Source organism: Rheinheimera baltica (genome assembly GCF_030731985.1).
Taxonomy (GTDB): Bacteria; Pseudomonadota; Gammaproteobacteria; order Enterobacterales; family Alteromonadaceae; genus Alishewanella; species Alishewanella baltica.
Window position 1 is genome coordinate 71,926 of the sequence record NZ_JAPJDY010000001.1, and the last position, 101,688, is coordinate 173,613.

93 protein-coding genes and 2 tRNA genes are annotated in these 101,688 nt (G+C 46.0%); 56 read left to right on the top strand and 39 right to left on the bottom strand.

The features are described from left to right. Window position 1 precedes the first annotated feature (1 nt). From ORJ00_RS00370 to ORJ00_RS00380, 3 genes are all read left to right on the top strand, one after another. Window positions 2-77 (top strand) — tRNA-Lys (locus ORJ00_RS00370). Between the two features lie 73 nt (window positions 78-150). Further along, window positions 151-1,209, top strand: a complete 1,059-nt coding sequence (nadA, locus tag ORJ00_RS00375; protein ID WP_306138674.1) for a quinolinate synthase NadA — start codon at window positions 151-153, stop codon at window positions 1,207-1,209. Window positions 1,210-1,324: 115 nt separating this feature from the next. Next, window positions 1,325-1,414: transfer RNA gene (locus tag ORJ00_RS00380), tRNA-Ser, on the top strand. A 112-nt stretch (window positions 1,415-1,526) separates the two neighbouring features. On the opposite strand, the gene ORJ00_RS00385 is transcribed toward ORJ00_RS00380, so the two are convergent. Then, window positions 1,527-2,222: a 2OG-Fe(II) oxygenase gene (locus ORJ00_RS00385; RefSeq protein ID WP_306138675.1), complete on the bottom strand. Its 696-nt coding sequence runs from the start codon at window positions 2,220-2,222 to the stop codon at window positions 1,527-1,529. A 168-nt stretch (window positions 2,223-2,390) separates the two neighbouring features. Between ORJ00_RS00385 and bdpA the strand changes: the two genes are divergently transcribed. Next, complete coding sequence (gene bdpA, locus ORJ00_RS00390) at window positions 2,391-3,887, top strand: BAR domain-like protein A BdpA (RefSeq protein WP_306138676.1); 1,497 nt, start codon at window positions 2,391-2,393, stop codon at window positions 3,885-3,887. Between the two features lie 49 nt (window positions 3,888-3,936). Here the strand turns inward: bdpA and ORJ00_RS00395 are convergent, their stop codons facing one another. Next, complete coding sequence (locus ORJ00_RS00395) at window positions 3,937-4,920, bottom strand: metal-dependent hydrolase (protein ID WP_305972959.1); 984 nt, start codon at window positions 4,918-4,920, stop codon at window positions 3,937-3,939. A gap of 243 nt (window positions 4,921-5,163) precedes the next feature. On the opposite strand from ORJ00_RS00395, the gene ORJ00_RS00400 reads away from it, so the two are divergent. Continuing rightward, window positions 5,164-5,349, top strand: coding sequence for a hypothetical protein (locus ORJ00_RS00400; RefSeq protein WP_306138678.1), 186 nt, complete (start codon window positions 5,164-5,166; stop codon window positions 5,347-5,349). 57 nt (window positions 5,350-5,406) lie between these two features. Here ORJ00_RS00400 and yjjX read toward each other — a convergent pair whose 3' ends face one another. After that, window positions 5,407-5,937 (bottom strand): inosine/xanthosine triphosphatase, encoded by a 531-nt coding sequence (yjjX, locus tag ORJ00_RS00405; protein ID WP_305972961.1) that lies wholly within the window; start codon window positions 5,935-5,937, stop codon window positions 5,407-5,409. Between the two features lie 234 nt (window positions 5,938-6,171). On the opposite strand from yjjX, the gene ORJ00_RS00410 reads away from it, so the two are divergent. Beyond that, entirely contained in the window at window positions 6,172-6,879 is a 708-nt protein-coding gene (locus ORJ00_RS00410) for a DUF445 domain-containing protein (protein ID WP_305972963.1), read from the top strand. A gap of 224 nt (window positions 6,880-7,103) precedes the next feature. Here the strand turns inward: ORJ00_RS00410 and ORJ00_RS00415 are convergent, their stop codons facing one another. Further along, entirely contained in the window at window positions 7,104-8,303 is a 1,200-nt protein-coding gene (locus ORJ00_RS00415; RefSeq protein WP_306138679.1) for a dipeptidase, read from the bottom strand. Between the two features lie 161 nt (window positions 8,304-8,464). On the opposite strand from ORJ00_RS00415, the gene ORJ00_RS00420 reads away from it, so the two are divergent. Both ORJ00_RS00420 and ORJ00_RS00425 read left to right on the top strand, forming a co-directional pair. Beyond that, window positions 8,465-8,848: a cytochrome b562 gene (locus tag ORJ00_RS00420; RefSeq protein ID WP_306138680.1), complete on the top strand. Its 384-nt coding sequence runs from the start codon at window positions 8,465-8,467 to the stop codon at window positions 8,846-8,848. Window positions 8,849-9,073: 225 nt separating this feature from the next. Next, window positions 9,074-11,257 (top strand): M3 family metallopeptidase, encoded by a 2,184-nt coding sequence (locus tag ORJ00_RS00425; RefSeq protein WP_306138681.1) that lies wholly within the window; start codon window positions 9,074-9,076, stop codon window positions 11,255-11,257. A gap of 65 nt (window positions 11,258-11,322) precedes the next feature. Here the strand turns inward: ORJ00_RS00425 and ORJ00_RS00430 are convergent, their stop codons facing one another. Together ORJ00_RS00430 and ORJ00_RS00435 are read right to left on the bottom strand one after the other, a co-directional pair. Beyond that, window positions 11,323-12,024 (bottom strand): YebC/PmpR family DNA-binding transcriptional regulator, encoded by a 702-nt coding sequence (locus ORJ00_RS00430; RefSeq protein ID WP_027671619.1) that lies wholly within the window; start codon window positions 12,022-12,024, stop codon window positions 11,323-11,325. Window positions 12,025-12,140: 116 nt separating this feature from the next. Beyond that, window positions 12,141-12,722, bottom strand: coding sequence for an acyl carrier protein phosphodiesterase (locus ORJ00_RS00435; RefSeq protein ID WP_306138682.1), 582 nt, complete (start codon window positions 12,720-12,722; stop codon window positions 12,141-12,143). A gap of 139 nt (window positions 12,723-12,861) precedes the next feature. Here ORJ00_RS00435 and ORJ00_RS00440 point away from each other — a divergent pair, with 139 nt between their 5' ends. The 3 genes from ORJ00_RS00440 to ORJ00_RS00450 all read left to right on the top strand — a co-directional run bounded on the left by ORJ00_RS00440 (window position 12,862) and on the right by ORJ00_RS00450 (window position 14,132). Continuing rightward, the gene (locus ORJ00_RS00440; protein WP_306125157.1) at window positions 12,862-13,239 is read left to right on the top strand and encodes a hypothetical protein; all 378 of its coding nucleotides are present in this window, start codon (window positions 12,862-12,864) and stop codon (window positions 13,237-13,239) included. 84 nt (window positions 13,240-13,323) lie between these two features. Next, window positions 13,324-13,845, top strand: coding sequence for a hypothetical protein (locus ORJ00_RS00445; RefSeq protein WP_305972975.1), 522 nt, complete (start codon window positions 13,324-13,326; stop codon window positions 13,843-13,845). Further along, window positions 13,842-14,132 (top strand): hypothetical protein, encoded by a 291-nt coding sequence (locus ORJ00_RS00450; RefSeq protein WP_305972977.1) that lies wholly within the window; start codon window positions 13,842-13,844, stop codon window positions 14,130-14,132. Before ORJ00_RS00445 ends, ORJ00_RS00450 begins: the two co-directional genes overlap by 4 nt. A gap of 4 nt (window positions 14,133-14,136) precedes the next feature. On the opposite strand, the gene ORJ00_RS00455 is transcribed toward ORJ00_RS00450, so the two are convergent. After that, the gene (locus ORJ00_RS00455; RefSeq protein ID WP_306138683.1) at window positions 14,137-14,475 is read right to left on the bottom strand and encodes an MGMT family protein; all 339 of its coding nucleotides are present in this window, start codon (window positions 14,473-14,475) and stop codon (window positions 14,137-14,139) included. Window positions 14,476-14,500: 25 nt separating this feature from the next. Beyond that, a complete protein-coding gene (locus ORJ00_RS00460) occupies window positions 14,501-14,914 on the bottom strand; it encodes a YccF domain-containing protein (RefSeq protein WP_306125159.1) in 414 nt (137 codons plus the stop codon). A 158-nt stretch (window positions 14,915-15,072) separates the two neighbouring features. On the opposite strand from ORJ00_RS00460, the gene ORJ00_RS00465 reads away from it, so the two are divergent. Together ORJ00_RS00465 and ORJ00_RS00470 are read left to right on the top strand one after the other, a co-directional pair. Further along, on the top strand, window positions 15,073-15,663 hold the full coding sequence (locus ORJ00_RS00465; protein ID WP_306138685.1) for an HAD family hydrolase: 591 nt from the start codon (window positions 15,073-15,075) through the stop codon (window positions 15,661-15,663). 104 nt (window positions 15,664-15,767) lie between these two features. Further along, complete coding sequence (locus ORJ00_RS00470; protein WP_306138686.1) at window positions 15,768-16,757, top strand: GGDEF domain-containing protein; 990 nt, start codon at window positions 15,768-15,770, stop codon at window positions 16,755-16,757. Here ORJ00_RS00470 and ORJ00_RS00475 read toward each other — a convergent pair. Next, window positions 16,754-19,825, bottom strand: a complete 3,072-nt coding sequence (locus ORJ00_RS00475) for a transglycosylase domain-containing protein (RefSeq protein WP_306138687.1) — start codon at window positions 19,823-19,825, stop codon at window positions 16,754-16,756. The two genes, ORJ00_RS00470 and ORJ00_RS00475, sit on opposite strands and share 4 nt — an antisense overlap. A 5-nt stretch (window positions 19,826-19,830) precedes the next feature. Beyond that, the gene (gene hemH, locus ORJ00_RS00480; protein WP_305972985.1) at window positions 19,831-20,919 is read right to left on the bottom strand and encodes a ferrochelatase; all 1,089 of its coding nucleotides are present in this window, start codon (window positions 20,917-20,919) and stop codon (window positions 19,831-19,833) included. Window positions 20,920-21,110: 191 nt separating this feature from the next. On the opposite strand from hemH, the gene ORJ00_RS00485 reads away from it, so the two are divergent. Beyond that, window positions 21,111-21,557, top strand: coding sequence for a hypothetical protein (locus tag ORJ00_RS00485; RefSeq protein ID WP_051219888.1), 447 nt, complete (start codon window positions 21,111-21,113; stop codon window positions 21,555-21,557). After that, window positions 21,550-22,653, top strand: a complete 1,104-nt coding sequence (locus tag ORJ00_RS00490; RefSeq protein WP_306136497.1) for a PQQ-dependent sugar dehydrogenase — start codon at window positions 21,550-21,552, stop codon at window positions 22,651-22,653. Before ORJ00_RS00485 ends, ORJ00_RS00490 begins: the two co-directional genes overlap by 8 nt. A gap of 48 nt (window positions 22,654-22,701) precedes the next feature. Here ORJ00_RS00490 and ORJ00_RS00495 read toward each other — a convergent pair whose 3' ends face one another. The 7 genes from ORJ00_RS00495 to ORJ00_RS00525 form a co-directional block, all read right to left on the bottom strand. Further along, complete coding sequence (locus ORJ00_RS00495) at window positions 22,702-23,196, bottom strand: FKBP-type peptidyl-prolyl cis-trans isomerase (RefSeq protein WP_305972991.1); 495 nt, start codon at window positions 23,194-23,196, stop codon at window positions 22,702-22,704. A 141-nt stretch (window positions 23,197-23,337) separates the two neighbouring features. After that, the gene (gene trpA, locus ORJ00_RS00500; protein WP_305972993.1) at window positions 23,338-24,138 is read right to left on the bottom strand and encodes a tryptophan synthase subunit alpha; all 801 of its coding nucleotides are present in this window, start codon (window positions 24,136-24,138) and stop codon (window positions 23,338-23,340) included. Beyond that, entirely contained in the window at window positions 24,135-25,325 is a 1,191-nt protein-coding gene (gene trpB, locus ORJ00_RS00505; protein ID WP_306125166.1) for a tryptophan synthase subunit beta, read from the bottom strand. Before trpB ends, trpA begins: the two co-directional genes overlap by 4 nt. Beyond that, entirely contained in the window at window positions 25,318-26,709 is a 1,392-nt protein-coding gene (gene trpCF, locus ORJ00_RS00510) for a bifunctional indole-3-glycerol-phosphate synthase TrpC/phosphoribosylanthranilate isomerase TrpF (RefSeq protein ID WP_306138688.1), read from the bottom strand. The genes trpB and trpCF overlap by 8 nt, the downstream gene beginning before the upstream one ends. Next, complete coding sequence (trpD, locus tag ORJ00_RS00515; protein ID WP_306138689.1) at window positions 26,702-27,739, bottom strand: anthranilate phosphoribosyltransferase; 1,038 nt, start codon at window positions 27,737-27,739, stop codon at window positions 26,702-26,704. Before trpD ends, trpCF begins: the two co-directional genes overlap by 8 nt. A gap of 2 nt (window positions 27,740-27,741) precedes the next feature. Further along, a complete protein-coding gene (locus ORJ00_RS00520) occupies window positions 27,742-28,326 on the bottom strand; it encodes an aminodeoxychorismate/anthranilate synthase component II (RefSeq protein ID WP_305972998.1) in 585 nt (194 codons plus the stop codon). Between the two features lie 3 nt (window positions 28,327-28,329). Further along, entirely contained in the window at window positions 28,330-29,913 is a 1,584-nt protein-coding gene (locus ORJ00_RS00525; protein WP_306138690.1) for an anthranilate synthase component 1, read from the bottom strand. Window positions 29,914-30,345: 432 nt separating this feature from the next. On the opposite strand from ORJ00_RS00525, the gene ORJ00_RS00530 reads away from it, so the two are divergent. From ORJ00_RS00530 to rluB, 8 genes are all read left to right on the top strand, one after another. Beyond that, window positions 30,346-30,522, top strand: a complete 177-nt coding sequence (locus ORJ00_RS00530) for a DUF6435 family protein (protein WP_156885983.1) — start codon at window positions 30,346-30,348, stop codon at window positions 30,520-30,522. Window positions 30,523-30,695: 173 nt separating this feature from the next. Beyond that, window positions 30,696-33,680, top strand: a complete 2,985-nt coding sequence (locus ORJ00_RS00535; RefSeq protein WP_306138691.1) for a tetratricopeptide repeat protein — start codon at window positions 30,696-30,698, stop codon at window positions 33,678-33,680. Then, entirely contained in the window at window positions 33,677-35,707 is a 2,031-nt protein-coding gene (locus ORJ00_RS00540) for a DUF3857 domain-containing transglutaminase family protein (RefSeq protein ID WP_306138692.1), read from the top strand. Before ORJ00_RS00535 ends, ORJ00_RS00540 begins: the two co-directional genes overlap by 4 nt. Before the next feature lie 108 nt (window positions 35,708-35,815). Next, complete coding sequence (rnm, locus tag ORJ00_RS00545) at window positions 35,816-36,673, top strand: RNase RNM (protein ID WP_306138693.1); 858 nt, start codon at window positions 35,816-35,818, stop codon at window positions 36,671-36,673. A gap of 29 nt (window positions 36,674-36,702) precedes the next feature. Then, window positions 36,703-37,323 carry an L-threonylcarbamoyladenylate synthase gene (locus ORJ00_RS00550; RefSeq protein WP_027671641.1) on the top strand — a complete coding sequence of 207 codons (621 nt, stop codon included), beginning with the start codon at window positions 36,703-36,705 and terminating at the stop codon, window positions 37,321-37,323. Window positions 37,324-37,345: 22 nt separating this feature from the next. Beyond that, window positions 37,346-38,170, top strand: a complete 825-nt coding sequence (locus tag ORJ00_RS00555) for a segregation and condensation protein A (protein WP_305973010.1) — start codon at window positions 37,346-37,348, stop codon at window positions 38,168-38,170. Next, window positions 38,170-38,754: an SMC-Scp complex subunit ScpB gene (gene scpB / locus ORJ00_RS00560; protein ID WP_306138694.1), complete on the top strand. Its 585-nt coding sequence runs from the start codon at window positions 38,170-38,172 to the stop codon at window positions 38,752-38,754. Before ORJ00_RS00555 ends, scpB begins: the two co-directional genes overlap by 1 nt. Then, window positions 38,754-39,764, top strand: coding sequence for a 23S rRNA pseudouridine(2605) synthase RluB (gene rluB, locus ORJ00_RS00565; protein WP_306125171.1), 1,011 nt, complete (start codon window positions 38,754-38,756; stop codon window positions 39,762-39,764). The genes scpB and rluB overlap by 1 nt, the downstream gene beginning before the upstream one ends. A 54-nt stretch (window positions 39,765-39,818) precedes the next feature. On the opposite strand, the gene ORJ00_RS00570 is transcribed toward rluB, so the two are convergent. Next, window positions 39,819-40,115, bottom strand: coding sequence for a hypothetical protein (locus ORJ00_RS00570; protein WP_306138695.1), 297 nt, complete (start codon window positions 40,113-40,115; stop codon window positions 39,819-39,821). Next, window positions 40,115-40,936, bottom strand: coding sequence for a formylglycine-generating enzyme family protein (locus ORJ00_RS00575; protein ID WP_306138696.1), 822 nt, complete (start codon window positions 40,934-40,936; stop codon window positions 40,115-40,117). The genes ORJ00_RS00570 and ORJ00_RS00575 overlap by 1 nt, the downstream gene beginning before the upstream one ends. 136 nt (window positions 40,937-41,072) lie before the next feature. Here ORJ00_RS00575 and ORJ00_RS00580 point away from each other — a divergent pair, with 136 nt between their 5' ends. Both ORJ00_RS00580 and ORJ00_RS00585 read left to right on the top strand, forming a co-directional pair. Continuing rightward, entirely contained in the window at window positions 41,073-41,819 is a 747-nt protein-coding gene (locus ORJ00_RS00580) for a sulfite exporter TauE/SafE family protein (protein WP_306138697.1), read from the top strand. 127 nt (window positions 41,820-41,946) lie between these two features. Continuing rightward, on the top strand, window positions 41,947-42,855 hold the full coding sequence (locus ORJ00_RS00585) for a transporter substrate-binding domain-containing protein (RefSeq protein WP_306125175.1): 909 nt from the start codon (window positions 41,947-41,949) through the stop codon (window positions 42,853-42,855). A gap of 33 nt (window positions 42,856-42,888) precedes the next feature. Here ORJ00_RS00585 and ORJ00_RS00590 read toward each other — a convergent pair whose 3' ends face one another. After that, window positions 42,889-43,692, bottom strand: a complete 804-nt coding sequence (locus tag ORJ00_RS00590) for an SDR family oxidoreductase (protein ID WP_027672541.1) — start codon at window positions 43,690-43,692, stop codon at window positions 42,889-42,891. 48 nt (window positions 43,693-43,740) lie between these two features. Next, on the bottom strand, window positions 43,741-44,508 hold the full coding sequence (locus tag ORJ00_RS00595; protein WP_305973026.1) for a hypothetical protein: 768 nt from the start codon (window positions 44,506-44,508) through the stop codon (window positions 43,741-43,743). A gap of 129 nt (window positions 44,509-44,637) precedes the next feature. Between ORJ00_RS00595 and ORJ00_RS00600 the strand changes: the two genes are divergently transcribed. Both ORJ00_RS00600 and ORJ00_RS00605 read left to right on the top strand, forming a co-directional pair. Next, window positions 44,638-45,780: a sensor histidine kinase gene (locus ORJ00_RS00600; RefSeq protein WP_306138698.1), complete on the top strand. Its 1,143-nt coding sequence runs from the start codon at window positions 44,638-44,640 to the stop codon at window positions 45,778-45,780. Further along, window positions 45,773-46,429, top strand: coding sequence for a response regulator (locus tag ORJ00_RS00605; RefSeq protein ID WP_306138699.1), 657 nt, complete (start codon window positions 45,773-45,775; stop codon window positions 46,427-46,429). The genes ORJ00_RS00600 and ORJ00_RS00605 overlap by 8 nt, the downstream gene beginning before the upstream one ends. Here ORJ00_RS00605 and galE read toward each other — a convergent pair. After that, a complete protein-coding gene (galE, locus tag ORJ00_RS00610) occupies window positions 46,426-47,442 on the bottom strand; it encodes a UDP-glucose 4-epimerase GalE (protein ID WP_306138700.1) in 1,017 nt (338 codons plus the stop codon). The genes ORJ00_RS00605 and galE overlap by 4 nt on opposite strands. Before the next feature lie 21 nt (window positions 47,443-47,463). Beyond that, complete coding sequence (locus ORJ00_RS00615) at window positions 47,464-47,763, bottom strand: YciI family protein (RefSeq protein ID WP_306138702.1); 300 nt, start codon at window positions 47,761-47,763, stop codon at window positions 47,464-47,466. Between the two features lie 197 nt (window positions 47,764-47,960). On the opposite strand from ORJ00_RS00615, the gene ORJ00_RS00620 reads away from it, so the two are divergent. Then, window positions 47,961-49,373 (top strand): sodium-dependent transporter, encoded by a 1,413-nt coding sequence (locus ORJ00_RS00620; RefSeq protein WP_306138703.1) that lies wholly within the window; start codon window positions 47,961-47,963, stop codon window positions 49,371-49,373. 60 nt (window positions 49,374-49,433) lie between these two features. Here the strand turns inward: ORJ00_RS00620 and ORJ00_RS00625 are convergent, their stop codons facing one another. Genes ORJ00_RS00625 through tsaA form a run of 3 tightly spaced genes read right to left on the bottom strand, consistent with a single transcriptional unit; the run spans window position 49,434 to window position 52,968 of the window. Continuing rightward, a complete protein-coding gene (locus ORJ00_RS00625) occupies window positions 49,434-51,161 on the bottom strand; it encodes a proline--tRNA ligase (RefSeq protein WP_306138704.1) in 1,728 nt (575 codons plus the stop codon). A 60-nt stretch (window positions 51,162-51,221) separates the two neighbouring features. Next, on the bottom strand, window positions 51,222-52,289 hold the full coding sequence (locus ORJ00_RS00630; RefSeq protein ID WP_306125179.1) for a Kelch repeat-containing protein: 1,068 nt from the start codon (window positions 52,287-52,289) through the stop codon (window positions 51,222-51,224). Continuing rightward, on the bottom strand, window positions 52,258-52,968 hold the full coding sequence (tsaA, locus tag ORJ00_RS00635) for a tRNA (N6-threonylcarbamoyladenosine(37)-N6)-methyltransferase TrmO (protein ID WP_305973037.1): 711 nt from the start codon (window positions 52,966-52,968) through the stop codon (window positions 52,258-52,260). The genes ORJ00_RS00630 and tsaA overlap by 32 nt, the downstream gene beginning before the upstream one ends. Before the next feature lie 154 nt (window positions 52,969-53,122). On the opposite strand from tsaA, the gene purU reads away from it, so the two are divergent. Further along, entirely contained in the window at window positions 53,123-53,956 is an 834-nt protein-coding gene (purU, locus tag ORJ00_RS00640) for a formyltetrahydrofolate deformylase (protein ID WP_305973039.1), read from the top strand. A gap of 115 nt (window positions 53,957-54,071) precedes the next feature. On the opposite strand, the gene can is transcribed toward purU, so the two are convergent. Next, window positions 54,072-54,725: a carbonate dehydratase gene (gene can / locus ORJ00_RS00645; protein WP_305973041.1), complete on the bottom strand. Its 654-nt coding sequence runs from the start codon at window positions 54,723-54,725 to the stop codon at window positions 54,072-54,074. Between the two features lie 309 nt (window positions 54,726-55,034). Here can and ORJ00_RS00650 point away from each other — a divergent pair, with 309 nt between their 5' ends. After that, window positions 55,035-55,565: an H-NS family histone-like protein gene (locus tag ORJ00_RS00650; RefSeq protein ID WP_306125180.1), complete on the top strand. Its 531-nt coding sequence runs from the start codon at window positions 55,035-55,037 to the stop codon at window positions 55,563-55,565. Window positions 55,566-55,621: 56 nt separating this feature from the next. Here the strand turns inward: ORJ00_RS00650 and ORJ00_RS00655 are convergent, their stop codons facing one another. Continuing rightward, window positions 55,622-56,365, bottom strand: a complete 744-nt coding sequence (locus tag ORJ00_RS00655) for a YciK family oxidoreductase (protein WP_305973047.1) — start codon at window positions 56,363-56,365, stop codon at window positions 55,622-55,624. A gap of 224 nt (window positions 56,366-56,589) precedes the next feature. On the opposite strand from ORJ00_RS00655, the gene ORJ00_RS00660 reads away from it, so the two are divergent. The 3 genes from ORJ00_RS00660 (at window position 56,590) to ORJ00_RS00670 (ending at window position 60,674) form a co-directional block, all read left to right on the top strand. Beyond that, window positions 56,590-58,938, top strand: a complete 2,349-nt coding sequence (locus ORJ00_RS00660) for a VolA/Pla-1 family phospholipase (RefSeq protein ID WP_306125181.1) — start codon at window positions 56,590-56,592, stop codon at window positions 58,936-58,938. Window positions 58,939-59,031: 93 nt separating this feature from the next. Further along, window positions 59,032-60,027 (top strand): protease SohB, encoded by a 996-nt coding sequence (gene sohB, locus ORJ00_RS00665; RefSeq protein WP_306138705.1) that lies wholly within the window; start codon window positions 59,032-59,034, stop codon window positions 60,025-60,027. Continuing rightward, window positions 60,027-60,674: a thiopurine S-methyltransferase gene (locus ORJ00_RS00670; RefSeq protein WP_306138706.1), complete on the top strand. Its 648-nt coding sequence runs from the start codon at window positions 60,027-60,029 to the stop codon at window positions 60,672-60,674. Before sohB ends, ORJ00_RS00670 begins: the two co-directional genes overlap by 1 nt. A 27-nt stretch (window positions 60,675-60,701) precedes the next feature. Here ORJ00_RS00670 and ORJ00_RS00675 read toward each other — a convergent pair whose 3' ends face one another. Next, the gene (locus tag ORJ00_RS00675) at window positions 60,702-62,036 is read right to left on the bottom strand and encodes a dicarboxylate/amino acid:cation symporter (protein ID WP_306138707.1); all 1,335 of its coding nucleotides are present in this window, start codon (window positions 62,034-62,036) and stop codon (window positions 60,702-60,704) included. Between the two features lie 172 nt (window positions 62,037-62,208). On the opposite strand from ORJ00_RS00675, the gene ORJ00_RS00680 reads away from it, so the two are divergent. Then, window positions 62,209-64,455: an Ig-like domain-containing protein gene (locus ORJ00_RS00680; protein WP_306138708.1), complete on the top strand. Its 2,247-nt coding sequence runs from the start codon at window positions 62,209-62,211 to the stop codon at window positions 64,453-64,455. Window positions 64,456-64,597: 142 nt separating this feature from the next. On the opposite strand, the gene astB is transcribed toward ORJ00_RS00680, so the two are convergent. After that, window positions 64,598-65,941: an N-succinylarginine dihydrolase gene (gene astB / locus ORJ00_RS00685; RefSeq protein ID WP_306138709.1), complete on the bottom strand. Its 1,344-nt coding sequence runs from the start codon at window positions 65,939-65,941 to the stop codon at window positions 64,598-64,600. Window positions 65,942-66,166: 225 nt separating this feature from the next. On the opposite strand from astB, the gene topA reads away from it, so the two are divergent. Beyond that, on the top strand, window positions 66,167-68,752 hold the full coding sequence (gene topA / locus ORJ00_RS00690) for a type I DNA topoisomerase (RefSeq protein ID WP_306138710.1): 2,586 nt from the start codon (window positions 66,167-66,169) through the stop codon (window positions 68,750-68,752). A 73-nt stretch (window positions 68,753-68,825) separates the two neighbouring features. Here topA and ORJ00_RS00695 read toward each other — a convergent pair whose 3' ends face one another. Both ORJ00_RS00695 and ORJ00_RS00700 read right to left on the bottom strand, forming a co-directional pair. Then, entirely contained in the window at window positions 68,826-69,590 is a 765-nt protein-coding gene (locus ORJ00_RS00695) for a hypothetical protein (RefSeq protein ID WP_306125187.1), read from the bottom strand. Window positions 69,591-69,665: 75 nt separating this feature from the next. Then, window positions 69,666-70,358 carry a sensor histidine kinase gene (locus ORJ00_RS00700; protein ID WP_027671235.1) on the bottom strand — a complete coding sequence of 231 codons (693 nt, stop codon included), beginning with the start codon at window positions 70,356-70,358 and terminating at the stop codon, window positions 69,666-69,668. 160 nt (window positions 70,359-70,518) lie between these two features. Here ORJ00_RS00700 and cysB point away from each other — a divergent pair, with 160 nt between their 5' ends. From cysB to purF, 13 genes are all read left to right on the top strand, one after another. Continuing rightward, on the top strand, window positions 70,519-71,496 hold the full coding sequence (cysB, locus tag ORJ00_RS00705; RefSeq protein WP_027671236.1) for an HTH-type transcriptional regulator CysB: 978 nt from the start codon (window positions 70,519-70,521) through the stop codon (window positions 71,494-71,496). Between the two features lie 123 nt (window positions 71,497-71,619). Beyond that, window positions 71,620-72,249: a PepSY-associated TM helix domain-containing protein gene (locus tag ORJ00_RS00710; RefSeq protein ID WP_305973068.1), complete on the top strand. Its 630-nt coding sequence runs from the start codon at window positions 71,620-71,622 to the stop codon at window positions 72,247-72,249. Window positions 72,250-72,274: 25 nt separating this feature from the next. Continuing rightward, the gene (locus tag ORJ00_RS00715; RefSeq protein WP_306125188.1) at window positions 72,275-72,772 is read left to right on the top strand and encodes a DUF2271 domain-containing protein; all 498 of its coding nucleotides are present in this window, start codon (window positions 72,275-72,277) and stop codon (window positions 72,770-72,772) included. Window positions 72,773-72,825: 53 nt separating this feature from the next. Beyond that, the gene (locus ORJ00_RS00720) at window positions 72,826-73,626 is read left to right on the top strand and encodes a DUF4198 domain-containing protein (protein ID WP_306125189.1); all 801 of its coding nucleotides are present in this window, start codon (window positions 72,826-72,828) and stop codon (window positions 73,624-73,626) included. 107 nt (window positions 73,627-73,733) lie between these two features. Further along, complete coding sequence (locus tag ORJ00_RS00725) at window positions 73,734-74,855, top strand: 4-phosphoerythronate dehydrogenase (RefSeq protein ID WP_306125191.1); 1,122 nt, start codon at window positions 73,734-73,736, stop codon at window positions 74,853-74,855. Window positions 74,856-74,869: 14 nt separating this feature from the next. Then, window positions 74,870-75,889 (top strand): aspartate-semialdehyde dehydrogenase, encoded by a 1,020-nt coding sequence (locus ORJ00_RS00730; protein ID WP_027671241.1) that lies wholly within the window; start codon window positions 74,870-74,872, stop codon window positions 75,887-75,889. Between the two features lie 224 nt (window positions 75,890-76,113). Beyond that, the gene (locus ORJ00_RS00735) at window positions 76,114-79,023 is read left to right on the top strand and encodes a FimV/HubP family polar landmark protein (protein WP_306138712.1); all 2,910 of its coding nucleotides are present in this window, start codon (window positions 76,114-76,116) and stop codon (window positions 79,021-79,023) included. A 74-nt stretch (window positions 79,024-79,097) separates the two neighbouring features. Further along, on the top strand, window positions 79,098-79,883 hold the full coding sequence (gene truA / locus ORJ00_RS00740) for a tRNA pseudouridine(38-40) synthase TruA (RefSeq protein WP_306138713.1): 786 nt from the start codon (window positions 79,098-79,100) through the stop codon (window positions 79,881-79,883). Between the two features lie 140 nt (window positions 79,884-80,023). Beyond that, on the top strand, window positions 80,024-80,899 hold the full coding sequence (gene accD / locus ORJ00_RS00745) for an acetyl-CoA carboxylase, carboxyltransferase subunit beta (RefSeq protein ID WP_027671244.1): 876 nt from the start codon (window positions 80,024-80,026) through the stop codon (window positions 80,897-80,899). 7 nt (window positions 80,900-80,906) lie between these two features. Further along, complete coding sequence (gene folC, locus ORJ00_RS00750; protein WP_305973078.1) at window positions 80,907-82,184, top strand: bifunctional tetrahydrofolate synthase/dihydrofolate synthase; 1,278 nt, start codon at window positions 80,907-80,909, stop codon at window positions 82,182-82,184. Next, complete coding sequence (locus ORJ00_RS00755; RefSeq protein ID WP_027671246.1) at window positions 82,181-82,795, top strand: SPOR domain-containing protein; 615 nt, start codon at window positions 82,181-82,183, stop codon at window positions 82,793-82,795. Before folC ends, ORJ00_RS00755 begins: the two co-directional genes overlap by 4 nt. Before the next feature lie 59 nt (window positions 82,796-82,854). Then, window positions 82,855-83,343, top strand: a complete 489-nt coding sequence (locus ORJ00_RS00760) for a CvpA family protein (protein ID WP_027671247.1) — start codon at window positions 82,855-82,857, stop codon at window positions 83,341-83,343. 20 nt (window positions 83,344-83,363) lie between these two features. Continuing rightward, window positions 83,364-84,875, top strand: coding sequence for an amidophosphoribosyltransferase (purF, locus tag ORJ00_RS00765; protein ID WP_027671248.1), 1,512 nt, complete (start codon window positions 83,364-83,366; stop codon window positions 84,873-84,875). Window positions 84,876-84,932: 57 nt separating this feature from the next. Here the strand turns inward: purF and ORJ00_RS00770 are convergent, their stop codons facing one another. Beyond that, complete coding sequence (locus ORJ00_RS00770) at window positions 84,933-85,532, bottom strand: Yip1 family protein (RefSeq protein ID WP_027671249.1); 600 nt, start codon at window positions 85,530-85,532, stop codon at window positions 84,933-84,935. Between the two features lie 198 nt (window positions 85,533-85,730). Between ORJ00_RS00770 and miaE the strand changes: the two genes are divergently transcribed. Then, complete coding sequence (gene miaE / locus ORJ00_RS00775) at window positions 85,731-86,495, top strand: tRNA isopentenyl-2-thiomethyl-A-37 hydroxylase MiaE (protein WP_306125195.1); 765 nt, start codon at window positions 85,731-85,733, stop codon at window positions 86,493-86,495. Between the two features lie 204 nt (window positions 86,496-86,699). After that, window positions 86,700-88,415: an esterase/lipase family protein gene (locus ORJ00_RS00780; protein WP_306138714.1), complete on the top strand. Its 1,716-nt coding sequence runs from the start codon at window positions 86,700-86,702 to the stop codon at window positions 88,413-88,415. A 37-nt stretch (window positions 88,416-88,452) separates the two neighbouring features. Here ORJ00_RS00780 and ORJ00_RS00785 read toward each other — a convergent pair whose 3' ends face one another. Continuing rightward, window positions 88,453-89,454 (bottom strand): LacI family DNA-binding transcriptional regulator, encoded by a 1,002-nt coding sequence (locus ORJ00_RS00785; protein WP_306138715.1) that lies wholly within the window; start codon window positions 89,452-89,454, stop codon window positions 88,453-88,455. Window positions 89,455-89,584: 130 nt separating this feature from the next. Between ORJ00_RS00785 and ORJ00_RS00790 the strand changes: the two genes are divergently transcribed. The 3 genes from ORJ00_RS00790 to ORJ00_RS00800 all read left to right on the top strand — a co-directional run bounded on the left by ORJ00_RS00790 (window position 89,585) and on the right by ORJ00_RS00800 (window position 93,970). Further along, on the top strand, window positions 89,585-90,097 hold the full coding sequence (locus ORJ00_RS00790) for a gluconokinase (protein WP_027671260.1): 513 nt from the start codon (window positions 89,585-89,587) through the stop codon (window positions 90,095-90,097). Between the two features lie 66 nt (window positions 90,098-90,163). Next, entirely contained in the window at window positions 90,164-91,570 is a 1,407-nt protein-coding gene (locus ORJ00_RS00795; RefSeq protein ID WP_306138716.1) for an MFS transporter, read from the top strand. A 27-nt stretch (window positions 91,571-91,597) separates the two neighbouring features. Then, entirely contained in the window at window positions 91,598-93,970 is a 2,373-nt protein-coding gene (locus ORJ00_RS00800) for a GH36-type glycosyl hydrolase domain-containing protein (RefSeq protein WP_306138937.1), read from the top strand. Window positions 93,971-93,980: 10 nt separating this feature from the next. Here the strand turns inward: ORJ00_RS00800 and ORJ00_RS00805 are convergent, their stop codons facing one another. Together ORJ00_RS00805 and ORJ00_RS00810 are read right to left on the bottom strand one after the other, a co-directional pair. Beyond that, window positions 93,981-94,733, bottom strand: coding sequence for a UDP-2,3-diacylglucosamine diphosphatase (locus ORJ00_RS00805; RefSeq protein ID WP_370300372.1), 753 nt, complete (start codon window positions 94,731-94,733; stop codon window positions 93,981-93,983). Window positions 94,734-94,742: 9 nt separating this feature from the next. Then, on the bottom strand, window positions 94,743-95,237 hold the full coding sequence (locus ORJ00_RS00810) for a peptidylprolyl isomerase (RefSeq protein ID WP_305973086.1): 495 nt from the start codon (window positions 95,235-95,237) through the stop codon (window positions 94,743-94,745). A 153-nt stretch (window positions 95,238-95,390) separates the two neighbouring features. Between ORJ00_RS00810 and cysS the strand changes: the two genes are divergently transcribed. The 3 genes from cysS (at window position 95,391) to ORJ00_RS00825 (ending at window position 98,890) form a co-directional block, all read left to right on the top strand. Next, window positions 95,391-96,770: a cysteine--tRNA ligase gene (gene cysS / locus ORJ00_RS00815; RefSeq protein WP_027672528.1), complete on the top strand. Its 1,380-nt coding sequence runs from the start codon at window positions 95,391-95,393 to the stop codon at window positions 96,768-96,770. Window positions 96,771-96,923: 153 nt separating this feature from the next. Beyond that, window positions 96,924-97,730, top strand: coding sequence for a DUF6795 domain-containing protein (locus ORJ00_RS00820; protein ID WP_306138717.1), 807 nt, complete (start codon window positions 96,924-96,926; stop codon window positions 97,728-97,730). Next, complete coding sequence (locus tag ORJ00_RS00825) at window positions 97,727-98,890, top strand: lipase family protein (RefSeq protein WP_306138718.1); 1,164 nt, start codon at window positions 97,727-97,729, stop codon at window positions 98,888-98,890. The genes ORJ00_RS00820 and ORJ00_RS00825 overlap by 4 nt, the downstream gene beginning before the upstream one ends. A gap of 135 nt (window positions 98,891-99,025) precedes the next feature. Here the strand turns inward: ORJ00_RS00825 and ORJ00_RS00830 are convergent, their stop codons facing one another. The 3 genes from ORJ00_RS00830 to folD form a co-directional block, all read right to left on the bottom strand. Then, a complete protein-coding gene (locus tag ORJ00_RS00830) occupies window positions 99,026-99,388 on the bottom strand; it encodes a hypothetical protein (RefSeq protein ID WP_306138719.1) in 363 nt (120 codons plus the stop codon). 35 nt (window positions 99,389-99,423) lie between these two features. Then, window positions 99,424-100,485, bottom strand: a complete 1,062-nt coding sequence (locus ORJ00_RS00835) for an alpha/beta hydrolase family protein (protein WP_306138720.1) — start codon at window positions 100,483-100,485, stop codon at window positions 99,424-99,426. 149 nt (window positions 100,486-100,634) lie between these two features. Next, window positions 100,635-101,495, bottom strand: coding sequence for a bifunctional methylenetetrahydrofolate dehydrogenase/methenyltetrahydrofolate cyclohydrolase FolD (gene folD, locus ORJ00_RS00840; protein WP_027669695.1), 861 nt, complete (start codon window positions 101,493-101,495; stop codon window positions 100,635-100,637). Window positions 101,496-101,688 lie beyond the last annotated feature (193 nt).

The window sequence follows — 101,688 nt, forward strand, 5'->3', positions numbered from 1 at the left end:
TGGGTCGTTAGCTCAGTTGGTAGAGCAGTTGACTTTTAATCAATTGGTCGCTGGTTCGAATCCAGCACGACCCACCATGCCGATTCACTGTCTTTTATTACTTTCCAGCGCTATACTAGCCGCCATTTTTTCAGCCAGTGGGTGAGCCCTATGGAACAAGCGTTGTATTTCACAGAGCAAGACTTTGCCTTTCCCCAAAAGCCGGTGCCACTGAGCAGCGACGATAAACAAGCCTATAAAGATCGTATCAAGGCGTTGTTACAACAAAAAGATGCGGTGCTGGTAGCGCACTACTATACCGATCCGGAAATTCAGGCTTTAGCCGAAGAAACCGGCGGCTGTGTGTCAGATTCATTAGAAATGGCACGTTTTGGTAATGAGCACCCAGCCAAAACCTTAATCGTCGCTGGCGTTAAGTTTATGGGCGAAACTGCAAAAATTCTTACACCGAATAAAACCGTGTTAATGCCAACATTAGACGCCACCTGTTCATTAGATTTAGGCTGCCCGGCAGAGCCGTTCTCGGCGTTTTGTGATGAACACCCGGATCACTTGGTAGTAGTGTATGCCAACACTTCAGCCGCAGTAAAAGCCCGCGCCGATTGGGTGGTTACTTCGTCTATTGCACTGGATGTTGTTGACCATCTCGACAGCCTGGGTAAAAAAATCCTTTGGGGCCCGGACAAGCACTTAGGCGCTTATGTGCAAAAGCAAACCGGTGCCGACATGCTACTGTGGAATGCGGCCTGTATTGTACACGACGAATTCAAAGCCAATGCGCTTGTCGAGCTGAAAAAGCAGTATCCTAATGCTGCCGTATTGGTTCATCCTGAATCACCTGACAGCGTAGTACAACTCGCAGATGCCGTAGGCTCAACCAGCCAGCTTATTAAAGCCAGCCAGACCTTACCCAATGACGTATTTATTGTCGCCACAGACAAAGGCATCTTTTACAAGATGCAGCAGTTAATGCCGAATAAAACCTTTATTGAAGCCCCAACCGGCGGTAACGGCGCGACGTGTAGAAGCTGTGCACATTGCCCCTGGATGGCAATGAACGGCTTAAAAGCCATTGAAGCGGCGTTAACTGACGCCACCGGGCATGAAATCTTTGTTGATGCACAGGTAAGAGAAAAAGCGCTTATTCCGTTAAACAGAATGCTTAACTTTGCCACAGCGCTTAAAACACAAGTAAAAGGCAACGCTTAAACGGTTTTGTCTATTACCTGTTTAAAAAGCAGGCAAAAGCAAAGTGCTACGTTATATAACAGTTGCAGCGCAGGCGATATTTCCCTAGTATAGCCGCGCTTGCAACGCAAGTTCCGGAGAGATGGCTGAGTGGCTGAAGGCGCACGCCTGGAAAGTGTGTTTAGGTTAATCCCTAACGAGGGTTCGAATCCCTCTCTCTCCGCCAGATTAAAACAAAAACCCCGAGCCAAAAGCTCGGGGTTTTTGTTTTAAAGCGGCAGAGATCGAGGATTTGATGAGAACCCTGAACTAAAATGACCAAATTTAAACAACCGATACTACTCAGACCAATACCAACTGGTAACGTTATAGCGGTAGTGCGGTGTATTTTTTGTTGTCAGTGCTTTTACCCAATGTTCAGCGCCAGGCGATGCCGGATTAAATAAAACGCATCGGTTGTGTAACGGTGCGATAGTGACGGGAGTGTCCGCAGTGCCCCTAAACACTAATTCACCACCGTTATCATGGTGCCAGTGTTTATTTAAATACAGCAGCATACAAACCTCTCTGCCTGGCGAGTCATCAGCATGTTGATTGACGAAGTCGGTGGCGGCTAAGCGAAAGTAGTTGGTATTAATGCCAGGCTTGGCCACATTGATGTCGGTTAGTGGCACTTTGAAGATACGTGATAATAGCGCCATAAATTCATCGCCACGCAAAAAAGTCAAAAAATCATCGGCGATAGTGGAAGTAGCGGGAACTGTCTTGCTGGCAGCACGTTGCCAAAGATCCCGCTTTACAAAGCGTTGCGTCTGAGGGGTTTTTTGCCATTTGGCATTATCAACATAGAGCGCAGAGTAACTGTGCTTTTGCGTTGTCCAATTATGTTGTTGCTGCAAAACGCTAATGACTGCATCGAGTTGGCTGTTATCAAATAAATTATCAATAACCACATGATTGGGGCTAGAGAGCCGTAATGCTTTTCGATACGTGCGCAGTGCAGCATCGTTAACTTGTAGTTCATTTAGCCACACTGCAATAACTCACATCTGGGATTAAATAATGTCGGCGTATAGTAAAACAAAATCTCTAAACTTCAGTGCAGGATTTTTGCTTTTTTGTTATACCAGCTGATAAAATAACCACGCTTTCCTCCAACCGCCAGCCGGTGGTATAACCTAAGTTCCCGCTCCGGAGTGTCGATGCGTAATTTTATTGCGTTATTGTGTGCTGTGTGGCTGCCTATGGCTGCTGCGCAATCGTTTTCTGTTGTCCTACATGAAGATTTTGAACAAAGCAGTGAGCAGCACTGGCAACAGCTAGGAGATTGCCAAACGGTATTTGCAGTGCCGCGCTCTGGTGCAACAGCATTGCGCTGTAAGCCGGGCATTAACGTGTTGTTTAGTAAAGTGGCCTTAGGTGAGATGGGCGTGCTGGAGTTATGGGTTAAACCAGAAACTGACGCTACGGCTTATCGTATTCAGGTGCTGGTGTCAGATTTACCCTCTATCAATGCGTTATGGCAGCCGGTTGCCTTAATTGACCATAGCGGCGGTGAGCAAGGATACAAAGCACACCGGGTATCTATTGATGACCCGGCTAAACGGTTTTTACGCTTAGATATAGAGGCGATAAACGGCCAGATAGACATAGATGACATTCAGCTTGAGCGTATTTTACTTGCCACTGCTTTACAAAAGAACGAGCAGCGTATTGTCAGTGGTATTTTGGACAAATTGCGGCAAGATCAGAATATTGACCTGCAGGCCGAATCATTTCGTACGCTGGGCGTAAACTATGCCTTGCAGTTAGAACTGCAGCGTCAGCACCTTGAATATGCCAATGCGTTGTATTCGGGTAATGCGCTGGTGTTGGCCGGCTCTGAGCGAAACCGTATGGCCAACCCCATGGCCTACGCCAGTTTTCGTAGCATTGTTAGTGATGCAAAACGGGTAACCACGCCACTGCAGCAAGCGCGGTTAAACTCGATGCTAAAGCCATTCGGTGATTTAGCAGCCGCGACATTAAATGTCGTCAGTGGTGGGGCATATTCGGCCTTTGCCGAGCCGTTTAAGTCGTTTCTGGCAACCAGTTTTGATAAATCAAGTTACAGCGATGCAGGGTTAAGCCGGGCAGACCGAAAGTTTGCCGAGCAAAACGGCCTTAAAATTTATCAGGATGCCGAGCGTTTTTTGGCTGAACTGGAAAAAGAGTTACAGCAGGTAGCAGCATTAGAGGTGGAGTTGCTGGCTATTCAGCGAAATATTGATGGTTTTCGCCGAAGTTTAGATAAGCAACTACGTGACACCTTGCAGCATGCCAGCATGGCGCGCTCGCAGGAAACGGTGAGCCGGGCATTAAGTAAAGACGAAGTGGTGCGGCAAAAGTTAATGCAAGAGGTTGCCGGCAATATCAGCCTTAAAGCCAATAGTTATTTGAACGATGGCAATAATACTGAGCTGGTGCGTTTTGTGCTGAAAACCTCCGAGCAATTAGAGCAAACACAAAGCTATAAAGATCAGTTTAATCAAATTACATCTGCCATGTTAACGTACTACGACCGCTTCGAACGCTCGGTTAACATTGCACAAAACCCGTTTACTGAAAGTGGAGACAAACAGTTGTGGGAAAGCCATGCTCAAAAAGCACGGCAGTATTTGCAACAGTCTAAGGAGTCTTTTAATCGCGCGTATTTGTAGTGTTAAGCGATAGCGACACACGCCAAACAACACCTTGTTCAGTGCTGCTTTAATGCTTTTGGGTCAGTGTGTCCCAGATAAATGCCAAGTCTGCCGGGTTAATGTTATAGGGCAGTAACAGGCTCTCAATTTCGCTAATATGCGGATGCTCTATTTTAGCAACGGCATGATTAAACACATAATTACCTTCTGTGCCCATTCTTAAATCTGAGATAACCACGTGATCGTCAATGATTGTGGTTTTAATAAAACCGTGCGTAAACCAGGTTAATCGCTGCACGGCTGCGATGTTTTGTGTTTGATTTAATAAGGCTTTGTTTAAATCAAACGACTCAAACTGAATGGGTTTTGCTGGCTGCAGCAATGAGTAGAATCCTTGCTGGTAATGGTCGTCATGCAAAACAACCACGCGCCACAATAATGAGTTAAACGCCGTTGGCGTGCTAAATATAGCGCTTGCGGGGTTCTCTAATGAGGCTTGTACATGGTTATCAACGGCAAGTTTTGCACTCCAGGTCCAGGCTAAATAGCCGGTGCTTATAACTATGCCTGATATTAAGGTTCTACTTGCCCAGGTTTTATCTGGCTTAATAAGTATCAGCAGTGTGCCAATTAATAAAGGCAGGGTATACAGTGGGTCTATGATGAAAATAGTACTCCACGATATTGGTGGCGACGTCATGGGCCAAAATAATTGTGTGCCATAAGCCGTATGCGCATCTAATAGCGGGTGCGTAATAAGTGCCAGTGTGATGGCAAAAAACCACGGCATTGGCGCATCTTTAACGGGCTGATAGGTTTTTTTTAGCAGGGCCCACAGCAAAATGGCGAACGGAAACAAGACAAAAAGTGAGTGACTAAAACCGCGATGATAGGTGAAGTTTGCAACCGCATCGCCGTAATTTATTAGCACATCTAAATCCGGCAAAGTGCCTAATACTGCACCTATTACGGCGGCTTTACGTTTAGCGACTTGAGGCACGCATACCGCCGCTACCGAGGCGCCCAATACAACTTGTGTTAATGAATCCAAGACTTGCTCCACTGATTTATAAGGTAATAACAGGCCAACTATTTACACGTTATTTATCAAGCCAACTTAACTGATGATTACCATTATACTGGCGTACGTTGCCAAATCGTTATACTTACGGCTTATTATCTTTGCCAGTTCAGCTGCTGCTCAGATTCAATAGTCTATGCTTACGTTGTAATCACGGGCAGGGTGCTGATAGTGCGCACTGACTCCGCATAGAAAAATAAGGCAGGAATTTTTATGAGTACGGCAAAGCAAACTCGTCAGCAACAACATACTTTTTATGAACAACAAAAAACGGATGATTTAACAGAGAAGGAACGCAAAGCATTGAGCCTGGCTTGGTCGCGTTCGGCTAGTCAAAAGCAGTCGTCTGCCAGGCATGATAGCGATGTCGCGCACTGTGCCGTGTTAGGGTATAACTAAGTGTTTAACCCGCTTTAAACCCAGGCACAAAATCAGTTTTAACTCTTTGCGTTGTATTTAAACGTTAAAAAGCTGTGGTTGTATAAACGGGATCATTGCCAGAATAATGGCTTGCTGGTAAACGCCTGAGCGGGTTAGCAGATGGTTGGTTAACATGGCAATGGCGCCACCTTGTTGTTTCACATTGTGTTGGTTGAACATGCGGTCCATTACATCACCAAGTTCCTCGCCTTGCTGTATTGCATAAAGTGCTGCAGGCGGAATGGGTAAGCTGGCTGAGCGCGTTTTGCTAATGCGATCATTATTTGATATGGCTACCCAGGCAAAGCTGCAGTCGCCATCTAAACCGGCTTCAATAGCAACGTAGTAGTCGGCATGGTAGTGTGCATGCTGTTGTGCGTCGGATATGGCATGCAGGCGGTTTAACGCACCTTGCAACGTTTCTTCACTATTCATCGGTTGCGCGGCAACGCCAGATACCGTACTTACGCCTGTGCAATTAATCTGTTTATCTGGCCACACAAGCGATAACGCACTATGTACTGCGGCAATTTTTGCCGGATTTGCTGAAGCTACAATCACTTTCATTTGGTCACTCGCTTAACTTTTACTGACTTCGCTGTTATTCACTAAACTGTTTTCACTAAACTGTTACTGACTAAATTGTTACTGACTAAATTGTTATTTGGCAGCTGGCACAGATTAAACACTTACCGTGCTAGCATAACCGCTATGGCCAACCGATTGAAGCTTACGCTTGCCGCAATGGAGCTGGCTGTTTAGAATCAGCAGCATAATCACGTTTCGTTTTTAAGGGCTAAGATGAATAAAAATGTCGTTACCAATGGTGTGGCTGCGATAGTCACTTTGCTGGGTTGGTACTTGCAGCAACCGGTGATATTAAGCGTAGGGTTATTTGCCTTGTCGGGTGCGTTAACTAATGCGCTGGCGATACACATGCTGTTTGAAAAAGTCCCCCTGCTGTATGGTTCAGGTGTTATTCCAGCCCGATTTGAAGAATTTAAAACGGGTATTTATCAGCTGGTAATGACACAGTTTTTTAGTAGCGACAACATTGATAGGTTTTTGGCTGATAAGCAGCAAAGCCGCAGCCACGCTTTTAATTTTGCGCCGGTTATTGAACAAACCGACTTATCGCCTGCCTTTGACTCACTGGTAAAGGTGGTTGAGCAATCTTCTTTCGGTGGCATGCTGGGTATGTTTGGTGGTACTGCGGCATTAACCCCTCTGAAAGAGCCTTTTATTGCTAAACTGAAGCTTTCGTTAGTTGAAGTGTCACAGTCAGATGACTTTAACCAGCTGGTGTTAGCACAATTAGACCAGCCAGAGCAATTAGAGGGCATTCGTGCTCAGGTAGACACCATAGTTCAGCAGCGGTTGAACGAGCTAACGCCGGCGTTGGTTAAGGATATTATTCAGCAAATGATCCGCCAGCATCTAGGCTGGTTGGTAGTGTGGGGCGGGGTATTTGGTGGGCTGATTGGTTTATTGGCGGCGCTTATTCAGTAAGCTAAGACAAAAAGCGGTACGGAAGCTAATGAGTTTAGCTTTAAGCTGTCATCGGTTTGCCCACACTAACACGCCGTAAACCCATCCATGGGGGCTCGTTTCCGCCCGTCCAGGGCTTCAACGGTTAGTGTAGGGTAAACCGATTCTGCTTAATTGATCAGCATCCTACTCAGCAACACACTCAGTAAAATAAAGGGGCCGCTACTATTAAAAAGACTGAGCCACTATAAAGACTGAGCCACGGCGTATTGTTCTACCGCACGCCACACCCGCAACAAGTTACCAGACAGAATTTTTTCAATATCGGTTTCGCTATAGCCACGCTTTAGCAAGCCATCAATCAAATTAGGGTAGGTAGACACATCTTTTAACCCAACCGGTAATGAGTCGCCTACGCCGTCGTAATCAGAACCAATGCCCACGTAATCAATACCAACCAGCTTAACCACATGATCGATATGATCTAGCACCGTGTCTAACGTGGCAAAAGGGTAGGGATGTTTTTGCCTGAACGCCAGTTCAAAAGCGTCATCATCCGCTACACCGGCTTGTTTGGCTGCGGCTTTACGCAATGCACCATATTGGTTTGCCATGGCCGTAACAAAAGATGAACCAAAGTTAATTTGTACTACACCGCCATTTTTCGCCAGTGCTTTGATCATGTCATCATCCATGTTGCGTTCAAAACCCGGCGTATAGCTGCGCAGCGATGAGTGTGATGCAATAACGGGTACTTTGCTCAACGCCACTGTTTGGTAAAACGCTTCATCGGATACGTGGGAAATATCGATCATCATGCCAATATTGTTCATCGCAACAACCAGCTCTTTGCCAAACGGACTTAAACCACGCCATTTACGCCGAATGTCATAACTAGAGTCGGCAATATGGTTGCTCTCGGAGTGAGCCAACGTAATGTAACGGATACCGCGCTGATAAAAGTGCTGCAAGTTTTCCAGTTTGCCCTCAATAGGGGTGCCATTTTCCATCCCCAATGCCAACGATACTTTGCCGCTGCCAAATTGTGCTAACACATCCTTGCTGTCGTGTGCCATTGCAAACTTGCCAGGAGCCCGGCCAACCAGCGCTTCCATGTTATCGATTAGCTGATTTGCCAGCTGGTAACCACCGCCGGTTCGCTCATAGGATGCGGGAATGTAAATAGACATAAATGGCGCATTTAGCCCGCCTTGAATGGCGCGAGGGTAATCAAACTCGCCGCGTTTTGTCGCAACGCTAACGTCTTCCCAGTCTTTATGTAAGCGGTAAGGCACATCAATATGAGTATCAACAATAATGTACTTTTGGGCTAACTGTTGCGCCTTGCTAACCGGCTCAGCTACGGAAGTTGCTGGCGTAGTGCTGCAGGCTGTAAGGCCAAAAGCACCTAATATCGCCAGCGAAAGGGCGGTGTATTTTTGCATAATATTTATCTCTTATGGTTTTAGCCTTATCAAAACAGCTTTGAGCGTAAACGGCAAGGGCTGTAGGGTCAGTAGAGGTTATTGCGCGGTGGGGCAGGCATGCCTGTTGCGCGCTTTTACGTTACAATGGCGCCAGTTAAGACAATGTGGTGATTAGAATAATGCGCGTTTTTAGTATCGTAATATGTTTGTTGGGTATGACGTTTTCAGCCATGGCAACGGTAGATTTAGAACAAACCATGAAAAACATGGCGTTGCAGTATAAGCAGACAAGAGATATTCAACAAAGTGCTGACTTAGTGCCGATACTGGATGAATTAATTGTACTAACACAGCAAGCCCTCGAGGCGAAGTTTGCAGATGATAAAGCCAAACAATATAACACCGGGTTACAAAAAGTACTGACTGAGCTCAATGCGGCAAAACATGCAGCCGAGCAAGATGATTTGCCTCAGGCAAAACAGCATTTACAACAAGTTGATGCACTGCGAAAAGAATATCATAAGTTACGCAAAGTTAGTTTTTGGCAGATACTGTTTGGCTAAAATTAAATTTTTCTAACGTATTGTTTTTAAACTGTAAGTAGGGGCAGCTGTACACCTTGGTTGTCAATGTGCATTACTGATAAATTGCTATTTTTATGATTTTATTGCGTTTTTTTACTTAATAACGTTAATGTGCATTTTAATATATTACACGCTGGTACTTGTCTGGCTAAGGCAAGCTGCAACATTTAACGTTGCTAACTTTATAATGATTGGGAGTGATGAATGAAATTGATACCTATTTGGCTGGGTACTGCACTGGTATCCGTCAGTTTATTGGGCTGTACAGATAATTCTACCCCTACCTCACAACAGAGTACTGTTGCTGCAGAGCAGAAAACACAGAGCGAGCAAGAAAACCCGTTATTACAACCCTGGAGTGGGCCGTATCAAGGCGTTCCTGCATTTGACCGAATGAAGTTGGCAGATTTAACCGCCGCCCTAGAACTAGGCATGGCGCAGCACCTTGCTGATATTGATAAGATTACTGCTAATCCAGAAGCGGCGAGCTTCGAGAATACGATAGTTGCGTTAGAAGGGGTTGGCGAAGCTTTAGACCGGGTGTTTACTTATTACGGGATCTGGAGTGCAAACCAATCATCAGAAGAGTTCAGAGCGATTCAGCGCGAAATGGCGCCAAAATTGTCAGAGTTTTCGTCAAAAATCACGCAAAACGAAGCGTTGTTTAAGCGTATTGCTGCAGTTTACCAATCAGAGCAAATGCAGTCATTGACGAGCGAGCAACAGCGTTTAACTAAGTTGGTCTATCTGGGCTTTGCTAATAATGGCGCAACCTTGAACGAACAGCAGAAAAAACGTTATGCCGATATAAACCAGCGTTTGGCGCAGCTTTATACGCAGTTTTCTAACAATGTATTGGCGGATGAGGAAGGCTATGTCCTGTATCTAAGTGCTGAGCAGCTGGGTGGGTTACCCGATTCATTGGTTAAAGCCGCAGCCGCTGCTGCAACCAGCCGCGATAAAGACGGCATGTATGCGATTACCAATACACGTTCGTCGATGGATCCCTTTTTAACCTATTCCACTGAGCGTGAATTGCGTAAGCAGGTTTGGAATACCTATTATAGCCGTGGTGACAACGCTGATGAACACGATAACAATGCACTGATCGCTGAAATTCTGGCGCTGCGTGATGAGCGCGTGGGTTTACTTGGCTTTGACAACTACGCCACCTGGCGCTTGCAAGATCGTATGGCTAAATCACCTCAGCGTGCCATGGACTTAATGATGTCAGTATGGCCAGCGGCTATTGCCCGGGTACAGGAAGAAGTGGCTGATATGCAAGCCTTAGCCAAGCAACAGGGTGACGATATTAGCATTGAGCCCTGGGATTACCGTTTTTATGCCGAGCAAGTGCGTAAAGCCAAATACGATTTAAACTCTGACGAAGTGAAGCAATACCTGCAGCTGGATAAGTTACGTGAAGCCATGTTTTACGTTGCCGGGCGTTTATTTAATTTTAGCTTTACCCCGGTTGCAGAAGGCAGTGTGCCGGTATTTCATCAAGACGTTAAAGTGTGGGAAGTTACCGATAAAACCACGGGTAAACACATTGGTTTGTGGTACTTAGATCCGTTTGCCCGCACTGGCAAACGTTCAGGCGCCTGGGCCACGAGTTATCGTGGTTATAGTAAGTATGATGGGGTTAAAAACGTGTTGTCGTCCAATAACTCTAACTTCATTAAGGGTGCGCCTGGTGAGGCTGTGCTTATTTCGTGGGATGATGCAGAAACCTACTTCCATGAATTTGGTCATGCACTACATGCTTTATCGTCAAACGTGACGTATCCAACATTAAACGGGGGCGTGCGTGACTATACTGAATTCCAGTCGCAGTTACTTGAACGTTGGTTGCTTACCGATGAAGTGATCAATCAGTTTTTGGTGCATCATAAAACCGGTGAAGCCATGCCAGCTGAACTGGTCGCTAAAATTAAAAACGCCGCGACCTTTAATGAAGGGTTTAAAACTACCGAGTATCTGGCTTCTGCCATTATTGACCTGAAATTGCATATGCTGGACGATCCTAAAGGTATTGACCCCGATGCTTTTGAACGGGACACGTTAGCGGCTATGGGCATGCCAAGCCAGGTGGTAATGCGCCATCGTACCCCTCAGTTTGGCCATGTCTTCTCGGGCGAAGGCTATGCCGCAGCGTATTACGGTTATATGTGGGCGGAAGTGCTGACGTCAGATGCAGCTGAAGCCTTTGCGCAGGCACCCGGTGGATTTTACGATAAAAACGTCGCAGCAAAACTGGTTGAGTATTTGTTTAGCGTGCGTAACGCCTTGGATCCAGAAGAGGCTTACCGTGCCTTTCGTGGTCGTGATGCTAAAATTGAAGCCCTGATGCGCGATCGCGGTTTCCCGCTGCCATCTGAACAGTAGTTTCAAGCAGCTAAAGAAAAGGGCACTTATAGTGCCCTTTTTACTTCTTTTAGGTTGATGTTGGCTTATTCGCCTAAACCCACATAGACGTTTTGCACGTCGTCATCAGCATCTATGGCATCTAAAAAGGCTTCAACTTCAGCTCGCTCAGCATCACCCAGCGACACCGGGTTATTGGCGCGATAGACCAATTTGGCGGTTAGCACGTTATAACCAAACTCTGGCAGGGCTTTTGCCACTAAATCCAGATCCGTTGCTTCAGTTAAAAATACCACTTCGTTATCTTCGCCCGCTTCAAAATCCTGAGCACCGGCTTCAATGGCGGCAAGTTCAACGTCAGCATCTGCGGTTACTGGCTCAGCTTCAATCTGGCCCAAGTGTTTAAAGTCCCAGGATACAGCACCCGATGTTGCCAACTGGCCTTTACGAAATAGCTGACGAATGCTCATCGCGCTGCGGTTTTTATTGTCTGTTAAACATTCAACGATAACCGGCACCTGATGTGGTGCAAAACCTTCATAGACAACGGTTTCATAGTTTGCCGGGCCGTCTAAAAGGCCTGCGCCTTTTTTAATTGCCCGCTCGAGGGTGTCTTTGGGCATCGAGGCTTTTTTCGCCGCTTCAATCGCAGAGCGCAATTTGGCGTTCATGTCTGGGTCGGCACCATTACGTGCGGCGACGGCAATCTCTTTTGCCAGTTTGGTAAAAATGCGGCCTTTGGCATTAGCCGCATCCATTTTATGTTTGGCTTTCCATTGTGCGCCCATGCTTGCGCTCCTGTATATTTAGCTATCAAAACGAACAGTGCGCTAGTCTAGCTAATTGCAGGCTTTTAACGCAACAAAAGCCATGATAATTCTATCGTATAGGTGTGTATTAGCGATTATTCCAGCGCCATTACGACGACATGCTGTTGCAGTTGCGGATAAAACTGCAAAAAGACTTGCTCTAACAGGGCATAATTCGGCTTAATTTCTTCGATAATACCGGCAAACTGATTATTAAAACGAATACTTGACGCAATACGGTCGAGTGCGTGGCCAAGCCCGGTAAGTTGCTGGTAACTGAGAAACCAGTCGTGCTGACGAACACTGCGCATTGTTAATGCCATTGAGGCGGGCATAAGATGCTCCGCTGCGGCCAAATTGGTATAAAGCTGCTGTTTGTATTCGTTAAAAGGCTGATCGTAAAAAAGCGTCCAATGACATATTAAAAAGTGGTCAAAAAGCACATCTAAGGCAATACCGGCAAAGCGGCGACGCGACGGAGAAAAAACCTTTTTTGCATCACGTACACTTGGGTGGTTGTCGGTGAAAACATCGACGGCACGATGATTTTTTAATCCTGCTAATATAGGTGGTGGCAAGGTAGTGAGTGCAGTACCTTTGCAAAAGTCGCCTAGTAAGTTGCCCACTAAAGAAAAATGATTTGGCTGAGCCAGCGCAGTATGCGCTAAGTAATTCAAATTGCTTCCTCTTTACGTTTAAACCGTTTTTTGCGTAAATATCATTTTTTTGTCAAATTTAACATGGTTTCCCTGCTAGAAATTAATACTATGCTCTCCTAATATAGTGGCATCAGTAATTCAGCAAAAGGGTTAAGTTATGTCTGTCAGCAATATTAGTAATAGCAGTGCAGCACAACTGCAAATTTATGCACAGGAAAAGGCAGCAGTAGCTAGCTCGCAGCAACAAAGCTCTGGTTCATCTGAGCCTAAAGTAGCAGTAAACAATGCTGACTCTGTGCAAATTAGCGCACAGGCCCAAGCGCTATTAGCCAAAGATACTGCCGCAACATTGGGCAATGGTGCGGGTATTGAACCTCCTAAAACCTCATCATTGACCGGCAATGCTGTTGATAACACTACGTTGGGCAATGGTGCGGGTATTGAACCCCCTAAAACCTCATCATTGACCGGCAATGCTGTTGATAACACTACATTGGGTAATGGTGCGGGTATTGAGCCTCCTAAAACCTCATAATCCATAGGTAATACGACTGGCGACACTACGTTGGGGAATCGTGCAGGTACTGAACCCGCAAAAAGTTAATGTAAAGAGGCACGTATGAATTGGTCGTCGTTCGACAGCATATTATTCACGTTAGACAAAGTAATACTTATTACTTATTTCGTTATATTAGTACTCGCGGTGCTCGTTGAGCGTAAAGTATCGTCATTTGTAATTACAGTAATTGTGCTTACCGTTGCGAATAGCGTGATGACATCGTTATCTCCTGTAATGTATCAATTTTCGAGCCAGCCCGGGTTAATCGCTAAATTCTCGTGGTATGCCGGTTTTGCGTTAATTGATATGATGGCGCTGTTTTTGTTATACAAGTTTCATCAGCTACTTAACCAAAACGTATGTTATGTCGCACAGTTAGTCGGAATGCTATTCCTTGCATTTGCAACATTGCAGACTGCAAGGTTTATTGACCGATTTGTATTTCACACTGACCTGTTGCAACAAGTCTATAAATACGCGATTCCAGTGTTGAATGTCACGTTAGTGCCTATTATTGTTTTTTTCTGGTTGTCAGAGATGAGACGAACACACCGCTATACTCGCATGGGTACTGTTCAATGATAGTGATCCTTACCGTTGTTATTTTATTGATTAATTACTTGGCTGTTTTTTCATATCGTAAGCTTCAGCGTTTACGATCGATAAGTCAAATTCAGGCTGAGGTTGAGCTGGAAATGCATGCCAAAGCACATGAACTATTGGTAAGGCGTGATCAATTGGAAGTTGGATTGGTTAAAGATGCGTTTGCTGAAACAGATGAAAAATGGAAAGGTGATTTAGCTGAGTACATGGAAGAGTTTGAACAGGAAGCCATACTGCGGTCAAAAAGCCGTTTAAATCGCGTTTAATAGTTTAATAGTTTAATTTAAACAGCAGTTCACCTAAATCCGGCTGCCATACATCCTGCGGCTTAGCCCGGTAGTTTTTTAAGATAACGCCTTCAATTAATAGCTGCTGGCGTTGTTCTTCTGCTGCTTCAGATCCAGGTGCAAAAGCCAGACGCCGGTCACTTCGCAATATTCTAAACCAAGGTACTTCTAGCTCTTTAGGAGCATACCCTAAGGCTTTACCAACCAGTCGAGCGCGGCCGGGTAAACCGGCCAAATCAGCTATTTGTCCATAACTGGCTACTTTACCCGCAGGAATTTGCAGTGCAGTTTGCCAGATACGTTGATATTTTGATTCGCTCACACACTATACCCTTTATATCTCTTGGTTATATGGCATGTCGTGGCACTACTGTTTTACCTATGGGCGCCAGAGTAAGTAGTGCTAGTTTCAGATGTTGAATACCGAAAGGAATACCAATAATACTAATGAAACAAGCAATAGCATAGCCAATGTGGCCTAATGCCAACCAGATCCCTACCAGTAAAAACCAGATAATGTTTCCCAGTGTGCCAACGGTTCCCGTGCCGATGTCGTCGAAACGATTGACATACCGTCTGTTGACAGCATCTTGGCCAAAGGGCCAAAATGCCATTTCACCGATGACGAAGCAGCTACGACCAAAAGGGATACCAATAATACTGACAAAGCAAAGTATGCCAGCCAGCCACCATAATAATCCCATAACAAAACCACCCAGCACAAACCACAGTATATTAAAGATAAGTCGAAATACACTCATGCTATTTTTCCTTATGTTAGTTTATCTGACATAAAGCAGAGCCTATGCCAACTTTAAATGCTATATAAAACAAGTAGATATTTTTATTTGAACGCCCCTTAATGGCATGTTTAACTAATGTGTAGCGTAAAACACTAATTAATGAGAGGACTTGTCAGGTGTTAGATGGCATAAAAGCGGTAGTATTTGATCTTGATGGCACCTTAGTAGACTCTGCGTTAGACTTTGGCCGTATTTGTGATGATATCGGTTGGCCTCGTGGCACAGCGTTACTAGAGCAATTAGCCCTAATTGACGATAGTCATGAGCATCAGCGGGTGTCACAAATAATTTGTCGACATGAAATGTACGGTGCGCAAAACGCAACCTGGATGCCAGGCGCCCTTGAATGTTTAACTGAGCTGAGTTCTGCTGGCATACCGCTGGCTATTTTGACACGCAATATGCGTTTAGCGACACAGCTCACAATTGCACGCTTACAAATTCCAATTCAACATGTGCTAACGCGTGAAGACTGCGCCGCTAAACCTGATCCGCAAGGGTTATTGCATCTTTCTGCTCAGTTTGCGCTGCCGGTTGAAAATATGGTTTATGTAGGCGATTATTTGTTTGATTTACAAACCGCCGCGAATGCGGGTATGCGGTCTTGTTTGTACCTAAATGAGCATAATACGCATTTTGCTGCACAGGCAAGCTGGACTTTCCAGCATTTTGATGAATTGCGTGAAATGCTTAGGGCGCAATTTTAGCCATAACACGCGTTAAGACACTTTTTTGTTTTGAAGTGCAGCGTTTCGGCTAGGATGCTTATATATTAATTAAAATAATTAACCGTTTAGCAGGGGACGTATTAGTGTTAGCTCGTCTTAAAAGTGATTTTCATCTGGCGATGTTAACGCTGGTTGGGGCCATTATTGTCCTTTGCGTGACGCCATACGGTGTCTACCGTTTGTATACCGGTACTTACATTGTCGGTGTCGCCGATATGTTAATGGTACTCAGCGCGGTTATTGCTACACGTATGGCATGGCGCACTGGTGATACAGTGAAACCGGGTTTATTTCTGGCTCTGGTGTTTTGTGCAGGCGCATTTCTGGTTTGTATTAAGCTCGGTTCAGATGGCGTGTTCTGGGTATATCCCTTTTTAGTGTTTGTTTTCTTTCTGGTGTCACCCATTCGTGCTTTTCTATTGTTGCTATTAATGTTGTCGGGGCTGTTTTTAATTGGCAGTGTGTTGCCTGATTTAATATTTGCCAGCACATTTCAGATGATGGCATTTTTTGTTACAACGACAATTACCAGTATTTTCTCTTTTATTTTTGCCTATCGTGCTCAGGCACAACGTCAAGAGCTAGAGCGCTTAGCAACAACGGACAGTTTAACCGGTGCTTTGAACCGTCGAACGTTAAATTACCAGCTAGCCGTTGCTATTGACGAATTTGCTAAAACTGGCAAGCAGTGTGGTTTGATTTTGCTCGATTTAGACCATTTTAAACAAGTGAATGATAAACACGGCCATAAAGTTGGCGATAAAACGCTGACAGAGTTGGTGCAGGTGCTGCAGTCAATGATGCGATTAAAGGATCAGGTATTTCGGTTTGGCGGCGAGGAATTTGTCGTGCTGATAGCAAATATAGCACCGGCTAATTTTGAGCGTTTTGCCGAAAAGCTTCGCGCTGGTGTAGAACGTAAAATTGTGTTGCCGGACGGTGTGCACATTACAACATCGATAGGTGCGACAATGTTACAGGCTAACGAAGACTGGGAAGCTTGGTTACATCGCGCTGATATGGCGCTGTATCAGGCCAAACATCAGGGGCGTAATCAGGTTGTGATGGCTTAGTTACACCACGTCTCGTTATTTATATAGGGTTGTAAAATGGGCTCCATACTGTTCATCACCTGCAATGGTAGTGCAGACGTAAAACTGAAGTTTTCAGCATCGGCATCCGGTACGTAAGCGGTTAACACCCCAAAATGGCGGTATCCTATATAAAAAGCAAAGGTAGCAGTGCGATTTAATGCTTTTGAACTGACATGTTGGCCTTTAGCGTTTAGTTGAACCAGCCGGTTATCTCCGGTGCCTGTTTTACCCCCCATTACCAGGTTTGTATCAGTATAAGCTGTACGTAAACGACGCCCTGTGCCGACATTTACCACTTGCTCAAGCGCCGTCTTTACCGCCATGGCGACTTCAGGGGCCATTACCTGTATTGGTTGGGGCCGTGGCCGGTCAAAGTCAGTTTGGTATGGGGTATCTTTGGCAAACTGTAGCTGGTCAATCCTGATATTGGGTAAGCGAATGCCATTGTTTATGATAATACCAATCAGTTCGGCTAATGCTGCAGGCCTGTCACCAGAACTGCCCAGCGCGGTTGCTAATGAAGGAACTAAATAATCGAACGGATAGCCAAGCCTTTGCCAACGTTGATGTAAATCCCAAAAGGCTTCAATTTCTAGCATATTACGAATGCGGTTGTCACGCGCGCTTCTAAAACGGGTTTTAAATAGCCATTGATACACTTCCTGACGCACGTTGCTGCTTTGTGCGATAGCTTGAGGCAATGCAGCATCTGGTGTTTGCTGCAAATAAGCCAGTAACCACAACTCAAGCGGGTGGCTTCGAGATAAATACGCTCTGTCAGGCAAATTGAAGTTGTCTGGTTGGTATTTATTGTACAGTTTTAGCCAGTCGGTTTGTTCAGCTTGTGGTTGGTTGAACTGTTGTTGCATCGCCTGAATAAACTGGGCTTGGGATGCGTTAGGGTTGATATATAAGTAGGCTACGGCCAAGCGTTCAGGGGTCTGACGGCTACTAGCTATGTACATTTGTAAGCGCTGTTCAGCTGTTTTATCTTTATATTTTTGCCAGAAGCGGCGCAAAAAAGTAGTGCCTTCCCTATCAGCAAACCGACGTAAGTATTGATCACGACGAGGATTGTCGTCATCAACCATCAGCTGATAGCTGCTGTTTTCTCCGTGATAGATGCTGTAGTTGACGATGTCTTGTAGTAAGCGCACAAAGGGTAAATTGACCGATTGCTGCAGCGCTTCAGCAATCGTTGGGTTAAGTCGGTTTTCTTCTTGCCGGAAATTGTTAAACGTGTGCAGACCACCCCCGGTATAGAAGCTTTCTTTTGGATCTGCGCTGTATCGGCGAGTGAGAGCAGCTTGCAACATCGTTGCTAGCGTGGCGTTTGGCTGTTCTGTCAGGAAGTTGATTACCCAGCTGGTTAAATTGTCCTGTGGCGCAATGTTAACAAACTGCAGTGTCTCGGTGTCTTCTTCAGCATACAAACGATGCAACTCTGCCACAATTTCCAGATAGCTTACGAGTACACGTAGTTTGGCAGTAGATCCAAGCTCGAGTTTGCTGGAGTCATTCATATCAAAGGGTTGATCAGTGTTGTCTGTTTGCACCCTAACCTTGTTGCCATGAGGGGTGTTTTGGTAAAGGGTAAAGCTGTAACGCACTTTACTTTGCTGCCCAATTTGCAGTAGGCGATCAGCAAATAAACCGGCTTGTTCCGCGCCGGCCTGTTGTGAAAGTTGGCGCAGATGCTGGCTTATATCGCGTTGCAATTGGTTATGGATGGTAGTGTGGCTGGTTAAGTCTAATCGGTCTAACTGGTATAGACTTTGATCAAGTAAATTGCTTAAGCGGCTGCGAACCATGGTACTGGCTTTAAAGTATTCAGCAGACACGGCAGGCGGCGCAGCAATAGAACTAAAGGTTAACGTTTGTTTTGTTGCCAAAGTAACCAGTTCGGCTGATGCTAGCCCTTGCTGCTGCAGTAGGTTTAGATGTCGGTTACTCAATTGAGCCAGATCGTCTTGACCCTGCACCAGGTAATATGAAGGGCGCCGCTGCGCGATAATTAACGCCATAACTTGTTTTAAGGCTAAACCCTGCTCTGCGGTGTAAGGCGGTCCTTGTTTTAGTAGGGTGTTTACACGTGTAGGGTTAGCACCGAACCAAGCATAGAGGCCTTCGCCCATACCATTGACTTCACCATAGGCAGCTGTTGCAGCTAAGGGCACCGTATTAATGTAGTCCAGTACAATTTTTTGCCGGCTCTGTTGAGTGTCTACTCCCGATTGATAGGTTCGTACACTTGCTGACACCAGTTGTCGAAATTTATCCGTGATGTCCGATGTAAAGCCTTGCGAGCTATGGCGGTATTTTTCTAACTGAGTTGCCAGAGTGCTGCCACCCGCTGCAGCCGCAGGAATGCCTGCAGCACGTTGCAGCTGTGACCAAACAGCTGCGCCTAAACGCGGTAAATTTAATACCGGGTTGGCACGCACATGTTCTGGTGTTAACAATGTTCGGTCTTCAACCATCAGCAAACTATTTACAATCAACGGTGCAACACTTTGCAATGATGTGAACTGCATGGCAGGCGCCACACTTTGGTATATCGGTTGCTGTTGGCATCCTTGAATTAGCAAGCCAGCACTGTTTTTTTCCGGGTAGGGCGGATGAAAGCCGAAATTGGCATAACTCATTAGTGGTTCGGAAAACTGGCTTTGTGACTTTATCTGAAAGCCTGACTGCTGCAGCTTAGTGCTCCAATGTGGTAGGTGCGTATAGCCAAAGCGTTGATCAAATGGCCCTGCAGTGGGGAAGCTGACCTGTGTTGCAGCCCCATCTTGCATCGTGTAAGTTAGCTTGCCGGCATACCAATGCCAAAAAGTGGATTGATAAAAATGATTTCGGCTTTCCTGGTAAACGGCTAATGCTAACAAAAGAACAGCCAGTACCAATAACCATGGCAGGTAGCGCACAGGCGGTTGAGCAGGTGCTTTGTAGGGCGCCTCACGAACATTTTCAAACGTCATCCGTTGTAGAAGCGGCTTGGCATTTAAGGTTGGTTCAGTGCGAGGCTGATTGCTTTGTGAGGCACCCATATGTGTTAGGTTGTTTCCTGTTTTTCGCGTTGTAGTAAGCTAGCAAGTTGCGCACGTTCAGTGCTGTTATTGGTTTGCCAGTGTTGTAAGTTGTCTTTAATTAACTGGCACAATGCATTGATATGTTGCGGTTCAGCATTAAGCGCGCTGATATAATCATAGCGCTCGCCTCCAGCGTGCAAAAAGTACTCTTTGTTTTCTTCACCAATTTCTTCAATGGTTTCAAGACAGTCTGCGGCAAAACCAGGACAAAAAATCTGCACACTTTTTACCCCTTGGGCGGGCAGGGATTTTAGCGTTTCGTCAGTGTAAGGTTTTAACCATTCCTCGCGGCCAAAGCGCGATTGAAAGGTTGTCATGTATTGATCTTTATTCAGCCCTAACTGTTCAGCAATTAAACGCGACGTTTTATAGCATTCACAGTGATAGGGGTCGCCATTAAGTAAATAACGTTTTGGAATACCGTGATAAGACAAAATCAATTTGTCTGCCTGCCCATGTTGTTGCCAGTATTGACGGATTTTGTCGGCAGCAGCCGTAATAAAAGGGGCATAATCCGGATAGTGTGAGATAAACCTTAAGTCGGGCAGCCAGCGACGTTGTATAAAGTTTTTCGCCAGTTCGTCAAAGCTAGAACCTGATGTTGACGCGCAATACTGCGGATACAATGGCAATACCAGTAATTTACGCACACCTTGTTTAAACATGTTATCCAGCACACTATCAAAACTGGGGTTGCCATAACGCATTGCAAAGTCGACAACCAGATTTTCAACTCCATCTTGCTGCAATTGGGTTCGTATTGCATCGGTTTGCGCCTGGGTGTGAAACAATAGTGGCGAACCTTGTTCGGTAAATACTGTGGCATAGGCCTTTGCTGAGCGGCGAGGCCGGATACGCAAAATAATGCCATTTAAAATTAGCCACCACAGCACACGCGGTATTTCTACCACGCGGGGGTCAGATAAAAACTGTTTTAAATAGCGTTTGAGCGCTTTTGGCGTTGGCGCGTCCGGCGTGCCCAGGTTGGTTAACAAAATACCAATTTTATCACTTTGTTTATGGTCGAAGTTGGGAGTGTTGATATAACGCATAACGGGACGGCTGCTCTTTCTATTGACGGAACTGACATTACGCCTGTTTGACGTGTCCAGTTTACTTGATTAAAGGCCTGAGCCGATCTTAGCAGCTTATGCCGTGTATAAGTAAGCCAGAGAAAAAATAATCTTGTTGCTGTTGCGTGGGCAAGGTAGCCTAAAACAACCTGTTGATTAGGAGACACACTATGATAGTTGTGCGATGGCACCGGCTTAAGTATCTTTTGCCGGCCGTTTTACTGGTGACCGTATTGGCGAGCATTACACAAAGCTGTTTTAATTTAGCCGCCATAGCGGCGCTTAGCGGAAACATACCTATCGCTGATATCGTAGCTACGATGTGGTTCGACTTAACGCACTTTAGTTTAACCTATGCACCTATAGCGCTGATTAATCTGTTATTTGCCTCAATTCTACTGCATATGTTGCCACTATCTCGTGGCTACTTTTTAGCATGTTTACTGGGCGCTGCGTTGCTATATGCCATGGTGCTGATCATAAACACCTTGGTGCCTATGCCAACCTTAATTGCAGCTACGCGCAGTGCTGCGGGTCTGTTAAGCATGATGTTGTGTAGCAGTGCCGGTATGGCACTTTACCTGTGGTTGTTTAAGCGGAGGCCAGCAAATGGTTAAAGTATCGTTATTTTTGGCTGCGGTGCTAATGCAATCTGTTGCAGTGGCTGCTGTTTCACCGTCTTATCAGTTTAAGATATTGGCCGACAACCTGAATTACCCCTGGGCACTGGCTTTTTTACCAGACGGCGATATGTTGCTTACTGAGCGCAGCGGCGCACTTAAGCGGTTAACGGCAGAGGGCAGTGTGCGCTTTACAATTCGGCCGGAATTGCCGGAACTGTTGCTGGTATCGCAGGCCGGTTTGCAGGATGTGATGTTGACGCCGGATTTTGACCAAAGCGCTAAAATTATACTCAGTTATGCTTGTGGCACCTTAGACGCCAACAACACCTGCCTGGCCAGTGCTGTGCTTACTGACAACGGGCTGACTAACATTACACGTATTTTTCAGGCGCAGCCGCTAAAAAGTGGCGCGGCCCACTTTGGTGGGCGTATCGCTTTTTTGCCTGATAACAGTCTGATACTTACCTTAGGTGATGGCTTTGATTATCGAGAGCAAGCGCAAAACCCGGCAAATCATTTGGGGAAAACGGTACGGTTAAATAGTGATGGCACGGTACCGCAAGATAATCCTTTTGTTGGCCAGACAGGCTATGCTGCAGCAATATACAGTCTGGGCCATCGCAACGTGCAGGGTATTTTTTATGATGCCCCCACGCAGACACTTTATAGCCATGAGCATGGCCCGCGCGGGGGGGACGAATTAAATATTATTACACCAGGCACAAACTATGGCTGGCCGGTAGCAACTAACGGTATTGATTATACTGGTGCCCGTGTTTCACCGTTCACTACGTTTACGGGCATGCAACAAGCCATTTGGGGCTGGACACCGTCTATTGCGCCTGCGGGCATGACATTGTATCGCGGCACATTATTTCCAGCGTGGCAGGGCAATATTTTTGTCGCCGCGCTGGCCGCAAAAAACGTGCACCGGCTAGAAATAGATAACCAAAAGGTGATAAGTGAACAGGTAATGTTTACTGAACTTAAACAGCGTATTCGCGATATACGCACTGGGCCGGACGGGGCGTTATATTTGTTAACTGACAGTGTTGCAGGGCAGCTAATAAAAGTGACACCGGCAAGCTAACGGGAAACGTTTAGCGGCCGGTGTTTTGTTGCCGGTGACATAGGGCGATTAATGGTGGTGATGACCACCTTCACCGTGCGCATGGCCGTGAGCCACTTCTTCAGCGCTGGCTTCACGTACTGACAGTATTTCAATAGCAAATTGCAGTGTTTTACCCGCCAGCGGGTGGTTTGTGTCTACGTCAGCTTTAAACATGCCAACTTTAACAATAGTGACCTGACGTTGACCTTGTTCTGTTTGCACTACGGCAGTCATACCTGGCTGCCATTTTTTAGCGCCCATCAGGTGTTTAACCTGCATGCTTTGAATGGCGTTTTCGTCACGCTCGCCATAGGCTTGCGCCGGCGTTAAGGTAATGTCGAGCTTATCTCCGGCGGCTTTACCGGTTAAAGCCTGCTCCAGCGCCGGAAGCATTTGCTCGTGGCCGTGCAGATACAGCAGTGGATGGCTACCATTTGAGCTTTCAAGCTCGGTGGCGCCACCGTTGCTAACGTCAGTTAGGGTGTAGTGAAACTGTACTACGCTATTATCGCTGATTTGCATAAAAGTGGTTCCGTTGGGCATAAAGCCGCTATTATCCGGTGCGGAGACAGAAAAATCGACAGCTTTAGAAAAAAAACACGCCACAGCATGCTGTGGCGTCGGTATTTGCCTGTCCTAAAACCTGTATGGCCTTGTGCTATATCAGGTAGCGGCTTTCATGTTACTAACAAACTGCTTCAGTTGTGCCAGCATAACAGTGGGTTCTGCCTGATATTGTTCAATCAGCTTCACAATGGCTGAGCCCGAGATTGCCCCTGCAGCTCCGCTTTGTATGGCGTCTTTTACATGTGCCGGTGTTGAAATACCAAAACCCAACAGCGGTGGCGCCGGATTATAGCTACGAATGCGGGCAATCAGTTCACTGGTAGGCATTGCGGCGACCGTCTCAGCGCCCGTTACACCGGCCCGGCTTAGCAGATATGTGTAACCGCGGCCATAAGAGGCAATTTCGCGCAGGTCATCGTCATCGACATTTGGTGGCACGATGTAAATTGGCGCAATGTCGTGCTTAATGGCACTTTGGCGAAACAGTTTGCTTTCATGCAGCGGTACATCGGCAATTAATACCGAATCTACGCCAGCTTGCGCCGCTTGAGCATAAAAATGATCAATACCACGCGCCATGACCAGGTTGGAGTAAAGCAATAACCCAATAGGGATAGTGGGGTGATAAGCACGAATTTTACTGATCACATCAAAGCTGATGGCTGGCGTTACGCCGGCCGCTAACGCGCGGATATTAGCGCCCTGAATCGTCGGGCCATCTGCTATCGGATCTGAAAAGGCGATACCCAACTCCAGCGCATCGGCACCGGCGTCTATCAGGGTTTTAATAATCTCAAATGACAACTCAGGCGTTGGGTCGCCAATGGTGACGAAAGGCACAAAGGCACCGCGCTGCTCGCTTTGTAAACGGCTAAACATTTGCTGATAACGTTTCATAGGCTGCCTCCTGCTAATACGCTGTGCACGTGGGCTAAGTCTTTGTCACCGCGGCCGGACAGGTTCACTAACAGCACGGTGGGTTCTGTTGCCTGTGCGGCTAGTTTAAGCGCATAAGCCAGAGCGTGTGAGCTTTCCAGCGCAGGGATAATGCCTTCGGCTTTGGCCAGCTCTTGAAATGCAGCTAAGGCTTCATCGTCATTGATAGCCACATACTGCGCGCGACCAATTTGCTGCAAATGGGTGTGTTGCGGGCCTACAGCCGGGTAGTCTAAACCAGCTGAAATTGAATATGACTCTTCAATTTGGCCATCAGTCGTTTGCATAATGGCGGTGTACGCGCCATGCAAAATACCATAACTGCCGGTAGAGAGTGCTGCACCGTGGTGATGGGTTTCAATACCCTTGCCGCCAGGTTCAACACCAATAAGTTTTACGCCTTCTTCTTTTATAAAATCGGCGAAAATGCCAATGGCATTAGAGCCGCCACCAACACAGGCAATGACCGCGTCTGGCAATTTGCCCTCGGCTTTTAGAATTTGTTGCTTGGCTTCTTCACCAATCATTTTTTGAAAGTCGCGTACTATGGTGGGGAACGGGTGCGGGCCTGCCGCGGTGCCAAGCATGTAATGCGTGGTATCGTAACTTGCTGACCAGTCACGCATGGCTTCGTTTACCGCATCTTTTAATGTGCCGCTGCCGCTGGTGACGGGAATAACGGTGGCACCCATCAGTTTCATCCGAAACACATTGGGTTGTTGGCGTTCAATGTCTTTAGCACCCATATAGATACGACACTTTAAGCCCAACAATGCGCAAGCTAAGGCGGTAGCCACACCATGTTGGCCAGCACCGGTTTCAGCAATGACTTCTTTTTTACCCATGCGCTTGGTCAGCAGGGCCTGACCTAAAACCTGATTAGTTTTATGCGCACCGCCGTGCAGTAAGTCTTCACGTTTCAGGTAAATTTTTACTAACGGATTGGGCGAAATATTACGGCACAATGTTAGGGGGGTTGGCCGGCCAGCGTACTCGGTGAGTAATTGCTGAAACTCGGCATGAAACGCAGGATCTTCCAGTGCGTCGACATAAGCTTGCTCCAGCTGTTTTAACGCTGGTACCAGTAATTGCGGCACAAACATACCGCCATACTGGCCAAAATAAGGATTAAGTTTTAGCTCACTCATAGTGAAACTCCCGGATCTGTGTAAAGGCTGACTGGATTTTTGCCGCATCTTTGATGCCTGGCGCACTTTCCAGCCCTGAATTGAAATCGAGTGCCGCCACCGGCAATTTAAGCGCGGCGCTGCAGTTATCGCTGTTAAGGCCACCGGCCAGCATAATGGGTTGTTCACTGTGTTGCTGTGTTAGCAACTGCCAATCAAAGCTTACGCCACTGCCGCCGTGCTGGGTTGGATGATAGGCATCCAGTAAAATGCGATCGGCTAGCAAGGTAAATTCTGGCAAGCTGTCTTTTACCCTATATGCTTTCCATATTTGGCATGTTGGCGGCAGCATTGGCTTTAAGCGTCGCAGGTAGTCATCAGACTCGTCACCGTGTAGTTGTACTGCGGCAAGTTGTAGTTGATGCGCCAACGTAGCGACATCCTCAATCTGCGCATTAACAAATACCCCTATGTAATGCAAAGGGGCACCTTGTTGCACTGCAGCCGCTTGCTGCGGGTTAACATGGCGTGGTGACGGTGGATAAAAAATTAAACCGCCGTAACAGGCGCCTGCTGCAAAAGCCGCGGCAGCGTCTTCTGGCCGGGTTAGCCCACAAACTTTATGCTCGCCCAACACCAGTTTACGGGTGGCCGTTGCTAAGTCTGTTTGTGCCATTAACGAGCTGCCAACTAAAAACGCATCGGCCACTTTTGATAAGTGTCGTACTTGTTGTTCTGTGTAAATGCCTGATTCTGATACTACTGTTATGCCGATGGGGATCAGTTTGGCCAGCGTAAAACTGGTGTCTAAGTTGGTGCTTAAATCACGTAAGTCGCGGTTATTAATGCCAATCAGTTCAGCGTTAAGAGCTACAGCCCTCAGTGTTTCTTCCTCGTTACTCACTTCGGTCAATATTGTCATATTCAGCTCTGCCGCAGTAGCAGCCAGCTGACGATATTCGTCATCGCTAAGTACTGACAGCATAAGCAGTACCGCGTCGGCACCACAGTGGCGGCCTAAGTAAATTTGGTAGCTGTCGATAATAAAGTCTTTATGTAACAGTGGTTTATCTACTAGGGTGCGCATGGTTCGCAGGTAGTCGTAGCGGCCTTGAAAGAACTTTTCATCAGTCAGTACCGATATGCAGTCGGCATATTCGCCGTATACTTCTGCCAGTTGCTGTAAGTTAAAGTCGCTGCGGATAAGCCCTTTTGACGGCGAGGCTTTTTTACATTCTAAAATAAACCGCGGGCCGGTTTGTTTAAGTGCAGCTAAAAAATCACGCTGGCTGGGGCCAACGTCTGCAACAAAACAGGCCAGCGGCTGTGCTTGCTTGAGTGCCGCAACTTCTTCGCGTTTATACGCGACAATTTTGGCCAGTACATTTGGCATTGACTCAGCCATGCGCGGGCTCCTTAAGTTGACTTACTGCTTTAAACTTTGACAAGGTGGTAAAGGCTTTATTGGTGCTTAATAATTCCAGTACGGCTTGGGTATTTACTTTAAGATCATCGCCCATGCCGGCAATTTTGATCATTGCCGCCACGTTTATGGCCACAGCCGCATTGTGTGCGCTTTGGCCTTCGCCTTGCAAAATAGCCAGAGTTGCGGCTGCGTTTTCGGCAGGCTCTCCGCCCGCCAGGGCGGCAAGTGGCGTAACTGCAACACCAAAATCATCGGGCGTCAGGCTAAATTCGGTTAGTTCGCCATCCTTAAGCTCACATACATAGGTGGTGCCATGTAAAGCCACTTCGTCACAACCACTGCCATGCACTACCCAGGCGCGTTTTACCCCCAGTTGCTTAAGAGCCTGTGCCATAACACGACATAGCTTTGGGTCATACACACCCAGCAGTTGATAATCCGGCGCAGCCGGGTTTACCAGGGGGCCAAGTAAGTTAAATAAGGTACGACTTTTCAATGCGTTACGTACTGGCATCGCATGTTTAATACCGGCATGGTACATGGGGGCAAATAAAAAGCTACAGTTGCTTTGCTCCAGCGCACTTGCGGCTTGTGTTGGTGACATCTGAATATTCACCCCTAACTGTTCAAGTAAATCTGCAGAACCAGAGCGAGAGGATACACTGCGGTTACCGTGCTTTATTACCTTTAAGCCCATAGCGGCGCCAACAATGGCTGCGGTACTGGAAATGTTGATGGTATTGCTGCCATCGCCGCCGGTTCCGCAGCAGTCGATGCTATCGACAAAGTGTTGCGGGAAGTCGGTTGCTGCTGCACGTAATGCACTGGCTGCACCGGCAATTTCATCGGCCGTTTCGCCGCGCATTTTAAGTGCTACCAACAGCGCCGTCAGGTGCACTGGTTCAACATCACCTTTTACTACTGCAGTAAAAAACTGCTCAGCCTGAGCAAAACTCAGCGGCTTGCCATTTAAGCTATGTTGTACCGTTGCTAATAGTGTATTGGTCATAATCAGCCTCGTAGTAAATATTCAATGCTTTGTTTTAACAGCGGTTTACCCAAAGTGGTTAAAATAGACTCCGGGTGAAACTGGTACCCCAACATTCGTTTATCTTCGTTTATCACTGCCATAGGAATATGGCGTTCACTAGCCAGTAGCTGCAGCGCATTGGGCATTTCTGTCGCCATCAGCGAATGATAACGCGCGACTAAAAAGGGGTTAGGTAAGCCAGTAAAAACGGGATGTTCTTGTAGCCTAATGGCTGAGGTTTTACCGTGCACCGTTTCTCCTGCGCGACCCACTACACCACCAAAGTGCTCTACTATGGCTTGATGTCCCAGGCAGATACCTAAAATGGGAAACTTGCCTTCGCACAGTTTCACTAATGCTGGCATAGAGCCGGCTGAAGCCGGACTGCCGGGGCCTGGGGATAATACCAACAACACGGGTTCGGTTTCGGCTTGCATTTGTTGGCAAATGTAATCTGCCGGTACGGTGTTACGATACAATTTAACCGCATAGCCCAGTTGGGCAAATTCATCCACCAGGTTGTAGGTGAAGGAGTCTATGTTATCAAGCAAGTAAATAACGGCCATAGTTTACCCCTTAACCGGTGTGTGTGATGACAAAATGGCGTTTATTACGGCCTGTGCTTTGCTTCGCGTTTCATCAGCTTCAGCTTGCGCGACGGAGTCAAACACGACACCGGCCCCAGCCTGAATATAGGCTGTGTCATTTGTAATATAAGCAGAGCGAATAACAATACAGCTGTCAAAATCACCGTTTCCTGACAAATAACCTACAGCACCGCCATAACTGCCGCGACGTTTACCTTCAACACCGCGAATAAGTTCTGCTGCTTTTACTTTAGGCGCACCCACTAATGTGCCCATGTTCATACAGGCTTGATAGGCATGCAGCGCATCCAGCCCAGGTTTTAGTGTGCCAACCACGCGCGAAACTAAGTGCATTACGTAAGAATAGCGGTCTACTTTAAGTAGCTCTTTTACATAACGGCTGCCGGGAACACTGATCCTCGCTACGTCGTTACGGGCTAAATCAACCAACATTAGATGCTCAGCCTTTTCTTTTTCATCCTGGCGCAGCTCCAGTTCAATACGGCTATCCAGATCGCGGTCTATGCTGCCATCGGCTTTAAAGCCGCGACGGCGTGTGCCGGCTATTGGATAAATTTCAACCTGGCGGCTTTGGGCATCAAATTTTAATGCTGACTCTGGCGAGGCACCAAATAACGTAAAGGCCGTATCTTTTAAGTAAAACATGTAAGGGCTGGGATTTTGCTGCTTTAAACGCGCATAGGCGGCTAATGGATCAGGGCAGGGTAGACGAAAACAGCGAGATGGTACCACCTGAAAAATATCGCCGGCGACAATGTTTTGTTTTAGCTTTTCAACCTGCTGAATAAAGTCAGCATCACTGATATCGACCTCAACTTGGGTAGTTATTGGCGCGGGAGCCGGTGTGTTAGTGGGAGCTGCTTGCAGCAATTGTTTAAGTTGTTCCAGTCGCTTTCCAATAACAAAGCAGTTAGCTGGCGCGTGTTCGCCACAAAATACATTACCAACAAGGCGGCTTTGGCCGGTTTGATGATCCAGTACCAACAAGGTTTCTGCCAGATAAAACACGTAATCCGGGCACTGATTCTCTGCTGTTGGTACTTCGGGTAGCTGCTCAACGCAAGCCACCATGTCATAACCGATAACACCACCTAAAAATACCCCGAATGGTTCATCGCCATGGCATTGCAGTTCGTGTTGTAGTGTGCGCAACACACTAAAGGCGTTAGGAGCATTAAGCCGGGCGTTTTCTTCCAGTAATAACGCCGGGCGCTGGTATGTCAGCGTTAGTTGTTGCTGCTGTTGCTCAACAATGGCATCGCGACGTAATTTTTCAGCCAGATAAGGCAACAACACCGCGCCGTTGTTACTGACTGCGCTAATAACCACGGTTTGGTCATTACACTCTATGCGCAGCGCGGCATCTATGAGTAACAAACTTTTTAAATTGTCTTTGCTGTCTATCTCAGCAGACTCTAACAGCAATGAATACGGGCTTTGTGCTGTCAGGGTCTGATAGCAGGCCAGTGCATCGCTTTGATACTGCAATTGCATGGCAATGCTGGCAACTTCGCCTGGCGTATCGGTGATATGACTAAAAATCATGCTTTAGTTTATCCTTGTAATTCAACTTTATAACTTAACAATGTTTTTATTCAGCCGGTTTGCACAATTTTGCAGGCACATAAAAAAAGCCCGCTTCTTGTGGAAACGGGCTTCGGTAATTAAAGCTAATACAACGCCTACACACGCCCGTTAGGAATGTGCCACCACCAGTTAGTCAGGTTTAGGGTTGTGATAAATTGCATTAGCTTTGGTTACCTTAATATTTGTGCCATACATAAAACCGCAAAACAGTGGTAGGCGTCAAGTGCTTATTTGTTATAACACAGAATTAAAAACGTATAAGCGGCTATATGGCCAGAGAGTTCGCTATGAGATGCTTAACGACATCCTGTTCAGTAACTTGCCGTTACGGTGAACTGGGTTGGCACGTTACTCGTATAGACAACATTATGGAAAATATCTGAGGTAACTATGTTTGGCTGGTTAAAAACAAATCCGATAAAAAAACTTCGGAAAGCCTATGATCAAAAACTTGAGCAAGCCATGCATGCCCAACGTAATGGCGATATGCGGCTTTATGCAGATTTAACCGCTGAAAGTGAGCAAATCTGGCAGCAGATACAGCAACTAGAACAATCAACAACTTAAGTACTTCAGAGATAAGCAAGTCAAATGCTTATCAGCATCATGTTAATTTTTTTAATTTTCTGCTTCCTGTTAATGGTAAAAATAGGTAATTTACTGTTTTTAATGTTGGCAGAATAAAGGGAATTACTTTGAGGTATCTGTTGCTAATCTGTGTGACGCTTTGCACAAGTTGTGTGTCAAATTCAGATAATCGTAGTGCGAAAAACGTAAAGCAAGTTAATCAAATCGCTGTAAAAATGTTAGTTGATCAGAGTGCAGCGTTTTCCAAAATGAGTACCGATACCATTTGGGCTCGTGAGATTTTTCTATTCCGCCACGCATCAGATCTGACGTCCCAACTTAACTATGTCAATGCCAATAAGCGCCTTGAAAGTGCAACCAGCGATGATATCTGCAGTGAGCAGTACAACGAACCTGTTACACAAATGTTGCAGTACAACAAGAGTAGCCTGGTGGCAAACTACTTTAAGTTTGCCTGTGCTGAGCAATTAGGGCAGCAAGCTTTAGCTGAAAAGTATATGTCTGATTTATCAGGTATATTACAGGCGATGCTGCTTGAAGGAGATGGAGTTAGTGCCGAGCATCCCATCATAATAAGAGAGTTAAATGAAGCCTATGTAATGTTGCCGTTGGCCGGCCTCGACATTATTAATATTGAAATACTTATCGATAACGACACTTTCCTATACCGCGTGCTGTGTAAGGATCAGCAAACAGGCGAGCAATCATTTCGCTATCTATCTAATTTTAGCTTGTTTAAATCGGTTGCAGAAAATGACATTAAAAAAATTAGCAACCGCACTATCCTCAATCAGATTTTATCGTTATACATCGATCAAAAATTTGACGCGGCGCTCTATTCGCAGTCGCGTTATTTTATGGAGCAGAAAAAGTTTGCAGAAGCTAATAATACATTAGCCTCTGTCGGGGAAGGCGATGGATTAAGGCTTGCCCTACAAGCAGAAATTTTTCTGATGCAAGGCGACAAAGCTGGCCTTGAGACAATTTTGCCAACACTGCTAAGCGCTCATCAAAATGGTCATGCGGCGGTGAGTGCTGTGCTAGCACAATGGTTATTGCTTCAAGACGAACACGCTTCATCTGCCAATGACAGCAAGGCGCTGTTGCTGGAAACCGGCGATGAAAGCCAGTTACTGGTACACTACCAGTATCTATTTGAATTTCTATTGTTATCTGATGACTACTTAGCGCAAATTGGTCGTTTCTTAGGTGACACTCCAACAGATACCCAGTTACAGGCGTTACATCAAGCCGCAACTACTTTGATGCAAGCAGGCGAAGCGCTGCATCAAACAAAGTACTTAAATGTTACAAATCTCCTGGTCGACCTAAATTACGCTGCCGCCCAGTTTGATATGGCCTGGATTAAACTACGTGGCAAATTTGGCGTAACAAAAAATATTGCCCTTGGCCTATCTTTGCTACAACAGGCAGCTGGCGCGGGGTATGCCGATGCACTACTCGACAGTGGTTGGTTGGCGTCAAGCGGGGAGTTTGGAACAGATATCAATAAAAATAAAGCGCTAAGCAGCTATCAACAAGCAGCGGCAGCCGGCAGTGCTGTAGCGTTACGCAATTTAGCGTTTTACTACCGCGATGGTGAAATTGTCGACTTAAGTATAGATAAAGCGAAAGAAATGTTAGAGCAGTCGATAAATATGGGGTTGGGGGAAGCGTATTGCCTTCTTGGCAACTTGTACCAATTTCGGTTGAAGTCGACCGATTACGAAAAAATTGAACAGCTCTATTGGTCAGGTATTCTCGCTAATGATGGTAATACCAACAAAGCAATAGAGTGTCAGTATGGTTTAGCTGTTTTAGGCCGCAACGTAGCTAAAAATGGCCCGCAAGCAGAATATTGGTTCAAACGTGCTGGTGAAAGCGATTCGATCAGTGCTTACAACGCATTAGGCTGGATGTATCAACATGGCGAGCTTGTTAACATAAATGTCAACCTTGCGGTTGAAGCGTATCAGAAAGCAATTGATTTGGGCGATGCCACCGCACCAGCAAACTTAGGTTATCTGTATGAAATGGGCGAGTTAGTTGATAAAGACTTAAATAAAGCCGCCGACTTATACCAGTTGGCTGCTGAGCGGAAAGATGGCGTGGGCATGAACAATCTTGCCACGTTCTACTTAAACGGAACCGTGGTACAGCAGAGCATCAAAAAAGCACTTCAATTATATGAAGAAGCTAGTTTGGCAGGCATTGGTTTGGCGAGTATGAATCTTGCCATCCTTTATGGCAATGGTGATGTTGTAACCAAAGATTTACGCCTCTCCTGTGATTATTATGAACGTGCTGTAACACAGCACTATGATGATGCGTATCGGCCATTGGCGAAATGTTTTGAGAAAGGTGAGGGGCGTCCACAGAGCTATTCCAAAGCGCTTAACTTTTATGAACATGCGGTGATCAATGGTCAGAGACTTGCACAGAATGAACTGGTCAATATGTTATTAACTCAATATCAAGTTGCTGCTGATTCCCAGCCTGTTATTGACGTACTTACACGCATGGCTGTGGCGCAAGATATTGACGTAAATACCTACCTTGGTCATTTTTATTATTTTGGAGTTAACGGTATAAAATACCTTGACCTTGCACTGCAATACTACGAAAAAGGCCATCAACAGCAAAATGCTGGGGCTATAAATAATCTAGCTGAAATGTACCGTTATGGTCAGAGTGTTGAGGTCGATATTGGCAAAGCAATCACTCTCTATCAAAAGGCTTTCAATCTAAACAGCAGTCACGCTGCATTTAACCTCAGCGAACTTTACGAAACAGGTACTGGCGTGCCACAGGATAGTATTGTAGCGTTTAATTATGCCAAATTCGCTGCAGAGCAAGGGTTGATTGACGGTATGTTCCGTACAGCTGAAATGTACAGATTAGGCGATGGTGTGGTGGCAAATATTGAACAAGCCAACGTGTGGTACAAGCAAGCTGCTGAGCAAGGTCTAGCTGTTGCGATGTATCAGTGGGGGGTGAATTTGGTTGAAGGTATTGGTGTTGAAGCGGACCCGCAATTGGGTCGATCTTATTTAAGACAAGCTGAAAAAAAGGGTAATGAAAAAGCAAAATCTTATCTCGCAGCAGGTGTAACAGCATTAGGAAACGTGGCAGCATGAAAAAATATCTGAACTGCTTTATGTTGTTAATACTATGCTGTGGTCATCATGCTACAGCGGCAGATGCCTCAGAGCATCTAACAGAAGGCTTTAAATATCAGATTTCAAAAGTACCTGATTGGGTTATCGCACATCAGATTCCATCTGACGTTAGTAATAGTATTAAACAAGGTGCGGTGAGTTATCTTTTGAATGATGAGCAGCTGACATTACGAAATGCCGATTTTAAACGATACCGTCATAGTGCTGTGAGTGCCAACACTAAACAAGGCCTGGAGCAGGTTTCAAGTTTTGACATCTATTTTTCACCAGAATTCCAAACTCTTGATTTGCATTATATTCGGGTTGTTCGGGATGGCAAATTCCGGGATGTCACGGCTACGGCGGATATCAGGTTGGTGCAACCAGAGCAAGAGAGTGAGCGCAACATATATAATGGTCTGGTTGCTGCAATGATTTTGTTAAGTGATGTGCAAGTTGGTGATCAGATTGAATATGCTTACACCATTAATGGCACAAACCCGATTTATGGAACGAAATATTTTGCGTCTTTTTCAACGCAATGGAGTGTTGCGGTGGCGCAGGCATATGTACGCGTATTGACGGATGCAGCTAGGCCTTTAAATATTCGGGTAAACAATTCAGATACTACAGTTGATAAAAGGCAGCAGCATGAACTTGTCGAATATACCTGGCAGCAAACTGGGGTGCCTGCATTAGATGATGAAGGACAATACCCAGGTTGGTATTCGCCGTATGCTTATATAGAAGTGTCTGAATTTTCAAACTGGCAGGATGTCGTTAACTGGGCTTTACCGCTTTACGATTCAGTACCACTGGCCAACGAAGCGCTGTTGGCGTTGGAGCAGAAGTGGCAGCTTGAAAGCCATTCAAAACAAGAATATGTCGAGAAAGTAATACACTTTGTACAGAACCAGATTAGGTATTTTGGTATCGAAATAGGCAGTAACACTCATAAACCTTATTCCGCAGATGAAGTGTTTGAACGAAAATATGGTGACTGTAAAGATAAAACAAATTTGATGATAACGTTGCTAAGACGTGCAGGCATTGATGCTTATCCTGCGCTGGTATCCAGTTATCTTGGTACCGACTTGGCAAACCATCTGCCAGCACCAGGCGCTTTTGATCATGTAATTACTTATTTCACTCTAAATGGCACGGCTTATTGGGTTGATGGTACTCGCAGCCAACAATTTGGACCACTGGAAGCCGCCGGCGAACAATACTTTTCGCGAGCGCTGTTGGTTAAACCAACTACGACTGACCTTACTATTATTCCTGAACCTGTGTTACGCAAAAACAGCGAGCGTACAGAGGAGCATTTTAGCGCTAGTAATTATGATGGCAATGTGACCTTACAGACTGTTTTTGAGTTTCAGGGTGACAATGCTGAGTATTATCGCTCGGCATTGCAGCGCATGGGGCAACAAGATTACGAAAAACATCTGCAAAATTATTATCAGCGGCAGTTTCCAGGTGCTGAGTTAATGACCGGGCTTACTATTAAAGATGATCGCGAACGTAACAGTATGCTAGTCACGGCGAGTTTCAGTATTAGTAATTTTTGGGACAATGAACAAAATAAAATAGAGTTACCTCTGTATGCTGAATCATTATTGTCGTTTGCAGAGCTGCCTGACAGGGTTAAGCGTAAAATGCCATTAGCCCTGGAGCAAGATGTCATAGCACAGCACATTGTCAGTTTTCAGCTACCTGAGATTGTTCACTGGCAATTAGACGAACAGCCACTGACAATTGAAGCTGATGCTATGATCTACAGTCGCTCTGTGGCATTGCAGCCAACAAAGATATCGGTAACACATCATTATCAAAGTAAGAAAGATCACGTTAGCAGTAACCAGATTGACCAGCATATTCGTGCGCTTAAAAAGCTGCTTGAATCGATATATTTTTCTGTATCGATAAGTGATAGTAGTAAATCACCTGACAGCAAAGAGCAGCAATTACGTCAACGTTTTCAGAAACTGCTAAATAAAGTGTAACGCTCGTCGATCTCTGTTGGTGTTAGTGAGTTCATTCTAGCGACTGTTAAAGGCGCTTTATGGAAACCGCAGCGTGTGAGACAATGGCCGCCTTATTTTGAGGTGCCAATGAAAATTGATTTACACAGCCATACCCTGTGCTCGGACGGCGTATTATCGCCAGCCGAACTGGTGGCGCGCGCAGCGGAAAAGGGCGTGGATGCGCTGGCAATTACTGACCATGACACCGTGGCAGGCCTTGCCGCTGCAAGGCAAGCAATTAACGAGCAGCAATTATCGCTGCAATTAATTAATGGTGTGGAAATTTCTTCCAGCTGGCAGCAACTGGAAATTCATATCGTTGGCTTAAATGTTAACCCGCAATGTCCGGTATTTTTGCAGCGTTTAGCGACACAGCAACAGGCTCGCCTTGAACGGGCCGAGGAAATGGCACGGCGGCTGGCTAAAAACCAAATTCCGAATGTCTTGCCTGCAGTATTGGAACTGGCGAATGGGGCGGCATTAACGCGCACGCATTTTGCCCGGCATTTGGTCAGTATTGGTAAAGCCAGTTCGATGAATAATGTGTTTAAAAAATACTTAGGTCGCGGCAAAATTGGCTATGTGCCTAATAATTGGGTTGAAATGGCAGAAGCTATTCAATGGATCCATGATGCCGGTGGAGAAGCAGTACTGGCGCATCCGCTAAAATATAAGTTAACAACAAAATGGGTAAAACGCTTGGCTGAGCAGTTTGCGGCCGCCGGTGGCGATGCAATTGAAGTTATTTCGCCACAACAAACCCCAGTGCAAAAACGCGAATTATGGGCGCTGTGTCAGTTGCATAACTTAACTGCTTCTGTCGGTTCTGATTTTCATCAGGTAACAACTTGGAATGATATTGGAAAAAACCTATATTTAACCGATGATGTTTTACCGGTGTGGGCCAGTTGGCCGTTACATGCCTCAGCGAATGCGGCTGTGTAAGCCACTAATTATATTTAAGAAGAACAAACATGAGCCAATTTTTTCATATTCACCCTGAAACACCGCAACAGCGTTTATTAAAGCAAGCGGTGCAAATTATTCAGCAAGGCGGTGTGGTTATTTACCCAACCGACAGTGGCTATGCACTGGGGTGCCATGTTGGCGATAAAAACGCGATGGCGCGTATTTTACAAATTCGCCAGGTTAGCGGTGATCATCATTTTACGCTGATGTGCAGCGATTTATCTGAGCTGTCGGTATATGCCAAGGTTGAAAATAGCGCTTTTCGCTTAATTAAAAACAACACACCAGGCGCATATACGTTTATTTTGCGTGGCACCAAAGAGGTGCCTAAGCGCTTGTTAAATGAGAAAAAGAAAACCATAGGTTTACGTATTCCAGAAAACAAAGTGGCATTGGCGCTACTAGCTGAGTTGGGCGAGCCTTTGCTTAGTACCAGCCTGATATTACCTGGCGAAGAATTTGCCGAAAGTGATCCGGAAGAAATGCGCGCAAGGCTGGAAAAGCAGGTCGATTTAATTATGCATGGCGGTATTATTGGTGAAGACCCTACAACGGTTGTTGATCTGTCAGATGACGACCCGCAGGTATTGCGCGAAGGCCGTGGTGACCCTGCGCCATTTCGTTAAGCACTGATTGCAAGAGCGCCCCTTGAGCGATATTCTGCCAGATAGCCTAACCCTGCAGCAGCCATTGCCGTTGGCTTTTGTCCGCGGCGAAGCGGTACTGGATAGGCCGGAAGATTTATATATACCACCGGATGCGCTGGAAATTCTGCTGGATGCATTTGAGGGGCCGCTGGATTTTTTGCTTTACCTTATTCGTAAACACAAATTTGATATTGTCGACTTGCCCGTAAACGAAATTACTCTGCAGTATATGGAATATATTGACCTGATGCAGGGCCTTAATTTTGAGTTGGCTGCAGAATATCTGGTCATGGCGGCTATGCTGGCGGAAATTAAATCACGGCTGTTGTTGCCAATACATCGCACAGTAGAAGATGAAGAAGCCGACCCACGCGCTGAACTGATACGCCGGCTGCAGGAGTACGAGGTTTTTAAGCGCGCTGCCACCGAGCTTGATAGCCTGCCACGGGATGAGCGTGATCACTTTAATGCCAATGCGGTATTGGCGGATAATTTCGCCCCACTGCTTATTCTACCTGACGTTGATCTAGCCGAGCTGACACTGGCGCTAAAAGACATTGTAAAACGGGCAAAAGATTTTCAGCATCACCATATTAAACGTGAGCATTTATCTACCCGCGAACGTATGAGCCGAATTTTAGATTTACTCAGTCAGCATCAGGGCTATCTGGCCTTTTCAGCCTGCTTTGACGTTAGTGAAGGCCGCGAAGGTGTGGTTGTCACATTTTTAGCCATACTGGAACTAACCAAAGAAAAACTGGTGGAGATTATTCAGGTGGAGGCGTACGGCCAAATTCATGTCAAATTGAAGGAAGCTGAGGCATAATGGCGGATAAAATTAATGACGTGCAGCTAATGCAGCTGGTAGAGGCCGCTATTTTTGCCGCTGATAAGCCATTAACTGCGGATGATCTGCAAGCCACAGTGCTGGATGGCTTTAATGTTAGCAAAAAACGTCTTAGCAGTACGCTTGAGCGATTGATACAAGATTACTCCGGGCGCGGTGTAACGTTAAGTGAAACTGCCTCTGGCTATCGTTTTATTACCAAGCCCGAACTAAGTGATTATTTAGCCAGGCTTTGGCCAGAGCGATCGCCACGTTATTCCCGCGCTGTACTGGAAACACTGGCATTAATTGCCTATCGCCAGCCCATTACCCGCGGTGAGATTGAAGATATCCGTGGTGTATCGGTAAGTAGTCAGATTATGCGCACCTTACTGGAGCGTGACTGGGTTAAGGTGGTGGGCCACAAAGAAGTGCCGGGGCGCCCCGGCTTATATGCCACCACAAAAGCATTTTTAGATTACTTTGGTTTAAAACATTTAAACCAATTACCCCCCTTGCCAGAATTTCAGGCTATTAGCCTGGATCTGGCTGACACCGTCGTGACGACAGGAGAATTGCACTAATGAGTGAAAAAGCAGGTAGCGAAAAGCTACAAAAAGTATTGGCCCGGGCTGGCGTAGGTTCACGCCGTGAAATGGAAGAATGGATAAGTAGCGGCCGCGTTACGGTTGACGGTAAACCGGCAACCTTAGGTGACCGGATAAGTCCGAATCAGCAAGTACGGGTTGATGGTCATCCGGTGCAAATTGCCAGTGAAGCAGAGCAAATTTGCCGTGTGCTGGCGTACCACAAACCGGAAGGCGAAATTTGTTCGCGTACCGACCCAGAAGGCCGGCCCACGGTATTTTCGCGTTTACCTAATATAAAGGGTGCGCGTTGGATAGCCATTGGCCGTCTTGATATTAATACCTCAGGTTTATTGCTATTCACCACTGACGGTGAATTGGCCAACCGTTTGATGCACCCTAAATTTGAAGTAGAGCGTGAATACGCGGTACGGGTATTTGGCGATGTAAACGATGCAATGATCCAGCGTCTGCGCATTGGTGTTGAACTGGAAGACGGCAAAGCCAACTTTAAAAAGATTAAAGCCTTACCAGGCGAAGGCATAAACCGTTGGTTCCATGTGGTGCTAACCGAAGGGCGCAACCGTGAAGTTCGCCGGATGTGGGAATCACAAGGTGCTGTTGTCAGCCGTTTAATTCGGGTGCGCTACGGTGATTTATTGCTGCCAAAACACTTACCGGCAGGTGGTTATGCCGAGTACCCACTGGATGATGTTAACTACCTGCGTAAGTTAGTCAGCTTAGCACCAGAAGTGGCTACTTTGGTTAAACCGGAAGACCGTGACGAACGCCGCCGTCGCATGGCCAGTATGAAACGTGCAGTGCGTAAGCACGATATTGCCGCTAAAACACCTGAACGCACGCCAAAAGAGCGCAAGCCCACCGAAGCTCGGACTAAACCTGATGGCGCTAAACCCGCCGGACGTCGCGGACCGGCCGCCCCTAAAGGTAAAGCGCCTAAGCGCCAGCCAACGGGCAAAAAGCCAAGCCGTGAAGGTAGAAATTAATAACAACAAAGGCGCGTAAAGCGCCTTTGTTGTTTTCAATACCTGTTGTGATATCTAAGAGGTATAGATTGTTCTTGGCATAGCAAGCAGGGTGGTTAGTGCAATTAAGCCCCCTACAACAGCAATTAGCGGGCCAATGATACCGCCGCCTATCTGAAAGTAACCCATTGCAGAGCCAGCAATCATCATAACTAAACCGATTTTTTTAAAAAAGGTAGCCTTACTACTTTCATGGCTCCATTGTTTGCAATTAGCGCACTGCAGCATAAAAATGCCGTTAACGTTTTGATTCGCTGCAGCGTGCTTTAAATTAATGTTGTGGCCGCAGGCTGGGCATTGCAGTAATTTCATCAATGCATCTCCCTAACCAATCTGAAGCCGAGAGAGGGGGATTTATCATCAACAGAGAATCCGTGCCGGGCAGATAATCGCGTATTGTGTGCCCGGCTGGAGTAATCTCCCCCTTTGATAATACGGTATTCACAATCGCCGGTTTTTACTGGTGTTGTGTCATTAGCACGGTTTTTTTCATCATCACAATCCATTACCCATTCTGCCACGTTAGATGAAACATCAAATAGACCATACGGGTTTGCATTATAACGACCGGATATCCAAGGCTGAGCTGCTTCAGTGCCAGCTTTGCAGCCGCCGATATCGCGATCACAATGCTCTTTACTCTGAATGTACTCTTTGCCCCACCAATAAATTGTTTTTGTGCCAGCTCTGGCGGCATATTCCCACTCGGTTTCTGACGGTAAGCGGTAATATTGATTCGTTTGCTCCGTTAACCATTTAGTGTAGGCCGTAGCGTCCATCCAACTGACATTAATCACTGGCATATCGCCGCGACCCCAGCCTCTATCATCCGGTAATTTACGATTAGTGGCGTTAGCAAACTTATCGTACTGAGCAAAAGTAACTTCAGCGCGGGTTATGGCAAAAACCGTGTTATTTTTTATGCTGCGCTGCGGGCCATGATAACCGATTGAAGACGTGTATTCTTCACCGGCAATACCTGCCCCTGCCGGGATAACACTTAGCTGCGGCCCGTCAATGCCATCGCTGAGCTTATCGGAAAAGAATTCAGCGCTATAAAGAGCTGGATTGCCACACGACGTGATTAATGATGAAAGTGCTAACACGGTAAATATGTTTCTCAGTAATGACATTCTCTTCCTATTTATTAATTCTGTAACTGATAACTAAACTATGTAACGATAGCTAAGTTCGACGCATGCTCAGACATACCCATTATTTCCAGAGTTTGTTTGTAATTGAAAATACTAATTAAAACAAGGCTGAACAGTGCCTGATATTGATATGCTCACCATGCTGGTAATCGCTTTAGCGGTGTTACTCACCGGTATTTCTAAATCCGGTTTTGCTGGTGCTATTGGTGGTATTACTGTGCCGTTAATGTCGCTGGTTATTAGCCCGGCGCTGGCGGCGGCGCTGTTGCTGCCCATTTTGATTATTGCTGATGTGCTAAGCCTGCGGCAGTGGTGGGGGCAGCAAAGTAATCAGCACTTGTGGTTACTTGTGCCAGCAGCACTACTGGGTATTGTGGTAGGTTATGTTAGCTTTGGTTGGTTGGATGAAAACGGATTGCGCTTGTTGCTAGGCGTTATAACCCTGCTATTTGCGCTGAACATGCTGTTAAAACTGGTTAATCAGTCGCATTTAACCTCGGCTTGGGCGGGCAGATTACTGGGCGCTTTAAGTGGGTTTACCAGCTTTGTCGCGCATGCTGGTGGGCCTCCACTGAATATGTATTTGTTACCCCAGCACTTACCTAAAGCGCAGTATTTAGCTACAGCGGTGGTGTTTTTTTCCGCTGTGAATTTACTTAAGCTGCCACCATATATATTGCTGGGTCAGCTCAACACCACGTTATTTGTTTATGCGCTACTTAGCTTGCCGCTAGTCTGGTTAGGGGTGAAGCTTGGCATGGTGTTGCAACATAATATTAGCGAACAGGTGTTTTACAAACTGATCAGTATCAGCATGTTGTTGCTTGGGTTGCGGCTAATCTATACCGCACTTTTTAGTTAAATTGGTTTTTTTCTATTACCCCCCTTATGCTGCGTTAAATCGATGGTTTAATTTAACTTTTCTATTTCATTAACCGCTTGTTTTAGACTATGGTTAGAGTCCGATCGCACAAAAAAGTAACCTTATTGTGTTTAAATATCTACATGCCCATGCGGTGTTGCTGGTTGTTAGCTTTATCATAGTAAACACGCTTAGTCTTGTTCAAGCTGCAGAAACGGCGCCGCGAACCCTTGTCTATGCATTACCCAACAGCAATCTTAACCCTATGTCCACCTATCAGGTTCGCCTTTTGCAAGCGGCACTTAATCATTCTGGTGAGCATTTTGTCTTAAAACCTGCGGCTGAAGCTATGGTGCAAAGTAGGGCATTAAAGGAAATAACAGATACTTCGCAAATAGATTTATTTTGGAGTATGACAAGCGAGGCGCGCGAGAAAATACTTCGGCCTATTCGTATTCCTATTGATAAGGGGTTGCTAGGTTGGCGTCTGTTACTCGTAAAGGAGCAAGGGCACATTGCGCCTAATTGGCAACGGATTACTGCTTTTCGCATGGTGCAGGGACACGACTGGCCAGATACGGAAATATTAAGAAAAGCAGGTTTCAAGGTAGACACTTCGGCAGATTTTAATTCGTTATTTAACATGATAGAAAAAGGCCGTGCAGATGCAATGCCGCGTTCAGTAAATGAGATACAAGGCGAGTTGGCCACTATCGCCAATAAATTAAACGTCGAGCCTGGCATTATGTTGTATTACCCGGCTGCTCAATACTTTTTCGTCGCCAAGCATGATGATAAGTTGGCACTGGCACTAGAGTACGGATTAAAGCAAATAATACAAAATGGCGTTTTCGACCAGCTTTTCAATGAGGAGTATGGCGACATACTACAACAACTGCAGCAAGAGCAGCGACGAATCATTAAACTGGATAACCCGTTACTGCCTAAAGGCACTCCGTTGCACCAAACTGAGTTATGGCAGCCACTGCCATCTAATGTTGATGACAACACCCATGCTTATTTAGAACGACCATAGAAAACACGCTTTGCCCATTGGCCGCACAGAGCGTTAACGCACCTTACTTTTTCGCACCATTTTATACAGTAGCTCTGGCGAAAGCCGTGATACTAAGGCGCCTAAACGCTCTTTTAGCCCACCGATAACAATATAGTTTTTTCCTTTTAGCAGTGCTTTTACCGCTTTTTCAGCAAACAGCTCGGCGCTCATGGCGTTAGCCTGGGCATCATCCATCTGGCCAAGTGCGCTGCCATCACCGGTTAACGCGTTGCGTGATACATCGGTTTTAACAAAGCCAGGGAAAATAGTCGCGACACTCAGGCCTTGATCAAATAATTCAGCACGCAAGCTGTTGGCCCATAAATGCAGCGCCGCTTTTGCCGCAGAGTAACTGCCACGATACTGCGTGCCAACTAAGCCAGCGACTGACGACACAAACACCACCTTGCCACCGCCGTCGGCTAGCAGCAGCGGTAGTGCCTGGCGAGTGAGGTTTATTTGGGCAAAATAATCGACTTCGAACAACTTACGCTCTGTATCCAGTGTGGTGTCGGTTATTAATGCTCGCTGGCTAATACCGGCGTTATTAATTAACCAGTCTAACCCGCCAATGAGTTGTTTTATGCTGTCAATGGCTGAGGTTATCGACTGGCTGTTGGTAATATCCAGCGGTAGTAGCAGATGCTGTGCGTTATTGGCAAGGCTGGCGCGAACCCGTTCCAGTTCGCTTTGCCGCCTGGCGCTTAAAATAAGCCTTGCTCCATCGGCGGCTAATTCCCGTGCCAGCGCCTCGCCAATACCGCCAGAGGCGCCGGTTATCCAGATCACACGGTCTTTAAGCTTTGTATTTTGCATTAACAGAATCACTTTGTCTTTTCGTTAGTCACGCACATTAGGGCAGAATTAGGCGTGTTGTAAAGGGCTGTCTTGCTTGGTTTTCACTTTGTATTTGCGCTGAAAATGGCCTTTAAACAAGATGATGGCGCCAACGCCTATTACTGGTGCAGCAAGCCAGGTCAGCATCATCCATTGCTCCGGCAACAACTCGCTGATAAGGCGACGGCCGCCAGCGGCAAAGAATGCAGTGTAAACGGCAATGCCGGTGCCGACCATTGAAGTGAAGTGTTCAATAATCCATTGCCGTGGTTTAATTTCTGCTTTAAATACATATACACAAATACTTGCAGCGATATAAAAACTCACGCCGGCAAAAATCATTAGCAGTGTTTGGTTAAATTTGTATCCTTGCCAGGCGACAAACAGCGATAACGGTAGCATAAGCAATACTGGACCAAGAAAACTAAGGCGTTTTAACAGGCTGCGATCGGCTTTTGCTAACAGCACACCAATAGCGTGGCGCACGGACACCCAGGTAAGCAGGCTTAACAATAGCAAAAATTGTGAAAATACTACGCGCCAACCCAAAAAGCGCTGCAGTTCAATGCCGGTTAAATTGGGCATGGGGTAGATGGCGAGCGGATCATAAATAGTTAAGCCGCTCATCACCATGCCAGAGCCGGATACTAGCAGCATAATGTAGTAAAATACTTTTCCGGCGTTGTTATGCAATTTACTGCCTTTTTTAACAATAACCGGTAGCCAAAAAAGCAGTAATGCAATGCTGCCAAGTGCGATGTGTGTATATAACAAAATACTGTGTAAAGCGGACATAATCAGTCTCCTTAGTAGTTGGACTAAGTGTATTACGACTGCTTGTTCCGCACAGGTGCCGAAAGTCAGGATTTTACACTATGACTTTTGGCCTATTGCAGTTTTGCAAAGGAAAAGCATAATACGCGGATGACAAATAAGTTGCCTCTATCCAGCCTGGCCGGTGTATTGACCTGGGCGCTGGTATTTATTATTACCTTATCTCTTTTGCCGCCAACTACCGAGATGCAACATTGGCTTGGCGTTATCAGCTTGTTTTTACTCTATGGTGCGGCCTTTACTGCTTTAACCTTTGATTATTTTCGCTGCCCGCCGCATTCGACAGCAGGCAAAAGCTTGCTGGCGTTGCAGTTAGCTACTGCGCTTGGTCTGCTGGTGTTGTTGCCCCAACCTCAATTCGAATTTCTGGCTATTCTGACTATTATTTGGGCTGCCGTTTTACCCTTTGCACTGTCTCAGCGCAATGCCATAGCGTTAACGCTTGTCGTCGTTATTCTTTGGTTTAGCGTCGCATCTTACCAACAGCACCATGCGCTGTGGATTACGGCGTTGCTGTATGGTGCTTTTCACTTGTTTGCGGTTTTAGTGCAAAGCACGGCAAAGTCAGAGCAAACAGCTAAAGAAGAATTGGCAGCGAAACATCAGCAGCTGCAGGCAACGCAACAATTACTACAGGCGGCGTCCCGCCAAAGTGAACGCACCCGCATTGCCCGTAATTTACACGACTTGGTAGGGCATCATTTAACCGCGCTGACTATACAGCTGCAGGTAGCAGGACATATTACCGATGGCGAGGCAAAAGCGCAGATTGGTAAGTGTCACCAATTGGCGAAATTATTGCTTTCTGATGTCCGTGAAGCGGTAAGCACCATGCGGCAATATGCCGATTTGAGCTTGCTGGAGTCGGTACAGCAAATGGTTAATGTGTTACCACAGCATGTGGAGATGAAATTGGCTATTGCTCCTGACATTGTCATGCACGATTTATCACAGGCGCAGCATGTGCTGTGTATTATTCAGGAAGCAACATCGAACAGTTTAAAGCACAGCGGCGCAACAGCGGTGCATATTTCAGCCTGTGTTACACAGCAGCAGTTGTGTATCACGATTCATGATAATGGCTTTATAGATATTGGCTGGCGCGCTGGTAATGGTATTAAAGGTATGCAGGAAAGAGCCGCTGAATGTGGCGGACAGTTGTGCTATCAGCGTGTTGATGATGCTATGCACTTAAGGTTAAATTTGCCCTACAAAGGATCTGAGCATGTATAAGGTGTTACTGGTCGATGATCAAAAACTGATCCGCGACGGTATTAAAAGTTTGCTTGGCTTGTCGGGCAAAGTGGATGTGGTTGCCGAGTGCAGCGATGGCACGACGGTGTTAGAAGCCTGCAAAATGCATAAACCGGATATTATTTTGCTGGATCTCTCCATGCCGGTAATGAATGGCGTGCAAACGTTGGATGCCTTAAAACAAGCTGGTAGTGCTATTCCGGTACTTATTCTCACCACCTTTGACGAACATGAAATGGTGTTAAAGAGTATTGCATTAGGCGCGCGCGGTTTTTTACTTAAAGATGTATCACTGGATACGTTGCTAGATGCTATTGCCACCTTAGTCGGTGGTGGAAGTTGTTTTGCGCCCAATATTACCGAGCGCTTGCTGGGGGCTATACGCAGTAACGATGCTGGTGAAAAAAGCGACTTTGCTATGCCGGCGCAGTTGGAAGCGCTAAGTGACAAAGAATTAGAAATCCTGCAATTGATGGCCGCGGGCTACAGCAACAAAGAAATTGCAGCGGCATTGTTTAAATCTGAAGGTACAGTTAAAAACCAATGCTCAGCAATCTTGTCTAAGCTTGGGGTGCGCGATCGCACCCGTGCCGTATTGCTGGCATTGGAGTTAGGGTTAATTAGCTAGTTGTTGTAGCCATTAGGGTTAGCCGACTGCCAACGCCAGCTGTCACGCACCATATCGTCCAGTGTTTTTTCTGCCTGCCAACCTAACAGCGTTTTAGCTTTAGTTGGCTCAGCGAAGCATACTGCTATATCACCGGCGCGGCGCGGCGCTATTTGGTAAGGTACAGCAATATTATTTACCCGGCTAAACGCATTAACCATATCCAGTACGCTGTAACCGGTGCCGGTGCCCAGGTTTATTGCTTCAATGCCGCTGTGTTGTTCAAGATACTGTAGGGCTTTAACATGGCCACGGGCTAAATCTACTACGTGAATATAATCACGTACACCCGTGCCATCATGGGTGGCATAGTCATCACCAAACACACTGAGCTTGTCACGCTTACCTACTGCTACCTGCGAGATAAAAGGCATTAGGTTATTCGGTATGCCATTGGGATCTTCGCCAATCTGGCCACTGTCGTGAGAACCTACCGGGTTAAAATAACGCAGCAGGGTAATGCCCCAGTCGGGTTCGGCACGCACTAAATCTTCCAGGATATGCTCTATCATAAGCTTACTTTGGCCATAAGGGTTGGTGGCAGAGCGCTCAGCGGTTTCCGGGATCGGCACTTTTTTGGCATCACCATATACCGTGGCAGACGAGCTAAACACCAACGTCTTAATATTAAACTCACGCATTACACGACACAGTGTTACTGTGCCAGCGACGTTATTATCGTAATAATGCAGCGGTATTTGCGTAGATTCACCTACGGCTTTTAACCCGGCAAAATGTACCACCGCACTGATATTGTAATCCGTGAAAAGTTGACGTAGTGCGGTTTCATCCCGAATATCGCCGTTAAGGCTGACAATCTGTTTCCCCGTAAGCTGTTCAACTCGTTTAAGCGCTGTATCTGAGCTATTGCTGAAGTTATCAAAGCTCAGCACCTGATAGCCTGCGTTTAGTAATTCCAGTGCAGTATGGCTGCCGATATAGCCGGCGCCGCCAGTCAGTAAAATATAACTCATGCCTGTTTCCTTGTTCCTGCTTTACGGCAGTACTTTTTTGAATGGCTTAACGGTTGAGCGGGCATATACACCTGCGGCCAGATAAGGGTCTGCATCGGCCCACGCTTGGGCGTCAATTAATGAGGCAAATTCGGCGACCACTAACGAGCCACTAAAACCGGCCGCACCGGGGTCTATGCTATCAATAGCGGGCGTTGGCCCCGCCAGTAATAAACGGCCTTCAGTCTTAAGTTGTTCTAAACGGGCCAAATGTGCCGGGCGCGTGGCCATACGCTTATCTAAACTGCCTTCATTATCTTCAGAGTAAATCATGTAAAACATGGGGGATCCTTCTGCAGAGCTTATTTTGACTGGCGCACGATAGCAGATCTTGACCGTTGTTCCAACGCTGTTGAACGCATCGGAGCAGTACAGACTAGGATTTGCTGCAACAGCCTGTTAGCATGCAGTGCGCTATAACAATAACTGGGCACAGCTCAGACATTCTAATAAGAAAAATTCAGGGAGTCCGCGTAGCAATGAAACGTGAACAATTTAGCTCTAGCCTGGGCTTTGTGCTGGCAGCCGCCGGTTCAGCCGTCGGTATCGGTAATTTAGTTGCCTTTCCGGTCATGGCCAGTAAAAACGGCGGTGCCGCCTTTTTAATTATGTATACCTTCTTTGTCTTCTTTATCTGTTTGCCAGTGATGTTGGCAGAGATGAGTCTGGGGCGTCATACCCGTCAGAACCCACTGGGGGCTTACACTGAAATTGGCCAAAACCGTGCATGGCGCACCGTAGGGTGGATGTCGGTTATCACGCCTTTTATGATCGGCGTGTTTTATCTGGTTATTACGGTGTGGATTTTTGGTTATCTGGCAAAATCAGCGATGGGGCAACTTACTGAGCTTGCCGCGCCTGACAGCTTTGGCAGTTTTATTAATAGCAATGAACTGTTTGTCTATATGGCCATTGTTATTGGCCTTACCTTCGCTATCTTGCAGGGGGGCGTTAAACAAGGCATTGAAAAAGCCGCGCGGGTATTGATGCCGATGCTGTTTGTTATGCTTATCGCCTTGGTTATTTATGTATTTACGCTGGAAAACGCCATGTTAGGGGTAAAGTTTTTCCTTATTCCAGAGTTTGATAAGTTAACGGGTAAGGTATTAAACGGCGCCTTGGCGCAGGCGTTTTTCTCACTGTCACTGGCGATGGGTATTTTAATTACCTATGGCTCGTATATTCAGAAAAACAACAATATCGTGCACGCCGGTAAAATGGTGGCAGGGTTGTCGGTGTTGGTGGCGTGTTGCTCTGGTTTACTAATTTTGCCCGCGGTATTTTCGTTTAACCCGGATATACAGTTAAGCACCTTATCTGAATCTAGTATCAGCATGATTTTCACCTTCTTGCCAAAAATCTTCTTAGCCATGCAGGCTGATATTGGTTATTTTGGTGCCAGCTTTATTGCCGGATTCTTTTTCTTACTGGTGTTTTTTGCCGCGTTAACATCGTTAGTTTCAATTATTGAAGTACCGGTGTGTAGTTTGATGGACCAAAAAGGCGTAAGCCGTCGCACAGCGCTGTTTTCTTTAGGTGCTGCGATGATAGCGTTAGCGGTTATTTGCGCGTTGTCATTTGGCCGGGTAGAGCTATTTAGCAACCTGTTAAGCTACGGTGGTATCAATAAGTCATTCTTTGATTTGGTCTATGACATCTTCTACGAAACCATACTGCCACTAAATGGTTTGTTGTTATGTCTGTTTGTTATCTACCGTTGGAAGAAACATAACTTTGACGCGGAAATTAGCCAAGGCAATGACACCTTCGCCGGCTCGTTACTGCAAAAATACGTTAACTTCTCGCTGGGTACCTTTATTCCATTTATCTTGGCGGTGATTTTCGTGAATACCGTTGCAACGATTTTCTTTGGTAAAAACCTGTTGTTTTAACTGAGGTATAAAAAGAAAAAAGGCAGCGAATTCGCTGCCTTTTTTATGTCTATTGCCAGCTTACTTTGCCAGTTTTTGCGCCATTGCTGCGACAACGCCAGCGATATCCAGCATCTCTTTCTCGCCGCTGCGACGGTTTTTATATTCCACCTGCTGGTTGTCCAGGTTGCGCTCGCCAACCACGATGCTGTGTGGAATACCCATCAGTTCCATGTCGGCAAACATAACGCCAGGACGCTCTTTACGGTCATCAAACAGTACCTCAAAGCCAGCAGCGATTAACTCGTTATATATGCGCAATGTGGCTTCTTCGACGCGTGCAGACTTGTGCATATTCATTGGGATCAGTGCAATTTGGAACGGTGCAATCGCGTCCGGCCAGATAATGCCGTAATCGTCGTTATTCTGCTCAATAGCAGCGGCGATAATGCGTGATACGCCGACACCATAACATCCCATCGTCATGATCTGGTGTTTGCCTTCTTCGTTTAACACTCCGGCTTTAAGTGCTTGTGAATAACGGTCGCCTAATTGGAATATATGGCCAACTTCAATGCCGCGTTTAATCACTAACTTGCCGTTACCGCATGGGCTGGCATCGCCTTCGACGATATTGCGTAAATCCGCTACGCTGTAGTCTATACTATCACGATCCCAGTTAACGCCTGTGAAATGGTAGCCGTCTTTATTGGCGCCACAGATAAAGTCACTTAGGTGAGCTGCACTGCGATCAACAATTACCGGTATTGGCATGCCAACCGGCCCCAGTGAACCCGGGCCTGCGCCAATAGCTGCGCGAATTTCTTCTTCAGAGGCAAATACCAGCGGGCTTTGCACTTGCGGTAGTTTTTCTGCTTTAATTTCGTTTAGCTCATGATCACCACGCAGTACCAGTGCCACCAGCGTTTGCGGCGCTTTGTCATCAGCTTTTGCGGCATAAACAATTAGCGTTTTGCTAACCAACGCCATTTCTTGCTGTAAAAGAGCGGCTACGTCGGCGACTGTTTTTGCATTTGGCGTTGCCACTTCGCTAAGTGCTTGTGTTGCCGCTGCTCGCTGTCCTTCAGGGGCTAAAGCTTCGGCCATTTCAATGTTGGCGGCGTAATCACTTTCATCTGAAAACGCGATAGCGTCTTCACCAGATGCGGCTAGCACATGGAATTCGTGCGACATGCTACCACCAATGGCTCCGGTGTCTGCCAGTACCGGGCGGAAATCCAGCCCTAAGCGGGTGAAAATGTTGCAGTAGGCTTGATACATCGCATCATAAGTTTGCTGCAGGCTGTCCTGGCTTAAGTGAAAAGAGTAAGCGTCTTTCATCAAAAACTCACGTGCGCGCATCACGCCAAAGCGCGGACGACGTTCGTCACGAAATTTAGTCTGAATTTGATATAGGCTCAGTGGTAACTGTTTGTAGCTGGTAATTTCACGCCGTACTATGTCAGTAATAACTTCTTCATGCGTTGGACCCAGAACGAAATCACGCTGGTGGCGATCTTTAAAGCGCAGCAGCTCGGCATCCATTTTGTCCCATCGGCCTGACTCTTGCCACAGCTCAGCCGGTTGTACCATCGGCATTAACACTTCAATGGCGCCGGCTTTGTTCATTTCTTCGCGCACAATGTTTTCTACTTTCCGTAGTACCCGCACGCCAGTGGGCAAATACGTATACATGCCTGATGCGACTCGACGTACCATACCGGCACGCAGCATTAATTTATGGCTAATGACTTCGGCATCGGCCGGTGTTTCTTTGATGGTAGATAATAAGTACTGACTGCTGCGCATCGTATTCTCATATTCGTGCTAAAAAATTGCCGCCATTCTAGCAAGGCGGCAAGTGCAATTCTATTGGAGTTTTATCTGGTGATTAATCAGTTTATTGCTGACTTGCTGTTTATCTGTCATGCCACCCACAGAGTAAACCTTGCCATCTATTGTTACTAAACCACGAAGATCCATTACTGGCAGGGTATCTGCCGCATTTAGCCAGCGTTTCTCGGACGGTGAAAATAGCCAGACACTGTTATCTGGCTCTGACGCGACGGTGTTATAGCCAATACCGTTGTAGTTGTATGGGTTTGTTGTTCCACCGATAAACGCCATGACGGCTTTGCCATCAACCACAGTGTTAATGCCGGCCATGCGATAACGAGCAGTGCCGGTTGGGTGGGGAACTTTACGCCAATCAATGACATTGGCATTGTTGCCGACTTCTCCCAGATAACAGGCTGGTTCACTAACGTATTCACGTTTTTTATCAGCAAAATGTTCTAATGCGACACCATCGCAGACCAGCATTTTATTGTCGACCATGGCCGCTGCATGGCCAAACACCGGTTTGCCAGGAAAGGGTGTGGCCTGTGACCAGCGCTGAGTGTAGTTGTCGAACAGCTGCACTAAATTGACATTACCATGGTCGCTCCAACCGCTTATAATATAGATATAACGATTTTGATAGGTCAGTGCTACGGCATCATCTATTGGAACGGGGATATCATTCAGTTTGGTATAACGCTGTGTCACAGGGTCAAACCGATAACTATCTTGTGCGGTTTGTTCACTGCCATCGGCATTAACCGCAAAGCCACCAAAAATGAAAAAGTTGTTATTAAGGGCGACTGCGCTTGCTGCAATACGACCATTTAAACGCTGCTGACTTGGTACGTCTGGCATAGCGCGCCAGCCAAACTCACCCACGGTATGCATAAAGACTTTATTATGAATATCGGTTTGTTGTTTGCCCTGTCCTATGCCCATAAAACTGACAATATAGGTTTTGCCACGTACAGTGGTACTGGCAACGGCATTATTGCTTACCGGCTCGGGTAGGTCGGGCAGTGGCGATGCGGCTATCGTCATACAAGTGGTTGCCGCTGCCAGGCTACTCAGATAGCGAATGGATTTCAGTAACATGGTTATGCTCTCCGTTGACGGTCCATTTAATATTGTAGTTATACAGTGTCATGCCATAACTTTGTTCACCATCACGTTGTTTTTTATAAGATGGCCTGGGATCTTGTTTTAATACTTTCTCTATAAACACGGCTAAATCCGGGTATTGACGTTGTTGTTGACAAAATGCACTGGCGTTATCACTAAAACTCACTGTCATTGCAGTATGCGGTGCCGCATCCGCAAAGCCTCCGGCAGCGTTGGGTAGCGCATCGGAATAGGGTAAGTAAGGCTTGATATCCAACACTGGGGTGCCATCGAGTAAATCAATGCCGCTGAGTTTAAGCATGAGTTTACCGTTTTTGCGTTCTATCCCTTCTAGTTTTACGACAGATAAACCAACAGGATTAGGTCTGAAGGTTGCTCGCGTAGCAAACACGCCTTTACGGGCATTACCGCCCAGCCTTGGCGGGCGCACCATAGGAGACCAGCCTTTATCAGCGGTTTCATGGAATACGAACACTAACCAAAGGTGGCTGAAACTGTCGATACCACGCAAAATAGCATCATCGCTGTAGTTATCTTCCAATACCAGATGCCCTGTGGCCTCAGGGATTAACCCTGGCTGGCGCGGGATAGCAAATTTTTGCTTATAGGGTGACTTAACATAACCCACAACATTAAATTGAAAAGACGCCATAAGCTCCTGTGGTATTAAAGACAAAACTGAACATGCAGTATTATGCGGCTTTTTTATAAAACAACAAGTTATGCAAAAGACGTCTAAATGTCTTTGACGCTATACCCTAATGTGCGGTAAAAAAGAGTTATTAATAAATACTGTAGATACCGCTATGGAACGCAAAATTTTACTTACCGAGTGTCCTGATTCAAAAGGGCTCATCGCACAAATCACCAATATTTGTTACAAGCATCAGCTTAATATTATTCGTAATACCGAATACGTTGATCCCGTAAGTGGCCAGTTTTATATGCGAACTGAACTTGAAGGTGTGTTTAATGATCATACCCTGCTGTTTGACTTAGACCGGGCTTTGCCACCGGGATCTCAGCGCAGCCTGGTCAGCAAACGAGCAAAAAAAGTAGTGATACTGGTAACAAAAGAGGCGCATTGTCTGGGCGATATTTTAATGAAGGTGTTCGATGGCTCGCTGGCATTGAATATTGCCGCTGTGGTAGGGAATTATCCTGAGCTGGAACAACTGGCCGCCCGTTTTGAATTGCCCTATCACTATGTCAGCCACCAAGGATTAAGTCGAAGCGAGCACGAGACGGCTTTACTGGAGATCATAAAGCCTTATCAGCCGGAATATTTAGTATTAGCCAAGTTTATGCGCATTTTAACCCCAGCGTTTGTGGCGCAGTTTCCAAGTAAAATCATCAATATACACCATAGTTTCCTGCCTGCGTTTATTGGCGCAAACCCTTATCAACAGGCTTTTGAGCGCGGTGTTAAAATTATTGGTGCAACAGCACATTTCGTTAACGATGATTTAGACGAAGGGCCAATTATTCAGCAGATGGTGGCACAGGTCGATCACAATTTTAGTGCTCAGGATATGGCTCGCGCGGGGCGGGATGTGGAAAAGTCAGCCTTAAGTAAAGCCTTGCAATTGGTCGTAGAGGACAGAGTCTTTGTGCACGGGAATAAAACGGTTATTCTTTAATAAACGGAATAAAGCACAAACTGTAGCTGGTATTCTTTGTTTTGTTACCTAAACAATGTGATGCCTCATACTGGTCTGAGCCATGATGAGGCAAAATATGCCGCTTAAATCAAGCTTATTCGCTATCAGTTGAATTTGTCAGGTCTAGCGTATAAATGTTATCAAGGTTATCAATACAAGCGTGGCTTACGCGCAAATCTTTTACGCGGCCATTACGCAAACTATAAACCCAACCATGAACAGTCAGTGGCTGGCCACGTTCCCACGCTTCTTGCACAAAGCTGGTGTGACACAAATTGCGAACTTGTTCCATCACATTCAATTCTATCAATCGATTTAGCCGTTCACCTTCATCAGCGATAATATCGACTTCATCACGATGCATAGCATAAACATCTTTAACGTTACGCAACCAGTTATCGACAAAACCAACCCGTTGTTTTGTCATGGCTGCTTTCACACCGCCACAGCCATAATGGCCCACAACTATAATGTGCTTTACCTTTAAAATATCGATAGCGTACTGCAGTACGGACAAGCAGTTCATGTCGGAATGTAGTACCAAATTAGCGACATTACGGTGCACGAATAACTCACCAGGTAATAGACCGACTATTTCATTAGCTGGGACGCGGCTATCGGAACAGCCAATCCATAAATATTCAGGTGCTTGTTGTTCTGACAGTTGCTTAAAAAATCCTGGCTGGTCCTTTTCAATTCGGTCAGCCCAGTTCTTGTTGTTAGCAAACAGTTGTTTAAAATCAGGCATACTTATACCTTGAATTGATAATCGCGATAAGATAGCCGATCTTACCTGTTTTTAGAGCACCGACCAGCAAAAATCTCACTTTCTATTGGATAATAGCTACTGTGATAGGGTTTTATTATTTTTAGAATAACAAAAAATAGTACATTTGTTATTATAAAATGTTTTAATGTGCCATCGTGCATAGTATTGAATAATTATTAACTCAAGCTGAATGAGGAGATTTTTAATTTTATAACATTATTTGTTTTGCCTTTATTTTTTTTGGCTGATTGATTATGCTGTTAGCATTAGTTATTAAAGGAGATTGTAATGTCAATTTTATTAGATAAACGTGAGCTTAAAAAAGCAGCTAAAGAGCTAACACTCGCTAAATTAACAGAAGTGATTGATGTCCTTAATTCGGTTTTAGCTGAACGTCAAAATGAAGTTGAGTTGATTACGCAATTAGAGCAGTTAGCGAAGTCGCAAGGATTCACCCTGGAGCAGTTAGGTTATAAGTTAAACAATGAAAATGTTATTGTTGCTGCAGCGGATACGTCTGCGAAGACAGCAAAGCGACCAACCAAGCCAAAATTTAAAACAATTAATAAAGACAGCCAATATTTTTATGTCGAAAATGGCCAACTGCAGTTATTGCGTACTCATACGATGAAAAAGGGCTTGCAGGCGCGAGGTATTGATGTGGTGCCGGTTGCCAAGGTAGAGAAAAAATATGCAAAGCAAATTGATGGTTTGATCGCTGAAGCCACTGCACAAGCAGTTGAGAATTTTAATGCCAAAGTGGGAGCCTGGAACGAATGGGCCGCTGCAAATGATGAAGAAATTTTGACGGCAAAGTAAAATGATTTAATAATAAATAACCCGGCCATGTGCCGGGTTTTTTTATTTGCAATGAGTTACTTTATCTGGGCATCCAGAGATTGGCCATTGACGTCTTTACTGTCGTCACTCATTAAATATAAATATAACCACATTAAATCTGCCGGCGTTTTAAGCAAGCTAACATCTTCCCCAGGGTAAGCACGACTACGCATTTTTGTACGGGTGGCGCCAGGGTTTATACAATTTACTCTTACTGTCGTATTATCAAACTCATCGGCCATAATTTGCATCAGGCCTTCAGTAGCAAATTTTGATACAGCATAGGGCCCCCAAAACGCTCGCCCTTTGCGCCCAACACCAGACGACGTAAACACAATCGATGCAGACTCTGAACGTTTTAATACGGGGATAAGCGCTTGGCTTATTAACATAGCTGCGGTAACGTTTACCTGCATTATGTCGTTCCAGGTTGGCAGGTCAATATGTTCAAAAGGGCTTAGAACACCAAGTATGCCCGCATTATGCAATACGCCATCAAGTTTACCGAATTCTGCCTGTATTGTTGATGCCATATCGCGGTAATGTTTTGCGGTAGCACCTTTTAAATCCAACGGTATGATAGCTGGTTCTTTGCCGCCTGCGGCGATAATTTCATCGTAGACTGCTGTTAGTTTACTGACGGTCTTTCCTAGCAATATCACTGTAGCACCGTGGCTAGCATAAGTTAATGCTGCCTCTTTGCCAATACCGTCACCGGCTCCGGTAACCAATATTACTTTATCTTTTAGTGCGTCATTAGCTGCTTGATAACTTTGCATAAACCTTAACCTCTTGCCGCAAAAACGGCGCAAGCATACTCGCAATTAGGTCACTTTGCACCTTTCTTAGCGGATTCTGTATTTTTCAGCTAGCGAATTGCTTAGGTTTGAGTTAACTTTAACTGGTCGTAGCTGTTGCAGCTATATGAATAGAATTACCAATAAGCAAAACGAAAATTTGTTTTGCATATAAAAAAGAAAAAATAAGGATAGGGGGAGAAACTATGAACAAGCTGGCACTCAGTGTAGCTGTAACACTCGCACTTGGTTTGACCGGGTGTGGCAGTGAGTCTTTAGATGACATTAAAACCGAAGTCGGTGAAAACACCGTAAAACCGTATTCACGCGTCGTTTTCGATCCGGCTGCCAGTACCCCACGCCTATCAGTACCCAATGATTTGTTGTTCCAGGGCACAATGGATGGCACCTTAACGCTGGATGCTGGCCCAACACCAGACTACACGAACCCTGAGGTTGCGTTAGGTGCACTGGACGGTTGGTCAACCCAAAACCCGTTTACCATGGCAGTTGACCTTGCACCTGGCGCGACGCTGGTTGCAAGTTCAGTACAACAACCAGGTGCAGTGCGTTTGTATGAAATGGTAATGCAAGATCCAGCCTCAGCGGTTGATGAATGTCAGACTCCATTTAGAGGTTTTGCCTGCCAAGCCGTTGCTGAGTTAACCTTTGGCCAGGATTTTGTCACAACAGTGAGTGGCAACAACATTGTTGTTGTTCCTTTAAAACCGCTTAAATCTGCCACAACCTATATGTCGGTGTTAACGTCGCTGATTGAAGATAGCAACGGTCAATCTATCGCTCCTTCAACGTCCTATGAATTGGTAAAACAGGACGATGATGCGCTACCACTTAGCACCCCCTCACAAATTTCATTACAGAAGCTTATTAATAGTTTTGAAGATGCGATTGAAGCTGAAGGGGTTGATCGCGATAGCATCATTTACACTGCAGCCATTACTACTCAATCTACAACGAATGTGCTGGCAACCGTGAAGTCATTGATGGCCGCACCTGGTTCACCGTACGCGCCAACATCTTTTGGTGTGCAAGCCGTTGCACCAGTGTCTATGATCCCTGGTACGCCATTAACCGGTAATCCGTCTTTTGACAATGTAATACTGTATCAAGGCAGTGTTAAGCTACCTTATTATCTTGGCGCTCAAACTGCTGAAGCACCAACGGCGCCGCTAAGCACCCGTTGGATGGCGGCATGTGATAGTGGCGCAATTTTAGCCCAGGCACCTGAAGGTGTTATTCCTGAATCACCGGTGTCAGTAAATGATGGTTTGTGTGCTGCATTATCGCAAGGTCAATTACGCGATTTGGGCTTAGACAGCGCACGTCACCTGACCAAGTTTAATACCATCCCTAAAATTAATTCTTATGAAACTGTTCCGGTTCTTATGACGGCTCCAAATGCACCAACACCGGCTACGGGATGGCCGGTTGTTATGTTGACGCACGGTATAACGTCTTGCAAAGAAAACATGCTGGCGGTTACTGCGGCTTTAACACAACAAGGTTTTGCTACTGTAGCAATGGATCAACCGTTACATGGTGACAGAGGTTTTGCTGGTATTAATGCTTCTGGCTCGGGCTGTGGTATTTCTAACGGCAATGCAACTGTTTACATGAACTTGTCAAACTTGTTGGTGACCCGTGACAATTTGCGCCAAAGCGTTGCAGATATTTTGGCGCTGCGCTTAGCACTTAATAGTGTGCAAGGTATCTCATTGGATATGTCAAATGTGCAGTTGTTGGGTATTTCACTGGGTTCTATAACCGGCACATCTGCTGTAGCTATAGCCAATAGCCCAAGTGGTAATCAGATGTTAGATGCGGCTTATAGCATTAAATCAGCAGCGTTAACTGTACCTGGTGGTGCTGTTGCTAACTTCTTGCTTGAATCTGCAAGTTTTGGTGGCCTGATCAAAGCGAGCGTTATTCTGGGATCGCCGGCACTTCAGCCTGGCTTTGTGCAATATTTAGCAACAGAAGGCACGCCATGCCCCGAGTTAATAGCTAATCCAGCTAGCTTTACTGGCTGCGCGGCGCAGTATGTCGATGCATACGTGGCAAGCCTGCCGGGTGCTAGCAATGGTGCTGCAACGTTAGCAACAATACAAGCGACGCTGGCACAGTTTGCTTTTGCAGCGCAAACGGTAACGGATAGTGGTGATCCTAATAACTACGCACAATTACTGGCTGTAACTGAGACGCCAGTCTACATTGCTGAAGTTATTGGTGATGGCATTAACTCATCTACTTCAGACCGAGTTATCCCAAATCAAACTACAGGTATGCCACTGGGTGGTACTGAGCCTTTAGCACGTTTACTGGGTGCAACAAGCATTGACACGACTGCTGGTCCACAGGCCTTAGCGGGTAATGTTATTGCGCGTTTCACCGCGGGTAGCCATAGTTCTCTGCTAGACCCTTCATCGAGTGTGGCTGCAACAGTGGAAATGCAAACACATGTTGCGTCGTTCTTAGCGAGCAAAGGCACTGCATTAGTAGTTGCAAATCCAGGCGTTTTGGCACCAGCCAATTAATCACGTCAATAAACGTTAAAGCCCGGTTCGCCGGGCTTTTTCTTTTCTGCTAAGGCGATACAATATCGCAAACGAAAATGAAAGGATTGATACGTGGAATTTTTATACGAATACGGGTTGTTTTTTGCCAAGACACTGACGTTTGTTGTTGCCATTGCCATTATTGTTGGGGTTGTTGCCGGTGCAGCCACCGTAAAAGGTAAGCCGAAAAAAGGCCAGTTATCGGTAACCGATTTAACCGAACAATATCAGACAATGGCGGAAGAGTTTCAACAGCAGCTTTTGGGTAAGAAGGCATTTAAGCAATGGCAAAAAGCACAGAGTAAAAATAAAACTAGCGTTAAGCCAAAATTATTTGTTGTTGATTTTAATGGCAGTATGGATGCCCGTGAAGCTGAGTCGTTAAGGGAAGAAGTCACCGCGATACTTGCAGTGGCAACGAAAGAAGATGAAGTGTTATTGCGGTTAGAAAGTGGAGGCGGTGTAGTTCATGGATATGGCCTGGCAGCATCACAATTGGATAGATTACGCCAGCAACAGATTAATCTAACTGTGGCTATAGACAAGGTTGCAGCCAGTGGCGGCTATATGATGGCTTGTATCGGTAATACTATTTTAGCGGCACCTTTTGCTATCGTTGGATCTATTGGTGTGATTGCGCAAATTCCAAATTTTAATAAATTGCTGAAAAAACACGATGTGGATTTCGAACAGTTTACCGCCGGGGAATTTAAACGCACCATTACGTTATTTGGTGAAAATACCAACAAAGGCAGGCAGAAGTTTCAGCAAGAACTGGAAGACACTCATGTGTTGTTTAAACAGTTTGTGCAACAGCACCGGCCTCAGCTTGATATTGATACCGTTGCCACCGGTGAACATTGGTTCGGCCATCAGGCGCTGCCGTTGAACCTGATTGATACTATCCAGACCAGTGATGACTATGTTTTGGCCCAAATGCCGCAGCGACATGTATTTCAGGTTAAATATCAATTACGCAAAGGTTTAGCAGAAAAAGTCGGCATGGGCTCCGCGGGTATAGTGTCGCATTGGTGGCAAAAGTTAATTCAACACGCCTGGTTACGATAATGGACGCAACTTTTTGGCATGCTCGGTGGCAGCAAAATGAACTAGGGTTTCAGCTTGAGGCTGCCCATCCTTTGCTGCAGAAATGGTTAGCACATGTTGACTCAGGTAAAGGGCCGGTTTTAGTGCCGTTATGTGGTAAGTCTCCGGATATTCAGTACCTGGCAAATTTTTCTTCAGTTGTTGGCGCTGAGCTGTCACCTATAGCGTGCCGCGATTTTTTTATTGAGCAAAACAGAGCGTTCACCCAAACCCAAGTTGGTGATTTTAACTGCTTTCAAGGTGATGCTATTACTTTATGGCAAGGAGATTTTTTCGCGTTAACGCCACAACACACTGCAGGTTGTAGTTTTGTTTATGACCGCGCTGCACTTATAGCGTTGCCTGAAACCATGCGGCAGCAATACGCTAGGAAATTACAGCAGTTGCTACCTGGTGGCAGTAGAATTTTATTAATTACCGTTGAATATCCGCAGCATGAGAAGCAGGGACCACCATTTAGTGTCTATCGGGAGGAGTTGGAGTCACTATTTCCAACTGCGGCTATCGAGGTATTGGAAAAACTGAATATAACGGGTAAAGGTTTCGCCAGGCGCAGATTCGATACCTCAACATTATTTGAAGTCGCCTACTGCATTACGCTGCCTTAATAGCAGCGTAATATCTGATAGGGCGTGTTATCGCAGGTGGTGGAAGTCTACGTCTTCTTCTTTACATCCTGCATTTTCATCATCAAATACGGTTTGATCAAAAGCGCCTTCGCTTTTACCAACGATACACGACACCATGGCGTCGCCTGTTACATTTACTGCAGTGCGAGTCATGTCTAACAAGCGGTCTACACCAATAATTAACGCGATACCCTCTACCGGTAAGCCAACTTGCTGCAATACCATCGCCAGCATTATAAGGCCAACCCCGGGCACACCCGCAGTGCCTACTGAGGCTAATGTCGCTGTTAAGACCACCATAAGATAATCTGTTAAGGTTAAATCCACACCAAAAACCTGAGCAATAAACACCGTTGCAACACCTTGCATAATGGCAGTGCCATCCATGTTAATGGTAGCGCCAAGCGGTACGGTGAAGGATGCAATGCTGTTTTTTACCCCCAATTTTTTCGTCACAGTTTCCATTGTCACCGGCATAGTTGCATTACTGCTTGACGTACTAAAACCAAATAAGGCGGCATCCTGCATTTTTCGGAAAAAAATCATAGGGTTTAGGCCCGACAGCAATTTTAAGATAATGGCATAGCTCACCACACCATGTATCAACAACACCGCCATTACAACACCAAAATATTTTGCCAAGCTCGCAATCGTTTCAAGCCCCAAGCTGGTAAAGAGTTTCGCCATCAGGAAAAACACACCATAAGGTGCCAAATTCATTAGTAACGTCACCAGTTTCATGATGACATCACTAAGGTCGGAAAACACACTAGCAAGCCTTTCACCCGCTTTGCCACTCATTGCCATGGCAAGGCCAAAAAGTACCGCAAAAACGATAATTTGTAGCATGTTGCCTTTGGCCATAGAGTCTATAGGGTTACTGGGGAAAATATTGATAAACACTTGTGATAATGCCGGGGCTTCGTTTGGATTAAACGTCGCGTCCGACTGCATTTGCACACCATCGCCCGGACTAATTAACAAAGCGGCAAAAATGGCCAAACTTATTGCTATCGCGGTGGTAACCAAATACAAGGCAATGGTTTTGCCCCCAAGCCGGCCAAGCGCCGAGGTGTCTGAGAGCGAACAGGTTCCGCACACCAAAGAGACAAAGACTAATGGCACAACCAGCATTTTTAAGCTTGCGATAAAAATTTCGCCACCAATGTGAAAAAATCCGTCAACAAAAAGGGCTTTTAACGCGATGTCCATGCCTAGAATGTGCAGTATGCGATCGTCTTGTCCTGCCAGCAGTAATTTAAAAACAAAACCAACCGCTATACCCGCAATCATGCCTATTACAATGCGAGCTGTTAATCCCAGCTTTTTTTTATTTGTCATAAAATTCGAATAATATTATGTTCCTAATGGCGCTAAGCCTAACAGGTTGAACATGCGAAAGGCATATTTAGACAAATTTTTTTTCAAAATAGCTGTAACGTTTGTAAGATTAATGGTTTAAGATACAGAATTAACAAAAACTATATAATAAATACAGCTAGGGAGAGTTTTCATGCGAAACATCCAGCAATTTCTCATTGCATTAATGGTGATATCATTGGCTGCTTGCAGTGGTGGTGGCACATTAGATACAGGTGGCACAGGTGGTGGGGGTAATACGCCTGTCTATACCTTGAGTGTTAATTTATCAGATGCCGGTGGTGCTGAGTCAACTGCGTTGTCGCAGGACACGCCATTAACGGCAACGGTAACGCTAACGGCAACAAATAGTGGTGTCGTTGCTAATAAATTGATTGCATTTACCTTGAATGATACTGACCTGGCTAGCTTTGCTAATGCTGCGGGCACGGCGTTAACTAACGCCAATGGCGTAGCGACGATTGGCTTGCTAGTGGGTAATAAAAGCGGTGCGGGCACGGTAACAGCAAGTTACGACAACGCTACCATCAGCGCAGGCTTTAACTCCGCCGGTGATGGCGGTGACACTGTCGATGTTACCGTTGGTAGTGTGTCATTAATTGCTGACTCGCTGATGTTAGGTTCTGGTGCTGGCAGTAAGGTCGAATTAACGGCGTTAGTGCGTGATACTAATAATGTTGTGCTGGAAAATATTCCGGTGACCTTCGCAACTGATTCTGGCGAACTAACACAAATTGACGATGTAACGTTAGAGAGTGGTGTAGCAAAAGCAACGTTAACCACTCAGACAGATAAGCAGCTGCGTGACATTACCGTAACGGCACGTGTGCAGCAGCAAAGCTCAGTATTAACCGTTGCCGTAGTTGGTACAACGTTGCAAATTGCCGCGCCAACTTCTGTTGTTCTTGGCGATACAGCCGTAATTGACATTTTTTTAACTGACTCAAATAATACTGGTATTCAGGGGACGGAAATCGAAGTGGTTTCAGCACTGGGTAACACCATCAGTGATACCTCTCCACAAACTGTTGGTGCAGCAGGTAAAGCTAGTTTTACCTACACCGCTGTAAATAGTGGTTCTGACACCATAACAGTATCGACTTTAGGCGCCTCTAATGGCGCAACAATAAATATTAGTGCTGATGCATTTTCATTTTTAGCAGAAGCAAATGAGGTAAACCAATTACTTGAAGTGCCACTTGATAGTGCACAATCAGTGAATGTAGAGTGGTTAGTTAACAATTCGCCAAATGTTGGCGCTGAAGTAACTTTCAATACGACACGTGGTGAAATTGCTGATACGGCTGCTAATTTAGCGGGTGCAGTGTCTGCTGGAAATATAACTGATGCTGAAGGTAAAGCTCAGGCTGTTGTGCGTTCTGAATATGCTGGTTTAGCAACCCTTAGTGCTACTGGCGGGATTGATGAAGGTTCGGTAAGTGCGAAAAAGACAATTGAATTTATTGCAATAAACCCAACAACGGTAGAAGTTCAAGCATTTCCTGCGCAGGTTGGGCCTGGTGAAACCAGTGCAGTGCGCGCGATAGTGCGTGATGTAAACAATAATCCGGTAAAAGGCCAAACCATAGTATTCTCATTAGATAACTCTGCTGGCGGCCTGATTAGTGCGGGTACCGCGGTTACCAATTCGCAAGGTGTAGCGTCGACGGTATTTACTGCCGACACTAACACTGGGGCTGGGGTTAATGGCCTTAACTTACAGATCAAAGGTACCCTGCAAAGCAATAGCACTATTAGTGGGATGACCGATATTGCAGTAGGTGAAAGAACCTTGTTCTTCCGTTTTGGTACAGGTAATACTATTACTAAGCCGAATCAGAGCATGTATGCGAAAGAGTTTTCTATTATTGTAACGGACAGCTCAGGAAATCCGGTTGCAAATCAGCAGTTAAATGTAGCTGCTGTACCTGTTTCTTACGGTATAGGTTATTGGGTTAAAGACCCTCAACCGCCTGAAGCTTTTAAAGTATGGGCTTCATTAAGATTACACACTTGTGCTAATGAAGATCAGGACTTAAATGGCATTTTAACCTTGGTAGATGGACAGCCAGGTACCGGCGAGGATCGTAATACAGATGGTCTTTTAACACCGGGCAATGCTGCAACAGTACCGCAAACCGTTACTGCTGATGAAAATGGTATTGCAACGTTTGAGGTGTTGTATCCACAGGATCACGGTGCTTGGTTAGATTTAAGGATACAGGTGTCTGGCTTTGCAGCGGGTACTGAGAACGTGGCATACAGAGAGTATAATTTGACAGTATCGTCGGAAGATACCACCAATGAAGCTTCACCACCGCCGAGAAATCCTTTTGGTGCAATTAACGATTGTTTCTCTCCACCAAAGTATTTTGAATAGTGTTTTAGACGTATTCGTTGGTTAAATAAAACCCCAGCGCTTAACGCCGGGGTTTTAGTTTTGACGCTGATGTATTAGTTTAAAGTACCGGGTGATATTAAAAAAGGGAGCCAGAGGCTCCCTTTGTTTTTACTAGTGAATATTAATCTTGCTGGAATTGATACACTGAACCCAGTTGTAATATCTGCGTTAGTTCATCAAGTGCGGTACGTGACTCAAGCAGTAATTGCGGGTCGACCAAATCAGCTTCGCTTAGTTGATCGCGGTAATGCTTATCAACCCACTGGTTTAATATGGTAAATAAACTCTCGTTCATTAACACATGTTGATTAAGCGCTTGCTTTTCGCCTTCGCTCATCGCAACCCGCAACCGTAAACACGCCGGGCCGCCACCATTTTGCATACTTTGTTTTACATCGTAGTAATGCACATGCTTAATGGGCGTATTACGCTGGGTAAGCTCGGCTAAGTAGGCTGAAACCGCAGGGTTATCCTGGCTTTCTGTCGGTGCAATAATTGCCATTTCGCCATTAGGCAGTGTAATGACCTGCGTATTAAACAGATACGTTTTAACGGCTTGCTCAACAGTTACTTCCGAGTCTTTCACTTCAATAAGGTGTAGTTCGGTGTCGTTACCAAATTTGCGTTGTAGTTCAGCAAGTTTATGCTGCGTATCAACAAAAGCTTGCTGATGATAAAACAGCACGTTTTGGTTACCTACGGCAATAACGTCGTTGTGAAACACACCTTGATCTATAACATCGGGGTTCTGCTGAATATAAACCACATGCTCATCACTTAAACCATGTAAGCGGGCAACCGCTTCACATGCTTCAAGTGTGTGGCGGGCAGGGTAGCGTTTAGGTATTGGTTTGCTGCTGTCAAATGCATATCGTCCAAACACAAACAGTTCTACGCCTTGTTTGCCGTAGGCACTGCAAAGTCTGGTATGATTGGCTGCGCCTTCATCACCGAAGTGATCATTGTCCGGTAAATGTGTATGATGCGCAAAATGTTTAGGGTCACGGAACATAGCCTGCAAAATTTTGCCGGTAGTGACAGGCTCTAATGAGCGGTGGAATTTGTTGGTTAAATTAGCTGGTGTAAAGTGTATTTTGCCATCTGCAGTGTCTGCACTGGGTGAAATAGTGGCAGCATTGGCTGTCCACATGCTTGATGCAGAGCACACAGCTTTAAACACAGCAGGCGCCTGTTTGGCGGCTTTTTCTATAACCTGGGCGTCTGTGCCGGTAAAGCCCAGACGACGCAGTGTATAGACATCAGGGCGTTCTTGTGGTGCTAATACCCCTTGAACCAAGCCCAAATCGTGTAAGGCTTTCATTTTACTTAAGCCTTGCTTAGCCGCTTGTCTGGGGCTTGAGCTATTTTTGGCATTAGAAAGCGAGGCAACATTGCCGATAGATAAACCGGCATAGTTGTGGGTTGGCCCTACCAGGCCATCGAAGTTTGCTTCAAAAAATTTCATATTTGCTTTATATCCTTTATTTGGAATGGGCACTGTTTTTATTATTTTTGCGGCCGCTTAGGATGCTTCATTTGTTTTGGCGAACGTTTCGCCAGACAGCTCTTAATTTGAGCTGGTTTGCATAATAATGAGTTTATTCACTTGTCACAACTGCGGTTTGCGGATATATGTTAAAAAAGCAGCATTGTTGGCATGCACTGAAAAGATAGGGACCACAGGATTAAGATGGCGAAATCACTGGTTATAGTCGAATCACCGGCAAAAGCGAAAACGATTAACAAGTATTTGGGTAAAGACTTTATCGTCAAATCGAGTGTTGGTCATATTCGTGATTTGCCTACGAGTAGTAGCAAAGAAAAATCAACGGATAAAAAAACGCTGAGTAAAGAAGAAAAAGCCTACCAGGCGTTGGTAGACCGTATGGGTATCGATCCGGAAAACGGCTGGAAAGCACGTTACGAAATTTTGCCCGGTAAAGAAAAAGTGGTGAAAGAGCTCAAAGCACTTGCTGAAAAAGCCGATACCGTATATCTGGCAACGGACTTAGACCGAGAGGGAGAAGCTATTGCCTGGCATTTGCAGCAGATTATCGGTGGCGAAGAGCAGAAATTTAAACGTGTGGTATTTAATGAAATTACCAAAAATGCCATTCAAAGTGCGTTTAACGAACCTGGTGAGGTTAATGTCGCTCGGGTAAATGCACAGCAAGCCAGACGGTTTTTAGATCGCGTCGTCGGTTTTATGGTGTCCCCTTTACTTTGGAAAAAAGTGGCTCGCGGCTTGTCCGCCGGGCGCGTGCAATCTGTAGCCGTGCGTTTAGTGGTCGAACGCGAGCGTGAGATTAAAGCCTTTGTCCCGGAAGAATACTGGACGGTAGCAGCAGATACTTTAACTGCGGCAAAACAGGCATTGCAATTAGATGTGACCAAGCAACAGGGCAAAGCCTTTAAGCCCGTTAATAAAGCGGAAGCAGAAGCCGCATTAGCCACCTTGAATACTGCTGGATACAAGGTGCTGGAGCGCGAAGATAAACCCAGTAGCAGCAAACCGCAAGCGCCGTTTATTACCTCTACTTTGCAACAAGCCGCCAGCACAAGGCTAGGCTATGGTGTTAAGAAAACCATGATGCTGGCTCAACGTCTATACGAAGCCGGTCACATCACCTATATGCGAACCGACTCAACGAATTTAAGTGCAGATGCGGTTAACGCGTGTCGTGACTATATCGTTGAGCAGTTTGGTAATAAGTACTTGCCCGAGCAACCGCTAAGCTATGGCAGCAAAGCCAACGCACAAGAAGCACATGAAGCGATACGGCCTTCAGATGTTGACGTGCTGGCTAGCAGTCTGGCAGATATGGAAGCTGATGCACGCAAGCTGTATGAATTGATTTGGCGTCAGTTTGTCGCGTGTCAGATGCCACCCGCATTGTATGACGTCACTAATATTATCGTGCAAGCGGCAGAATTTGAATTAAAAGCCAAAGGGCGGGTATTACGTTTTGATGGTTGGACTAAAGTACAGCCAGCCGTTAAGCGAAAAGACGAGGAAGATAGCCTGTTGCCCGACGTAAAGCCTGGTGAAATGCTGCAGCTGGAGCAATTACACAGCGCTCAGCATTTTACCAAGCCAACCGCGCGCTTTAGCGAAGCCAGTTTAGTTAAAGAGCTTGAGAAGCGTGGTATTGGCCGGCCATCTACGTATGCGTCAATCATTTCTACTATTCAAGACCGGGGTTATGTGCGGGTTGAGAATAAGCGCTTTTATGCGGAAAAAATGGGCGAGATTGTTACAGACAGATTAGTTGAAAATTTTAACGACTTAATGAACTACGATTTTACCGCCAATATGGAGCTGAAGTTGGATGATATAGCCAACGCCCAGGCGCAGTGGCGCAAAGAGCTCGATAGTTTTTACGGTGATTTCTCGCAAAAGTTGAAAACGGCTGAGAACGATCCTGAACAAGGTGGCATGCGATTAAATCAGGTTGTTATTACTGATATCGTTTGTCCAACCTGTGGCCGAGCCATGGGTATTCGTACTGCGTCAACCGGGGTGTTTCTTGGGTGCTCTGGTTACAATCTTCCGCCTAAAGAACGTTGCACTACCACGATGAATTTAGTGCCAGGCGATGAAGCGGTTAAGGTTGTTGACGATGAGGAAATGGAAACTGAAGCATTACGGCAGAAAAAGCGTTGTGCCAAGTGCGGAACCGCAATGGACAGCTATTTAATTGATGAGCAGCGCAAATTGCATGTTTGTGGGAATAACCCGGCTTGTGATGGCTTTGATGTTGAGCAGGGCAGTTTCAAGATTAAAGGCTACGATGGCCCGCTAATTGAATGCGATAAATGCGGTTCAGATATGCAATTAAAGTCAGGCCGATTCGGTAAGTACTTTGGTTGCACCAATTCGGAGTGTAAAAATACCCGTAAGCTGTTACGCAGTGGAGAAGCCGCGCCACCAAAAGAAGATCCGGTGCATTTGCCTGAACTTAAGTGTGAAAAATCTGACGCTTATTTTGTGCTGCGAGATGGGGCGGCAGGTTTATTCCTTGCCGCGTCTACGTTTCCTAAATCACGTGAAACCCGGGCTCCATTGGTTGCTGAACTGGCTCAATTTCGTGAACGTTTATCACCGAAGTTTTATTATTTAGCCGATGCCCCGGTAAAAGATCCGGATGGAAATCCGGCGATAGTGCGTTGGAGCCGTAAGACGAAACAACAATATGTCATGTCTGAGCGAGACGGCAAAGCAAGTGGCTGGTCAGCGTGGTTTGAGAATGGCAAATGGGTTGTAACGAAAAGCTAGTGTGTTAATGACTAAAAAGGGGTTGCCACTGCAACCCCTTTTTTAAATGTACTTTATATACATTAAACGGTTATTACCATTTGCGTTTTGGTGCAAATAACTCGTCCAGATCTTTGTTTTCTTTTTCTTCTTTCTTTTCGCGATCCCGCATATTGCCTTCTTTAAGCTCACTGGCTATATCTTGTAAGGCTTGTATTACTTCTGACTTTCGCGTTGTAGAATAGTCATCTTGATGTGGTGTGTTACTCAGTGCAGTAAGCGCTTTTTCATAATATTGCCTTGCTGACCCTAGCATGTTGTTTGTTCTGGCCTGGCTACCGCGTTTTATCTGGCTTTCTACGTTTATTTTAAGCTGTAAGATTTCCAGGCGCTTGTCTTCCTGTATCACCATTTGTGTATCAACATTGCCTCGGGCGTGCTCTGCGCGCAGTACTGTGCGCAGTTTTTTAATGCCTTTAATCATGCCAATCAACTGTTGATCATTGTCTGGCAACGCTACCGCATCAGACATGCTATTTGTATCTGAATTACTATCGGCAAGTCGCTTTTCCGTTTCTTCTAGTCGCTGCTTAATGTCTCTGGCGCTGCTCTCCAATTCAACCATTGCTTTTAACGTTAATGCTGTACGCCTGAGTAGCATTTGACTCATACCTGGAGACATTGGCACATTTGGCGAATTAACCAACAGCTCTTCAGTGTCTTCTAATATTGTCCGAAGCTTACTGAATTCTGCTCGTCTTAACGTCGCCAATCGCTCTTTATGTTGTTGAATGGCATTGACTATTACAGCAATAACGACCAGTGCAATTACCAGTGTTATTATCAAGGTTAACAGCATCTAAACCTCATTCCAGACTCAGTTTTATCATCATATTAATCACAAAACAGGTTAAATAACAGCTGTCCTCTTGTTTCAAGGTAAGATCAACTGAAATACGCCACCACCTAGTTTGCCACCGTTGTTTAAGTTTACAGCCCCTTGACTACCTTTGTTAGAATGCGCAGCTGCAATGAGTTTAGCAAAAAATATACCAAGACCGGTATGATTGTTAGCAAAGTCGGGCGTGCTCATGTTGACAGTACTTTGGTTCATCATCAAGTCAGGAAAACCGGGCCCGTCATCATGTACTTCAATGACTAACTGGTTTTCTTGAGCTGTTATCTTTAGCAATACTGTCGTTTGGCAGTATCGCAACGCGTTTGATACGGCGTCGTTTAACAGGTTTATGATAAGGTCATAGTCAAAAAACCATCGCAACTCGTCACGTTGTTCTATCTCCATCCGCAGTTTACGTTGTTCAATATAGAACTGATTTTTTAGTAGTACTTCTTCAGTAACGTCGCATAAATAGTGCTCGTCTATTTGAACGGGAAATTGATTGCGTTCAAGCCGATACAGCGCCAACAACTGTAACAGATTTGAATTTAACCGATTGGCCTCGTAATTTAAACGCGCTAACTCCTCTCTGGCACTGTCTGATAGCTGGTGGCTTTCTTGCTGAATAAGCTCTGAGGATTGAATCAGCATACATAATGAATTTTTCATATCGTGCACGGCGGATGCCAGCACTGACGCGAAGTCTATCGCGGGAGTTATTTTGCTCATCTCAATTTAACCCTCAAGGCTTTAGCCACAGCAAGTTTGTAGGATACATGTTGTTTTTAGTTACCATTAGTTATAGTAACCGGCAAATTAAATATTAGTTGGAATATCCTGCCATATATGTATATTGAGCAATGATATGCCATTACCGGACTTGTGACACATGAAATTGCAGCAGTTGCGTTATATTGTTGAAGTACTGAACCATAATCTGAATGTCTCTTCTACCGCAGAAAGTCTGTTTACCTCGCAACCGGGTATCAGTAAGCAAGTCCGTATGCTGGAAGATGAATTAGGTATTCAGGTATTTGGCCGCAGTGGCAAGCATTTAACTCATGTGACACCGGCCGGCCGTGATGTGATAGACATTGCTCAGCAAATTTTGGCAAAAGTAGAAAGTATTAAAGCCGTCGCAAAAGAACATACGTTACCGGATCAAGGCAAGTTGAATATTGCGACTACCCATACTCAGGCACGCTACGCTCTGCCTCCAGTGATTAGCGGCTTTATGCAAAAATACCCTAAAGTGTCTCTTCATATGCATCAAGGCACTCCACAGCAAATCTCTGAAGCTGCATCACGCGGTGAAGCTGATTTTGCTATAGCAACTGAAGCACTGCATTTATACAACGATTTAGTCATGTTGCCATGTTATCACTGGAACCGTAGCGTTATTGTTCGAAAAGACCACCCGCTGGTGCAATTGGCTAGAAAAGTTACTGTGGAGGATGTTGCTCAACACCCTATAGTTACTTATGTATTCGGTTTTACCGGGCGCTCAGAGCTAGACCGGGCCTTTGCGGCTAAAGGCTTGGAGCCTAAAATTGTGTTCACAGCGACAGATGCGGACGTGATTAAAACCTACGTACGATTAGGTCTGGGAGTGGGGGTTATTGCCTCAATGGCTATGGACAAAGAACTTGATAAAGATTTGGTTGCTATAGACGCAAGTCACTTATTTGATGCCTCTACGACGAAAATTGGCTTTCGCAAAGGCGCATTTTTACGTACTTATATGTATGATTTTATAGAGCGATTTGCCCCGCACCTGACAAAAGATGTCGTAGAAAAAGCAAATTTACTGCGTAACCAAGAAGAAATAGATCGTATGTTTTCCCGCTTCGACTTACCCGTACGCTAAACCAGTTAAAGACCTTATTACTTTGATTGTAATTGGCTTGGAACTTTCAAATGTAAATGCTATTGCAAATGGTAATTATTCTCAGTAAGATGCTTGAGGTGTTAAGCGTTAAGTATTCTTACTATGAACTCATTCCAAAAAAACGTCATTTTTGCAAAATTAGTGCGCGCGTTGCACAGTTACAGCTCTATGCTGGTATTGGTTTTGCTGCTTTTTTTTGCCATTACGGGTTTAACCTTAAATCATCCTGATGTACTTCATTCTAAGGCCGGATACGTGTCCGAGCGCGTTATACTTCCGTTACCTGAGTATTTGCAGTTAAGTCTCATACCCCAATCTGAAGAAGCGCAAGCCGAACTTGCCCATCAATTTCGTCAGTGGTTAAGTACTGAAGATCACGTTAAAGCGTCAACCTACAAATATCAATTTGATATTGCAGAACAGCTGCTTGAGTTAGATTTCAAGCGGCCTGGAGGCTATGCGAATGTTGTCGTAGATTTTGCTGCCGGGCAAGCCGACGTTGATAAAGAGTTTAGCGGTTATCTGACATTGCTTAACGAGCTACATAAGGGACGAAATGCGGGAGCTAGTTGGATTTTTTTAATAGATGCCACTGCACTTGCTTGCATTGTGTTTGCTTTGACCGGGTTTTATCTGCTGTTGAAGCAACCATCCCGACGACCTATTGGCAATAGCCTGGCAATGCTGGGCGTTTTTCTCGCACTTTTCGCATACATCTTGTCATTGCATTAATGTCTCACAGCAGTCGGAGTTTACTATGAAATTTGTCATTACCCGTTTAATTGTCTGGTTTAGTGCACTGTTGCTAAGCGGCAATGTAATAGCCGCTCCAAGCGAAATCACGTTAGAGCTGCCTCAAATTGAAACGAGCCAATACCACCGGCCCTATGTCGCGGTATGGGTTGAGGATGCGCAGCAACAACCGGTAAAGCTGATAGCGCTATGGGTAGAGAAACCCGATTGGCTAAAAGATCTGCGCCGTTTTTGGCGGAAAATTGGCCGTAGCAATACTGCGCTTGTAGATGCAGTTAGTGGTGCGACGCAAAAACCTGGACATTATAAGCTGCATTGGGATGGTAAAGATGATCAGGGGCAAATGCTGGCTACAGGTAATTATACCTTGTTTGTTGAGGCTGCACGTGAGCAGGGTGGGCGCAGTCTGGCAAAACATGCATTTCAACTTCCGGCAACGCACGGTGTTATTGAGATTGAGGCCGAGGGCGAGCTTGGCGTTATCTCTGCAGTGATGCGCTAACACTAAATTTATAAGCATTAAATTTATACGTATTTAATAAGAAGGATTTGTTTATGTTGAAAAAAGCAGTATTACTTTTGTCCTCGCTATTCCTTAGCAGCAGCTTACAAGCGCATACTTTGTGGTTAGTACCTAGCCATTATGTGTTGTCCAAACCGAATAGTTGGATAGCGGTTGATGCCTCTGCGGCTAACATGACATTTGTGCCGGATAAGGGTATTTCTTTGAATGCATTAAAGCTTTATTCACCTGACGGCAGTTCAAAAGCAATTAAAGACGTGTATCAGGGAAAACGTAAATCAATGGCTGATGTGCAATTAGCAGGTGATGGCTCCTATCGCCTGGAATTGGCTAACCCGCCTCGATTTATGACCCTGTACGAGCTAAACGGCGAGCGTAAGCGTTTAATGGCCGATAAGCAGCAACGTACCGCGCAGTTACCGGCTGGTGCAACTAATGTAGAAACGGTAAAAAGTAGAAGCCGCAGTTTCGCATACATTACGGTAAATGCCCCGACTGATACGGTATTAACATTACAAGGCGAAGGGCTTGAAATTAGCAGTTCAACTCATCCGGCAGATGTAGTGGCTCAAGAGGCACTGCAGTTTGTGTTTAATATCAATGGTAAACCGCAACAGCATGTTAAAGGCGTATTGTCTTATGCTGGCGAATTATATCGCAACGCGGCAGAGCGCATAGAGTTTATAACTGACAGTGACGGCGTATTTCGTTTTGTGCCTGAGCAGGCAGGACGCTATTTAATTGAAGCGTCATACTCCGCTGATATAGCATCTGCGCAAGCAGATAAAGTGCGTGAATCTATAACCTATAGTTTTGAAGTTGCGCTGCCTTAAACGGGAAAATCGCGATCTTTTACAAAAACCAGTCTAATGCATTAGGCTGGTTTTCTGCTCTTTGTTACACTGCTTGCCACTCAAAAGCCTGTCGTCAGGATGAATAGATGCAAATATTTGCTGATGAAAATATGCCGTTGGTTAATGCGTTCTTCGAAGACATAGGGGACGTTACGCTGTTCAACGGTCGAAATGTGACAGCATCCCAGCTAGAGAACGCCGATATTTTATTAGTTCGTTCTGTTACAAACGTAAATGCTGAATTATTGGCAAAAAACAGTAAGCTCAAGTTTGTTGGTACAGCAACGATAGGTATGGATCATATTGACCAGGCCTATCTTGCGTCGCGCAACGTAAGCTTTGCCAGTGCACCGGGTTGCAATGCGCAATCTGTTGTTGAGTATGTACTAAGCAGTCTATGGTGTCTGGCTGAGCGCTATCAGTGGCACCTGGAGAAAAAAACCGTTGGTATTGTCGGTGTTGGTAATATTGGTAGCCGGTTAGTCAGGGCCTTAACCGCGCTTAATATTAAGGTGTTGCAGTGCGATCCTGTGCGTGCAGAGCAAGACAACGGTTTTGAACACACGGATTTTGATCTGCTATGTCAGCATGCAGACATTATCAGTTTTCATACACCACTGCAGACATTGGGTAAATGGCCGACCAGGCACATGTTAAATACAACGTCGTTGCAGCGGCTAAAACCTGATTGCGCCATCATCAATGCGTCGCGTGGGGCCGTTATTGATAATCATGCGTTACTGAATGATCTGCTTGTAACGCACCGGCGCCGTGCCGTTGTGCTCGACGTATGGGAAAGTGAGCCCGATATTCTTACCGCATTGCTTCCTTATGTTGATATTGCAACAGCTCATATTGCCGGACATAGCGTGGAAGGTAAGGCTCGGGGGACAGAAATGCTGTACCAGCATTGCTGCAAATTGCTTGGGCAGCCCGTTATTCATCAGCTTGGGCAAGTTTTGTCCGTACCAGCAATGGAAAAATTGCAAATATCTGGAAAATTTAGGCTTCCAGATGTCCAAAATTTAGCAAGACTGTTATATGATGTTCGCCGTGACGATGCCATGTTGCGTCAGCATCTGGCAGAACAGGGTTTTGACTGGTTGCGTAAACATTATCCACCGCGTCGAGAGTTCGGCTCGTTACAGCTGTGCGGCAAAATAGTACCTGACTATTTGCCGCAATTAGGTTTTAGCCTCGCACAATAATATGAGGGAATGTCATGGCTTCGCAATATAATGTTGCTGTTTTAGGTGCAACAGGGTTGGTTGGACAACATTTAATTGAAATCCTGGAACAGCGCGATTTTCCGGTCGCACAGCTTTTTCCGCTGGCAAGTAGCCGCTCAGCAGGCGGTACCGTGACATTTAAGGGTAAGAAGATTAAGGTTATCGACGCTGAAACCTTTGATTGGTCAGAAGCGCAAATTGGTTTATTTTCAGCAGGTGGGAGTGTGTCTGCTATTTATGCGCCTAAGGCAGCTGATGCTGGCTGTGTTGTAATTGATAACACATCACACTATCGCTATGAACCCGACATCCCGTTGGTGGTGCCAGAAGTTAATGCACATGCAATAGCTGATTTTCGCAATCGTAATATTATTGCGAACCCAAATTGTTCTACCATACAAATGCTTGTTGCATTAAAACCTATTCATGACGCCGTGGGTATTAGCCGGATAAATGTCTGTACTTATCAATCTGTAAGTGGCGCTGGTCAAGATGCAGTGGAAGGGCTTGCGCACGAAGCGGCACAATTGATGAATGGTCGCCCGATAGATACTGAAGGTAAATTCGCCCGCCAGATTGCATTTAACGTGATCCCACAAATTGATGTGTTTATGGATAATGGCTACACCAAAGAAGAAATGAAAATGCACTGGGAAACCCAGAAAATTTTTGGTGACAGTTCTATTTCCGTTAACGCTACCGCTGTGCGGGTGCCGGTGTTTTTTGGTCATGCTGAGGCCGTGCATATTGAAACACGTATGCCCATTAGCGTTGATCAGGTCAAAGCACTGTTAGCCAATGCACCTGGTGTTGTATTACTGGAAAACAATGCAGAGTTCCCAACGCAAGTTTGCAGTGCAGCAGGGAAAGATGACGTCTTTGTTGGTCGTGTTCGGCAAGACTTATCGCATGAAAATGGTATCAATCTATGGGTTGTTGCAGATAACATTCGCAAGGGCGCTGCCACAAACAGTATTCAGATAGCTGAGCATCTGATACGCGATTATCTCTAAATTATTATAGGGGCTCCTTTAAGGGGCCCTTTTTGTTTTAGTATTAAATCACTCATTCACTTACCTGCGTTTAGAAAGGCTGGTCAGAATCGTGCCAGTGCTTTATATTTTCATTCATTCGCTAAACTGCCAAAGTTGGAACACTGTTTGCAAAGGAACTAAAGCCGACGGTAACGCTGCCGACATCCTTCGTAAATGCGCCTGAATTGGGGTAGGGACCTTTAATGCCTTTGTTATTTGTTTTTTTCATCACTGTGCTTGTCAATTTTCCGTCATTTGTGCAGGCACAAGACACGAGCACCCAGCTCCGTGGGCCGCGTAGTACAGACGCCCCGTTGGCGCCAGTGACAATAGGTCCGCTTAGTCCGGCAGATACGTTGTGGCGAGTTGCAGAGCGGATAAGAACCGATCCCAGTATTAGTCTATATCAGGTAATGTATGCGTTATACCTGAAAAACCCAGACGCGTTTTTAGATAACAACTTAAACCATCTGCGTCCGAACTCAGTTCTGCTGTTGCCCACAATGGCAGAAATGCGGCAGGTTGACGTAAACACCGCAAAACAAAAGTCAGAACAAGATGACAAGAATTGGGCTCAGCGGCAAAAAAATGCCAGCTCAAATACCGATACCAATCTTTCAGACGCATCATCAAAGCAGCAGCGAGAACTTGAACGTATAAGTAAGCAGCAGCGTGAAGATTTAGAACGCCAGCAAAGCCAGTTTGCAGATTCAATGCAGCAGGTTGAATTGATAGCAGAAGAAAACCGTCAATTAAAAGCCAGTTTGATAAATGTTGAGCAAGAACTTGCACTGATCAAAGCTCAGCTTGGTCAGGACAGTGAGCTGCAGCAACAAATTAGCCAATTACTGGCTCAGCAGGCCGAGCTGCTCAAAGCAAAGTCTGAGCAGGAGGCCATTGCCGCAGAGCAAATTGATTGGCAACAATGGTTTAAAAATCCGATAGCCTGGATTTTGGCCGCCTGTATTCCTGCGCTATTAATACTATTTGGTATTTTGCTGTGGGTGAAAAAGCGCGGTAGACAAACCGAAAAAGTCGTTCATGCTGCAACATCAGAAACGGCGCCAAATCCAACATATCATTCTCCGCTGCCTCCGCTTGACGACAACAATGATCTTGATGAAAGCTTATTCGAAATTGACGAAGCTTTGCTTGAAGATACGTTCAGTGATGCTGCTGAGCCGCAAGCGGTAACCATTGAGGATGACTTGCTTGATCTGGACGACGAATTATCGTTTGAAGACGACAGTTTATTGCCGTCTGACGCGCCTGGACAAGGTGATGATGCATTATCGATGGATGACTCGTTAGAGCTGGATGATACATTTGACCCCGATAATATCTTATCCGATACAGATTTATCAGCATTATTAGCCGCTGAAGACGATGATGATGATGTGTTTATTGAGCTTGCAGATAATAGTGCAGAGATGGAAGACGTTGCTCTGGATGAGGTTGATGACACGGTTGTTAGCCATTTAGCCGATGATGATTTTGAGATGACATCAGAGCCTGATGTTGCTGAAGATGATATAGACGCATTGCTAGCGCAAGTTAATGCTAACAATACCGGCAATGTTGATGACAACTCCGACAACGATTTAGCCGTTGACGATGTTGATATGAAACCAGAGCCAGACGTTGCTGAGGATGATATCGACGCCTTGCTAGCGCAAGTTAATGCTACCAATAAAGATGATACAGATACTGACGGTTCAGATGCTGAAAATTGGGCTGAAGACATTGAAATTGAAGACATTGATATTGAAGAAATTGACCTGGATGAAATTCAACCCGACGAAATAGAGCAAACGTCCAAACAAGATGAAATCGTATTATCGACATCGGCAATCTCTGCACAAGAGCAACAATTAGCAGCGTCTTTAGACGACGATAATGACATCTTGGCTGAGGAAGTCGCAGCTTCAGTTGACGTAGATCACGCTAGTAACGCGGATGTTGACAGTTTTGATAGTTCAGAACTGGAAGAGTTTGCAGAAAGTTTAGTAACAGAGAGCTTGAATGCTGAAAGCTCAGTTACAGAGAGCTTAGATTCAGAGAGTTTGGATTTAGAGGGCCTGGATTTAGAGAGCTTAGTCACAGATAGCACAAATACAGAATTGCCCGATGATACCGAAGAGCTGTCTGTTGATGAAGATGCACTGCTTAGCGCAGAGCTAACCGATTTGTTGGATCAAGCCGAAAACTTGAATACGCGTGAGACTGAGTTGTTGCAGGAAAACGTTGCGCTCTCAGATAGTGATGTAGTCTTAGAGAGTGATGCACTCTCGGACAGCGATGAACTAGTTGATAAATACGATAGTGAAGACGATCTATTAAGCGAAAGTCTTGAGACAGAATCTGACGATAGCTCCGTTTTAACACCGGATTTAACAGCCAATGACGATGGCTCTGTCACCCGTGTCACTGAGGCTGCGTTGTCGGTAGAAAATCCAAGTAAGATGCTAGAGCAGTATCCTGAGCTTGAACTAACTGATGACGACGTCGAAATTGAACCTCAAGGGGGGGATGAAAGCGAGCTTGACGCTGAGATGCTACTTGAGGACTTTGAGGTTCTACCTGACGTCGACGATTTAAGCGAGTTGCTCAATGACACCGATGATGATGACCACGCAAGCGATAGTGATCTGCTTGAGCATGAAGAGCAAGAACTCGATCCTATTGAAGGTGCTCAGTTTGACTCGATGCTGTCTGAACTTGAAACTATAGCTGACAATCTGGACGCGACAGAATCTGATGTGTCGACGGCTCCCACTGTCGATGTATCTGAAACTGAAAACGGTTTTGATTTTAACGAAGATGATTTTGTTGAAATTGATACCTTACTGGCCAATGCGGAACTTCAGGACCAAGATCCTGATCGGTTTAACCAGCTCAATGTTGATGTTGGTCTAAATGATTATAAAGATATCATCGGTGAGCATGAACGGCGTGACGTTGACAAAGAAGATAACGGTTATGCTGCGAAGCTTGACTTGGCAAGAGCCTATATTGAGATGGACGACCGGGAAATTGCTGATTTACTGCTCGACAGCATTCTGGCGTCTGATGCACCCGACCATATAAAAGAAGAAGCGCAGAATTTGAAATAAGTGCATCTATAGTGAAGGCTTTATTAAAACCGCTCTTGCGTTATAATTGGCGCTGTTTATAACAAGGGGACGGCATGCGCATTGCATTGGGTATTGAATATGACGGTTCAGCATTTTATGGTTGGCAGCGTCAGCGTGAAGTTAACAGTGTACAGCAGGAATTAGAGCAAGCACTGTCTGTTGTGGCTAATCAACCTATAGAACTGTTTTGTGCTGGCCGTACCGACGCAGGTGTACATGCAACGGGGCAGGTTGTGCATTTTGATACTTCTGCTTTACGCGACAATAAAAGCTGGGTTATGGGCACCAATGCTCAATTACCCGATGCTATTTCAGTGCGGTGGGCAACCGTTGTACCTGATGACTTTCATGCCCGCTTTAGTGCAACTGCGCGACGTTATCGTTACATTATATATAACCATAAGTATCGGCCGGGCATTCTGCGTACCGGCTTGAGTCACTATCATCAAACGTTAAATATCGACTTGATGCAACAAGCCGCACCTTTTCTGTTAGGTGAGCAGGATTTCACCTCGTTTAGAGCAATCCAATGTCAGTCACACACGCCATTTCGTAATGTGCATCACCTTAACATCTCACGTCATGGCGACTATATTTTAATAGATATCAAGGCAAACGCATTTTTACATCATATGGTGCGTAACATCACCGGTAGCCTGCTTGAGGTGGGCATGCAAAATCGTCCGCCGGAATGGATTGCTGAGTTGTTAGCGGCTAAAAACCGTAGTCTGGCTGCAGCTACAGCTAAGCCCGGTGGTTTATACCTGGTCGATGTTGACTACCCGGAACAATTGGCCTTACCCAAAAGTGAGATGGGTCCGTTGTTTTTACCTGATTAGCCGGCACTACTAAGACCAGTTTTCTGTATTCGACCTTATACGTTTTGTGCTTTAATAGCGCCGGTTTACAGATTTTCGGCGTTGTTTAACGTTATTTCGGCATGGCCAATGTGCGGTGTCGTTCCTAATAGGACATATTTATGAGTTGGTTAGAAAAAATCCTGCCCAGAACATCCTCTTCTTCCGCGCGTCGAAATATCCCGGAAGGTGTCTGGACAAAATGCACTTCATGTGAGGCTGTTCTCTATAAAGCGGATTTAGATCGGAACTTGGGCGTTTGTCCAAAGTGCGATCATCACATGCGTGTTTCTGCCCGTGCGCGTTTGACAGGGTTCTTAGATACACAAGCGGTAAAAGAATTAGCTGCTGAGCTGGAACCACAGGATTTACTAAAATTTAAAGACAGCAAACGCTACAAAGACCGCATTAGTGCGGCGCAAAAAGCGACCAATGAAAAAGATGCTATGGTCGTAATGCATGGCACGCTAAAGGGGATGCCAATTGTCGCTGCAGCATTTGAGTTCGAATTTATGGGTGGCTCAATGGCGTCGGTTGTTGGGGCAAAGTTTGTTGCCGGCGTTGAGCATGCATTAAAGCACAAGGTGCCGTTTGTTTGTTTTTCTGCCAGTGGTGGCGCTCGAATGCAAGAAGCGTTGTTTTCACTGATGCAGATGGCGAAAACCAGTGCAGCGTTGGCAAAAATGAGTGAACAGGGCTTACCTTACGTATCGGTATTAACGGACCCCACAATGGGCGGTGTGTCGGCTAGTTTAGCGATGTTGGGTGATGTCAATATTGGTGAACCTAAGGCCCTGATAGGTTTTGCTGGTCCTCGGGTTATTGAACAGACTGTGCGTGAAAAATTACCGGAAGGCTTCCAACGAAGTGAGTTTTTATTAGAACATGGTGCAATTGATATGATTGTTGACCGGCGCAAAATGCGCGATACAATTGCACGATTAGTTGCTAAGTTTATGCAGCTTCCTGCTCCGGTATCGGAGCACGACGCCGCTTAAGGGTTTCATGTCTGCAGTTATTCCTGATAGCCAATCGTGCCACAGTCTGGCCGATTGGCTTTGTTATATTGAACATAACCATCCTGTCCACAAAATCGAGCTCGGCCTTGAGCGGGTGCTTGAGGTGGCAAAGCGCGCAGATCTAGCCAGCCTGCCAGGTAAAACGATTCTTATTGGTGGAACTAACGGCAAGGGCACAACGGCATGTGTGCTGGAACAGTTGCTTATTGCGCAGGGCTTCCGTGTCGGGGTTTACAGCTCACCACATCTACTTAAGTTTAACGAACGTTTACGTCTTGATAGTCAAGATGTGCCAGATGCTGCTTGGTTAAGTGCATTCGCGTTTATTGAGCAAATTCGTGGTGAAATTGCGCTGACCTACTTTGAATTTACTACCTTGGTAGCATTTCGCGTTTTACAACTGCAGCAACCTGACTTTTGTATTATTGAAGTGGGTTTGGGTGGGCGGCTTGATGCAACCAATATTATTGCGCCAGACATTAGTGTTATCACTACGGTAGATTTAGATCATCAAGACTGGCTGGGGGATAACAGAGAACTCATTGGTATTGAAAAAGCAGGTATTTTTCGACCGGGTCAGCCTGTCGTTATCGGCGACTTAGATCCACCACGTTCAGTGCTGGCACATGCTCAGCAACTGGCGTGTGATTATGTTTTGGTGCACAAAGATTATCGCTACACCGAACAGTCTGAAAGCTGGCAATGGCAAAGCCAACTGCATCAGTTTGAGCCGTTACCGCTGCCTGCCATGCCGGTACAAAACGCAGCCTGTGCGTTAGCCGTGTTGGAAAAACTTAGCTTGTTACCCGATTTAGCGCAGTTGCAAAACGTTTTATCATCCTTGCAATTGCCCGGGCGAATGCAGTGGCTGCAGCAGCAACCGGCCGTTATTATTGATGTTGCGCATAATCCTCAGTCTGCGGCGTACCTGGCAACACAAATAAGTAAGTTAAAGCCGCAGTTTAAGCAAATTATAGCGTTAACGGGTATGCTAAAAGACAAAGACATTACGCAAACTCTGCTACCGTTGACGTCATTGTTTGATCAATGGAATCTTGTTAGTCTAGAGGGTGCTCGAGGTGCAACAGCAGCACAATTGGCTGTTAAGCTGCCACAAACTAATGCGAGTGTGCAGTTACATGACGATGTGAAACAGGCTTATTTAGACGTTAGTAGCAAGTTACAACCGGACGAGTTATTAGTTGTGTTCGGCTCTTTTTTCACCGTGTCGGCTGTGTTGGCCGTGCATCAGGAGGTAAAGTGACACCCGCATTCAAACATCGTTTACTCGGTACCGCAATACTGGTCATGGCAGGGATAATTTTCCTGCCGGATTTATTGGATGGCGAAAAACAGATAGTAAAAGATGATTTTAAGGTGATCCCTAATCGTCCTGAATTTAAAGGTGTTATGCAACAACAGGTCATGGATCAGCAACCTTTTGAACAGGCGGTAGCAGATGTTACCGCTGTGCCGGTGGATGAACAACCACTGGATGCCAGCGAGGCGGCTAACGACGACAATGTGGATGACAGCTTGCCTTCACAGCAGTACACACAAGTAACCGTACCGGCTAATGACACTACGCCAAAGCGTGTTGCCAACCCTGCACTGGCACAAAGCGGTTGGGTGGTTAGAGTAGGCTCTTTTAGCAAAGAACAAAACGCTAACGCATTAGTCTCTAAGCTGCGACAGGCCGGTTTTGTTACCTTTACCCGTAACATTACTAACGCAAATGGTATTAAATTGACCAGTGTGTTGGTAGGCCCTGAATTACGTAAAGATTTACTGGAACAGCAACTGCCAAAGCTCCAACAACTTACCGGAATCGAGAGGTTGTCGATGGTGAGTTATCAGCCAACTGAAAATAATTAGCCAATCTGGCGATCAATTTGATAGAATGCGCGCCGTCATCAAGCAACCTTTGGTAGCAAATGGTCTGGGTTGATTTTGCCATTTTGGCAATTATAGCGTTATCAGCGATTATTAGTCTGGTACGTGGCTTCGTTAAAGAAGCTATCTCACTGGCGGTTTGGATTCTGGCGTTTTTTATCGCTAGTCAATACTATCCTCATTTGGCCGGGTTATTTACCTCTATGCAGGATCAGACTTTACGTAATGCGTCTGCTATCGCGATTTTATTTATCTGTAGCCTGGTCTTGGGCGCCCTCATTAATTTTTTAATCAGCAAACTGGTACAGTCGACGGGACTTTCTGGTACAGATCGTGTGCTGGGCTTGGTTTTTGGAGCCTTGCGAGGGGTGCTGGTTGTCAGTGCAATTTTGTTTTTTATGGATGCCTTTACGCCCGTTGCAACAACAGATTGGTGGCAGCGTTCTGAATTGATCCCCGAATTTGGTTTTATCATTGAATGGTTCTTCGAATACTTGCAGAACCATTCCAGTTTTATGCAAAAGCCTTAACACTGGCGAGGAAAAAATCCATGTGTGGTATTGTTGGAATTGTTGGGAAATATCCGGTTAACCAAGCACTTTATGATGGTTTAACGGTGTTACAGCATCGCGGTCAGGATGCTGCCGGAATTGTCACTGTGGACAACAACACGCTGCGATTACGTAAAGCTAACGGTTTGGTAAAGGATGTGTTTGAAACCCGCCATATGCAGCGTCTGTCGGGCAACATTGGCCTTGGCCATGTGCGTTATCCTACCGCGGGTTCATCAAGTACTGCTGAAGCGCAGCCTTTTTATGTAAACAGTCCATTTGGTATTGCGCTGGCACATAATGGCAACCTAACCAATTCTCATCTTTTAAAAGAAGATATCTTCCGCGTCGCACGCCGTCACGTTAATACCACTTCTGATTCGGAAGTGTTGCTAAATGTATTAGCACATGAACTCCATAACAGCGGCGTAATGGAACTACAAGCAGAACACATATTCCGCGCTGTAGCGAATGTACACCGCAAAGTTAAAGGTGGCTATGCTGTAGTGGCAATCATTATTGGTCATGGTTTGCTGGCGTTTCGAGATCCTAACGGTATACGACCGCTGGTTATGGGCAAGCGTGAAACGCCGCTAGGCACCGAATATATGGTTGCTTCTGAAAGTGTTGCACTGGATGCTGACGGTTTTACTGTGCTTAGAGACGTATCACCGGGTGAGGCGATATACATTACCGAACAGGGAGAGCTACACAGTTTTCAATGCGCTGAAAACCCAAGTTACACGCCATGTATTTTTGAATATGTCTATTTTGCCCGTCCGGATTCAACTATCGATAATATCTCCGTGTATGCTTCCCGTGTAGCTATGGGCACTATGCTTGGGCAAAAGATTAAACGTGAATGGGCGCATCTGGATATTGATGTGGTTATTCCTATCCCGGAAACCAGTAATGACGCCGCGTTACAAATAGCCACCGAGCTTGGTTTGCCTTATCGTCAGGGCTATGTAAAAAACCGCTACATCGGCCGTACCTTTATTATGCCGGGACAAGAAGCGCGGAAAAAATCGGTTAAGCGTAAACTGAACGCAATAAAACAAGAGTTTAAAGGTAAGAACGTTTTACTGGTTGATGACTCTATTGTTCGTGGTACTACGTCAGAGCAAATTATTGATATGGCACGGGAAGCTGGTGCGAAGAAAGTATACTTTGCCTCTGCAGCACCAGAAATTCGTTTCCCTAATGTGTATGGTATTGATATGCCTTCCGCCAATGAACTCATTGCGCATGGTCACGATGTTGACAGTATCTGTAATATTATTGGTGCTGATGGATTAATCTTTCAGTCGCTGCCGGATTTAATTGAAGCGGTGCGTTTGGCAAATCCAGAAATTAAACGCTTTGAAACCTCAGTGTTTGATGGTAACTACGTTACCAATGACATTGATCAGGATTACTTAAACCGCCTGGATCAAATGCGCAGTGATGACGCAAAAGCAAAGGTGGGGGCTGCTATGGCAACTAACCTGGAAACTTACAACGAAGGTTAAATATAGCCTCGAACAAAAAAGGGAGCCGATGGCTCCCTTTTGCATATTGAAAGTACATTAATGCGTGAATGTGGGGCCGAAGCCTGAACTCCACAACATCGCAGTTACCGTTAAAATGCAAACCAACAAAATCAATCCACACGTTACAACAGAACTGGCATAGATAAAGCCGCGTTCCTCAGGAATATGCATCAATATGGGAACGCCAACATAAAGTAAATAAACGGAGTAGGACAGACCCAACAAGCCAACTGACATCACTACCCAAAGCTCAGGATAGAGCCCGGCAAAACCTACCATAAATAGTGGCGTAGAGGTATAAGCTGCTAGTTCAAGTGTCTGAGTATAAGTGGGCTCTGCACCGAAGGTATGTGCCATCCAGTGGGCTAGCAACGCGAGTGCAAAAACACCAGCAATCAGTGCAATGTACATTGCTACGGACAACATTAATGCGCTGTCATGCGTTAACATAATGCGATCACCTACACCGATACTCCAGCCGAGAAAAACAGCGGAATAATAAGCGCATACTGACGGTATAAGTGCTACGAGTAAAATGTGGATCAGGCTGTAACGAAAGCTTTCATGTCGTGTGTCTATAGTATGCCATTCTTCTTTTGGATGCGCATACAGTCCCCATAAGTGATTCAATATCATAATTATTATCCTTGTCACTGCATATGAACTACTAAGCGATTATTTTTATAACCGTTATATCAGTTATGGCCAAAATAATGGTCTGCGTCAAGCGTCATGAACAAAATTTGCTCAGGTAATGCCTAGTTGTACGTTAGCTTGGTGTGGAAAGTTCTATCCGGTATAATGCACACTTCAATTTAATGTCGAAGTAACCGCATGCTTAACGCAGAAACAATATCGTTATTAGGTCCTATCCAACAGTTTTTGCACTGCGAAACACCTGAGCAGTGGTTAACGCTTGCTGCTCAACCGGGTAGCTTGCCAGTGTTATTGCAGGACCATTTGATCTGCGAATTAAAAGCTGCGCAGTCCGCCATGTATCTTATTCGCCGTTATGCTATTGATGAGCAAAGTGCTGATGCCTTATTACAATGGTTAAAGCCGTATGAAGATTTTACCTATCGTCAGGTTGGCGATTGGCAAGCTTTAGCGGGATTAAGTTTAAAAAAATCCATGCTGCCAAAAGCCAGCTCACAGTATGCGCAGGATCTGATAGATAAGATGGTGCTGTTGATTAAAGAAGAGCTGCATCACTTTTATCAGGTGCTCGAAGTGATGGCCGAGCAAGGTATAGTGTATGAAAAAATCACTTCCAGCCGCTATGCAAAAGGCCTGTTAAGACATGTTCGTACCTATGAACCTGAAGCGATGATCGATAAACTGATTTGCGGGGCTTATATTGAAGCCCGCTCTTGTGAACGTTTTGCCAAACTAGCGCCTTTCTTACCCCAACGCATTGCAGATTTTTATATCTCATTATTACGTTCAGAAGCACGACATTATCAGGATTACTTGTCCTTAGCACAACAAATCGCCCAAGCTGACATTAGTGAGCGTGTGGCTTTTTTTGGTGTAATAGAAGCGGAGCTAATTACTACGCCAGATGCCGATTTTAAGTTTCATAGTGGCGTGCCGCAATAACATCACAAGATAACGCCGTACTTCGCTACTATAGCTTGGTTGCGCCCGCTTTGTTAATACGCAGCTGGCATTGGCAAACTCAGCCAGTTTAGCAGCAAAATGCTTGAATGAATTTCACCTGTAACACAACCCGTTTCAGAACAGTGCTATAGTGCTAAGCATAGCCAAATTTAATGATGTTTTCAGATTACTGCAGGAGAACAGATGCTGCAGCAAGAACACCCGAGCCGGCTTTGGCTGGTTGTTATATTAACGCTGATTGCCCTGCAGGGATGTAGTCAGGGTAAGTACATTCATTGGAAAACCCCTGTAGCGGCGCCGGTTGAAGCAGTAAATGGTTTGCTGGCATACCACTACATAGCGTTAAACCAGCTTAGTGATGCAGAGGTGGCAGATTTTTGCTTGCAGCTTGCTACGCAACAAGCGCCTGGTTATCAGCGGTTTTTGTTACAACTAAGCTGCGCTGAGCGCTGGTTGGCACAACCGCTGAGTAAGGCGCAACAAACACAGGCTATAGCCTACTACAATCGGGCTTTAATACCGTTAGTGCGCGCGGCAATATCGCGCAGCGATACCACTGCACAGAATTTACAGCTTAAGCTGCAACTGGATCCGGATGAAAGCGGCCTGACGTTTGAGCAGTTGTTTCTGGCGGCTGACTTACAACCCTATGACGGCTTTATGTTGCGTCAGCAGGACAATGGCATTGGTATCGCGGTTATTGGACAGCGTGCTAACAGCAACACTGCAGTGGACCGCTATTTCCCGCCTGAAGGGGTTTTCCGGCCGCTCACTTTTATGCCAGTAAAGTTGGATTTCAGCAATCCAGTGCTGCCTGTGCTGACGTTGCGTGGTGTTTATATGCAACAGCAGCAGCTTTGGCCTTTTGCCGAACAGCGCTATCAAATGAACTATGATCCGGCATCAGCCTACTTGTGCCTGCTAGAAGCTGCAGTAGCTGATCAACTGGAAAAAACCGGCCTGTTTGACGCCGATAAGGTAGAAGATAAGCTGGGTATTTATGCCATTGAACCTCTACGTGCAGATAAAATTCCTGTATTGATGATCCACGGTTTAAATTCCAGCCCGTTAATTTGGCGTCGCTTAAGCTGGGCGATATTTTCTAACCCGCAACTGGCAGCAAAGTATCAGGTGTGGCATGCGTTTTACCCATCTGGCCCACCACCGTTTTTTAATGCGATGCGTTTAAGAAAGCTAACAGATGAATGGTTGCAACATATTTCACCTGATTTGCAGGCAACTGCCGCTAATAATATGGTATTGGTTGGCCACAGTATGGGCGGTGTTATCAGTAAAACCTTTGTACAAAACAGTGGCAGTTCTTTGTGGGATACCACTTTTTACCGCGGCGCGGCTGAATTACCTGTCGATGACAACACCCGCAGCACCTTGGAAGATATTTTTATCTTTACTGCCAAATCCTATGTAAAAACGGTAGTGTTTATTGATACGCCGCATCGCGGTGCTGCCACTGCAGACGGTTGGATTGGTCGGCTGGCATCAGCCATGATTACGCTTCCTAAAACAATGAAAAACGTATTTGGTAAAATGTGGCAAGCATTAACCGAAGACGATATTAAACCGGCCATGCGTGGCTACATGAGCGGCTTTGGTCCTAACAGTGTTGATGTGTTATCACCGCGCCATCCGCTGGTGCAGCAATTAACAATGTTGCCGCTGCAGGTGCCGGTGTATTCAGTTATCGGCAACGATGATCCGGCGCGCTGCACAGCATTTGCCTTGTGCCCCGGGTTAAACGACAGTGTAGTGTCCTACCATAGTGCACATCTGGCGGCTGCGGCGGCTGAAATAGTTGTGCCTTCAGAACATAACTCTTACCAGTCGCCAGAGGCGATTGAGTTTATTTCAAATATTCTTACCTCAGCCGCTTTGCCATAGCAACAGCCGGCACAGCAAAGCGGTAAGATAAAGCCGTTCAGGTTGAGCTGCGCATGATAATGTTATAACCCACATCGACAGGAGCTAATGCATGGCGGCCTTTACCTGTGGCACTAAATAACATTTCTACCGCCTGGCGGCCCATTTCTGAACGTGGTGATGACACCGAGGTGATAGCCGGCTCCACCAGTGCCGAGGCTTCCAAATCATTAAAGCCGCATATGGCGATATCTTTGGGTACGCTTAAGTTCATCCGTTTGCTTTCAAATAACGCACCTAAGGCTAAATCATCATTACAGCAAAATACGGCATCGCACTGATGGTTTGACTCCGCAATTACTGCCTGCAATAACTGACCGCCAAGCTTTATCGATGAGGGTTGTACTGTTGTGTGTATATAACTGCTACACGGCTGTGGCCAGTCGGTTATCGCTTGTTTAAAGCCGGCCAACCGTTGTTGGGTGCGTGGGTCCATCCGGGCACCGAGAAATGCTGGTGCGCGATAGCCACGTTGCAGCAAATGATTAGTCATATCGTAGCTGGCTTGATAATGCGAAAAGCCAATGTTCATATCTATCGGCTGATGGGTCAGCTCCATAATTTGTATCACCGGAATATCGGCCTGTAGTAACAATTTACGTGCGTAATCGGTTTGCGCTGCACCGGTAACAATAATCCCCTCGGGTGACTGGCTCAGCAAAGTCGCGATGAGTTTTTCTTCTTCCAGCGGCGAGTAATGGCAATCGCCCAGTAACACCTGCAGGTTCTTGGCTTTAACCGCCTGATAAATACCTTGCAGTACATCGTTAAACACAATGTTGGATAATGACGGAATAATTACTGCCAGCACGCCGGACTTTTTTGATGCAAGTGCACTGGCGGCATGGTTACGGATATAACCGATATCATGAATGGCTTTTTCTACTTTACTACGTAATTTTTCCGACACCCTGCTGGGGTCTGTCAGCACCCGCGATACCGTGATGGCACTAACCCCGGCTACTTTAGCAACGTCTTTTAAATTAGGTTTTGTGCTCATTAATCCGGTTACCTGCTTTTTTCTGCGACAATACTGCATTGTACAAACTGAGTCAAAATGGTTGCGCAATCATTGCTGTTAATTTAAGCTGAAGGCTAACCATGACATACTCAGGCAATGGCGCGTTATTATGTGCTCTGCGAAACATCGAACAGTTGTAATTATGGGCGTGGCCGGCAGTGGAAAGTCCACAGTGGGGCATTTACTGGCGCAGCAACTGGGTTGGCGCTTTATTGAAGGTGATGATTTTCACAGCCCTAAAGCAAAACACATGATGGCCAGTGGCATTCCATTGGCCGATAGTTTGCGCGACAGCTGGGTGCAGGCTTTGTGCAACGAGCTTAGTGTCTGCAAAGCAGCACACACGCCTTGTGTGTTAAGTTACTCTGGCTTAATTGCACGTCACCGGCAGCAAATCCGCAGCAGCGCCGATAACATCCATTTCTTTTATTTGCACGGCAATGCGGTGTTGTTGGCAAAGCGTTTGGCACAGCGGCAAAACCATTTTATGGCACCGGCTATGCTGCAAAGCCAGTTATTGACCATGCAAAGCTGTGACGATGAAACCGACGTCACCCTGCTTGATATTGCTTTGCCGGTACCGCAACTGGTGCAGCAGATAACACAATTTTTAGCAGCGTAACGCTACATTTGATTGCGCTATCATATTCAGCCGCAGAGCTGATGGCATAACAATGGATAACAGGGTATGACAGTTCCGGTAAGACACATCACAGCAGCGCCAGGCGGCAAAGCACAGCAAAGCACAACAGCGGTGCGGCTGCGCGAAAAAATCGGCTATGGCCTGGGGGATATGGGCTTTAACTTTTACTGGGCGAATATTTCTGCCTTTTTACTGATTTATTACACCGACGTTTTTGGTATCTCAGCCGCAGCGGCTGGAACTATGATGCTGGTAACCAAAATAGTGGATGCTTTTACCGACCCGTTAATGGGCGCAATTGCTGATCGTACCCGCAGCCGTTTTGGTAAGTTCCGGCCTTATTTGTTATGGCTGGCGCTGCCGCTGGCCGGCGCCGGTGTACTGACCTACAGCACACCGGATTTAGGCGAAACCGGTAAACTGGTGTGGGCCTATGGCACCTATACTTTGTTGATGCTGGTGTATACCGCGATTAATATTCCTTACTCGGCGCTGTCCGGCGTAATAACTAATGACAGCCAACAGCGCACTACGCTGATAAGTTATCGTTTTATTGGCGGTTTTAGTGGCGGCATACTGGTAACCTATTTAACACCCAAATTAGTGCCGCTGCTGGGGCAGGGCGATGATGTGCTGGGCTGGCAGCTGACGATGCTGGTATTTGGTATTGCCGCTGCGCTGATGTTTTTCATTACTTTTCTTACTACTAAAGAGCGTATCGCGCCACTGAGCCTGCAGCCTAATGCGGTGCGGCAGGATTTAACCGACTTAAAAAATAACAAACCCTGGTTGGTGCTGTTTGCGCTGGCGCTGATCATTATGGTGACCATTACCATGCGAGCCGGTAGCGGGGTCTACTACTTTAAATATTATGTAATGCGGCCGGATTTAGTCGGCGAGTTTTTATCTTCCTACATGTTGGCATTAGCATTGGGCGCTGCCGTCACACCGTTGATGACACGCTTTATTGATAAAAAACGCCTGATGGTTTTACTGATGTCCCTGGCAGGCTTGCTTTCTATAAGTTTGTACTTTGTGCCGGCAGATGCGGTGGGCGTTATTTTTGCACTCAATCTGGCCATTGGTTTTGTGCTGGGGCCAAAGTCACCACTTGCATTTTCGATGTATGCCGATACGGCCGACTACAATGAATGGTGCACCGGGCGTAGGGCCACTGCCATGACGTTTGCCGCCGCCACTTTTTCGCAAAAGCTGGGCGGGGCTATTGCCTCAGCCTTAATTGGCTGGCTGTTGGCGGCTATTGGTTATGTCGCTAATGAGCAGCAAAGCAGTGGCTCGCAAACCGGCATTGTACTGCTGATTTCGGTGATCCCGGGCGTTATTGCGCTGCTGGCGGCATTTGTTATGCGCTACTACAGTCTGGAAAATCAACAGCTGGCAAAAATACAGTGTGACTTGCAACAGCGGAAGGCAGAAGCCGCCTCGTGCTAAGTTTATTTTATCCGGAGTACTATCTTGATGGCAGCCACTGGCATGCAACCTGGTGATAATGATCAGCGTTACGACTTATTCAGCCCCACCACTATGCCACTGGCCGCGGCGTTTTTATGGAACAAACAGTTAATGGTGCAACTTAACTGCCGTGGTTATGCCACCGCACAGTTTATGCAGCCGGAACCGGCTAAGTACGCCCATGCACCTGCCCTTGAAGCAAAAACCTTTATGCAGCCGGAGCAGCCGTATTACGCGCATCATCCGGGCCGTTTTGTGTATATTAAAGATGAGCAAAACGCAAAGCTCTTCTCTGTGCCTTATGAGCCGGTACGCAGCAAAGCTGACAAGTTTGTGTTCTCTGCTGGTAAAAGTGATATTTGCTGGCACCTGCGTCAGCAGGGTTTGCAACTGGAGTGGCGGCTATGCCTAAGCCCCGACCAACCGCATGAGTTGTGGCAGCTTACTGTGACTAACCTTGGCGCACAGCCACGCGAGCTCAGTATCTACCCGTATTTCCCGGTCGGCTATATGTCGTGGATGAACCAGTCGGCCAAGTTTGAGCCAGCACTAAATGCCATTGTTTGCTCATCGGTTACGCCGTATCAAAAATACCCCGATTACTTTAAAAACAAACAGTTAAAAGATAAAACCTTTTTACTGGCTGAGCAGGTGCCCACCAGCTGGCAATGCGCGCAGCAAGCCTTTGAAGGCGAGGGCGGCCTGCATGCGCCTGATGCTTTGCAACAAACTGAGCTTGATGGCGGCGATGCCTTATACGAAACCCCAGCCTGTGTGTTGCAATACCGGCTGCAACTGGCAGGCTCAGCCCAGCAGGTTTACCGTTTTGTATTTGGCCCGGCGCTGGATGAAGACGAAATTGCCGCCGCGCGGCAGCGTTATTTTTTAACGCCGGATGGCTTTACTAAAGCGCAGCAGCAGTACAGCGCTTATATTGCCCAGGGGCAGGGCTGCATACAGATTGAAACCCCGGATGCGGCGCTGGATAATTTTGTTAACCACTGGCTGCCGCGCCAGGTGTATTACCACGGTGATGTAAACCGGTTAACTACTGATCCGCAAACCCGCAATTATCTGCAGGATAATATGGGCATGAGTTATGTGCGGCCAGAGGCGTTTCGTACTGCTTTACTCACTGCGCTATCGCAGCAGCACAGTAGCGGTGAAATGCCTGACGGTATACTGCTGCACCCCGACGCGGAGTTGAAATACATTAATCAGGTGCCACATACCGACCAATGCGTTTGGCTACCGGTATGTTTAAGCGCTTATTTGGCAGAAACCAACGACACTGCCTTATTGCAGCAAGAAATTGCCTTTGGTGACAGCGCTGTGCAAGCCAGTGTATTTGAGCATATTTGCCGCGCGATGAGCTGGTTGCTGCATAAACGCGATGCGCGTGGCCTGAGTTTTATTGAGCAGGGCGACTGGTGCGACCCGATGAACATGGTGGGTTACCGCGGTCGTGGTGTGTCGGGCTGGTTGTCACTCGCGGCGGCTTACGCACTTAACTGCTGGGCTGATATTTGTCAGCATTGCGGTGATACAGCGCGTGCTGAGCAATACCGCAGTGATGCACACAGTGTTAATCAGGCGGTTAACCATTACCTGTGGGACGGCAAATGGTATGGCCGCGGCATTACCGATGACAATGTGGTTTTTGGTGTCAGTAAAGACGATGAAGGCCGTATTTATTTGAACCCACAGAGCTGGGCTATGTTAAGCGGTGCGGCTAATAACGAGCAGCAGCAACTTATGCTGGCCGAAATTGATGCGCAGCTTGCTACACCTTATGGCGTACAAATGCTGGCGCCGGCCTATACTGCTATGCGCGAAGATGTTGGCCGGGTTACACAAAAACATCCAGGTTCGGCCGAAAATGGCTCGGTATACAACCATGCTGCAGCGTTTTACTTATATGCACTGTATCAGATTAATCAACCGGATAAAGCCTTTCAGATATTACGCCAGATGCTGCCTGGCAGTACTGAACAAGATTGCCTGCAGCGCGGCCAGTTACCGGTGTTTATGCCGAATTACTATCGCGGCGCTTACCGGCAATTTCCGCGCACAGCGGGGCGTTCCAGTCAGCTTTTTAACACCGGCACGGTGCACTGGGTATATCGCGCGTTAATCGAAGGGTTGTTTGGTGTAAAAGGCTGTGCAGACGGCTTATTGCTTAAACCACAACTGCCAACCGATTGGCCGCAAGTTAAGCTTACCCGGCAGTTTCGCGGTGCAGAGTTTAGCATAGTGATGCGTCGTCAAGCGGGGATTAAAACTGCGCAATTATGGGTAGATGGCCAATTACAGCCTGCAGCGCTGATTAAAAATATCGTCAGGGGCAGGCAGTATCAGGTAGAACTATTACTTCCCTAGCGGCTTAAGCTTATAGCGCGTTAAAATACAGCTGCCACTGGCTGGCACTGACTTTTAAATAACTGCTTTGCGTGTACCAGTCGCCCAATACATAACGCTGTGCGGCTTTACCGTTAACTTCTAGCTGGTGCACGGTAGGGCGGTGAGTATGGCCATGGATCAGCTTTAATACGCCTGCGTCTGCCATCACTTTGGGGACTTCATCCGGTGTGACATCCATAATTTGTGGCTGTTGTTGAGAAGCGTAGCGGGCTTTATGCTCTGCACTTTTACGCCGTGCCTTAGCGGCCAGGCGCTGGCGGTAGGCTATTGGCGTTTTTAGCAGTAACCATTGCCACCACGGCTGGTTCCACCATTTGCGAAACTTCTGGTAAGCAATATCCAGTGTACAAAGGCTGTCGCCGTGCATAATAAGGGTAGGGGTGCCGTACAGGTTGATAACTTCCTGTTGGGGTAATAACTGCATACCGGCGCGGCTGGCATAGCCCTGACGCAAAACAAAATCACGGTTGCCGTGAATAAAGTAAACCGGTACCTGAGCGCTAAGCGTGGCCAATGCTGTTGCTACGGTATCCAGCAACGGCTCTGGGTTATCGTCACCTATCCACACTTCAAACAAATCACCGAGAATATACAGTGCATCGGCATGAATCGCTTGTGCGCGCAAAAAATGCAAAAAAGCGGCGGTAATATCAGGCCGATCTGCAGCTAAGTGCAGATCGGCGATAAACAGCGTGTGCTGCTCAGACATCAGTTCAGGCATCAACAATGCTTAAGCGTGCAGCTCGGCTTTTTCGATAACGACCGGTTTTACCGGTACATCGCTATGGCCAGCATTGCGGCCGGTGGCAACTTTTTTAATTTCGTCAACAACGTCCATACCTTCAACCACTTCACCAAATACGCAGTAACCCCAGCCTGAGCCTGTTTCAGAGCTAAAGTTTAAAAAATCGTTGTCTGCGATGTTGATGAAAAACTGGCAAGTGGCAGAGTGCGGATCATTAGTACGCGCCATCGCAATAGTGCCTTTTTTATTAGGTACTTTGTTGTTGGCTTCGTTTTTAATGGTTGCTTTGGTTTCTTTTTGCTCCATGTCAGCCGTAAAGCCACCGCCCTGGATCATAAAACCGTTAATAACACGGTGAAAAATGGTGTTATCAAAAAAACCGTCTTTTACATAGCTAATGAAGTTTTCTACTGTCGCAGGGGCTTTGTCAGCAAACAGGTTTAATTTAATTACGCCGTAGTTAGTGTGTAAGCTAATCATAATTGAGAGTCCTTTGTTAAAGTAGCGCTATTCTAACGTAGTCAGGCCAAATCATAAAGCAAGGATAGCGAGGCTAAACAGGCGATGGTACACTAATGCGCTGATGCAACAGCAAGATCTATTCGGCCACTTTGGGCTATTTTCGAGGACGTCATGTTACAGATATTTAATACCTTAAGCAGAAAAAAAGAAGTGTTTACTCCCATAGTGCCAGGAAAAGCGGCACTTTATGTCTGCGGTATTACTATTTATGATCACTGTCATGTCGGTCACGGTAGAACCTATGTGTCTTTTGATGTTATCAATCGTTATTTACGTTTTAGCGGTTACGATGTCACCTACGTGCGTAACATTACGGATGTTGATGACAAAATTATCAAACGAGCCGCTGAGAACAACGAAAGCTGCGATGCATTAACAGAGCGTTACACTAAAGCCATGCACGCCGATTTTGATGCACTGGGTTTATTGCCTGCGGACATAGAGCCACGCGTTACCACGCATATGGCAGAAATTATCAGCATGATTTCGCAGCTGGTAGATAAAGGTTATGCCTACGTTGCTACCGACGGTGATGTGTTGTTTGACGTCAGTAAATATGAAGCCTACGGCGAGCTGAGCCAGCAAAACCTTGAAATGCTGCAATCTGGCTCACGGGTAGAAGTTGCCAGCAATAAAGACGACCCATTAGATTTCGTACTATGGAAAGCCGCTAAACCTGGCGAGCCGTTCTGGCAATCACCGTGGGGCAATGGCCGTCCGGGCTGGCATATTGAATGTTCAGCGATGAGTGCGAAACACTTAGGTGAGCATTTCGATATTCATGGTGGCGGTTCAGACTTACAGTTTCCGCATCACGAAAACGAAATTGCACAGTCTACCTGTGCGCACGGCAATAAATACGTAAATACCTGGATCCACACCGGTATGGTGCAGGTAGATAAAGAAAAAATGTCTAAGTCATTAGGCAATTTTTTTACGGTTAAAGACGTACTGGCGCAATACAACGCCGAAGCCGTGCGTTATTTCTTGTTATCCAGCCACTATCGCAGCCAGTTAAATTACTCCACGGAGAATGTAGAGCAAGCGCATGCGGCATTAGGCCGGTTATACACCGCGCTGCGTAATGTAACCCCAAGCCACAGTATTGACCTGAAAAGCCCGTACATTGCCCGTTTTAAAGCGGCGATGGATGACGACTTCAATACCCCGGAAGCCTTACCGGTATTGTTTGAACTGGCGCGTGAAGTAAACCGCTTTAAAGAAGTCGAGCCCGCCAAGGCTGCTGAGCTGGCAGGCTTGTTAAGTTTATTAGCCGGCGTACTGGGCCTACTGCAAGGCGATGCCGAGCAGTTCTTGCAATCAGGTGCGTCAATGGATGATGTAGCCGAAATAGAAGCGTTAATCGCCAAACGTAATGACGCCCGCGCGGCTAAAGACTGGGCAGCAGCAGACGCCGCCCGTGATGCGTTAACCGCCAAAGGCATTATCGTTGAAGATAAAAACGGCGTAACCAGCTGGCGCAAAGGCTGATTAAGTTACTTTTCTAAAAAAACCGCCTACTGGCGGTTTTTTTATGCGTTAATTTTACATGGCAGCTTTGCAGAAATTTCAAATGTTGCTTTTTGGTTGATTAATTGTTTATCAAAGATACAATGGCATAAAATTTTCAAAATAGGATGTTTTGTGTGGAGCTTGCAGCGCAGCACCTTAAAGTGCATTTGGGTAGTGTTATTTGTCCTGCTTATCAACAACTCTGCGGAGGCCGGTGTGTTTGGTTGGTTTAAACGAATTGATGTGCAGGTTTCACCGGAAATTAAGGGCGCTATTGCCCTGGAGGGTAAGCCGCAAGCGGATATGGTAATAAAGCGTGGCACCTTCTTTGATGATAGCTGGAGTTGGGAGAGCACCCGCACCGATGCCGATGGTCACTTTTACTTCGCTGAGAAATTAGTTAAGGCACGCCCGGTATTGTACGAGCGCCAGGTAGCGTTACAGCTGCTTGCTGTGGATCACCCCAAAAAAGGTGATGAAGATCTGTTTTTTGAAATGGGCACATCACACAACCTGAAAAGCCCATCCAGCGATTTACTCGCCGCCGGCATGCACTGCGAACTTAGCGACGATTACACCACAAGCTATATGAAATATATTGAAAATCCCAGCGGAGTATGGCGCGGTTTTCACTCAAAATGCCGCTTTTTGCACGCCGATAAAGTTGTGGTGTCGCAGGCTGAACTGGATGCAGCTGAGCTTGAAGATATTTGGGCGGGCCTTTATCGACAGCTTACTTATTTAGAGCAAAACGCTTCACTGATTAACTCCGATGAGTTTGTCCGCTATCACATGCGTAATAATGCAGAAAGCGGACTTGAAATGTTAAAGCGAATTAGTGAGTTAGAGACCAACGCTGACAAGCTTCGCGCTATACCTAAGTTGGAGCTTCAATTTCAGAGTTATCTGGATAAATTACCAAAGGAAGATCAACGATGAGTATTCCAGTATTAAACCCTAAGATAGCTGCCGCTCTGGCTGCTGATGTATATGAAACGTTAAAAATGCCTTCAGGTGCCGCTTTTATTCCTAAAACCGGAGAGTTGAAAGCAACCTTTGATTTTAGTGGTAATGGTGGAACGATATATGGCCGCAGTGGTGGATTTTTGTTTCGCCGTGATTCAGGCTTTGCCGTGGTAGGCCGTGGCAAAGAAAACAGGGAATATAGAGGTAGTGTCGCTATCGGTTTCCGTGGTACCCAAACCAGTTTTGACTGGTTAAGTAATAGCAACACCCGCACTGTAACGGTAGAAAACCAAACTCAAGCCCATAAAGGCTTTTATGATATTTTTAATAGTATGCGCCCGGCATTAGAGCAACAACTAAACCCGATATTACGCGGTAACGGACATGCTATTGTGCACTGCGCGGGTCATAGCTTAGGCGCAGCATTGGCACAGTTGGCTGCAATCTGGGTGAAGAAATTTTATGGTAACAAAGTGGCTCTGTACACTTTTGGTTCGCCGCGAGTTGGATTAAAAAGCTTTGCTATGCAGGCACCAGGCAGTATTGATGCCAGCTATCGCTGTATTCATGGTGATGATCCGGTGCCGTTGGCACCGGTTTGGCCCTATTACCATGCGCCATACAATGGCCAGGTGGTGCGTTTAACGTCCGATACCGGTATCCGAATCAGTTCCCATGCCATGCGAGAGGCGAATCATTGCTATCAAAACAGTGCCCGCGGCGAATGGGCCAACTTAATTGGTGCAGAGCGTCTGCCCAAACAAGTGTATCTGAAGTTCGGCGACCAGCATAAAGTGACCTTTAGCGAATATTGGAAAAACCAAATTGAAGATGCGCTAACCACTATTTTACGGAAGTCAGGCGTAGCGTCTGCCGCTATTTTAGGTGTGCAGAGTCTGGGCGGCGGCGTGCATACCTTTTACGACAATTTGGCGATGGAGTTGGAAAAAAGTGCCAAAGTTTTTCCCAATGACGAGCATGTAAAAGGCTTACTGGCGCATATGCTGGTGTTTGCCGGAAGGGGAGCACACGTGGTTATTAAACTAACCGCCCGCTTTATCCGCTGGGTGTTTGAACAAGTGCTGGCTGTACTAAGTCGTGCAGTGCGCTACGCAGTCTCGGGGTTAAGCTAAAGACAGTGGTCGGGCTTGCCGAGCTTTCCCTGCGTCAATGGATACAACCCTTGTTCTGGCCGCGTTAGCGGCCAGTGTTTTATTTATCAGCAAGATAGACTGCTGTATCTGTCATCATTGTTAGCAGGCGATTGTTCAGCGGGTTAAAACGTATTTCCCTATCGGAGTAGCAACTTTTAAACGATGAGTGCTTTCGCTGAGTATTTGCCAGGTAATTTGTTCATCGCCTGCAGTTAACGTAAGCACGTTACCTTGCCTGGTGTAGGGATACTGTCTGCTACCGTGACCTTTAATAACTTCTGTTATAGTGTTCGCATCTATATAAACAAAATTACTGGTTTCCAGTTGATTGACACTGCCATCATCATAAACCACCTCGGTCATCACCCAGCGTCCTAAAATGTTATCAGTCTGGTTGGCATTGGCATGGAAGAACATGCTGATCATAAAAATGGCGAACACAGTTACAGTCTTAATATTTAGTATTATTTTATGCATCAGCTGTTACCCGTAAAGATCACACATCTAAATGCCTAATCTACCATCGCCACTAAGTCTGAGCGAATAAACTTAGCTAACACTGATTGATGTTGCTGGGCCCACAGGTCTATTGCCTGGCTGTTATTAGTGGTTATTTGCTCAATAAAAGCACTGGATAACGCCTGGGTGGCCGCTTTAATCACTTGCTGCTGTGACTTGGTATCTTTGCCACCGCGCCAGCCGGAAAAAATATTGTGGCTGCCTGCGCTAAATACCGCCAGCACTTTGTAGCGGCTGGCCATGGCGTCATACAAGTCAAACCTGTCTTGTGGTGATGAATAATATCCCGGCACCCGAATTTCATCTTCGGTGGTCGTAATATGCAACGTGGGAATGCTCACCTCTGCCAGTACGTTATCCAGCGGCTGGTCGTTATAAAAAGGAGGGGCTGAAATTAAAATAGCCGCTTTGATGCGATTATCTTTCAGGCTAACTAAGCTGCCGTTTTGCTCAACTTGGGCACCGCTTAATAACATTGAGGTGTTTGCACCATAAGAGTGGCCAGCCATTACGATATTCTGGTTATCAAAATCAGCGGCATGGGCTGACGCTAATATCTGGTCCAACGCAAACTTCACATCCTGCACTCGGGCTAAGGCTTCGGTGGTATCTGCCGCGTCCATCAACCGAAAAGGGAGCATTAGTCTGCTGCCGCGCCAGACTTTTCTGTCGCTGCCGTCATGCTGCACATGTAAGCTGGCATAGCCTTGGCTGGCCCAATACTGACCAAGATAAGCGTAACGCTCTTTCGCCCCCCCTAAGCCATGAGAAAACACAATTAATGCTGTGGCTTTTTGCTGGCGGGCCGGTTTAAATAACAATGCCGGAACAAGCCGATCCCGGCTTGGGTCTAGCCAGTTGAAACTCACTTTTTCAACATTTAGACACAAGTGCTTAGCAACTTCAGCTGAGTACTTTACCGAGGGCAAATTCAGTTGTTGTTGCCAGACAACACTATCGGGTACTTGTTTTTGTGCGCATCCGGTTAAAAATAACAGCAAAGCAACGATAACTGCGACGGCGCCAGATGGTTTGAGCATGGTATGAAATAGCATAAAAATCCTATTGGCGGGAACCAATCCATTTAATACGCGTAAAAGTGGATTAGGGTTTGGTTGCAAGTAAGCGCACGCTAACTTTAGCCATATAAACAGTAAAAATAAAAAACCGCCTATTGGCGGTTTTTTATGCTTATTACTATTTGTTAATGCTTATCGTGATACAGCTCGCAAGCTTCCAGCGTGTTTTCAATTAAACTAGCGACTGTCATCGGGCCTACGCCGCCTGGTACCGGAGTGATATAACGCGCGTGTTTTACCGCTGTGCCGTATTCCACATCACCCACCAGTTTGCCGCTATCTAAGCGATTAATACCTACATCAATAACCAGCGCGCCCGGTTTTACCCAGTCGCCAGGAATAAACTCTGGCCGGCCTACAGCGACAACTAATAGGTCGGCACGGCGCACCTGAGCTTCAAGGTTCCTGGTAAATTTATGACACACCGTGGTAGTGCAACCTGCTAATAGCAGTTCCAGCGCCATTGGGCGGCCGACGATATTAGACGCACCGACAACCACTGCATCCATGCCTTTAACATTGACGCCGGTGCTTTGTAGTAGCGTCATAATGCCTTTAGGCGTGCAAGAGCGCAGGGCAGGCATTCGTTGTGCAAGGCGGCCGATGTTGTAGGGGTGAAAACCATCAACATCTTTATGCGGAATAATGCGCTCAAGTATCAGTGATGAGTCTAAACCGGCAGGCAAAGGCAGTTGAACCAAAATGCCATCGACGCTATCGTCATTGTTTAACGTGTCAATAAGCTCTAGCAGCTGTTGTTGCGAAGTTGTAGAGGGGAGATCGTAAGAAACAGAATGAAATCCTACTTCTTCACAGGCTTTACGTTTACTGCCAACATAAACTTGCGATGCGGCGTCAAGGCCTACCAGTACAACGGCCAACCCCGGGGCTCTTTTACCTGCAGCCAGGCGGGCACGCACCTGCGCGGCGACTTTATCTTTTGTTGCCTGAGCAACGGCTTTGCCATCAATAATTTGTGCTGTCATTTGTTAACGTCTCTGCCATAATTCTGCTGCGGTATATTTTCGCACAGCTACCGACAGAACTCCATCTTGCAATGCTCAGCGCATAATAGGTTCAAATAATAGGCAATCAGTTGATTTGTGCAAAAAAAGGTTTGACGCTATTGCCGCCCAGCTGTAATATTCCGCCCCGTTGCAGCAGTGCAGTGATGTCGGT

What these genes read in the sequence shown, in the direction of transcription:
- nadA (WP_306138674.1), top strand. Translation starts at nt 151, where the DNA reads ATGGAACAAGCGTTGTATTTCACAGAGCAAGACTTTGCCTTTCCCCAA.
- bdpA (WP_306138676.1), top strand. Translation starts at nt 2,391, where the DNA reads ATGCGTAATTTTATTGCGTTATTGTGTGCTGTGTGGCTGCCTATGGCT.
- ORJ00_RS00400 (WP_306138678.1), top strand. Translation starts at nt 5,164, where the DNA reads ATGAGTACGGCAAAGCAAACTCGTCAGCAACAACATACTTTTTATGAA.
- yjjX (WP_305972961.1), bottom strand. Translation starts at nt 5,937, where the DNA reads ATGAAAGTGATTGTAGCTTCAGCAAATCCGGCAAAAATTGCCGCAGTA.
- ORJ00_RS00410 (WP_305972963.1), top strand. Translation starts at nt 6,172, where the DNA reads ATGAATAAAAATGTCGTTACCAATGGTGTGGCTGCGATAGTCACTTTG.
- ORJ00_RS00415 (WP_306138679.1), bottom strand. Translation starts at nt 8,303, where the DNA reads ATGCAAAAATACACCGCCCTTTCGCTGGCGATATTAGGTGCTTTTGGC.
- ORJ00_RS00420 (WP_306138680.1), top strand. Translation starts at nt 8,465, where the DNA reads ATGCGCGTTTTTAGTATCGTAATATGTTTGTTGGGTATGACGTTTTCA.
- ORJ00_RS00425 (WP_306138681.1), top strand. Translation starts at nt 9,074, where the DNA reads ATGAAATTGATACCTATTTGGCTGGGTACTGCACTGGTATCCGTCAGT.
- ORJ00_RS00430 (WP_027671619.1), bottom strand. Translation starts at nt 12,024, where the DNA reads ATGGGCGCACAATGGAAAGCCAAACATAAAATGGATGCGGCTAATGCC.
- ORJ00_RS00440 (WP_306125157.1), top strand. Translation starts at nt 12,862, where the DNA reads ATGTCTGTCAGCAATATTAGTAATAGCAGTGCAGCACAACTGCAAATT.
- ORJ00_RS00445 (WP_305972975.1), top strand. Translation starts at nt 13,324, where the DNA reads ATGAATTGGTCGTCGTTCGACAGCATATTATTCACGTTAGACAAAGTA.
- ORJ00_RS00450 (WP_305972977.1), top strand. Translation starts at nt 13,842, where the DNA reads ATGATAGTGATCCTTACCGTTGTTATTTTATTGATTAATTACTTGGCT.
- ORJ00_RS00460 (WP_306125159.1), bottom strand. Translation starts at nt 14,914, where the DNA reads ATGAGTGTATTTCGACTTATCTTTAATATACTGTGGTTTGTGCTGGGT.
- ORJ00_RS00475 (WP_306138687.1), bottom strand. Translation starts at nt 19,825, where the DNA reads ATGGGTGCCTCACAAAGCAATCAGCCTCGCACTGAACCAACCTTAAAT.
- hemH (WP_305972985.1), bottom strand. Translation starts at nt 20,919, where the DNA reads ATGCGTTATATCAACACTCCCAACTTCGACCATAAACAAAGTGATAAA.
- ORJ00_RS00485 (WP_051219888.1), top strand. Translation starts at nt 21,111, where the DNA reads ATGATAGTTGTGCGATGGCACCGGCTTAAGTATCTTTTGCCGGCCGTT.
- ORJ00_RS00490 (WP_306136497.1), top strand. Translation starts at nt 21,550, where the DNA reads ATGGTTAAAGTATCGTTATTTTTGGCTGCGGTGCTAATGCAATCTGTT.
- ORJ00_RS00495 (WP_305972991.1), bottom strand. Translation starts at nt 23,196, where the DNA reads ATGCAAATCAGCGATAATAGCGTAGTACAGTTTCACTACACCCTAACT.
- trpA (WP_305972993.1), bottom strand. Translation starts at nt 24,138, where the DNA reads ATGAAACGTTATCAGCAAATGTTTAGCCGTTTACAAAGCGAGCAGCGC.
- trpB (WP_306125166.1), bottom strand. Translation starts at nt 25,325, where the DNA reads ATGAGTGAGCTAAAACTTAATCCTTATTTTGGCCAGTATGGCGGTATG.
- trpCF (WP_306138688.1), bottom strand. Translation starts at nt 26,709, where the DNA reads ATGGCTGAGTCAATGCCAAATGTACTGGCCAAAATTGTCGCGTATAAA.
- trpD (WP_306138689.1), bottom strand. Translation starts at nt 27,739, where the DNA reads ATGACCAATACACTATTAGCAACGGTACAACATAGCTTAAATGGCAAG.
- ORJ00_RS00520 (WP_305972998.1), bottom strand. Translation starts at nt 28,326, where the DNA reads ATGGCCGTTATTTACTTGCTTGATAACATAGACTCCTTCACCTACAAC.
- ORJ00_RS00525 (WP_306138690.1), bottom strand. Translation starts at nt 29,913, where the DNA reads ATGATTTTTAGTCATATCACCGATACGCCAGGCGAAGTTGCCAGCATT.
- ORJ00_RS00530 (WP_156885983.1), top strand. Translation starts at nt 30,346, where the DNA reads ATGTTTGGCTGGTTAAAAACAAATCCGATAAAAAAACTTCGGAAAGCC.
- ORJ00_RS00540 (WP_306138692.1), top strand. Translation starts at nt 33,677, where the DNA reads ATGAAAAAATATCTGAACTGCTTTATGTTGTTAATACTATGCTGTGGT.
- rnm (WP_306138693.1), top strand. Translation starts at nt 35,816, where the DNA reads ATGAAAATTGATTTACACAGCCATACCCTGTGCTCGGACGGCGTATTA.
- ORJ00_RS00550 (WP_027671641.1), top strand. Translation starts at nt 36,703, where the DNA reads ATGAGCCAATTTTTTCATATTCACCCTGAAACACCGCAACAGCGTTTA.
- scpB (WP_306138694.1), top strand. Translation starts at nt 38,170, where the DNA reads ATGGCGGATAAAATTAATGACGTGCAGCTAATGCAGCTGGTAGAGGCC.
- rluB (WP_306125171.1), top strand. Translation starts at nt 38,754, where the DNA reads ATGAGTGAAAAAGCAGGTAGCGAAAAGCTACAAAAAGTATTGGCCCGG.
- ORJ00_RS00570 (WP_306138695.1), bottom strand. Translation starts at nt 40,115, where the DNA reads ATGAAATTACTGCAATGCCCAGCCTGCGGCCACAACATTAATTTAAAG.
- ORJ00_RS00575 (WP_306138696.1), bottom strand. Translation starts at nt 40,936, where the DNA reads ATGTCATTACTGAGAAACATATTTACCGTGTTAGCACTTTCATCATTA.
- ORJ00_RS00590 (WP_027672541.1), bottom strand. Translation starts at nt 43,692, where the DNA reads ATGCAAAATACAAAGCTTAAAGACCGTGTGATCTGGATAACCGGCGCC.
- ORJ00_RS00595 (WP_305973026.1), bottom strand. Translation starts at nt 44,508, where the DNA reads ATGTCCGCTTTACACAGTATTTTGTTATATACACACATCGCACTTGGC.
- ORJ00_RS00600 (WP_306138698.1), top strand. Translation starts at nt 44,638, where the DNA reads ATGACAAATAAGTTGCCTCTATCCAGCCTGGCCGGTGTATTGACCTGG.
- ORJ00_RS00605 (WP_306138699.1), top strand. Translation starts at nt 45,773, where the DNA reads ATGTATAAGGTGTTACTGGTCGATGATCAAAAACTGATCCGCGACGGT.
- galE (WP_306138700.1), bottom strand. Translation starts at nt 47,442, where the DNA reads ATGAGTTATATTTTACTGACTGGCGGCGCCGGCTATATCGGCAGCCAT.
- ORJ00_RS00615 (WP_306138702.1), bottom strand. Translation starts at nt 47,763, where the DNA reads ATGTTTTACATGATTTACTCTGAAGATAATGAAGGCAGTTTAGATAAG.
- ORJ00_RS00620 (WP_306138703.1), top strand. Translation starts at nt 47,961, where the DNA reads ATGAAACGTGAACAATTTAGCTCTAGCCTGGGCTTTGTGCTGGCAGCC.
- ORJ00_RS00625 (WP_306138704.1), bottom strand. Translation starts at nt 51,161, where the DNA reads ATGCGCAGCAGTCAGTACTTATTATCTACCATCAAAGAAACACCGGCC.
- ORJ00_RS00630 (WP_306125179.1), bottom strand. Translation starts at nt 52,289, where the DNA reads ATGTTACTGAAATCCATTCGCTATCTGAGTAGCCTGGCAGCGGCAACC.
- tsaA (WP_305973037.1), bottom strand. Translation starts at nt 52,968, where the DNA reads ATGGCGTCTTTTCAATTTAATGTTGTGGGTTATGTTAAGTCACCCTAT.
- purU (WP_305973039.1), top strand. Translation starts at nt 53,123, where the DNA reads ATGGAACGCAAAATTTTACTTACCGAGTGTCCTGATTCAAAAGGGCTC.
- can (WP_305973041.1), bottom strand. Translation starts at nt 54,725, where the DNA reads ATGCCTGATTTTAAACAACTGTTTGCTAACAACAAGAACTGGGCTGAC.
- ORJ00_RS00650 (WP_306125180.1), top strand. Translation starts at nt 55,035, where the DNA reads ATGTCAATTTTATTAGATAAACGTGAGCTTAAAAAAGCAGCTAAAGAG.
- ORJ00_RS00655 (WP_305973047.1), bottom strand. Translation starts at nt 56,365, where the DNA reads ATGCAAAGTTATCAAGCAGCTAATGACGCACTAAAAGATAAAGTAATA.
- ORJ00_RS00660 (WP_306125181.1), top strand. Translation starts at nt 56,590, where the DNA reads ATGAACAAGCTGGCACTCAGTGTAGCTGTAACACTCGCACTTGGTTTG.
- ORJ00_RS00670 (WP_306138706.1), top strand. Translation starts at nt 60,027, where the DNA reads ATGGACGCAACTTTTTGGCATGCTCGGTGGCAGCAAAATGAACTAGGG.
- ORJ00_RS00675 (WP_306138707.1), bottom strand. Translation starts at nt 62,036, where the DNA reads ATGACAAATAAAAAAAAGCTGGGATTAACAGCTCGCATTGTAATAGGC.
- ORJ00_RS00680 (WP_306138708.1), top strand. Translation starts at nt 62,209, where the DNA reads ATGCGAAACATCCAGCAATTTCTCATTGCATTAATGGTGATATCATTG.
- astB (WP_306138709.1), bottom strand. Translation starts at nt 65,941, where the DNA reads ATGAAATTTTTTGAAGCAAACTTCGATGGCCTGGTAGGGCCAACCCAC.
- topA (WP_306138710.1), top strand. Translation starts at nt 66,167, where the DNA reads ATGGCGAAATCACTGGTTATAGTCGAATCACCGGCAAAAGCGAAAACG.
- ORJ00_RS00695 (WP_306125187.1), bottom strand. Translation starts at nt 69,590, where the DNA reads ATGCTGTTAACCTTGATAATAACACTGGTAATTGCACTGGTCGTTATT.
- ORJ00_RS00700 (WP_027671235.1), bottom strand. Translation starts at nt 70,358, where the DNA reads ATGAGCAAAATAACTCCCGCGATAGACTTCGCGTCAGTGCTGGCATCC.
- cysB (WP_027671236.1), top strand. Translation starts at nt 70,519, where the DNA reads ATGAAATTGCAGCAGTTGCGTTATATTGTTGAAGTACTGAACCATAAT.
- ORJ00_RS00710 (WP_305973068.1), top strand. Translation starts at nt 71,620, where the DNA reads ATGAACTCATTCCAAAAAAACGTCATTTTTGCAAAATTAGTGCGCGCG.
- ORJ00_RS00715 (WP_306125188.1), top strand. Translation starts at nt 72,275, where the DNA reads ATGAAATTTGTCATTACCCGTTTAATTGTCTGGTTTAGTGCACTGTTG.
- ORJ00_RS00720 (WP_306125189.1), top strand. Translation starts at nt 72,826, where the DNA reads ATGTTGAAAAAAGCAGTATTACTTTTGTCCTCGCTATTCCTTAGCAGC.
- ORJ00_RS00725 (WP_306125191.1), top strand. Translation starts at nt 73,734, where the DNA reads ATGCAAATATTTGCTGATGAAAATATGCCGTTGGTTAATGCGTTCTTC.
- ORJ00_RS00730 (WP_027671241.1), top strand. Translation starts at nt 74,870, where the DNA reads ATGGCTTCGCAATATAATGTTGCTGTTTTAGGTGCAACAGGGTTGGTT.
- ORJ00_RS00735 (WP_306138712.1), top strand. Translation starts at nt 76,114, where the DNA reads ATGCCTTTGTTATTTGTTTTTTTCATCACTGTGCTTGTCAATTTTCCG.
- truA (WP_306138713.1), top strand. Translation starts at nt 79,098, where the DNA reads ATGCGCATTGCATTGGGTATTGAATATGACGGTTCAGCATTTTATGGT.
- accD (WP_027671244.1), top strand. Translation starts at nt 80,024, where the DNA reads ATGAGTTGGTTAGAAAAAATCCTGCCCAGAACATCCTCTTCTTCCGCG.
- folC (WP_305973078.1), top strand. Translation starts at nt 80,907, where the DNA reads ATGTCTGCAGTTATTCCTGATAGCCAATCGTGCCACAGTCTGGCCGAT.
- ORJ00_RS00760 (WP_027671247.1), top strand. Translation starts at nt 82,855, where the DNA reads ATGGTCTGGGTTGATTTTGCCATTTTGGCAATTATAGCGTTATCAGCG.
- purF (WP_027671248.1), top strand. Translation starts at nt 83,364, where the DNA reads ATGTGTGGTATTGTTGGAATTGTTGGGAAATATCCGGTTAACCAAGCA.
- ORJ00_RS00770 (WP_027671249.1), bottom strand. Translation starts at nt 85,532, where the DNA reads ATGATATTGAATCACTTATGGGGACTGTATGCGCATCCAAAAGAAGAA.
- miaE (WP_306125195.1), top strand. Translation starts at nt 85,731, where the DNA reads ATGCTTAACGCAGAAACAATATCGTTATTAGGTCCTATCCAACAGTTT.
- ORJ00_RS00780 (WP_306138714.1), top strand. Translation starts at nt 86,700, where the DNA reads ATGCTGCAGCAAGAACACCCGAGCCGGCTTTGGCTGGTTGTTATATTA.
- ORJ00_RS00785 (WP_306138715.1), bottom strand. Translation starts at nt 89,454, where the DNA reads ATGAGCACAAAACCTAATTTAAAAGACGTTGCTAAAGTAGCCGGGGTT.
- ORJ00_RS00790 (WP_027671260.1), top strand. Translation starts at nt 89,585, where the DNA reads ATGTGCTCTGCGAAACATCGAACAGTTGTAATTATGGGCGTGGCCGGC.
- ORJ00_RS00795 (WP_306138716.1), top strand. Translation starts at nt 90,164, where the DNA reads ATGACAGTTCCGGTAAGACACATCACAGCAGCGCCAGGCGGCAAAGCA.
- ORJ00_RS00800 (WP_306138937.1), top strand. Translation starts at nt 91,598, where the DNA reads ATGGCAGCCACTGGCATGCAACCTGGTGATAATGATCAGCGTTACGAC.
- ORJ00_RS00805 (WP_370300372.1), bottom strand. Translation starts at nt 94,733, where the DNA reads ATGCCTGAACTGATGTCTGAGCAGCACACGCTGTTTATCGCCGATCTG.
- ORJ00_RS00810 (WP_305973086.1), bottom strand. Translation starts at nt 95,237, where the DNA reads ATGATTAGCTTACACACTAACTACGGCGTAATTAAATTAAACCTGTTT.
- cysS (WP_027672528.1), top strand. Translation starts at nt 95,391, where the DNA reads ATGTTACAGATATTTAATACCTTAAGCAGAAAAAAAGAAGTGTTTACT.
- ORJ00_RS00825 (WP_306138718.1), top strand. Translation starts at nt 97,727, where the DNA reads ATGAGTATTCCAGTATTAAACCCTAAGATAGCTGCCGCTCTGGCTGCT.
- ORJ00_RS00830 (WP_306138719.1), bottom strand. Translation starts at nt 99,388, where the DNA reads ATGCATAAAATAATACTAAATATTAAGACTGTAACTGTGTTCGCCATT.
- ORJ00_RS00835 (WP_306138720.1), bottom strand. Translation starts at nt 100,485, where the DNA reads ATGCTATTTCATACCATGCTCAAACCATCTGGCGCCGTCGCAGTTATC.
- folD (WP_027669695.1), bottom strand. Translation starts at nt 101,495, where the DNA reads ATGACAGCACAAATTATTGATGGCAAAGCCGTTGCTCAGGCAACAAAA.